This window comes from Thermotomaculum hydrothermale, assembly GCF_016592575.1.
Taxonomy (GTDB): Bacteria; Acidobacteriota; Holophagae; order Thermotomaculales; family Thermotomaculaceae; genus Thermotomaculum; species Thermotomaculum hydrothermale.
The window spans coordinates 1,910,858-2,026,200 of sequence record NZ_AP017470.1 but is presented as its reverse complement, the minus strand read 5'-3'; the positions used below and the strand labels follow the sequence as shown (position 1 = coordinate 2,026,200).

Genomic DNA, 115,343 nt, shown 5'->3' with positions numbered 1-115,343 from the left:
ACCATAGAAAGATGTAATGGAAACCTTACAAAAGCAGCAAGAGAATTGGGTATTACAAGACAAAGGCTTCACCAGCTTTTAAAAAAATTAGGTATTGAAAATGATTGAATATGCAATAAAAAGAATAATTTTTTCAATTCCAACAGTTTTGGCTGTGGTTTTGATTGTTTTTATGTTAATCCACCTTGCCCCAGGAAATCCTGTAGACATTTTAGTTGGGGAAAACGCTTCAAGCGTAATGAAAACAAGGATTGTGAAAGAGTATGCCCTTGATAAACCAATTATTACTCAGGCAGCTTTTTTCCTTAAAAATGTTTTTGTTAACGGTGGAGGTAATTCTATTTACTACAATAAACCATGTTTTTCAGTTATTAAATCAAAGTTTAAAAATACACTTTTTTTGGGGATTGTAGCATTTTTGATAGCTATACTTTTATCTTTTTCCCTGTCTTTTCTATCGGTTAGATTTCATAAGGGGATTATTGACAAAGTTATTGTGTTTTTTGCAACAATAGGGATGTCTATCCCCTCTTTCTGGTTAGGGATACTTCTGCTGTTAGCGTTTTCAGTGAAATTAAAAATTTTTCCAGTTTCAGGAACGGGAGGTTTTTACCATGTGTTTCTCCCTGCGTTAACCCTTTCCTTTCCTATGGGAAGCTATTTAATACATATATTTAGAAATGAACTTTTAAACCAAATAGACAAAAGGTTCACTGTGGCACTTAAAACAAGGGGAATAAGAGAATATCTTATTTTTTTCAAGCACATTGTTAAAAATGCATTAATCCCTGTTGTTACTGTGTTATTTCTTCAATTAGGTTTTCTCTTAACAGGGGCGATAATTACAGAAACAATTTTTTCCTGGGATGGGATAGGGCTTCTTTTAATAAAGGCGATAAATATCAGGGATTACCCACTTGTACAATCACTGGCGATTTTTATTGCTATTGTTTATATTTATTCAAATCTTATAGGTGATTTCCTAATAGGAGTTCTTGACAGGAGAGTGAGTTTTGAAAAGAGGGATTTATAGGTTTCTATTCTTTTCAATTTTAGCTTTTTGCGTAGTTGGTTTTCTTTTAAAGCCAGATTACTATTCTGTTGACCTTTCTTCAAGGTTGTTTTCTCCTTCATTCAGCCACCCTTTTGGCACCGATTATTTAGGAAGGGATTTACTCTCAAGGGTCTGTTTGGGAGGGTTAATTTCATTTTCAATATCCTTTATTGCCGTTTTAATCTCTCTTGTTGTTGGATTTACAGTAGCCTTCTTTGCCTCGGTTAAAGGCGGGTTTATAGATAAAATGCTTGTTTCATTGATCGATATTTTTCAATCTTTCCCGGGAATGCTTCTTGCTATAGTTTTTGCTGCATTTTTTAAGGGGGGTATTTGGGGAGTAATAATTGCTTTAAGTGTTTCTGGATGGGTAGGGTTTGCAAGGTTATCCAGAGGGTTGATAGTCTCAAAACTGAATGAAGATTACTTTATCTATTCAATAGCATCAGGAGAAAGGGTATTAAAAGCTGTTATCAAACATATAATACCCAATATCAAAACTCCGTTGCTTGTACAAATTCTCCTATCTTTTGCTGGGGCTATAATTGTTGAGGCTTCATTAAGTTTTCTGGGGATAGGAATTAAGCCCCCTCTGCCTTCGTGGGGGAATATAATTGCTGATGGGAAAGAGTTTATTCTTGTGGCGCCTTATATATCTGTTATCCCTGGTGTTTTTCTGACACTTTCTGTTCTTTGTATAAAAAATTTTCTAAAAATAGATTGATTTAGTATTAAAAAAGTTAAATAATATGAATATGAACGGAATTGTTATCGCATTTTTAATAAGTTTGTTTTTAAATGCTGTGTTGATAATTGTTTATTTCAGAACAAAGAATCTCATTTTATCTGAAAAGGAAAAAACCGAGAACCAAAAAAAATACCTTGAAATGTTTGTCCACGACATGAAAAATCCTCTATCTGCAGTTAAAAGTGCCCTTGAAATTGCAAGAGATGAGGAGATTAATGAGAGGGAAAGGAAAAAATACTTAAACATAGCCCTTGATTCAGTAAACAGGGTTTTCACAATGATTTTGAACGCCCTGGATATTGCAAAGTATTCAGGGAAAACCTTTAAAATTAACAAACAACCTGTAGATTTGCCCAATCTTGTAGAGGAGGCAAGGGAGACTTTTCAGATAGCACTTGAGCTTGAAAAAAAGGAAATAGTATTTTACCCTCCACAGTCCTTTGACACTGTTTACATTGATAGGGAAATAATAAAAAGAGTGCTGGAGAATCTGATTGCAAACTCTCTTAAATACACTGAAAAGGGAAAGGGCAGAATTGAAATATCCGTTTCTATGAACAAAGATAAAAAGTTTTTTGAAATAAAACTTATAGACAATGGGCAGGGGATGGAAGAAGTAGACCTTGAAAAAATCTTTGAAGAGTTTGTTCAATTAAACCCTGTTTCTTCAAGAAATGAATTAAACAAAGGAATTGGGCTTGCTTTCTGTAAGCTTGCTGTTGAGGCTCATGGTGGTGAGATAATTGTTAATAGTAAAAAGGGAGTAGGCACTGTTTTTATTGTCAGGTTGCCGGTGAAATAAAATGTTTAATTTTCCAGAAAGTGATAAAAATATAAAAAAATGTGCAATATGTGGGATAACTGAAAAAGAAACAATTACATTAAAAAAGTGTCCCATCTGTTTTAAATATTTTTGCAGAAACTGTGCGTACAATATGGGTGGAAGAGAGTTTTGCTCTAAAGAATGTGCCCATTATTTCTTCTTTGGAGAGGAAGAATAATTTTTTTAGTATTAGGTTGACTGATAATAAATAAGGAGGAGTTATGACACCTGTTATTTATTATCTTGTGTTAACTGTTTTGATTATACTTTTAGCCATATTGAATTACTTCTTTTCTAAAGATAATGACAGTCCCTTTAGAATGCCTTCAAAATCCTGGGCTATAATTTTTATTTTAATAGTGATTGTAGGCTTTAACTCATTTCAATCAGGCAGGCTTTTACATTTTGTAATATTCTTATTGATAACATTAATTGTAGCTTTTTTTACATCCTATTTAGGCTACAAATCAAAAGGAGATGTTTAAGGTTTACTCCCTCTTATAATCGTCCTCAATTCTTACAATGTCATCTTCAGTTAAAGGGAATCCTACCTGAATTTCAATAATTTCTAAGTCCTTATCAGTCGGGTTTTCAAGCCTGTGTTTTTCTCCAATTGGAACATAGACACTTTCGTTTTCTTTTATAAGCATTACAGCATTGCCTATTGTTACCTTTGCCTGGCCTGTAACAACAACCCAGTGCTCGCTTCTGTGTTTGTGTAATTGAAGAGATAACCTTCTGTGCGGTTTTACATAGATTTTCTTAACTTTGTATCTTTTGTTTGACGCAAGAACGGTAAAACTTCCCCATGGCCTGAAAGTGGTAATGTGGCTTTCAACAATTTCACTGTTTTTTTCTTTAAGGATTTTTACCGCTTCTTTTACTTTTGAGGAGCTGCCTTTATTTGAGATAAGCACTGCGTCTTTTGTGTCCACCACAATTAAATCGTTAATATCTATTGTTACCATTGATCTGCCTTTTGAAGTAATTATTAAGTTGTTTTTTGAATCTATATTTATTAGATTTTCTGGTTTATAGACAGTGTTATTGTTCTGGTCTTTTTCGTGAATTGTATAAAGTGAGTCAAAGCTTCCCACATCGGACCAGTCAAAGGAAGCAAGTCTTGTAATTCCCCTGTCTGTTTTTTCCATAACCGCATAATCTATACTATTTGCCGGGATTTTTTCCATCAATTCCCTTTTGAACCTTATAAGGTTGCCGTTCATTTTGCTGTCAAGGAATGTTTCTTCGCATGCCTTATACATTTCTGGCTCAAATTTTTCAAGTTCATTTAGATAACTTTTGATTTTAAAAGCGAATATCCCGCTGTTCCACAAAAAGTTTCCCTTTTTTAAGTATGCTAAAGCAGTTTCTTTCTCCGGTTTTTCGTGAAATTTAACTGTCTGGTAAATGTTTTTTTCCAGTGTTTCTCCTGTTTCAATATAACCGTAATCGGTATTTGGAGAGTCTGGCTTAATACCAAAGGTTAAAATTTTATTGTCGCTTAGATACTTAATTGAAGCTTCAAAATCTTTTTTATAGTTTTCATTGTCCGTTATTAAGTGGTCTGATGGGGTTACAATTGCAATGTCTTCTCCCCTTAAAAGCATTGATGCAAGGCATATTGCCGGAGCTGTATTCCTTCCAACAGATTCAATAACAAACAAAACCTTGTCTTCCATGTTGATTTCTTCTAATTGTTCAAGGGCAAGAAAGTACTGGCTGTCATTTACAACAACTATGGTTTTGTCTGTAAATTCCTTGTGCCTTAAAATTGTTTGCTGGAAAAAGGAATAATGCCCGTTTAGTTTAAGGAATTGCTTTGGAAGTAAGGTTCTGCTTATTGGCCATAGCCTTGTTCCACTTCCCCCTGCAAGCACAATATTTACAATTTCCCTCATTCTATCTCCTCTAAGTATTTTTTTAAGTCCTTGTCCCATTGTGGAATATCAATCCCAAGGCTTTTGCTTATAAAACTATTGTCCATTGCTGAAAATTCAGGCCTTTTTGCCTTTAAATTGAATATGCTTGAATTAACCGGTTCTATATTATTGCTTAAGTTTAAATATTCTTTTATTTTTAAAGCCCATTGATACCTGGAAGCATAGCCTGAATTTGTTAAATGAAATAAGCCTGTTAATCCCTCTTCTATTGCTTTAAGAGATTTTTTTGCAATTGTTTTTGCATAGGTAGGGATTGACACTTCGTTTTCTGAAACTTTCAAATTCTTGTTTTTTTTAGCCCAGTTTAGAAATTTAGCAACAAAGTTGTTACCTCCTTCTCCGTAAACCCAGCTAACTCTGAAAATTAAAAAATTCTCGCAAATTTCTTTAATTTTTTTCTCTCCCTCTAACTTTGTTTTTCCATAATAGTTTAACGGATTAGGGATGTCTTTTTCAATGTATAAAGCCTTTTTATTGCCGTCAAAAACATAATCTGTGCTATAGTGCACAATTTTACATTTAATTCCCCTGCATACTTTTGCAAGGTTTTCAACGCCAATTGTATTTACTGAATAGGCTTTTTTCCTCTCCTCTTCCGCTTTATCAACAAAGTTGTATGCGGCACAGTTAATAACAAAATCAGGGTTTATCTCTTTTAATACTGTGTTCACCTTATTAAAATCTGAAATATCAAGTTGTTTTTTATCAAAAGCAAAAAAATTAATGTTTTTTAAGGAAAGCAGTTTTATAAACTCTTTTGCAAGTTGACCATTTTTCCCGGTAATGATTATTTTTGCTTTTTGTAAACCTTTTCCCATAGCCTTTCTAAATCTTTCTTTTTATCCATAAGCCAGTTGATATTTTCAAGGTTCCACTTAACTGTTTTTTCTATCCCCTCTTCAAATTTGATCTTTGCTTCCCATCCAATTTCTTTCCTTATTTTTGAAAAATCAAGGGCATACCTGAAATCATGGCCTGGCCTGTCTTTTACAAACTCAATTAAAGAGTGGGGTTTGCCCATTAAGTCAAGTATTGATTTTACCACTTCAATGTTTTTCTTTTCCTCTCCGCTTCCAATGTTGTATATTTCCCCGTCTCTTCCTCTTTCTGCAAGTGATAAAATTCCTTCTGCACAATCTGTTACAAACAGCCATTCTCTAACATTTTCTCCCCTTCCGAAAACCGGGATTTTCTCATTGTTATATGCTTTTAAAATTACAACAGGGATAAGTTTTTCAGGGTATTGCCAGTAACCGTAGTTGTTTGAAGCCCTTACTGTAATAACAGGAAGTTTGTAAGTTCTGAAGTATGCTCTTCCAAGCATATCCTGTGATGCTTTTGAAACAGAGTAAGGGGAGTTTGGGTTTAAAGGGGTTGTTTCAAAAAATTTCCCATCTTTCCCCAATTCACCGTAAACTTCATCTGTTGACATATTTACAAATTTTTCAACTCCATATTCTTTTGATGCATCAAGCATATTTTGAGTGCCTATTATATTTGTTTTTAGAAAAAGGGATGGGTCTAAAATGCTTCTATCCACATGGCTTTCTGCCGCTAAGTGTAAAACAATGTCCGGTTTTTCAGTTTTGAAAATATCAAAAACCGCTTTCCTTTCAGTTGTGTCTGCTTTGTAAAATTTGATTTTATCCTTTATTTCCTGAAGCCTTGTAAAGTCTCCAGCATAGGTTAGAGCATCAATTACAATTGTTTTATATCCCTTTGAAACGGTTATCTTTGCAAGTTCAGCGCCTATAAAACCTGCTCCGCCGGAGATTAAGACCTTTTTCATATATCACCTCTTTAGGGGATTTGATAACTCTTTTAAATCCCGCAATTTTAAAAGGATACAGGTTTATTTTATTGTTGTTTTGTTAAAAGTCAATAAATAATAGGTGGTGCTGGGGGATGAGAGTTCAGTGTTTTTGGTTCCAGGTGGTTTTAGGTGGGTGGTTGGAATGGTTTGGAGTTTTAGGGGAAAAATTATGAATTATAAATTCTGGATTTTGGATTGATGAAGGATTTTTCTTTTAAAATTAAATAATTATTATCTTCAATTCAATCTTTTAAATTCATAATTCCTGTTTACCATCCACCATTTTGGAAAATTGTGGGGTATGAGGATTTAGTGAATTAATTGTATGTTTTATTCAGGGAGAAAGGTTGCTGTTTTACTGTTAGCGGTTTTTCTTTACTTTGTTGTAGGAATTTCTTATTATTAAAAATCATGTTGGGAGGCTGAATGCTAAACAGCGTAAGAAGAAATTTCAGTAAGTTTTTACTCTTAATTCACGATGTTTTAATAAGCATAATTCTTTTAAAAATTTCAATAATAGCGAAAGGTTTTTTAGGGGATTACGGTTTATTCTATATAAAACCTAACCTTGCCAATTATTTTAAATCAATATGGTGGGTTTCGCTTTTTTTAATTTTTATTTTTATTGTAAAAGGGATTTATTCAAAAAGGCTATCGTTCTGGGATGAGGCAAGGGAGATTTTTGTTAGTGCATTTTTTACTATAATATTGGGTTTTTCTTTGATTTATCTTACCAAAAAGCCTGAATTTCCAAGGTCAATTTTATTCTTTTATTTTGTTTTTACCATTATAATTTTCCCTTTATCACGGCACTTTTTTAAGATTTTTCTCTCTAAAATTGGGCTTTACACAAGCAATATTCTAATTATTGGGGCAAATGAAACAGGAAAGCTTGTTGCAAAGGCTTTGCTTGACGATAGTGAATTGGGTTTCAGCATTGTTGGGTTTCTTGATGATGAGATTAAGGGAGAGGTTAAAATAAACGGAGAGAGGTACAATGTTTTGGGCAAGATTGAAGAATACTCAACTATTATTCCTCAAAAAAATATAGATGCTGTTGTAATTGCACAGCCTGATTTAGGTGAGGAAAAGCTTGAAAAATTGGCTGCCGATGTACAAAGCTATGTAAGAAAACTCTATCTTGTGCCTAAAATGAAAAAGGTTTCAACCTCAAATGCAGAATTGTATCATCTTTTTGATGAACAGATGTTTTTGTTGAAAATTCACAACAACTTGCAGTATGGGAGAAATAAGTTTTTTAAAACAATTTTTGACATTATTCTTGCTATTCTCTTAATCCCTTTCTTAATTCCCCTTATTTTTATAATTGGGCTAATTATTAAACTTGATTCAAAAGGGCCGGTTTTTTTCAGGCATGAGAGAGTTGGAAAAGGCGGAAAAAAGATTAAAGTCTTTAAATTCAGGACAATGTATAAAGATGCAGAGGAGAGGCTGAAAGAGATTCTTGAAAAAGATGAAGAGGCAAGGAAGGAGTGGGAAAAGTATTTTAAACTGAAAAATGACCCGAGGATAACAAAGGTTGGAAAATTTTTGAGAAAAACCTCTCTTGATGAATTGCCACAACTATTTAATGTGTTAAAGGGTGAGATGAGTTTTGTTGGGCCAAGGCCTGTTGTTGAGGATGAAATAAAAATGTATTACAAGGAGTATGCTAAATTTTACTATTCCGTAAAGCCAGGTATTACGGGCTTGTGGCAGATTAGTGGAAGAAACGATGTTGATTATGACAACAGGGTTAAACTTGACACCTGGTATGTATTAAACTGGTCAATGTGGCTTGATATAATGATTCTATTTAAAACAGTTTTTGTGGTTTTAAACAAAAAAGGCGCTTATTAATTTTTGATAATTAGTGGAAAAGTATGAAAAAAAAGATAACGATTATTAGTATAAACTTTTACCCTGAAGATACATCAACAGGGCTTTACACTTCACAGATGGCAGAATTTCTTTCTGAAAATGGCTTTGAGGTAAGTGTTATAACAGGTTTTCCTTACTATCCTCAGTGGGAGATCTGGGAAGATTACAAAAGTAAGGGAAGTTATCTGGAAGAAGATCACAAAACGATAAAGATTTACAGATTTAAGCAATACACTCCCTCTAACCCTTCTTTTTTAAAAAGGATAAGGCAAATTTTAAGTTTTACATTTGGAAGTTTTAAAAATTTAAGAAAAATAAAAGAGACAGACCTTGTAATTGCAATTGTGCCTTTTACCTCAAACATTTACCTTGCACAAAAACTTGCAAAAAGAAAAAAGGCAAAGGTATGGACTCACATTCAGGACTTTGAATTTGATGCGGCATTTGAATCAGGGGTTATTAAAGGCAAGTTTGTTCAAAAAATAATGAGCAAGGTTTTGTATTTTGTTGAATCCAGTTTATTAAATAAATCAAACATTGTAAGCACAATAAGTTTTTCTATGATTGAAAAGGCTAAAAGAAAAACAAAAAGCGAAATTTACTATTTTCCCAACTGGATTGATGAAAACTTTGTAAATCCTGAAGAATCAAAGCCTCATAGGTATTTAAATGGAGATAAATTTAAACTTCTCTATTCAGGAAATATTGGTGCCAAACAGGATTGGGAGAGCTTTTTAAGGTTTGTTGAACTTATAAAAGATAGGGAAGATATGGAAGTTGTTGTTGTTGGTGACGGGGCGAGAAAGGATTGGCTGGTCTCAAAATTAGAAAATTACTCAAATGTTAAGTATTACCCACCTGTCCCCTATGAAGAATTGCCCGATCTTCTATGCAGCGCAGATTTACACCTGCTTTTTCAAAAGGATTCAGTTGTTGACACTGTAATGCCTTCCAAATTATTGGGAATGATGGCAAGCGCAAGGCCTTCCCTTGTTACAGGGAATAAAAATTCTGAAGTTGCAAAAATATTAAATGAGTCTCAAGGAGGAGCTTTCTTCTCCCCTCAAGATTTTGATGAAATTTTAAATTTTGTTGAAAAAATGAAAAACGATAAATCTTTGAGAACGCAATACGGTTTGAATGCAAGGAAGTATATTATTGAAAATTTTTCAAAAACCAAGGTGCTTAACGGATTGAAAGAAAAGATAAATTCTATTCTGTCAGATTAGTGTTTTTCTTTAATTCTCCCTATCTTGTTTGTGTTTTTTTGATTTTATGGTATTTTTTAAACTGTACTTTTAAAGAAAAAGGATATGGTTATGGAGAGATTGTCCCACCTAAAACAGTTGGAGGCAGAAAGTATTTACATAATTCGTGAAGTTGCCGCTAACTTTAACAACCCTGTTATGATGTACAGCGTCGGCAAGGATAGTTCTGTTATGCTTCACCTTGCAATGAAGGCATTTTATCCGTCTAAACCTAACTTCCCTATCCTTCATATTGACACAAAGTGGAAATTCAAGGAAATGATAGAATTCAGGGATAAAAGGGCAAAGGAATTAGGGCTTGATTTGATTGTGTACACCAACCCTGAAGGGATTGAAATGAATATTAACCCCTTTATTCACGGGAGTAAAATACACACCGACATTATGAAAACCCAGGCTTTAAAAAAGGCTTTAAAAGAAGGTGGATACGATGCTGTTATAGGCGGTGCAAGAAGGGACGAAGAAAAATCAAGGGCTAAGGAGAGGATTTTCTCTTTCAGGGATAAAAACCACAGGTGGAATCCAAAAAAGCAGAGGCCTGAATTGTGGAATCTTTACAATACCCACATTGACAGAGGGGAGAGTGTAAGGGTTTTCCCTTTAAGCAACTGGACAGAGTTAGATATATGGCTTTATATTTACCTTGAAAACATACCTGTTGTGCCCCTTTACTTTGCAAAAGAGAGATTGGTTACAGAATACAACGGTACACTTATCCTTGTTGATGATGACAGGGTGCCGGAAGAGTTAAGGAAAAAGGCATTTAAAATGTGGGTAAGGTTTAGAACATTGGGCTGCTATCCATTAACGGGGGCTATTGAATCAAAGGCACAGACTTTACCTGAAGTAATTCAGGAAATGCTTTTAACTGAGTATTCTGAGCGACAGGGCAGGCTTATTGATTTTGACGAGGTGGGAAGTATGGAAAAGAAAAAGATAGAGGGATATTTTTGAGGAATTTTAGATTATAGATTTTGAATTTTGAATTGGGAAAGTTTGATTAATTAGTCTTAGATTTTGGATTCTGGATTGATGATTAGAGGTTAAAGGGTGAAAGAAGAAAATTTAATTAAAGAGAAAACATATAGTTTTGCGTTAGAAATTATAAGATTATATAAATATTTAAAACTTGAGAAAAAGGAGTTTGTGTTATCAAAGCAGATTCTAAGGAGCGGGACATCAATTGGAGCAAATGTTGAGGATGCACAGGCTGCTCAATCAAAAAAAGATTTTTTGTATAAGTTAGCTATTGCAAGTAAAGAAGCAAGGGAAACATTGTATTGGTTAAAACTATTAAGAGATTCCGGTTATATTGCAAACTATTTAGAAAAGGATTTATTGTTTGAAGAGATAAATTCAATTATCAATATTTTTACCAAAATAAATAAAACATTAATGGAGAACCAAAATGGATAGTTCTTCATCTTTCTCAAATAATTCAAAATCCAATATTCAGAATCCAAAATTTTTAATAAAGAATGATATTTTATCTTATCTTAAACAGCATGAAGAAAAAGAGATGCTGAGGTTTATAACCTGTGGGAGTGTTGACGACGGGAAAAGCACTCTCATAGGAAGGCTTCTCTATGAAACAAAAATGGTTTTTAAAGATCATATAATGGCTTTAAAGGCTGAAAAAAAGTATAAAAGAACTGATGAAGAGATTGATTTTTCTTTACTTGTAGATGGCTTGCAGGCTGAAAGGGAGCAGGGAATAACAATTGATGTTGCATACAGGTATTTTTCATCTGAGAAGAGGAAATTTATTATTGCCGATACTCCGGGACACGAGCAATATACAAGAAATATGGTAACCGGGGCAAGCACAGCAGATTTAGGAGTTATTTTAATTGATGCAAGAAATGGAGTGTTAACCCAGACGAGAAGGCATTCTTTTTTGCTCTGTCTTTTAGGAATCAGGAATTTGCTTGTTGTTGTAAATAAGATGGATTTAGTTGGTTATTCTAAAGATATTTTTGAAAAGATTGTGCACGATTACAATTTGATGTTTAAGCAGTTGAAATTCTCTCTTCCGTTTAAGCACTTTGATGTTGAGATTGATTTTATTCCTATAAGCGCTTTAAAGGGAGATAATATTGTAAAGCTTTCAGAAAATACCCCATGGTATAAAGGCAAGGCTTTTTTAGAATACTTGAATACTGTTAAGATTTTAAATTCAAGTTTTAAAAGGGATGCTGAATTCAGATTCCCTGTCCAGTATATAAACAGGCCAAATGAGGAGTTTAGAGGATACTGTGGAAATATTGCAAGTGGGGTAATAAGAGAAAATGATGAAATAATAGTTTATCCATCAAAGATGAAAACAAAGGTAAAATCAATAATTCCCCCTTTAAATTTTGAAAATTTAGGAAAAACTCATAAATATAAAACACTTAAAAAGGCATTTGTTCCAATGTCAATTACCCTTGTTCTTGAAAAGGATATTGATGTAAGCAGGGGAGATTTAATTGTAAAAGAGGGGGAAAAAGAGCCGAAATTCAATGATTCCTTTGAAGCCATGCTTGTGTGGATGGATGAAGAGTCTTTGAAAAACAGGGAGTATATTATAAAACTTTACACCAAGGAAACAAATGCCATAATTAGCAGAATTTTGTTTAAAAAAGATGTAAATACCTGGGAAAAGGTAGAAACAAAGGTTCTTGAATTAAACGACATAGCCAGGGTTCAAATTGATTTAGCGGAAGAAGTTGCATTTGATTTATACGAAGAGAATAAAACAACAGGCTCTTTTATTCTCATTGATAGGTTAACAAATAACACAGTTGCCGCAGGAATAATTGTTGGTGAATCCACAAAGAGAAAAAAGAAGAGAATTTACACTGAAAGTGAAATAGCTCTTAATAAGTTTATCAGAGAGCATTACCCTGAATGGGGATGCAAATCTATAGATGAAATAGAGTAAGAGAAATATGGATTATTTAATCTGGCACGCACACAAGGTTTCAAGAAGAGACAGGGAGAGAATAAAAAACCAGAAAGGTTGTGTTCTCTGGTTTACAGGGTTAAGCGGAAGTGGGAAAAGCACAATTGCCAATGAGGTTGAATATAAGTTAAATAAATCAGGCTATCACACATATTTGCTTGATGGCGATAACCTTCGCCATGGATTAAATAAGGATTTAGGCTTTGATTACAAAGACAGGGTTGAAAATATAAGAAGGGTTGCTGAGGTTGCAAAACTCTTTGTTGATGCAGGGGTCATTGTGCTTGTTGCATTTATTTCCCCTTTTAAAAAAGAAAGGGAGAAGGCAAGGGAAACAATTGGCAGGGAGAATTTTATTGAAATATTTGTGGATACCCCACTTGAAGTTTGTATTAAAAGAGACCCCAAAGGGCTTTATAAAAAGGCCTTAAATGGTGAAATAAGTGATTTTACCGGGATTGATTCCCCTTATGAAAAACCAGACAACCCTGAAATACACATAAAAACAGTTGATACTGAAATTTCAGAGGCTGTAAAAATAATTTATAATTTTCTTGAACAAAAAGGATTTTTAGCCAATGAGCAAAAATAGAAAAAAAGTCCCTGATTTTTTTATAGTTGGTGCACCAAAATGTGGTACAACATCACTTCAATATTACCTTTCCCAGCACCCGGAGATTTATTTTTCACCTATAAAAGAACCTGTTTATTTTGCAAAAGATATTGTTGAAAATGCAAAAAGGTGTAAATCAGGAAGGGCTTATTTCCTTGATAAAAAGTATTTTTTGAGAAAACATCCTTTGCAGATGCACATAGCATACATTGAGGATTTTAATTTATACTTGCAACTTTTTTCTTATATGAAAGAGGAAAAGGTTGCAGGTGAGGCAAGCGCATATTATTTGTTTTCCTCTGTTGCAGCGGAGGAGATTTATAAATTCAATAAAGATGCAAAAATTATTATTATTTTAAGGAATCCTGTTGAAAGGGCATTTTCCCATTTTTTAATGAATTTAAGAGACGGGATTATTAACAATAATGATTTTCTTGATGAGGTTTTCTCCGATTACGAGAAAGGAAAAAATGAATGCAGGCAAAACTGTTTAGAGATTGGGTTGTATTTTAATCAATTGCAGAGATATTTTAATCTTTTTCCTGAAAATAATATCAGGGTGTTAATTTTTGAAAAATATACAAAAAACCTTCCTGAAACCTGTAGGGATTTATTTGCTTTTTTTGGTGTAAAAAAAGATTTTGAGGTGGATTTTTCAAAAAAGTTGAATAAGGCCTTAAATCCTAAACTTCCCTGGATAAATAACAAAATTAAAGATTTAAGAAGAAAGATTAATTTAATTTTCCCATTTAAAACACCTGAATTAATAAAAAAAACTTATAATTACTTATTTATGGAAAATGAAAAGCCTTTATTAACTAAAAGGGAAAAAGAGAAGTTGTTATCTCTTTTCAAGGAAGATATTTTAAAAACACAATCATTACTTAAAATAGATTTTTCTTTCTGGTTTGATATTTAAATAGGGGGCAATGTGCCTTTACCAGAGTTTTTCTGTGTTGGCGCTGCAAAATCAGGTACGACAACACTTCATAATATACTTATCCAGCACCCTGATATTTTTCTCCCAGATGTAAAGGAGACTCATTGATGTTAAGTCAAATCCTGCAGGAAAAAGCAGATTTAAAATACTTTCGTATAAGTTATACAGTGAGCGTAATAGTTTACCGAAGAGGATGGGGAGGGTGATTTTCCCCAATTTTAAGATTAGACGGAGAGTTTTTGAAAAATTAAATAGGTTTAATAATGTACCTATTAAATATAATAAACTTGATAAAGATTTTAAAAAGCATTTGATTAATACATATTTTAAGGAAGATATTTTAAGGCTCCAGGATTTAATAAACAGGGATTTAAAAATCTGGCTTGATTAAGCTATTTTTTGTGCTTTTGTGATAAAAAACCAAAAAGTAAAAAAATAGATTATAATGTTTCCATGATTTTTTTTGACTCTCTTAAAAAGAAGATTAAAGAAGACAAACATTTCAATGAGCTTTTTTCTGGTTTTTCTACCGCATTAATTTTAAGGATTACAGGCTTATTTTTTTCTTATCTATTTATTGCTCTTGTTTCAAGAAAATTTGGGGCAAAAGCTGTGGGAGTTTTTGCCCTTTCACTGACTTTTTTAAATATTTATTCCACATTAGGAACAATTGGTACAGGGACTCTATTTTTAAGATTTTGTGCTGAATTTAAATCTGAGAGAAACAGAAAGGCTTTAAAAAATCTTTTTAAAAAAGTTGCCTTAATTGTGTTAACAGCATCTTTGATAGTTTCTGTAGTAGCATTTTATAATGCTGATTTCTTTTCAACGAGTTTATTAAAAAAAACTTTTATGAAAATTCCTCTAATAATAGTAGCATTTTCAACTCTTCCTTTTAGTTTTTTTATTATTGTTTCGGAAGGAATAAGAGGATTTAAGATGGTAAAAGAGTATATGCTTTTTAGATTTGTGGGTCTAAATTTCCTTTCTATTTTATTTTTGTTTTTGCTTCCCTTTATTCTAAATATGCATTACAAAACTCCATTTTTTGAAAAAACAGTTTTTCCAATCTTGGCCTTTGTTTTATCTGTTTTTGTTCTTTTGTTTTTTGTATTTTATGTCTGGATTAAAGAGTACAGAAATATTCCAGAGCTTAAAGAAAGGGGAAGGGAAAATCAGGGATTTTTATTGTTGCTTTCAATCTCGATACCAATGCTTTTTTCAAATTCATTAAGTTTGATAATCAATTGGGCAGATACAATAATGCTGGGGATGTTTAAGTCTGCCGAAACAGTTGGATATTATAATGTAGCATCAAGGATTTCAAAGATTATTGTAATAATTTTAATGGCTATAAACACAATTGCTGCGCCTAAATTTGCAGAATTCTGGGGTAAGAAAGACATTGCCGGGCTTGTAAAAATTGCCAGACAATCAACAAAACTAATATTCTGGACTACTTTTCCTGTTTTTCTATTCTTTATTCTCTCTTCTAATTTTTTATTAGGTATTTTTGGTAAAGAGTTTCAGGTTGCAACTGTTTGCCTTATTATTTTATTAATAGGCTTTTTTTACAATGCAGTTTGTGGAAGTGTTGGCCTTATTCTTTTAATGACCGGCCATCAGGTTTTTCATCAAAATGTTATGTTTATAGGGGCACTGGCAAATATTATTTTAAACTATTTATTGATTCCTAAATACGGTATAAACGGTGCTGCTTTTGCAAGTGCAATTACAATGATTTTCTGGAATACATTGTATAGTTTTAAGGTAAGAAAAATAACAGGAAAATGGATTTTTTATCCAAGGATTTATTAGAAAAATGGTTAAGAAAATAAAAGTATTGCAGATTAACAATTATCATTATTTAAAGGGTGGGTCAGAAACAGTCTATCTTAAAACTGGTGAATTGTTGCAGCGAAAAGGGCATGATGTTATTTTTTTTAGTGTTAGAGATAAAGAAATATTAGATACCAAGCATTCCAGTTATTTTATTAATCCAGTTGATTTTAAAAATCTTCCATTTTTTAAAAAAGTTTTAATGGTAAAACGATTTTTTTATTCAAAAGACGCTGCAAATTCTCTGGAAAAACTTATTTTAGATACAAAGCCTGATATTGCCCATTTACACATTTTTTATGGAAGGTTGAGTTTATCAATACTCCCTGTATTAAAAAAGCACAAAATTCCTGTTGTAATGACAGTACATGAATATAGAATGCTCTGTCCAATGTATCTTATGCTTGACAGGAAAGGAAAAATTTGTGAGAAATGTGCAAAAGGAAATTATTTTCACTGTGTTTTCAAAAGGTGCAATAGAGGGAAATTGCTTGATAGCATGGGTGTTTCTTTTGAATGCTTTTTCAGAGATTTGTTTTTTCCTTATGAAAAACATATAGATAAGTTTATTATGGTAAGCAAATTTATTATGAAAAAACATATTAAATACAAACCTGAATTAGAAGAAAAATCGGTTCAAATTTATAATTTTATTAATTTTGATAAATTAACTCCCTATCATTCTCATGAAAATTATTACCTTTACTTTGGAAGGCTTTCAAAAGAAAAAGGAATTTTTACTCTTCTTAAGGCATGGAAAAATTTTCCTGAATTAAAATTAAAAATAGCTGGAAGTGGAAATGAAGAGGCTAATTTAAAAAGAATGATAAAAGAAAATAATCTAAAAAAAATTAAACTAATAGGACTTAAAAAGGACAAAGAACTTGAAGAAATTGGAAGGAAAGCAAAATTTGTCATAGTGCCTTCTGAATGGTATGAGAATAATCCTATGAGCGTAATAGAATCTCTTGCATTAGGCACTCCGATTATAGGTGCTAATATTGGTGGTATTCCAGAATTAATCTCTGATGGATTAACAGGTTTTTTGTTTGAAAGCAAGAACACCTCTTCTTTGATTAGAGCTATAGAAAAAGCAGAAATTTTAGATGAGCATAAATACAAAGAATTTTCAAAATCTGCTCATAGTTTTGCAAAAGAAAATTTTAATAGCGAAATTTATTACAATAAACTTTTAGAAGTTTACAATAATGTGAATTCAGCGAAAAGTTAACTCTTATAAATACGAAGAAGTTAGTTAAGAAAACATTTCCAAAGGTGTGTTATGAATAAATTTGTATGTTTAATTTCTCCCAGAAACTATTTAATTATTTTTGGTATAATTTTTTTGGATAATTTTGTAATTAGTTAGGAGAAAAAATTAATTATTTAAAAGAAGAAATATGCCTTTACCTAATTTTTTAATAGTAGGAGCAGCTAAATCTGGAACGACAGCTCTGTATCATTATTTAAAAGAGCATCCTGACATTTTTATGTCTCCTATAAAAGAGCCAAAGTTTATTACATCAAATTTTTTAAAATTTCCATCTAAAGGGGTTGGGGATGAAAAAGAGGATAGGAGAATAATAAGAGATTGGCAATCATATAAAAATCTTTTTTATGATGTAAAAAATGAAAAGGCAATTGGTGAAGCAAGTGTTGATAATTTATATTTTTATGAAAAATCCATTTTTTATATAAAAAAATATTTGGGAGACCCCAAAATAATAATTGGTTTAAGAAACCCTATAGAAAGGGCTTTTTCAGCATATTTGCATTTAATTAGAGATGAAAGAGAATATTTAACTTTTGAAGAGGCTTTAGAGCAAGAGGAGCAAAGAATATCCAATAATTGGAGGCTTATTTGGCATTATAAAAATGTAGGATTTTATTATAAGCAAGTAAAAGCATATCTTGATAATTTCTCAAATGTAAAGATATACTTATATGATGATTTTAAAGAAACACCACTTGCGGTTGTTCAAGATATCTTTAGATTTTTAGAAGTTGATGATTCTTTTATCCCGAAGACTATTAAAATGAGATTTAATGTTTCAGGTATTCCCAACAACAAATTTTTACACAATTTTTTAATGAAACCTAACACATTAAAGAGTATTGTTAGGCCTTTTGTGAAAGCATTAATTCCAAAAGATATGAGAATGAAAATAAAGATTAAGCTTTTGCAAAAAAATCTTAAAAAACCACAAATGAATCCTGAAACAAAAGAATACCTAAAAAATCTTTATAAAGAAGATATGTTGAAATTACAAGAATTAATTAAAAGAGATTTATCTCATTGGTTGGAGTAAAAATTGTTTGATTATGTAATTATAGGAGCAGGATTTGCTGGTAGTGTTATTGCTGAAAGGATTGCAACACAAGTTAATAAAAAAGTATTAATTATTGAAAAGCGAAATCATATTGGTGGAAATTGCTATGATTATAAAGATGAAAATAATATCATTATCCACAAATATGGTCCCCATTTATTTCATACTAATAACAAAGAAGTTTTTGATTATTTGTCAAATTTTACAGATTGGCGGTTTTATCAACATAGGGTATTAGCTTTTATAGATGGCAAAAATGTTTCAATCCCTTTTAATTTAAATACTCTTTATGAGGTATTTCCAAAAACAATAGCAGAAAAGTTAGAAAACAAATTACTTGGGAAATATAAATACAACTCCAAAATTTCGATTTTATCTCTATTAAAAGAAAAAGATGACGATTTAAAATTTATAGCAAACTATGTTTATGAAAAAGTATTTAAAAATTACACTGCTAAGCAGTGGGGTTTAAAGCCAGAAGAAATAGATGCTCAAGTAACTGCAAGAGTTCCATTTTACATTAGTCGGGACAACAGATATTTTACAGACAAATACCAGGCAATACCTAAAAAAGGTTACACAAAAATATTTGAGAAAATGCTTAATCACCCAAATATTAAGATAATGCTCAACACTGATTTTAAGGAAGTATGTCAATTAAAGGACGATGAATTCTATTTGTTTGGACAAAAGTTTGAAGGGAAAGTAATATTTACTGGAATGATAGATGAATTATTTAATTATAAATTTGGAGAACTTCCTTATCGTTCACTTGATTTAAAGCTTGAAACAGTAGACAAAGAGTGGTTTCAAAAAGTTGCTACTGTTAATTATCCAAATGACTATGATTTTACAAGAATAACTGAGTTTAAACATATTCACCCTGCAAATTCTAAAAGAACAGTAATTTTAAAAGAGTTTCCCAAACCATATGAGATAGGAAAAAATATTCCATACTATCCAGTTTTTACAAAAGAAAATAGAGAACTTTATAATAAATACAAAAAAATGGCAGAAAAAACTAAATCCCTTATTTTGGTTGGAAGACTTGCCGAGTATAGATATTATGATATGGACGATGTTATTAAAATGGCATTAAAGGTTTTTGAGGAAAAAGTAAAATGAAAGAAAATATTAAGGAAAGAGTTTGTGCTGTTGTTGTTACATATAATAGAAAACAACTATTAATAGAATGTTTGGAAGCTTTAAAAAAACAAACAAGGCCATTAGATGGAATTCATATAATTGATAATGCTTCTACAGATGAAACCCCTGAATTTCTATTGAGTAATGGATACATAAAAGAATTACCTCCTGAAAATTTAGTTGAACCCTGGGAAAAAGAATTTGAAGTAAAAAGTTTAACGGATGGACAATTGATAAAAATTAACTATGTCCGTATGCACGAAAACACAGGGGGTGCAGGTGGATTTTATGAAGGAGTTAGGAGGGCTTATGTAAAGGGATATGATTGGTTGTGGTTAATGGATGATGATGCTGAACCTAAAGAGGATGCATTAGAAAAACTATCAAATTGTTTTGATATAAAAGAGATTTCAGCATTGGCGTGTAAAGTTGTGTTTCCAAACGGCAAAATATGCTTTTACCATAGGGGATTTATAAATTTTAAAAATATCTACCCTTTACTTCAGAAACCATTGCAGAAGGATAAATATAGAAACCAAATTGAAAAAATAGATATAGCTTCATTTGTTGGAATTTTAATTAGAAGAACAGCAATAGAAAAAATAGGTTTTCCTAAAAAAGAGTTTTTTATTCATCATGATGATGTTGAATATTGTTTAAGGTTGCGTAAGGTTGGAGAAATTCTTTTAATTTCTGATAGTGTTATAATCCATAAAGAGGCACGGAAAAAAGGAATAAGAAAGAAATTTTTTTGGAAGGAAAGTATTCGCATTCCATATAGAAAATTCTGGTTAACATATTATGGTAGAAGGAATTTGGTTTGGTTAGGGAAAAAATATTCTACAAAAAAATTTAATTTTTGGAAAGGTTTTGTTATTAGCCTTCTAAAGTCTATGATAGGAATATTATTTTTTGATAACCATAAATTTAGAAGAATTAATTTTATTTTAAATGCGTATTTTGACGGTTTAAAAGAAAACTTTGATAACGAAAAACCAAAAAGAATTTTGTATAAAAAGAAAAATGAGATTTCCTAAAATTTACATTATTATTCTTAACTACAATTGCTGGAAAGATACTGTTGAATGTGTTGAAAGTGTTTTAAAAAGTAGATACAAAAATATTCAGGTGATTGTTATAGATAATAATTCTCCTGATAATTCAATGGATTATATTAAAAAATTCTTTGATGGGATACTGGAGACAAGTTATTTAAAAGAATTGAAGCTTCCCGAAGTTTCTTTTACCTATAAACCGAAACAATATGTTTATGTTGAAAAAGAAGATTTAAATTCAGATTATTTAAAAAAAGTGCCTATAACTAAAAATAAAAATTATCCTATAATTTTAATTCAAACAGGTGAAAATAGAGGTTTTGGGGCAGGTGTAAATGTTGCGCTAAGGTTTTTGTTAGACAAAGAAGAAAACGCATTTGTGTTTTTGCTTAATCCAGATATGGTTTTGAATGAGGATACAATAGAAAAACTGGTAAATTGTTCGAAAAATAATATAGGTGTTTGGGGAATTAACATATACGATTATTACAATAGAAGAAGAGAGTTATTTAAAGGGGGATTTAAAGTTACGGGATACGGAACTGTAAAACCTGTTCTGGAATTTGGACAAAGGCCTGATTTTATTTCAGGCTCTGCTTTGTTTTGCCATTTAGATGTGTTTAGAAAAGTAGGTTTGTTTGACGAAAGATATTTTTTATACTGGGAAGATGCCGATTGGTGTTTTGCTGCAAGGAATAAAGGTTTTGAATTGTTTTTTTGTAAAGATGCAGTTGGTTTTGATAAAGGCGGGAAAAGCACTGGCAGAGGGGAACTTACAGAGTATTTTTATACGGTAAATTTATTCAAATTTTATTCTAAATACTTTCCTGGAAGAAAAAATTTGATGTATTTCTTTGTGCTTTTGAGGATGATTAAAAAATTTTTTAAAGGAAATTTTAGAATTTCATTTGCTATAGGAAAAGGTTTTTGGGATAGTTTAAGGTTGAAAGATGAAAAACATACTTAAATTTGATGTTAATTTAAAAAAGATTATTGTTTACTTCTTCTTGTTGTTAATTGCTCCGCCAGTTCCAAAATTATTAACGAGTAAAATTTTTAAAATTGAGGCAGCAGTGTTGATAGTTGGTTTATTTTTGTTGCTGTTTATTCAAAAAAGAAAAAAAATAAAATTCCAAAAATCTTTTTTAAAAATTTTTTATTTTTATTTTGCCCTTTTATTATATGGAGTGTTTCTTGGTGTTTTATATAATAATGATTTTTATGTTATTTTAAAAGATTTCTTTTTTTTCTCAGTGCCTTTTTTTACTTTTTTTTGTTAATACAAAATAAAGATTATATTGATTCACCTTTACTTGAGTGTTTTTTTGATTATGGAATGATTATTTCTATAATACAAATAGCAATGAGTGTTTTTGGGGTAATTTTAGAAGTAGACAGACCTGTTTATAGGCATGTTTTTTTAATGTTTTCAACCGGCTTGCTTCCTTTTGTTTTAATTTTGAGAATTTCTGTTGCTCGTAAATTTTTTGATAAATATGTTTTTTTGTATTTGTTTGCTTTATTATTGGTGAGAAGCAGGACAAATCTTTTGTTTGTCATTTGTTTGTTGTTTTATTATTTTCTGGAATTACTGAGGGAAAAAACTAAAATTAATTTACAAAAATTTTATTTGTTTGCAATTGGAATTGGTTTTTCCCTTGTTTGGTTATTGCCAATTCTTTATCCTGAGATTCAAAATTTTTTTGCTTCTTCTCTACAATGGAGATACCATGAGTGGAATACATATATAGCTTTTGTTAAAAATAATCCTGATAATGTGCTTTTATTTGGGAAAGGTTTTGGTGCTGTTTTGTTTTCTGAAAAACCAATACAAGTTTTTTTAGCTTCAAAAGTGTTTTATCTTGAAAGATTTCATAATATATTTCTTTTTTTATTGTTTAAAATTGGGATAATAGGTGTTTTTCTTTATTTATCAATTTTGTATTTTGTTTTTAAAATTATTGGTAAAAATGTTCCTTCAAATAATTTTTATGTAATTTTCTACTTGGTTTTCCTTTTTTTTATTGGATTCCCTGCAAATGGGGGATTTACTATGAGTGTTTTTATTGGGATGGTATTAGGTGTTTGTTTATTTTTTTGTTGTAATTCTCAAATCTTAATTTTAAAAAATGAGTAAGTTAAATTTTAGGGTTTTAATCCAATCAAGGTCTAATTTGTTTAAAATTCCTGGTGGAGATACAAATCAAATTGTTGAAACTGCAAAATTTTTAAAAGAATATGGAGTCGATGTTGATATTTCCACAGAGTTAAAACCTGATTTAAAAGGTTATGATTTGGTTCATTTATATAATTTAACATCTGTTCCTGATGTATATATCCAGGCATTGAATGCCAGAAAACAGGGAAAGCCTGTGATTATTACTCCTATTTACATTAACTGGAGAGAGGTTGAAAGATTTGGCAGTTATGGAATTAGAAGAATACTGGCGAATATACTTCCTTACAGTGCTTTTCAAGAATTAAAAATAGGGGTAAAGGCTATAAAAAATAGAGAATTTAATAAAAAACTATTACTCCTATTTATTAAAGGATATATAGGTTTGATAAAAAAAACATTAAATCTTGCTGATTTTATTGTTCCAAATTCCCATATGGAGATGGATGCTATTAAAAAGGATTTAAAAATATCAAAAATCCCTTATTCTATTGTCTATAACGGGATTGATACTGAGGTTTTTGACTATGAAAAAACAAAGATTGATAATGATATCGCTGTTAAGTTAAAGGATAGCATTATATCTGTATCAAGGGTTGCAATGATGAAAAACCAGATAAATTTGGTCAAAGCAGTTAATGGATTGCCTTTTAAATTGTTTATTATAGGGAGTTCTTCTCCCAATCAAAGGTTTTACTATGAAAAATTAAAAAAAATAGCAGGGGAAAATGTTTTTTTTCTTGGCTTTGTAGATAGAAATGAGTTGCCTCAATACTTTAAAGCTGCAAAAGTCCATGTTTTGCCAAGCTGGTTTGAGACGACAGGGCTGGTTAGCCTTGAAGCGGCGGCTATGAAGTGTAATGTGGTTATAACGAAAAAAGGGTATCAGTATGAATATTTTAAAGATTATGCTTTTTACTGTGAGCCTGACGATGTGAATTCAATAAGAAATGCTATTTTGAAAGCCTTTAATTCTCCTTTTAATGAAGAATTTTGTAATTTTGTTGTTAATAATTATTCAAGAAAAGAAAATACTTTAAAACTATTAAAAATCTATGAAAATTTTATTGAAAGGGAAAAAGAAAGTGGAAGATAAATTCATTTTTGTTGTAGGGAATAGCAGAAGCGGTACAACAATGACAGCAAGGATTTTAGGTAAAAATAAAGAAGTTTTTACTTTCAATGAGATACATTTCTGGGGAGAAATCTGGAGTAAAAGTGACGAAAATAAAGTGATAACAGAAAAAGAAGCAATTAAACTTGCATCATATCTTCTGTTTATACAGAGGGTTGGCTATTATTTTAAGAAAAACTTTGATAATCGCTTTGAGAATGATGCAAAAATGATAGTAGATTCTATTTCAAATAAAGATTTAACAATGATTGATGTTTACAGAGCATTTTTGTTTTTTGAAACTAAAAAGAATGGGAAGAGAATACCATGCGAGCAGACACCAAGAAACCTTTTTTATATAGAAGAAATTCTAAAATTTTTTCCCAATGCAAAAATCGTGAACTTAGTTAGAGACCCAAGGGATGTTCTTCTTTCACAAAAGAATAAGTGGAAAAGGAAGTTTTACGGTGAAGAATATATGCCTTTAAAAGAAATGATAAGGGTAAGAGCAAATTATCATCCTGTGGTAATTAGCAGGTTGTGGAATTCATCTGTCAGAATCGCTAAGGCAAATGATAGTAAAGATTTTTTTAAAACATTTAAGTTTGAGTGTATTTTAAATAATCCAGAATCATTTCTTAAAGATTTGTGCAATTTCACAGGAATAGGATATTCAAAAGACATGCTTAATGTTCCAAAAATAGGTTCATCTTTAAAAAAAGACAATGAGCAAGAGTTGGGCATTGACAAAAATAGTGCTTCCAATTGGAAAAAGGGGGGGCTGAATTCAACAGAAGTTTTTCTATGCCAGAAAATCTGTGGAAAATTAATGCAAGATTATGGCTATAAAATTGATTTTTCAATTAAACCGAATTTTCTTTTGCTTTTTTACTATTATGTTAGTTTGCCGGTAAAACTTGGCTTTTCATTTTTGTTAAATCTGGACAGGATGAAAAGCATTGCTGAAAACATAAGAAAAAGGCTTTAAAAACTAATTGCTGAAAGGATTGATTGGATGAAAATTGCCATTTTAGGGACAAGGGGGATACCTAATGCGTATGGTGGTTTTGAGCAGTGTGCTGAGAAGTTGTCGATTTGCTGGGTAAAAAAGGGGCATAAAGTTGTTGTCTATAATACAGACGAGCATCCTTATAAAAAAAGCGAGTTTAACGATGTTGAAATAAGGCATATTTTTGCTAAAGAGAGTAAGTTAAAAATATTTGGGACATTTATTTACGATTACCTTTGCCTTAAAAACGCTGTTAAAGATGATTTTGACATAATTTTAAATTTAGGGTATGTCCCCTCTGCATTGTTTTTTTACCTGAAAAAAAAGACAGGGGCAAAATTTTTAACCAATATGGATGGGCTTGAATGGAAGAGAGAGAAATGGAGTTCTCTTTTAAAGAAATTCATAAAACTTTGCGAAAGAAGGGCGGTTGCTTTTAGTGATTTTCTTATATTTGACAATGAGGGGATAAGGGATTACTATCTTGAAAATTTCAAGGTTGATGGGGAGGTTATTCCATACGGTGCAGGAATTTTTGATAATCCTGATTTAAGCGTTCTTGAAAAGTATGGTGTTAAAAAATATTCTTATTTTCTTACTATTGCCCGTTTTGAGCCTGAAAATAATCTTGAAACAATTATTAAAGGGTATTTGAAATCAAATTCTAAATTTCCTCTTTTACTGGTAGGCAATCCTCAAACAAAACATGGGAAATACCTTGTAAGAAAGTATGGCGATAACTCAAATATAAGGTTTTTAGGTGCAATTTATAATCAGAAAGAGCTTAACACCTTGAGGTTGTTTTCAAAACTATACTTTCATGGTCATTCGGTAGGCGGGACAAATCCCTCTCTTCTTGAGGCAATGGCGGCAGGGGCTTATATTGTTGCCCATAGAAATAGATTTAATCGGAGTGTACTGAAGGAAAATGGTTTATTCTTTGAAACGGATAACGAAATTGCTGGTTTAATTAACTCTTTTGATGAAGGTAAAAGAATTGTTTTTCAGGAAAAAAATGTTATTAAAATTAAAAATTATTATAATTGGGAATCTGTTGCTGAGAAGTATTTGCGGGTATTTGAAAAAGTCTTAAATAGCAATTAATTTATAAAATAAGAGACAGAAGAAATAAAACAAAAATTAAGCTTTGCAAAAGCGAAAATTTAACAGTTGTTTCCAAATTGCCAATTGAAATTATCTTTTTGTATGTGTAAAAAATGGCGGTGTAGAAAATAATAGGAAAGATATCAGGATTGTACTTTTTAAGTATAAGTATTGTCAGAATTGAAAAAAATAGGAGAATGTCTGTTGGTGTGGGAATTAGAATGATAAACTTTTTTCTTGAGATTAATTTATAGAGGAAAAAGGGGAAGATTACAATTAAAATAATCTGAACCATTTTCTCATAACCATTTATTACAAGCACATAAATAAGTAAAAAGTCTATCCAGAAATTAATAAAGAGAAGCATTTTACCTTGTTCTTTTAACAGTGCAGAGATTATTGCAAGAATAATGTATGAGATAAATAGCAAGACCAAAATAATATTATAATATTCTTTAAAAGAGCTTATTGCATATAGAGCCAGAACATATAACGAAGAGTTTAAAATAATGAAAATTTTCAGGCTATTATTTTGTTCGTTTGAACCTGACAGCAATTTTTGTTTTAGTTTGTCTGTGAAGTGGTTAAATTTCTCAATCTTTTCATCAACTTTATTTTTTTCAAGCATGTAAATCGCAAGAAATAACAAAAAAATCAAAGATAAGCTAAATATTATTCCGTAAAGTATGTTTTTAGATTTTAAGCTAATTGCAATTGTTGTAAAAATCCCAGAAAAGAAATAAAAAATTATCAAAGCCTGGTTTCTGGAAAACTTTAACAATAACAATTTGTGGTGTAAGTGTTCTCTGTCAGGTGTTGTAAGGGGGTTCTTTCCTTTTATAATTCTTCTGAAAAATGCGTAAATAGTATCAATTACAGGAATTAAAACAAAGAGAGATGGGAAAATAACGGATAGCAATGTACCTGTTTTATATGATACAGAAAGGGATAAAATTGCAATGTTAAACCCAAGCAAAAGGCTTCCGGAATCACCTAAAAAGAGTTTTGCCATAGGGAGATTGAAATTTAAAAAAGATATTATACTTCCTAAAAAAACCCCGGCAATTATTCCCTGTAAAGCAAATCCTTTTGTTATTGCAATTGTTATAATGGCACAGAATGATAGAAAAGAAATTCCACCTGCAAGACCATCCATTCCGTCAATTAAGTTTATGGCATTTGTAACCCCTATTATCCACATATAACTTAGCAGAATAGAAACAAGGTTTGAATTTAAAAACCCTGTGTAGTTGCCACCTATTTTAAATCGTATACTCCCCCAAAAAATTATTAAAGTTGCTACAATAAATTCTCCAGCAAGTTTTTTATAGGCTGAGAGGTTATATTTATCGTCAATTATTCCGATTAAGAAAATTAAAGTGTTTGCAATTATGAGCATTGTTAAGAAAGGGGTTAATTTTTGCGTAACTAATATTGTCAAAAGAAATGTTAAAAATATGGCAATCCCACCGCTTCGAGGAGTGGGTTCTATGTGAATTTTCCTTTTATCTGGATAGTCTACAATATTTATTTTCTTTGCTAAAAACAGGCTTAAAGGTATTAATAAGGTGTTTATTATAAAAGAAAAAGTTGTAAGTTTGAGAAAATAATCAAGCATAAATTATTTCCCGTATAGCATAAAACCCAAGCATAATAATATAATACTATGGCGTTGAGCTATGTCAAACCTTAACCTTTTTATTATTTAATGTTAAAATTCTTTTGTTCATTAAAAATCAAAGGGCTGGTGTATGAAGAACAATTCTCTTTATAGCAAAAAAAAATATGTTCTATTCTTGTTTTTTTTGGTTGGCATTCTTATATATTCTCCTTCACTTGGAGGGAGTTTTCTTTTTGACGACCTTCGCTTAATTAATACTGCTAAGGAATTTAAATCTATATCAGGTTATTTTAAGATTATTCATAATACAAAGAGATTTTATCCCAATAGGGATAGTTATGCATTCTGGGTTCTGTTTTTGGCAGAATACAATATTTTTAAAGACAATCCCTCTGGATACAAGGTGGTAAATTTAATCTTTCATATATTGGCTTCTTTTTTGTTTTTTCTCTTTTTGAGAAAATTGCTTATCTCAAAGTTTTTAAAGGGGAAAGAAAAATTAAAGAAAAAAGAAGAACAGAGAAAAGAAAGCTTTGTTGAATTATTCTCTTTTTTAGGTGGCTTGCTTTTTCTGGTTCATCCAGTTAACACAGAAGCTGTTTCTTATGTGGCTGGAAGTAATAACGGAATAGGTGGATTTTTCTTCATACTTGGTGTATACCTTTTCTTGATTTTTCTTGAGAGTAAGGATTTAAAAAATGAGATTTTGTATTTTATTTCATCAATGTTTGTTTTTGTTGTTTCCTTTTTCTTTAAAGAGGTTTACCTTGTATTTCCTTTGTTTTGTGTTTTTCTTTACCTTGCAGTAAAACCATTTTCTAAAAAAAGGCTTATTATAGGAATTTTTGCTGTTTTGTTATTTCTTATAGCGATAGGTTTGGGCACTGCTTTTCTCAACATATCACCTTTCCCTCAAGTAAGAAGAACTTTTTCAAAATACTCTGGAAAGGTTGAGCAAAAGACAATAGCAACAAACCTTTATGCAAATGCCTATGCAATTTACTTAAATGTTTTTCCTAAAAATATAAATTTAGACCACGATTTGCCATTAATTGAAAAGATTTATGATTATAGAGCAGTTCTTTCTTTTTTGTTTTTATTATTTCTTGCCATAATTTTCTATAAATTAAGGGATAAATTTCCTTTATCCCTATTTGCGTATTTTTCTTATTTGCTTTTAATGGCTCCTTCAAATTCCTTTATTTTAAGGGGATTAAAGTGGACAGGTTACGATATTTTAAGTGAAAGAAACCTCTATGGCCCGGCTTTTTTCTTTACAATCATTATTCTTGAAATTTTATGGGTGTTGTCTGGCAGAGATTTAAAAAAATTTAAACTTTTAGCAACAATTGTTATTGTGATTTTTGGTATAAGAACCTTTGCAAGAAACTTTGATTATAAAGATGATTTAACTATATGGAAAGCTTCTCTGAAATATTCTCCAAATAGGGCAAGACCAAATTTTAACTATGCTGTTGCTTTGAAAAATAGAGAAAGGTTTGATGAAGCAATCCCATATGCAAAGAAGGCTTTTAAGCTTGCCCCTGCTGAAAATTCAATAGGATTGCTTGCAAATTTGTATAAACAAACGGGAAAGATAGAAAGTTATAAACTATTACTTGAAAGCGCCCTCTCTAATAGAAAATATCAAACTGCAGGGTTGTACCATCAATTAGGGGAATTCTATTATGAGAATGGTGAGTTTGATAAGGCTGAAGGTTATTTCTTAAAAGCGATAAAAAGGAAAAAGGTTTTTGTTTTGCCAAGGTTGTCATTGGTTTACCTTTATTTAAACGAAGGAAGGTATGATAAAGCAAATCGCCATTTAAAGGTATTAAATAGGTTAATTAAAAAGAACGATGGAAAACTTTTAGCAGGTGTTTTTATCGATAATGTAGTGAAGTCAAGGGTTGAATTTGCAAATGCACTCTACAACTTTGGAACAGGGGAAATAAATACGGCAATTGAAGAATGTAATAAAGCGATTAAATTAAATCCTCTTTTTACCGAGCCTTATTTGAAGTTAGGGGAGTATTATTTTGTAAACAATCAGGACGATAAAGCCCTGTTTTATTTTGAAAAAGCAAAATCAACACCGGATTATCCAAAATATAGAAATCAGATTGAGGATATGATAAATAAAATTCTTCAGAGTAAAAACAAATAATTTTATTAAAAATTTTTCATAAAATTCCCCAAGAATGAATAGCTATTCAAAAAAAAGGTTAGACTATATTGTCTTAATTGAGTTATCATTATTAACTGAATGAGTGTAGAGGGAGTAGTTTAAAAAAATATAGGGAGGGGCAGTGAAAATATCAAGATTAATTTTTACAATTATTTTCCTGTTTGCGATTTGGGTTTTGCTTACTGGATCCCTACATGAAGATGAACTAATTGTAGGGTTGTTTGTGGCAATTGTAATTTCTTTGTTTACAGGGCCTCTTTTTACAAGAAGGGGAATTTATCATTTGCACCCGAAAAGGATTTGGGGAAAGATTGTTTATCTTTTTGTTTTTTTTGTTGAACTGGTAAAGGCCAATGTTGATGTTGCAAAAAGGGTTCTTTCTCCATCTTTGCCGATTAATCCAGGGATTGTAAGGGTTAAAACAAAGTTGACTGAAGATATGGATAAGCTCTGGCTTGCCAACTCTATTACCCTGACTCCGGGAACCATGACTCTTGACATTAAGGGAGATGAACTCTTTATTCACTGGATTGATGTTCAGGAAACAGAACCTCATGCAGCCGGAAAGATTATCAAGGGCGCTTTTGAAAGGCATCTTGGAGGTGTTGAATGACTTTTATCAATGTTATTGTTATTTTAATCGGAATTAGCCTTTTTACTGCGTTTATCCGTTTTTTGAAAGGCCCCACTGCAAGTGATAGAGTTATGGCACTGGATTTTATGACAGTTGTTGCTGTTGCGTTAATGGTGGTATTATCTTTTGTTTTTGACAGATATATCTATTTAGATGTGGCAATGGTTTATGCCCTTATCGGTTTTGTGGGTACCGTTGTAGTTGCCCGTTACTTTGAAGGGGGGCTATAATGTTGCATACAGCATTCACTTATATAGGGAACATTTTACTTGTTATAGGTTGCTTTTTTATGTTTGTGTCGGCTATTGGCATTGTTAGAATGCCTGATTTATATAACAGGCTTCAGGCTGGTACCAAAGCGAGTACTTTAGGTGCTATGTGCACAATAATGGGAGTTGGTTTTTTGCATCCTGATTGGTGGATAAAATGCTTTTTACTCACTCTTTTCATTTTAATGACCAACCCTCTTTCTTCTTCTGTACTTGCAAGGGCTTCTTTAAGAAGTGGAGTTAAGCCTTACAAACTGGTGATTGACGAGTGTGAACAGTACTATAAAAACGAAGAGGAGAATTAAAATGAATATTGTGTTGATTGTAACTGTTTTCTGTGTGGTGGTAATGATTGTGGCAGCGTATTTTGCCATAATCACACATGACCTTGTCTCCTCTGTTTTAGGGTCTTCTGTTGTCTCCCTGATGGCAAGTATTCTATTTTTAATTCTTCATGCGCCTGATGTGGCAATGACTGAAGCAGCTATTGGTGCAGGTTTATCAACCTTTGTTTTCCTCATAGCCATAAGGAAAACAGATAGATTTGAAAAGCACGAGGAGCAATAGTATGAATAAGGTTGGGTTAAAGAGAAGATTTAGAGTTAAAAATATATTTGTGTTTTTTGTTGTTTTATACTTTGCTTTTCAGTTTTTTTCAGTTGTAAGTTTGCTGGATTTAAATAATGTTAAAGGCGTGGCTAAATATTACCTTGAGAATGATATTAAAGATACCGAATCAGCAAATGTGGTTACCTCAATTGTTGTGAATTACAGAGGATTTGATACATTGGGCGAGGTTACTGTTTTATTCCTTGCAGCAACTGGATTGGCGGCAATTTTGTCTGGAGAAAGAAAGGTGAAAAAACAAAAAACCCCGGCAAATGCTATGTTGCAGTACGGGGTTAAGCCTTTATTGCCGATTACCATACTTTTTGGTGCATACATTTTTATCCATGGGCATTTATCTCCAGGTGGTGGCTTCCAGGGAGGAACGGTTATTGCCACAAGCTTTCTGTTTATGATGTTAGCCATTGAAGGGTACGAGATTAAACACGGATACATTAAATGGACAGAAAGCCTTGCAGGTTTAACCTTTGTAACAGTTGGCCTGTTTGGTTTGTTTTTGCTTGGAAGTTTTCTTGCAAATTTTCTACCCCTTGGAAAAGTTGGAGAACTTTTCAGTTCAGGAGTAATCCCAATAATCTATGTTGCAGTTGGTTTTAAGGTGGGTTCAGAGCTAACCGGATTGCTTGATAATATGATGGGGGTAGTGGGATGAAGGCGTTGTTAATGAATACACATTATATTGTTCTTTTTGGAGTTCTATTGTTGTTTATTATAGGTCTTTTTGGTGCTTTAACTAAAAGGAATTTGATAAAAATTATGATTGCGCTGGGAATTGTGGATACAGGGGTTAACCTGTTTTTTATAACAATAGGTTATATTTCAGGGAAAACTGCACCAATATTTTCAAAACAGGGGTTAACTCCAGGTCAAATGGTTGACCCTGTCCCCCAGGCACTTGTTCTTACTGCTATTGTTATTGGTGTTGCTGTTTTAGCACTGGGGTTATCAATTGTTATCAGGGTTTATGAACATTACGGAACTCTCAATGTTTCAAAGATTAAGAAGATGAGGGGGTAGTTGTGAGCTGGTTTAGTCCTATTTTGATGGTTGGCGTTCCGCTATTTGTTGCGTTTTTAATACCCCTGTTAGGGTATATCCATAAAAAGGCTGGTTTGTATGCAATGAGTTTAACCTTGCTGTTTAATACAGTGGCAGGTTTTTACTTTCTTCCAAAGGTTTTTGTTAAGCCAATCAGGGTAATTGTTGCAGGTTATAAGCCTCCTTTTGGCATTAACCTTGCGATAACTCCCTTTTCTATTTTTATGGCTTGCCTTATCTCTCTAATGGGTTTTCTTGTATCACTTTACCTGTTAAAGGACAATACCACAGAAACTCAGGAAAAGTTTTCGATGCTTATCCTTCTTGTGGTAATGGGTTCCACAGGTATTGTGCTTACAGGTGATATATTCAATATGTTTGTATTTTTGGAGATAACAAGTATTTCATCATACGCGTTAACTGCTATAAAAAAGGATAGAAAGGGAAGTGAAGCTGGTATCAAATTTTTGCTTGTTGGCTCAATATCTTCCACATTACTCCTTTTAGGGATTGCCTTAATTTACAATCAATTGGGTACTTTAAACATTGCTGATATTGCAAACAGGTTTTCTCAAATGAATCCCAAAGTTGCATTTCTTGCAGTGTCTTTCCTGTTTTTAGGTTTTGGGATTGAATCTGAGATGTTTCCTTTAAATGCATGGGCTCCCGATGTTTATCAGGGAGCACCGGCGCCTGTTGCTGCTTTGTTCTCTGCAGTAACTGTTAAAGCAGGCCTTTACGCAATGGTAAGGTTTTTATTCACAGTGGTAAATATGCCAGTTTTTGTTAAAGCCCTTTTAGTGTTCGGAGTTCTCACTGTGATTGTTTCAGAACTCTCTGCCCTGAGGCAAAAGGATGTTAGAAGGATGTTAGGTTACTCCTCTCTTGGGCAGATAGGGCTTATCCTTTTTGCTATAGGCATTGGAACGACAGGGGCTTTAAAGGGCGCAATTTTCCACTTTATAAACCATGCAATATTAAAGGCAACCTTGTTTTTAACCATAGGCTTGCTTGCAAAGGCAGCTGGTGGAAGCACCTTTGAGGATTTAAAGGGTATTGGTAAAAAATATCCCTTTTTGGCAGGTATTTTTGCTATAGCTGCTTTGGGTGTTATGGGCTTCCCACCTCTTAACGGTTTTATGAGTAAGTTGATGATTCTAACTGCTGCGGTTAAGGCAGAGCATATTTTACTTGTAATGCTTATTTTAGCTGCAAGTGTAATTGAAGGGGTTTACTATTTCAGGGTTCTTCAAATTATGTTTAAAGAGCCGGAGCCAACAAGGATTGAAAAGAAAGCAATTCCTTTGTTTTCTGTAATTCCTCTTGTGATTTTGGTTGTTGCTATTGTGGGAATTGGTCTTTTCCCTGGAGTTTTAACACCTTATTTGAAGGGAGTGACAATGGACATTATGAACCGTTCTAACTATATAGCCGCAATGTTAGGCTCTGTTGGAGGTGGCTTATGATAGGGCCTAACAATGTTGTTTTAATCCCGATTTTAGCGGGTATTCTCGCTTACTTTTTAGGCAAGATAGTTAAGCCTGCAAGAGAGGGGTTAACATTAGCGTCTGCTCTAACAGTCTGTTATTTTGTTTTTAAAACACCTTTTGATAAAGTTATTTTCTTTAATTACAATTTCAATCTCCCGGCCTATTTTGAAGGCTTAAAATTCGGGACAAATGCTTTAAGCGCATTCTTTGCAATATTGATTGTCTTTTCCTACCTCTTTATTGCTTTTACTGCATTTGCCCTTGTTAAGGATAAGGACTATCACGGAACTTTTTACCTGTTTTTCAATATAGTTGCTGGCTCACTTTTAGGAATTGTATATGCAAGAGATTTAATCTCATTCTTTATTTTCTGGGAAATGATGACCTGGTCTTCCTATTTCCTTGTTATTATGAATGGAAAAAATCCAAGAAAGACAGGCTTAACTTACATTGTTTTCAATGTTGCAGGTGCTTACTTTATGCTGGTAGCCATGCTTATGGTTTACGCTTCAGCAGGCTCTTTCCACTTTGATAAGATTGGCACAGCATTAGCATTAATGCCTGATTCAAAGGTTATTTTAATTTCAATATTCTTTGCAATTGGATTTTTAGTAAAAATGGCAACCATGCCTTTGCATGTTTGGGCACCTGATGCATACACAGAGAGTGAAAACTCATTTACAGGGTTTTTCTCCGGCACTCTTTCAAAAATGGGTGTTTACGGATTTTTGTTGTTCTTTGGTGCTCTTATCGGTTTTGCTAATTTGAAGGGAATATCTTCAATTAAAGGCACTTCAACCTTAGGTTATGCAATTGCCTGGCTTGGAGTTATAACATCTGTTTTTGCAACCTTTAGGGCAATTGTTCAGGATGAGGTTAAAAAACTCCTTGCTTACTCTTCTGTTGCCCAGGTGGGTTACATTGTTACGGCAATGAGTATTGGCACAGCCTTAGGTGTTGCAGGTGGGTTATACCACGCAGTAATGCATACAATAATGAAGCTTTTACTCTTCATAACCGTTGCAGGCGTTATATACAGGACAGGTAAAGATAAATTTTCTGAATTAGGGGCTTTGATAACAAGAATGCCTCTTTCATTTCTTGCTGTTCTCTTTGGGATTATAGGATTGGCTGGTATGCCTCCTTTCGGTGGTTTTGCTTCAAAGTGGGTAATCTATATGTCTCTTTTAAAGTCTCAACACTACTTCCTGCTTATTGCAATGATTGTTTCCTCAACCACCGCTTTCCTTTACTGCTATAAACTGATTTACGGTATATTTTTAGGACATCCATCTTCACCTGAATTGTTAGAGGCAAAAGAGGTGCCTGTGTTTTTGTGGTTTGCTCAGGTGCCATTAATGCTTGCCCTTGCAATTTTCGGTGTTTTTCCAGGGCTTATTGTTCCCTATATAAACAAAGCGGTTGCTTCACTTGGATTTAAAGCCGCATTTACTTCAACAACACCATATACCCTTTCAGCTGCATTAGGTGGGTTTAATGGATTTGTTGTTATAAATGTTCTTGGAGTAATTTTTGTAATAGTTTTAATATGGTACACTCTGTTTTTTCCGAAATCAAAGAAACTTCACAGGCTGGATATATACTGGGCTGCTGAAACTCCTACCGAAGAGACCCCATTGCACTATGGCTATGGGATAGGTGTAGAATTGCATAGAATCCCCTGGGTAGGGGCAAGTTTAAGCAGGCATATTACAAATTTTTACAACAAGGTTGCCGAGCAGGTAAATGGAATTGCATCTGTTGTTAAAGACATTGTGTTTAACGGAGATGGGCAAATCTATATGCTTTATTCGGTTTTAACTCTTGTTGTTATTATTATGTTTTTAGGGAGATAAGAGATGAGCATGGGAATGAAAATATTAAACATTGTCGCATATCCGTTTATTGCGTTTATTGTGGGTATGCTTTACATGGGGATTGCGAGAAATATTATAGGTAGAATTCACAGAAGGTGGGGACCTCCAGTTTTTCAAAATCTTATTGACGTTTTTAAGCTTTACAGGAAGAGAGAGGCAGGTTCTCACGGAGTAATGTTTCACCTTGGGCCTATTATAATGGTTACAGGTATTGTATCATGCCTTTACTTTGTGCCTCTCCTGAACAATGGAGTATGGCTTAAAGGCTTTTCATTTGAAGGCGATTTAATACTTGTGACCTATTTGATGGTTCTTGGTTCACTTGGTATGGCATTAGGTGTCGGCCAGGGTGGAGTTCCTTTTGGAGTAATGGGAGTTACAAGGGGATTGACGAGGCTGATAGGCCTTGAAATACCTTACTTTATTGCAATTATTGTTCTTATGGCTCATTACAACACTGCATCAATAAATAAAATAATGGAATTGCAGGCAGGTGGAATTACACACTGGGGAATGTTTAAACTCCCGCTTGCATTTATTGCTTCCCTGTTTTCTTTCTGGGGAATGATGGGGGCAAGCCCTTTTGATATCCCTGGGGCTCCTCAGGAGGTGGCAAGTGGTCCTGCAACTGAATTTGGTGGAAAATACCTTGCTTTAATGATGACATCAAGGGGTATTTTTGGATTTTTAAAGCTTACCTTATGGGTTGACCTTTTTATGGGTGGTGCTGCAACCATATTGATTTTAATCGGGAAAACCTTTTTGTTGTTTTTAACTGTTCTTTTTGTTAGTGCAGTTTATTCCCGTTTCAAGGTTGAGCAGGCTGTTGATTTTATGTGGAGATACCCGACTTTAATCGGGCTAATTGCCCTTGTAATAGAGATGGTGAGGTGAAATATGTGTACTGATAATCCAGGAGTTTGGGAATACATAGCAAATTGGGCGAGAAAGCATTCTATCTGGGTTCTTGCTTACGGCACAGGTTGTGGGGCAATTGAGCTTCCCCCAACAATGACTTCAAGGTACGATGCTGAAAGGTTTGGTTTAAGGGGAGCAGCTACCCCGAGACAGGCTGATTTACTAATTATTTCAGGTTACCTTGCTACAAAGAGTTTAAAGAGGGTAATAAGAACTTACGAACAAATGTACGACCCTAAATACGTTATGGCTTTAGGTTCCTGCACAATTAACGGGGGGATGTACTGGGATTCTTACAATACAATTAAAAAGTTAGACCTTTATATCCCTGTTGATGTTTATGTGGCAGGTTGTATGCCAAGGCCTGAAGCTATCATTCAGGGAATAATATCTTTACAGAAAAGGATTGAAGAGGGGAAAGCAGAAGGGGCGAAAAAGTACAGAGAAAATATTGAGTGGTACAAAAAGAATCAAAGAGAGGTTTTGGGAGATGATTTTCTTCCAGATTATACTTGGAACTTTGAGGGGGGAATATGAATTACATTGAAGAGTTAAAACAGAGACTTGATGGTATGTTCTCCCCTGAAAAAAGTTATTTTCCGAAAGATAACCTTCTTTCTATAACTGTTTCAAACAGCAATGTCAGGGGAGCGCTTGCCCACTTAAAAGATGTGGAAGGGTTTAAGCATTTTGTTATGCTTTCCTGTGTCGATTGGCTTGAAGATGGAAAGTTTGAGCTTGTCTATATAGTCTGGCACCCTGAAAAAAAGGTAAATGTGGCTGTTAAAACCTTAATTGACAGGGAAAATCCAGAATTTCACTCTCTTCACGATATGTGGAGACAGCTTTGCACTTATGAAAGGGAAATCTGGGAAATGTACGGTGTTAACTTTATAGGGCATCCAAGATTAGAGGAGTTTATCCTTGAAAACTGGAAGGGAATGCCTCCTATGAGAAGGGATTTTGATACCCTTCACTATGTAAATGAACACTATGAGTGGCGTGAGGGAAGGGAAGAAAATTACAAACCAAGAGATTATATAGGCGAAGCATTTGACGAATGGAGAAGGAAATGAGCAAGTTAGTAAAGATATTTCACGGGCCTCAGCACCCTGGTATTACAGGGAATATGAGTGTTGAACTTGACTTGATAGGTGAAACTATACAAAAAGCTAAAACACATGTTGGATACCTTCACAGGGCTTTTGAAAAGCTTGTTGAAAGAAGAACAGCAATGCAGGCTTTTACAATTGTCTGCAGAATTTGTGTTCCAGAGCCAGACCCTAACGAAGAAAACTTTGCAAGGGCTATTGAGGAGATTACAGGGCTTGAAGTTCCTGAAAGGGCAAAGTGGATAAGGGTAATGGTTCTTGAAATGTCAAGGCTTGCAGCCTATCACCTATGGATGGGGGGGCAGGCAGGCTCAACAGGTTTGTACACTGTTCCTCAATGGGCTGTTGGATACAGGGATTACATCCTTGACCTGTTTGAAGAGCTAACAGGCGGCAGAGTTTACCACATGTACATAATCCCCGGTGGAGTTAGAAGGGATTTACCAGATGGCTTCCTTGACAAGCTTTCAGATGTGCTTGATTTAATTGAATCAAAATTACCTGAATTTGACAGGCTTTTCTTTGACAATGCTGTTTTCAAAAAGAGGGCAATAGGTACTGCGGTAATTGACCCTGAAACTGCTATTGAAAGAGGAGTTGTTGGGCCTCCTTTAAGGGCTTGTGGCATTCCTTCCGATGTTAGAAAAGATGACCCTTATGAGATTTACGATAAACTTGATTTTGATGTAATTACTGAAACAGGTGGGGATGTTTACGCAAGGGCTTTAGTTAGAAGAAGAGAAATGGAGCAGTCAATTAAAATTTTGAGGCAGATTATAAAGTATATTCCTGACGGGCCTTACAGAACTAAAATACCTTACCCAATGAACTGGAAGTTAAAAGCAGGTGAAACCTATGTGAAGACAGAGTCTGCAAGGGGTGAATTTGGTTATTACATGGTAACCGATGGCAGCGAGTACATTAGAAGGATGAATGTAAGGGGACCTGCTTATGTGCACGGGATAAGCCTTCTTGAAGATATGCTTGTAGGCGAGCAACTTGCTGATGTTGCAATGATTATGAACTCACTGGGCACATGCCCGCCTGAGATTGAAAGATAAGGGGTTAAGCTATGGGATGGGGAATTGATTTAAAAGGAATTGTGTCACCGTTTACCGCTTTGAAGTATCTCGGTAAACACCCTCATACTGTCAGGTATCCGTATGAAAAGAAGAAAACTGCAAAGAGGTATAGAGGTTTTCACATAAACGACCTTGAAAAGTGTGTCGGTTGTGGAAACTGTGCAAAGATATGCATGAATGAAACAATAGATATGGTTAAAGTTGAGGGGATTGAACCTAAAAAGGGAGATTCAGGGTTAAGGCCGAAGGTTGATTACGGAAGATGCTGCTGGTGTGCACTCTGTGTTGATGTTTGCCCGACAGGCTCTTTGAAACTATCAACAGAGTATGTTTATGTTGATGAAGACCCGGATACCTTCCTGTACATTCCTGGACTTGAGAGAAAAGAGTATGAAAAAGAGGTTGGCTGGACATGTGAAACAGAGCTTGATTCACTCCTTGACCTTGAAAGAGTTCCAATGAGGGTTATGCCACCTGAGGAAAGGGTTAAAACCTTTGCTGAGGCTGTTTACGGCTATACAGTTGAAGAGGCTAAGAGAGAGGCTGAAAGGTGCACTGGTTGTGGATTATGTATCTCTGCATGTCCTGACAGGATGCATATCCCGGATTATATTAAGGCAATCAGGGACGGACAGTTTGACGAATCTGTCAGGATTATTTACGATAACAACCCGCTTCCTGAAATGTGTGGTAAGGTTTGTACAAGAAGGTGTGAGTTTAACTGCATAATGACCCACAGGGCAGGGAAGGACAATGCAATTGCAATCAGGTGGCTGAAAAGATTTGCCTGCGAGCAGTTTGAAAGCTATGAAGAAATACTTAATTTAGAGCCTAAGCCATTAAACGGCAAAAGGGTTGCAATTGTTGGTGGTGGCCCTTCCGGTTTAACAGTTGCTTACTATTTAAGGCTTAAAGGCTATGAAACTGTTATTTTTGAAGAGATGCCTAAGGCAGGTGGTATGACAATGGCGGGAATTCCCAAGTATAGGTTCCCGATACCTTCACTTGACAAGCAGTTGAACCACATTAAATCTGTTGGTGTTGAAATCAGAGAAAACACAAAGGTTGTAAAAGGTGAGCCTAAATCAGAAAATGAAGTTTCATTTGAAAAACTGAAAGAAGAGTTTGACGCTGTTTACCTTGGCATAGGATTGACCCAACCAATGAAGTTAGGTGTTGAAGGGGAAGACTTAGAAGGCTCAATTCAGGCATTGCCATTATTAAGGGCAGTTAATTTTGGTGAAAAGATAAATGTAGGCCAAAAGGCAGTTGTTATAGGCGGTGGAAATGTTGCTATGGACTGCGTAAGGGTACTCAGGAGATTTGGTGTTGATGTTACACTCTCATATAGAAGAAGAGAACAGGATATGCCAGCTGACTTTGAGGAAATCCACGAAGCCCATGAAGAGGGAGTTGTATTCAGAACTCAGACAATTCCTGTTGAGATTATTGGGGAAAACGGGAAGGTTAAAGCTATTAAAATCCAGAGGGCTGAAATGCAACCAGACCCGAAAGGCGGAAGGCCAAGACCTGTGCCTATTGAAGGTGCTTACGAAGTATGGGAATGCGATAATGTTATTGCTGCAATCGGGCAAAAGGCTGATTATTCCTTCCTTCCAGATGAAGTTGTGGAAAAGCTTGACTTACAGTGGGGTAAAATTCCAGTTAACGAGCGTGGTATGACAAAGATTGAGGGAATATTTGCAGGCGGCGACGCAGTAAACTGGACTGCTGACGCTATCTCTGCTATTGCAGATGGTTTAAAGGCTGTAAAAGGTATTGACGAGTATTTAAGCAATAAATAGAGATTTCATTCTTAAAAAAATTACGGGGGCTTTAGCCCCCTTTTTTTATTAAATAAAAAATTTAAGGTTGAATGTAAATTTGAATGGCTAAAAAACAATAAAATTTCTTCGTTTTCTGGTATAGTTTCTTATATGAGAAGGATTTTTGTTGTTGACGATGAGGTTGATATTCTAACCTTGCTTGAAATCAACCTGAAGAAAGAGGGATTTTTTGTAAAATCCTTTGAAGATGGAAATTCTCTTTCTTCTGAGCTTGAAAGCCATATTCCAGACCTTATTATCCTTGATGTTATGCTTCCTGAGATTGATGGATTTTCTATATTGAAAATGTTAAGAGAAGATGAAAACTTTAAGGATATTCCTGTAATTATGCTTACTGCAAGGGATAAGGAAGACGATAAGGTAGCAGGGTTTGAAAAGGGGGCTGATGATTATATTACAAAGCCTTTTTCCATAAGGGAGTTGATGGCAAGGGTTAAGGCTGTTTTAAAGAGGGCTGGCAAAGGGTTAAATGAGATAAATTACAAAAACAGGATTTTGATAAACCTTGAAACTCACGAAGCTTTTTTAGACGGTAAAAAGCTTGATTTAACATTGACAGAGTTTAATCTTTTAAAACTCTTTATAGAAAATCCTGACAAGGTATTTTCAAGAACGAAGATTATTAACCTTGCCTGGAAGGAAAAGTATGTTTCAGAGAGGACTGTTGATGTTCATTTGAAGCACTTAAGGGATAAGTTAGGGGATTTAGGCAGGCAGATAGAAAACATCAGGGGGGTTGGCTATAAGTTTAAAGGGTAACAAAATCTTTAAAAAAATATTGTTTTTTGTTGCAATCCTTCTCTTTGTTTTCTCCCTCTTTTCAATTGCTGTAAATTACACTGTTTTTAAAAGCATCTATATAAAGGTATTAATCAATGATTTGAAAAACGATGCCTTAATTTATTCAAAAGAGGTTGTTTCTTATCTAAAAAATAAAGATTTTAAAGGCCTTGATAGAGAGGTAAAAAGAATTGGCAAAAAAACAGGGTTAAGGATTACTGTTATTCTTTTAGATGGTAAGGTTGTTGCTGATTCAAATTACAATCCATTGAAGATGGAAAACCACAAAAACAGGCCTGAAGTGATTGACAGTTTAAAGGGTGGATTTGGCTATTCAATAAGGTTTAGCCATACATTAAAGAAAAAACTCCTCTATGTTGCAATGCCTCTAAAAAGCAATGGCGAAAGTTTAGGTTTTATCAGGATTAGCACCTTTTTAACAGGAATTGAAAAAACACTTACTCTATTCTCTAAAACAATAATTTTTATTACTCTGGTATTGTTTTTAATATCCTCTCTAATCCTGTTTTTTTACTTTAAATCGCTTTTTAAACCTTTAGACAGAATGCTTGAAGCAATAAACAATGTTAAAGATGGGAATCTTGATGTTGAGGTTTATGTGAAGTCTGATGATGAGTTTGCAGTAATTGCAAACGGCTTTAACAATATGGTAAATGCTTTAAAGAGAGATGTTTCAATAATTGAACAGGAAAAAAATAGGTTGAAGGTATTGACAAATAGTCTTAACGAAGCGGTTGTTTTGCTTGATAGAGAAGGCAGGATTTTGTTTTCTAACAATAGATTTTCAAAGGTTTTTAATGTAAATGAGATTTCAGGCAAATTTATCTGGGAGGTAATAAGGGACAATGATTTTGTAAGTTTTGTTAAAAATTTAGAACATTCAGGTAAAAAGTCTTTTAAGTTAAAAATTAACAACTATTATTTTGATGTTTCAGCCTCTTTTCTTGAAGAAAGTGGAGAGATTCTCTTAACTTTTTACGATTTAACTGAAAAGGTTAAATTGCAGAAGATGAAGAAGGATTTTGTGGCAAATGCAACTCACGAATTAAAAACGCCTATTACAATTCTTAAAGGTTTTGTTGAAACTATGAAAAACGACGGGGTTGATTCCCCATATCTTCCCTTAATTGAAAGCAATATTGAAAGAATGGCAAGGCTTATCAATGATTTACTTATTCTCTCAAGGCTTGAAGACAGTAAGGTGAAAAAAATTGAGAGAGAAGAGACTGACATTTGTCAGTTGGTAAATTCTATTGCTTTGCTTTTTAAAAAGAAGGCTGAGAGCAAGAATTTAGAGTTGAAGGTTATGTGTCAGGAGAATTTGTTTTTTCACATTGACAGGTTTACCTTTGAGCAATTGCTTATAAACCTTGTTGACAATGCGGTAAGGTACACTGAAAAAGGCTATGTTGAAGTTTTGTGCAAAATTGAAAACAGCAGGCTTTTGGTTTCTGTAAAAGATACAGGGATTGGAATATCAGAGGATAAATTAGGGAGAATATTTGAAAGATTCTATGTTGTTGATAAATCTCGCTCAAAAAAGAGTGGTGGTACAGGTTTGGGGCTTTCAATAGTGAAGCACATTGTGGAACTTTATTCAGGTGAAATTATTGTTGAAAGCAGGTTAAATAAGGGCTCTGTTTTCAAGGTTTACATTTCTTAAACTCTTAACCGTTTCTTAACAAAAACATAATCTTTTCTTAACAATTTGTTGAAACAATACCATTGAAGAATTTTTCAGGAGGTTAATGTGAAGAAAAAGTTTCTTTTGATTGCAATGCTAATTATGGCAACCGGTGTCTTTGCACAGTCTTTGCCTTCATGGATAACAAACACAAAATTAAACGGAAAATTCAGGTTGAGAGAGGAGTTTATTGACCAGACTGACAAGGTTGACAGGGACAGGACGAGGATTCAGTTTAAGTTGGGGATTACAACAAAGATTAACGCCAAAATTGATTTAGGTATTGGCATTGCAACTGGAAGCGGTGACCCAAGGTCTCAAAATGTGACTTTAGGGGATTCAGATTCTTCAAAAGAGTTAAACCTTTACTATGCCTTTATTCAGTACAAAGCAACAGATAATTTAAAAATATGGGGCGGAAAATTTAAAGGGATTAAGAAGGCAATTTTTATTCCTTCAAACTTTTTGTGGGATTACGATATAGCACCAGAGGGAGTCGGTTTGATTTTTAATAAAAAACTAACAGAAAACTTGAGGCTCTTTTTCAACGCTTCCTATATTGTTGTTGATGAGTACAAGGATTCAGGAGCAGACCCTTTTGTTTACATTGTCCAGCCTGGTTTAATTTATAAAAAAGGGGATTTTCAGGCAAAGTTAGGCATTGCCTATATGTCGGCGGTGCACGAAACAGGCAATTTATTTGAATATTCTTCACATTCAAATACCTATGAAAACGGTGTTTTAAAGTATGGATACAGTGTATTAAATCCTAATATTGAGTTAAAGTGGAAGATAGACGGAAGGTATATTAGCTTTTTCAAACTTTTTGGGGAATATGCTTCCAATTCGGACGCAGATAATGAAGATTCAGCTTACACGCTTGGTCTGGCTTTTGGTAAAAAGATAAAATCATACGGAGATTTTTCCTTCAGTGCAAATTACAGATATCTTGAAAAAGATGTATGGCTTGATATCTTCCCTGATTCAGATGCCTTCAGCGGAAAAACAGACGCAAAGGGACTTGAGTTAGAGTTTAAATACGGCTTAATGAAGAATGTTTACCTCTCAATTGATTACTACGATATGAAGAGGATAATTGATAACTCACAAAGTCAAAAGCGTTTTCAGTTTGATATAAACCTTAAATTCTAAAATTAATAAGAAAGGGGAAAAATTTAATAATTTCAGTATTAATTATAATTTTTTTATGAGAAAACGGATTATGTTGTGGTTAACAATAGCAATATTTTCTTTTTGGTTTTCTTGATATTTAGTAATCCCCTTTTTTCTTTTTCTGGATTTTGATAATATTTAAAGAAAAAGGGGGACAAAATGGGAAATTATAAGTCTGGAATTATTAGCACAATAGTAATATTGGTGTTGCTGGCAGGTTTTTGGGGATATCAGAGTAATGTTAAAACAAAGGTAAAAAACAAAGCCGAGTCCTATCTTACAGAGCAGTTGGACAGATGGAAGTCTGGGAAATTGAACAATAAAGTCTGGCGAATAATGCCCTCTGATTTTAAGGGTGATTTAAGGGAGTGGAAGGAATACAAACTTTCAGATTACTTTATTGACAAAATTGAAGCAAGAAGCAGGTATGTTAGAAGAAGGACTTTGGGGAGAAAGCGCGGTATCTGGTACTATTTAGACAAGCTTTCTTCCTCTAATGTTTATATTTACGCAGATGTTGAACTTGATATGGAAAACCCTGATGGTTATCCTGAAACTTTTAACATAAGATACAGGCTTGAGCCTGTTGGTAATGGGGATTTCAGGATTTTTCAAAGCAAAAAATTTAAACTATTTTAATTGATATCCACTTTCACCTTTTAAAGGAACAATGCAAATAAATTCAAGTTTTTCTCCTCTGTCTGCCCTGTATTGATGAAGTGCATTTTCCGGGACTAACGCAACGCTTCCCCTTTCAACTTCATACTCTTTCCCCTCTAAAAACAGGGTGCCTTTACCTTCTAAAATTATATTTACATGAATCCAGGGGTGGGAATGCTTTGGGGTATATCCCCCCTCTTTCAATGAAAAAAGCCTCATAACATGGTCTTCCCATCCCTCTTTAGGGCCTATTAAAACCTTTTTTACCGCATCTTTTAGATTATCTCCCTTTAACTTAATTCCCTCTATTTTATCTATGTGTGAAACAAACATATAACACCTCCCATTTAATTTTTATCAGGATTAACATTTATGGTAAAGTTTTTTATAGAAAAAAGGGGGCAAAACTATGCATAAACCAATAACCAAAGATGATTTGATGAACCTTGCGAGGAAGTGGCAGGAGAGCAGGGTGTTTTTGGCAGCCTGTGAACTGGATATTTTTTCACATTTAAGTGAGTTTAAGTCATCAGGTGAACTTGCTGAGGAATTGAAGGTTAAAGAGAGATACCTTGACAGGCTTTTAAATACACTTGTTGTTTTAGGTTTGCTTGAAAAAAGAGACGGAAGGTTTAAAAATACTGATGCAGCAAACACCTATCTTGATAAAAAAAGCAGAGATTACCTTTTGGGCTTAACTCACCAATGCCATGTTTTTTACGGCTGGTCGCTTTTAACTGATGTTGTAAAAAATGGGATTCCTTCAAGGGAGTTAGGGTTTGGTAAGCCTATTGAAAACTGGCTTGAGCCATTTATTACAGCAATGCAGCAGTATGCTTCTGAAAGGGCACCTAAATTGATTGACTTGATTGATTTTTCAAACTGCAAAAAATTCCTTGATTTAGGGGGAGGAAGCGGGGCAAACTCTGTTGAGGTTGCAAGAAGGTATCCAGATATTGATGTTTTTATCTTTGATTTAACTGATGTTATTCCAATAACAAAAAAGTTTGTGTCAAAGGCAGGGGATTTTAAAAATATTCATTATATTGAAGGGGATTATCTTAAAGATTCTATTGGTGAAGGTTACGATGTTATACTTCTTTCTAACATTATTCACGCACACGGCAAAGACGAGGTTATAAAGATTTTTAAAAGGTGCAATAATGCGCTGAAAGATAAGGGAAGGATAATTATTCACGACTTTTTAGTCAATGAAGACAGGGTTTCTCCCCCGTGGTCTGTGTTTTTTGCAATTAATATGCTTGTTCACACCAAAAATGGAGATACCTATACTGAAAGAGAGATAAGAGAGTTTTTTAAAGAAGCAAATTTTTCTTTTGTTTCAAATACCCCAACAGGATTTAATTCTGATGTAATTGTCGGGGTAAAGAATTAGTCTATTTTAAAGTTTAATTTATCAAGCAGAATTCCTGCCTGTTTTTCAAGGTCAAGAATAGCTTTTTTGTACTTTACAAGAGCATTTAGTTCATTTACCTTTGCCTTTGCCAATTCGTCTTCTTTCTGGGAAACAAGGAAGTTTGTTGACATCCCGTTAACGAATTTTTTCTTTTCAGCCTCTAAATCCTTTTCCCTTAAAATCCTTGTTTTTTGAGCTGCGAAGTATGCCCTTTCAGCAGCTTTTACATTTCTTATTGCGTTTTTCACATTTACTGTAATTGTATAAATTGTGTTTTTAAGGGATAATTCTGAACTCTTTTCCCCTAAAATTGCATTTTTGTACGCAGCCTTTGCTGCCCTGTTCTGGAATTTGTAAGAGATGTTTATTCCAACAATCCATGTCTGGTTGTCAAAGTCTAAAGCCATGTCAATTGCATCTCCTAATGAGCCTGGAATAACAATAGGTTTCCCTTCATTGTCATAGGTATGTATTGCATTGTTACCGGCATAGGCAACGGAAGCGTAAAAATTAACGCTTGGGAGTTTCTGGTTTTTCTTAAATAAAACATCTAATTTTGATATCTGGTTTTCAATCTTTTTAATCTTAATCTGGGGGTTTTTTTTAAGTGCTGTTTTTATGTACTCTTCAGGGTTTATTTTTTGAGGGGTAAATTCAAGCTTGTAATCAGGTTCAAAAACAATGTCCCACTGATTTTCTTTTATGTTTAGCAATTTTTTCAGGTTGTCTTCAGTCTGCTGAACAAGGTTTTGTGCCTCAATTAACTGTTGCTCTGCTGATGCAAGGTTTGCCTCAGCTTGATATATTTCCACTTCTGCCATTGTGCCGACCTCAATTTTCTGCTTTGTAATGTTGTATTGCTCTTTTGCAAGCTTGAGAGAATCTTTTGCAACCTGAAGGTTTTTGTATGCATAAACGAGGTCAAGGTATGAGCTTGATGTTTCTTCAATTAAATTCATTACCTGCTGTCTGAACTGTTCCTTTGCCTTTTCTTCCATGTGCCTGTTTACCTTTATCTGGTATTCAACATTTTTCTTGCCAAAGCCGTTTAAAAGAGGCTGGTCAACTCTCAATTTAAATGTTGTTCCGTAAACAGGGTTTAAAAATGAAAACGCATAGTTTGCTGTTTTGTATTTGTAAGAGGTTGTGGTAAATGTTACTGTTGCACCTGTTGAAACCTTCTGGGTTAAGGAGAAGTTTAAGAAATCCTGTACAGAGCGGGACGCATCAAGCAATGTTCTTGGTGGCTGGGTTGAGTCCTGGTGCTCTGCCGTTAAGTCAAACTTTAAATCGTAAATCCCCAATGCGGAGTAAACATTGTTTTTTGCCTGTTTGTATGAGATTTCTGAAATTTGAATGTCAAGGTTATTTTTTAATGCCAACCGGATTGCCTTTTCAAGTGTGAGTTTTTCCCCCTGTGCAAAAATGCTTGTGCTAAAAAAAATTAATAAAGATAAAACCAGAAATTTCCTCATATCTCTTCTCCTGATTTTTTTTGTCTTTAATATATACGATAACTTTTTATAATTGTTTACAATCCCAATCTATATTTGAATAACTCACCAATGCTTCTAAGTACAAGGGATACTGTAAATTGATTTGTGGTGGTTGTTGAGTAAGAGTTGTTCTGATAGGTTACGTTTACACCTATGCACTTTCTAAAGTAAGCAAAGGTTATCCTTTTATACCTGAAATCATCAAGGGAAAAGTCGTAATCAAACTGCACTATTGCTTTCCAGTTTCTGCTTAATTCCCTATCGTATCTTCCGATTAATGAATTTCTTGTTTTGTCTTCACCGTAAATGTATCCCTTTAAATAAGTCAGGTATAGATTGTTGAATTTTGTGTTTAAGGTAAGGGTGTCAACATTGTTTGTTTTAGGGTTGTACCTGATTAATGAAGAGAAGATAAGGTTTTTTGTTACCGGGATTGAGAGGTATCCGTTTATACTTGAAAACTCTGATTTTTTTTGCGGGTCGTTTGGGTCTATATAGTTGTTTGAATTTAAATTCTTTTCTCCGTAAATGGAGAAAAAGCCTGTTCTATCGGAAAATATAAAGTTAGAGGTAACACCTGCCTTTAAATATACTCCAGATGGGTTGATGTAATCTTCTAAATCGTGGTATAGAATGTTGAATTTCCCAGAGTTGTCTCTATAACCTATTTTTACAAAAGGAATTATATCGTTTCTAAAATTAGAATAATCTTTTGATAGATATGGCAATTGAAAGGTATATGAAAAATCAAAAACAGAATTATTGTTTAAATCTGAATCAGAGTAATTTAAAGTTTTTAATGAGAGATTTTCTTTAATAATAAAAAAGCCTTTGTTAAAATACTTTGAGGATTCAAACTTAAAGTATTCCCTTGAAAAGGTGTTGTTTGATATTCTATCGTCAGACAAAATGCTTATATCCCCTATTAATCTTAAATCTCTTCCCCAAAATTTAAAGTTTTCCCCGTAAATTGATATTGATGGCAGGGTAGATGAGTAAATTATCTGGTCGTTAAAAATAGGTTTATCAAGATAAGCTGATGCTGAAATTGTAAAGTGTTCAGATAGTTTTTTGTAAAAGCTTCCGTATCCGTAAAAGTCTCTCATTGCAAGGTCGTATCTGTTAAAGGTATAATCAGTTATCAAGTTGTAATCATCTCCCAAAAATGCTTTAAACTGATAAGTGTTTTCAGGACTTTTGGTGTATGTGTAATTTAATTCCCCCATTGTTCTTCTCTGGTCAATAATTCTGTCTTTTATAGAGTAAATTTTGAATTTTGCAAATTCTCCCTTTCTAAAACTTTCCCTGTATTCAAAGGTTGTCCCTGTGCCTGCCTTTGAGTAATAGTCAATTCCTAATGTTATGTCCTGAGATTGTCCTATTGGGATAAATAACTCCTGCCTGTAATTAAATCCGTGCTTTGAGGAATTTCCAAATTCAGGGACTAAAAGCCCGAAAGCCCTTTGTGTTTTTGCAGGATAAATGAAAAATGGTAGATAAAAGACAGATTTTTTCTTTATTTGAAATTTTAAAGATTTGAAAGATGCGTATCCTTCTTTTTTTACATTAACTTTGTTTGCATGAAACCCCCAGTAATCACATCCTTTTGGACAGGTGGTAAATGTACAGTTTTTCAATCTATACTTATCCCCTGAAAGATAGGTTATCTCCTCGGCGTAAAATGCATAATCTGATTCTAAAATCAATTCTCCTTTAAATATAGTTGCCTGCTCTGAATCAGTGTAATATACAAGTTTTTTCCCTGTCCCCTTAACCTGGTTTTTATCAAATTCAACGTTGCCGGATGCTATTATTACACCTTTATTTTTATCTATTTTTATTTTGTCTGCTTTCAATCTTATGCTTTTCCCTTTAATAAGGCAGTTGCCGTAAAGGTAAACAATCTTGTTTTTTGTGTCTGTTTTAATTTTGTCTGCCTTTACAGTAAATTGGTCTGCTTTTGCTGTAAAAACACTTAGAAAAAGAATTAAGGCTAATTTAAAAATCTTTTTTCTTTTTGTAAAACTGTTCAGCATTGAATCTCTCACCTTTCACAGAATAGATTATTAAAAACTTTGTCTGTTCTGTTCCTATTGTAACCGGGTCAAATTTTAGCATTGCGTTTTTTACCTTTTCTCTGAAGTTTCTCATTACAAGGTACCTCACAGTCCTCGTGCCTGGTGAAATTGGATTTACAAAGTCTAAAATGTATTGAGAAAGCACTTTATTTATCTTTTCCTGCGGGTACTTCTGTGCCAGAGCCCTGTACATATCGTTATAGAGAAGAGGTTTTCTATACTCTTTTTTATTTGAAACAAGGGCTATAAAATTCGGGTCAAGGTACACTTTTTTGCCAGAAAAGTTGGTGATTTTGATTTTAAAATAAATAAAAAAAACATTTGGTTTAACTTTGAAAACTTCAAAATCCTTCCCAAATGGTACCTCATCAACCTGTTCAACTGAAATTGTAAGTCCCATTGAGGAGATTACCGCTCTTCTGTTTTTTATATAAAGGTTTGGTTTTGGCAGAGGATAAAATGTGTATTTATACCTGTACTCTTTTGCAAAACCTGAAATTGAAAAAAACAAGATTAGAAAAAAGGTTATTTTTTTCATAGTGCAAGCTCTTCTGCTCTTTTGGTAATTATATTGTTAATATCTTCGTCTTTTCCTACCACAGTTAGTATATGGTTATGCTGGATTTTCGTGTCACCGTAAGGGAGAATGATTATATCTTCCGGGTTGTGTTTGTCTTTTAAGGCAATGACATAGATTTTGTACCTATTTCTCAAATCAAGTTCTATAAGGCTTTTGCCTATAAATTCGTTTAATGGTTCTATGTCTTTTATTGAGTATTCTTCTGTTAGTGTCAGCAAGTCTGCCATATTTCTTTCAATTAAATTTTTAGCTGTTTTTTCAGCCATATCTCTTTCCGGGAAAACAACTTCATGGGCGCCTATTGCTTTAAGGATAGAGGCATGGTCGTCGCTTATAGCCTTTACTATTATTCTTTTAATACCGATGTTGGTAAGGTGGAGTGCACAGAGAATACTTGGTTCAATCTGCTCTCCTAAACTCACAACACAGGCATCAACATCTTTAGGTATCAGTGTTTCAAGCACCTCTTTATCTTTTGCATCTGCAACATAGGCGTGAGCCACATTATCTGCAATTTTGTTAACCTTTTCCTGGTCATTGTCTATTGCTATTACATGTGCCCCGTGCTTTGAAAGGGATATGGCTAAATGTTCTCCAAATTGCCCTAATCCTATGATACAAACAGTTTTCATTTTATTCTCCTTAGCCTATCATTATTTTTTGTTCAGGATAATCTATCTTTTTCTTCTTTCTCCTTCCGAAAAGAAGGGAAGTTACTATTGCTAAAGGCCCCACCCTTCCAAAAAACATATCAATTATTATAACAAGTTTTCCTACATTGCTTAAGTTGGAGGTTATTCCGGTTGATAGTCCTACTGTACCAAAAGCAGAGACTACTTCGAACAAAAGGTTTCTGAAAGCCTCTCTGTAAGTTGTTATTATTGCTTGTTCGCTAAAAAGAAGTATTGTGAAAGAAACAACAACTGTAGAAAAGGCCAGTGTTATTACAGATTTTATTTTATCTTTTGTTTCCTGAGTGAGTTTTCTTTCAAATAACCTTTTTCTGTGCTCTCCAAAAAACCAATCTTTTACAAGTATTAAATATCCGCTAAATGTTGTTGTTTTAATTCCCCCTGCGCAAGAGCCCGGAGAGCCTCCAATAAACATAAGCATAATCATAATAAAAAGAGAAGAGGATGGAAGTTTACCAATATCAACAGAATTAAATCCTGCAGTTCTTGTTGTTACTGATTGAAAGAGGGAATCAAGTATTGTTAAAGAGTGGTCTCCTAACCAGATAAAAAAAGCTCCTCCAAAAATAAGGCTTAATGTTGTGGCTAAAACAAGCTTTGTATGAAAACTTGTTTTTTTTCTTTTTCCTAAAATTTTTTCTCTAAGTTCAAAGAGGACAGGGTACCCCAATCCTCCAAAAATAATTAGCAACATTATTGTGGTTAAGGTAATCCATGATTGTCTAAATTGAATAAGGCTGTCTGAATAAATTGAAAATCCAGCATTACAGAATGCTGATATAGAGTGAAAAATTGCGGAATAGAGTGCCTTCCCTGTCGGGTAAATTTCTTTAAGTTTGAAGAATAATATTGCAGCGCCAAGCCCTTCAATTGTAAAGGTTGCACTAACAATAAATTTTAATAAATTTTCAATGGAAAGTTTTTCAATATCCCCGCCGAATGTGTCCTGAATTGTATAGTGAGTTTGAACTGAATATGCTTTTTTACTTAGCCAGACAAATATTGCAGTAAAGGTCATTATGCCAAGTCCCCCTAATTGAATAAGGGTAAGAATAACCACCTGGCCAAATATTGAAAAATGCGTTCCTGTATCAAATACTATTAAGCCTGTTACACATGTTGCAGAGGTTGAGGTGAATAATGCATCTAAAAATGATGTGCTGTTTCCAGGAGTGCTTGATATTGGTAAGGTTAAAAGTATTGCTCCCGCAAGAATAACTATGGCAAAGGATATTACAAGAGCTGATTCAGGTTTAGTTACCCAAAGTTTATACTTTAATAAAAACTCTTTTATCATAGCGAACTAATTATAGCATAACGACTTTTTTATTTTTTTATATCATAGTTTGAAATATAATATGTTTTGTGGTTTAATAATGAATGAGAGTTCATTCATTAAAGGTTGGTGCCCAATGAAGTTAAAAAAAGAAGAAAAAAAGAGAAAAATAATTGATGCCGCAATCAAAATTTTTGCAAGAAATGGTTATTTTAACTCAAGGGTCTCTGAAATTGCAAAAGAAGCAGGGGTTGCAGACGGGACAATATATATCTATTTTTCAAGCAAAGAAGAACTGCTCTCAGCAATTTTTGATGAAGCATTGCAGGTTTTTGTAGAAGAGTCTAAAAAGTTGCTTGAGGATATTCATGATCCAATTGAAAAACTTAAAAAGATTGTATTTTTGCATTTAAAGCATTTAGGGGCAAATAGGGACCTTGCTATGGTTTTTCAAATAGAATTCAGGCATAACATCGTTTTTATGGAACGATTGTCTAAAACAAGGCTTGCTGATTATTTTAAAATTATAGAAGGAGTTATCCTTGAAGGGCAGGAAAAAGGCCTTTTCAAGGAATTAAACCCCCGTTTTTGTGCAAAGATCCTTTTTGGAATTATAGATGAAATGGTTACCTCCTGGTTAATTGCAAATAAAAATTACAAACTTGAAAAAGATGCTGACATTCTCGTAAATACCTTTGTTTACGGTATTGCAAAAAAATAAGGTTATAGTAAAATAAAACCAAGTTAACAAAAATTGTCGGGGGGGATAATGGAAATTAAGACTATATGTCATTTGTTTTTTGACCTTGTGGACAATCATCCTGAACATGTTATGTTTAAGTACAAAAAAGATGGGGTGTATGTCGGGTTAAAGTGTAAGGAAGTTAGGGAGAAAGTAGAGAACCTTGCTAATGGGTTGATTTCATTAGGGGTAAAACCTGATTCCAAGGTGGCAATAATATCTCATAATAGGCTTGAATGGGTGTTAGCCGACCTTGGAATTGTTACTTCTGGCGGGGTTACCGCATCAATATATCCTACACTTTTAGGGCATCAGGCGGCATACATTATAAACGACTCTGACGCAGAGTGGATATTTGTTGAAAATATGCTTCAGTATGAAAAAATTGAAAGCGTATGGAAAGATTGCCCAAACTTAAAGTACATAATTGTAATGGATAACACAAAGGTTGATAAAGAAAATGTGATGACTTTTGACGAGCTTATTGAAAAGGGGAAAGAGTATAAAGCAAAAAATTCAGAAGAGTATAAAAAGAGATGGCAATCAAGAAAACCGGAAGACTTGCTCACTTTGATTTATACATCAGGGACAACGGGAGACCCGAAGGGGGTTATGTTAACCCACAACAACCTTGTTAGCAATGTGGTTGATTCAACCAAACACGTATTAGGGGAAAGGATAAAACCAGGGAAACTTACAGCTCTTTCTTTTCTGCCTTTGAGCCATTCTCTCGAAAGGATGGCTGGCTACTATCTGATGTTGTACAATGGTGCAACCATAGCTTTTGCTGAAAGTATTGATACTGTTGCCCAGAATATGCTTGAAGTTAAGCCCACCTGTATGGTTTCAGTCCCAAGGCTTTATGAAAAGATTTATGCCAAGGTGCTGGATTCGGCATTGTCAGGTGGAGGCTTGAAGAAGAAAATATTCTTATGGGCAAAAAATGTAGGTTCCCAGATCGTTGATTTAAGGGTTAGAGGCAAGAAACCCTCTGGTATGCTCAAGTTTAAGTATAACCTTGCAAAAAAGCTTGTTTTCAGTAAGTTGAAAGAGAAAACTGGCGGAAGGCTCTGGTTTTTTATATCAGGTGGTGCTCCTTTAGGCAAAGAGATAGCAGAGTTTTTCCTTGCTGCCGATTTAATTATTCTTGAAGGATATGGTTTAACTGAAACCTCACCAGTTATTTCTGTTAACACTTTTGACAAAATAAAACCAGGTACAGTTGGCCTTCCTATCCCCAATGTTCAGGTTAAGATTGCAGAAGACGGAGAAATCCTTTGCAAAGGCCCAAATGTTATGAAGGGATATTATAAAAGGCCTGAAGATACAAAAGAGGCTATTGATGAGGACGGCTGGTTCCACACAGGGGATATAGGAATGATTGATGAAGACGGATTCCTCGTTATTACAGACAGGAAAAAGGAAATTATTGTTACCTCAGGCGGTAAAAATGTTGCTCCTCAGCCTATTGAAAACGCTTTGAAGGCAAGTAAATACATAACTCAGGCTGTTTTAATAGGGGATAAGAGAAAGTATATCTCTGCTTTAATAGTGCCTGATTTTGATGTGCTTGAAAAATGGGCTAAACAAAATGCAGTTGATTTCACTTCCCGTGAGGATTTAATAGAAAAACAGCTTGTAAAAGATTTAATTCAGAAAGAAGTTGATAAGGTTAACCAGGACCTTGCAAGGTATGAGCAGATTAAAAAGTTTGCGCTTCTACCTCAGGAATTAACCCAGGACGGAGGAGAATTAACACCTACTTTGAAGGTAAAAAGAAGGGTAATAAACGAAAAATACAAAGATATTATTGACAGTTTGTATGCTGAATAACGAGTTTTTAACTCAATTTATACAAAATGAGTATGTCAGGAAGGGCTTAATAGCCCTTCTTGTTTTATTTTTAGCTTTTTTTCTGAAAAGGGTTGTTGTTGGCAGGTTCTTTTCTCTTTTAGGAAAGATTGCAGGAAAAACGAAAACCAAAAGTGATGATTTTCTTACTGAAAATATTCCCCCTGTTATTAACTCTTTTATTCTGGTAATTGCAATTTATATAATTGCATCTCTGTTTAAAACAGATATAAGCCACCCTCTTTTTAAAAAAATTGTTGATAATGTGTTTCTCTTTCTAATTGTTTTTGTTGTAATTCGTTTAAGTTTTGTTCTTATTGATGCTTTTGTCATTCTTCTTTCAGAGTGGACGGCAAAAACCAAATCTTCATTAGACGACCAGATTGCAGTTGTTGCAAGAAAGTCTTTAAAGGTTGTCTCTGTTATTTTAGGAATACTCTTTCTTATTCAGAATATGGGCTATTCTGTTTCTGGATTGATTGCCTCTTTAGGTTTAGGCGGTTTAACCGTTGCCCTTGCTGCAAAGGACGCTGTATCCAACTTTTTTGGTTCAATTGTAATTCTTGTTGATTCTCCTTTTAAAATAGGGGATTGGGTAAAAATGGGAAGTGTTGAGGGTGTTGTTGAAGAGATAGGTTTTAGAAGCACAAAGATAAGAACATTTGAAAAATCCCTTATAACTGTTCCAAACTTTAAAATAGCAAACGAGTCAATTGAGAATTTCTCAAACAGGGACAGAAGAAGGATAAAGTTTACAATTGGTGTGGAATACTCAACCCCTCCTGAAAAGGTTGAAACAGTGATTTCAGGAATAAAGGCCTTAATTGAAGCGCATAGTGAGATAGCACACGATTTTTACCTTGTTAATTTCACCACATTTGCAGACAGCTGGCTTGAAATATTTGTCTATTGCTTTACCACAACAACAAACTGGAAGAGATACCTTGAAATTAAGGAAGAGTTCAACCTCTCAATTATGAAATTGCTTCAAAAAGAGGGCGTAAACTTCGCCTTTCCATCTCAAAGCATTTACATTGAAAAAACACCAGAGAAGAATTGATAAACCCTTTATCCCTGCCTTTATTATTTTCCTCTAATGCAGTAAAATAAAGTGATTGTATCTTTGAAAAGGGGGATAAAATGAACTCAATTGCAATAGTTGCCCTCACATTTATTCTTTATATTATTGCGTACAACCTTTACGGAAAGTTCTTAGGGAAAAAGCTTTTTAAGTTGAATAATGAAAATACAACCCCAGCGCACTATTTAAGAGATGATATAGACTATATCCCCACCAAAAAAGAAATACTTTTTGGCCACCACTTTACCTCAATTGCAGGACTTGGTCCTATTGTCGGGCCAACAATAGCAGTAATCTGGGGCTTTATCCCTGCTATGCTCTGGGTTATATTGGGTTCTATCTTTATGGGTGCAATACACGATTTAGGCTCTGTTGTTGTTTCAATGAGAAATAAGGGAAACTCAATAGGGGAAATTACCACAAGGCTTATCAATAGAAGGACAAGGCTTTTGTTTCTCCTTATAATTTTCTTTGAACTGTGGATGGTGATTGCGGTTTTTGCCCTGATTATTGCAATACTTTTTACCATGTATCCCGGCTCTGTTTGGCCTGTTTGGCTTCAGATTCCAATTTCAATGGGTGTTGGCTTTTATGTTTACAAAAAAAATGGAAACATTTACATAGCCTCTCTAATAGCAATTATCCTTATGTACATTACAATTTACTTTGGAACTTATTACCCTGTAAAAATGCCGTCGATGTTTGGTTTAAGCGGCACAGAGGTATGGATGATAATCCTCTTTATATATTGCTTTATTGCGTCTGTTTTGCCAGTGTGGGTATTGTTGCAGCCAAGAGACTTTATAAACGCTTTGCAATTGATTTTGATTTTGGTTTTAATGGCCCTTGCTGTTTTTGTTGCTCATCCTAAAATTGTTGCCCCTGCTTTAAGGCTTCACCCCCAGGGCGCTCCCCCAATGTTTCCATTTCTATTTATAATTATTGCCTGCGGGGCAATTTCAGGCTTCCACTCCCTTGTTGCTTCAGGGACAACCTCAAAGCAGATTGAAAAGGAAAGCGATGCAGTTTTTATAGGTTACGGGGGAATGCTTGCCGAGGGTTTTCTTGCAATGCTTGTTATTGTTGCCTGCATTGCAGGTATAGGGCTTGGCACCCACGGAGCAAACGGGATTGTTTTAACCGGGAAAGAAGCCTATATGCACCATTATCTTTCCTGGACTGCAATTAAAGGGTTGGGGGCAAAGCTTGCCGCCTTTGTTACAGGAGCAGTAAATATGATTGAAAAATTAGGAATTCCTAAAAATCTTTCTGCTACTATTTTAGGTGTGTTTTTAGTTTCTTTTGCAAATACAACGCTTGATACAGCGTCAAGGATTCAACGGTATGTTATTTCAGAGTTAGCCCTTGATTACAAGGTTAAGGCACTCTCTAACAAGTACATTGCAACATTTATTGCGGTTGCAACCGCTGCTTTACTTGCTTTTTCAAATAAAGGGGGTAAAGGTGCCCTTATTTTATGGCCTCTCTTTGGCTCAGTAAACCAGCTGTTAGCAGGGCTTGCCCTTCTGGTAATAACTGTTTACCTTAAAAAGAAAAAAGCACCTTTGATTTATGTTGCAACCCCGATGGTGTTTATGATTTTGATGACAGGCTTTGCCATGGTTTACAATATCCTTGATTTTTTTAAAAAGCATAATATACTTTTACTTTTGATAGGCATATCAGTATTTATCCTTGAAATATGGATGGTTATTGAGGCATTGTTTGTGTTGAAAAAGAAAGAAATTACGGGGTGATAGAATGGGAAAAATATTAATTGACAAGGCTTACAATCACAAAGAGGCGGAAAAGAAATGGTATGAAATGTGGGAGAAAAAGGGTTACTTTGTTGCTGATGCAAAAAGCGACAAGCCACCCTTTTCTGTTGTAATCCCCCCACCAAATATTACAGGAAATCTTCACATGGGGCATGCACTTGTATACACCCTTCACGATGTTGTGGTCAGGTATAAAAGAATGAAGGGGTTTAATACCCTCTGGCTTCCCGGCGTTGACCACGCTGGAATTGCAACCCAGAATGTTGTTGAAAAACAGCTTGCAAAAGAGGGAAAAACAAGGAAAGATTTAGGAAGGGAAGAGTTTGAGAAAAGAGTGTGGCAGTGGAAAGAGGAAAACGAAGACGCAATAAAAAACCAGTTGAGGAAGTTAGGTTGTTCAGTTGATTGGACAAGGTTTCGCTTCACCCTTGACCCTGGCCTTTCGAGGGCGGTGAGAAAGGTATTTGTTACCCTTTACAAAGAGGGTTTAATATACAAAGACTCAATGATTGTAAACTGGTGTCCAAGGTGTGAAACAGCAATATCTGATTTAGAGGTTAAACATAAGGATAGAGATGGCCACATGTGGCACTTTAAATACCCCATAAAAGACAGGGAAGGGGAGTATGTTATTGTTGCAACCACAAGGCCTGAAACAATGTTAGGGGATACTGCTGTTGCCGTTCACCCTGAGGATGAAAGGTATAAAGATTTAGTTGGCAAAACTGTAATTATTCCAATTGTAAATAGAGAAGTGCCTGTTATTGCAGACGATTTTGTTGATAAAGAATTTGGGACAGGTTGCGTAAAGGTAACCCCTGCTCACGACCCGAACGACTATGAATGCGGATTAAGGCATAATCTTGACATAATTGAGGTAATAGACAAGCACGGCAAGATGACTGCTGCGGCAGGCAAAGAGTTTGAAGGGATGGACAGGTTTGAGGCAAGGAAGAAGGTTGTTGAAAAGATGAAGGAGTTAGGCCTTCTTTTAAAGATTGAGCCTCACAAACACGCTGTTGGAGAGTGTGACAGGTGTTCAACAATAATTGAGCCTGCTGTTTCAACCCAGTGGTTTGTTAAGATTAAACCCCTTGCAGAGCCTGCATTAAAGGTTGTTGAAGAGGATAAGATTAAATTTGTTCCTGAAAAGTGGAAAAAAACCTATTACGAATGGATGAGAAACATACACGACTGGTGTATTTCCAGACAGTTGTGGTGGGGACACAGAATCCCCGCGTGGTACTGCAAAGATTGCGGCCATGTTACTGTTGCTGAAGTTAATCCTGATGCGTGCGAAAAATGCGGTTCAAAAAATATAGAGCAGGAAACAGATGTTTTAGATACCTGGTTTTCTTCAGCTTTGTGGCCTTTCTCAACATTAGGCTGGCCGGATGAAACAGATGATTTAAAAACATTCTACCCAACAAGCGTTCTCTTAACAGGCTTTGACATTCTCTTCTTCTGGGTTGCCAGAATGATAATGATGGGGTTGAAATTTATGGGAGATGTTCCCTTTTACACTGTTTACTTTAACGCACTTGTAAGGGATGCCCACGGCCAGAAGATGTCAAAATCAAAGGGGAATGTAATTGACCCATTGGAAGTAATGGAAAAGTTTGGAACAGACGCTTTAAGGTTTACCCTTTCAATTATGGCTGTTCCGGGGACAGACATCTCACTGTCAGAGGAAAGGCTTGACGGTTACAGGGCTTTTTGCAATAAAATATGGAACGCAACAAGGTTTGTTTTAATGAACATTGATGAAAGCGTTGATGCCTCAACAGTTGATTACTCCAATTTAACCCTTGCAGACAAATGGATACTTTCAAAACTCTCAAAAGCCACCAAAAATGTTGACGAAAACATAGACAAATTCAGGTTTCACGAAGCGGCAAACACCCTTTACCATTTCTTGTGGCACGACTTCTGCGACTGGTACATAGAAAGCACAAAGAAAAGGCTATTAAAGGGTGAGGAAAATGTTAAAAAACTCCTTGTGCTTGTACTTTCAAGGGTTTTGAAACTCTTGCACCCCTTTATGCCATACATTACCGAAGAGTTGTACCAGAAACTTCCAGGGCACAAAGAAAGCATAGCGATTGAGCAATTCCCTGTTTTCAGGCAGGATTGGATTGATGAAAAGGCTGAAAATGAATTTGAAACATTACAGGAGTTAATCTCAAAAATCAGGGGAATTAGAACTGAGAAAAAAATCCCACCGTCAAGAAAGATTGAGATTGAGTTAATTCCGTTAAACGATGAGGTTAAATCTCTTATTGAAAGGGAAAAAGACTTAATTTCACTTTTAACCAATGCTGAAAAGTTGGAGTGTGTTGAAAAATTTGATGAAAACAAAATGTACTCAAAGGCTGCGGCAAAGGGTACAGAAATCGGGGTCTCTCTTGAGGGCATACTTGATAAAGACGCTGAAAGGGAGAGGATTAAAAGAGAGATTGCAAAGATAGAAAAGGAAATGGAAAAGGTTGAAAAGAAACTTAATAATGAAAACTTCCTTGCAAGAGCGCCAAAAGATGTTGTTGAAAAGAATAGAAACATTTTCAGGGAGTTAAAAGAAAAACACGAGGTTCTATTGCAGAATTTGAATGCTTTGAAATAAGGGGGTTTATGAATATTGCAATTACAGGGGCTTCAAGTGGAATAGGCTATGGCCTTGCAAAAAGATACATAAAAAAAGGCCACACCCTTTTTCTATTTGCAAGGAGAAAGGAAAAGCTTGAAGAGTTGAAAGAATTAGCCCCTGATAGGGTGAATATTTACCCTGTTGACATTACTGATTTTGAGAAGTTTCAGGAAATTCTAAACGATATTTTGAAAGAAAATTTCATTGACATTGCAATAGCAAATGCAGGCACCTCAACAGGGCATGGCCTTGAGGTGCCTGATTTTCAATCCTTTAAAAAAACCTACCACTTAAATGTTTTAGGGGTACACGCCTTTTTAGAGCCAATTGTTAAAAAAATGATTGAAAACAAAAAGGGCAAGGCTGTTGTAATCTCTTCCCTTGCCTCAATCATTGCCTCCCCCTCTTCAACTGCATACTCATCAACGAAAAGGGCGTTAAACTCATACTGCGAATCATTGAGAAACTTAGGGCATTTTCACAATGTTAAAGTGATAAACATAATGCCCGGTTTTATAAAAACCCCGTTAACTGCAAAAAATAAATTCAAAATGCCATTTTTAATGGAGTTAGACTATGCCCTTAACAAAATTGAGTATGCAATTGAAAAAAACAAAAAAGAGTATGCTTTCCCGAAATTCTTTTATTTTGTGCTAAGGTTTTTATCCTGTATGCCTGCATTTGTCAGGGATTTTATCCTTAAAAAAACAGCGAAAAAAGTCTTTTAACCCCTAAAATCCCCTCTTATCACTTGATTTAAAAGAAAAAAATAGTTAATCTAAAAAGAAACAAGCCTTATTGGAGATTTTATGGAAGGAAATTACATTTTAATTGTCACGGCTGGGGGAATAGGGAGAAGGTTTTGCAAGCCATATCCCAAGCAGTTTGAAAAAATAGGGGACAAAAGGCTTATTGAGTTAACATTAGGCTTTTTCTCTAAAATAAAACCTCAGTACTGTGTCTTAACATATCCAGGTGATTTTAAAAAAGAATGCGAATACTTAACCAATTATTTTTCTTTTCCTGTTTATCTGGTTAAAGGGGGAAATGAGAGATTCCATTCTGTTAAAAATGCCATTGACTTTATCTACGAAAAAGAAGAAGACAAATCAAAGGTTGTAATTGTTCACGACGGAGTAAGGCCTTTTTTGAATTTGGAAGTTGTAAAAAAAATAATTGAAAAAACTGCTGAAACAGGTTGTGCCGTGCCCTTTATCCCCATAAGCGGGACGGTAAGAAGGCTAAATGATGACGGATTTTATGAAACACTAATAAGAAAAGACCTTGTAACTGTAACAACCCCGCAGGGTGCAAGGCTTGGGATATTGAAAGACTGTTTTGACAAATCAAATATCTTTTACACAGATGAATCCACAATGCTAACCGAATTCGGCTATAACCCCTACCCTATAAAAGACTGGCACTTCAACATCAAAATCACCGAACCTGAAGACAAAGAAACTGCCGAAATGCTGGTAAAGTTATTACAGACTGAATAATAATTTCATTTATAATCCAGCCTATCTAATTTTTAAAAAAACCGTTTGCTTTTTTATTAGTTAAGTATTAGAATTCTTTATATAAAAACAAATCGAATTAGGTGCAGAAAGATGTTTGATTTTTTTACGAAAAGTAAAATTTATCACTTGCTAATAAATAAAAGAATAGCAAATGGTGCATATCTAAAAAATTCTTATTTTAAATAAAGTTTAGTTTATCTAACAGGAGGGAAAATATGAGTTATATTGAAAAAAATCTTTTGGCAGGAGAGAAACTTGTATATCAGGCAAAATTGCATTGGATTATTTTTATCTGGTCAGTGCTATTTTTGCTTATAGCCATTATTTTTTTTATGAATAAGTTAGCACCGTTTGGCTGGTTTTTTATACTGCTTGCTATTTTTCAAGGGCTTTTTTCTTTTATAACATATTCCACTTCGGAGTTTGCTGTGACAAACAAAAGAATTATTGTAAAGGTAGGGTTTATTCGAAGACATTCCCTTGAAATACTTTTAACTAAAGTGGAAGCAATAAGTGTTAATCAAGGGATTTGGGGGAGGATATTAAATTTTGGAACCATAATTATAACTGGTTCCGGGGGGACAAAAGAGCCTTTTCATAAAATAGCAGCACCGCTTGAATTTAGAAAGAGAGCCCAGGAACAGATTGCAGCTATTCAAGAGTCAAAGCAATGAAATGTGAGGATTTTAATTTTTAAAGGATATTTGACATAATTTGTGCTAATTCAATTTTATATGAGTTGTTTTTTTAACCTTTTTTATGTTGTAAAGGTATATATAACAATTTGACTTTTAACTAAAAAAGGGATGATAAGATGATTTGGATTTTGTTTTACTATAATTCACTCCCTGATATGCCGAATGGTTGTTGTTTATTCTCAAAGGAAGTAATGCACCGGGATTTCTTTATGTGTAATCCAACAAATACTGGCCATTACGAATACCCTAAATTTGAAACATTATCTTACGATGATGGGTGCCATTGTCGCGAAGTTAGAAATTTTCTTAAAAATTCCAAACCTACAAAATACAAAAAGTATGTGATTTTTTATACTCGGCACACAAATATTTCAGGTGATAGTAAAAACAAAATTATAGGTTACTTTAAAGTTGGAAATACTTTTCAATATCCCAGAATAGGATTCTCTGCATCAGAATCAGTCCTTTTGCCGAAAGACAAGTGCATTGATATAGATTATAAAGCAAGAGGTGTCCCTGTAAGCTGGGGTGATTCCAGTATAAAAAATGATATGGATAGAATTCTTAACAATTTAAAATCTAAAATAAACTCACATGAAAATATTAGTAAAAAATATCAAAAAGAAACGCAAAAAATTATGCAAATGCTTACCACTAAATCCGGGAGATGCAGGATAAATAAAATATGTAATGAGTGCCCGGTAAAACAAAACTGTTTCTGGGGGAAGAAATCAACTGGTTTTAGGATTAAGCAGCTTGAATATCTTTATGGAGGCAGTAGAGGGTGTTAAATGAATTGTTAGAAATGTTGTTAAATAAAAAATCATCTAATGAAGTATTTAATCCATATCAAAATGAATATATGCTTAATAATTTAAGGTTATATTTTGAATATCTTTTAGAAAATAATTCGCGCATTCTCCTGGTTGGTGAGGCTCCTGGATACAGGGGATGTCGGTTGACAGGAATTCCATTTACAAGTGAAACTATAATAAGATATTCTCAACACGAAATATTCAAAAAATTAAGAGATAAAATTAACCTAATCCATGAAGAATCAGAAAGTGTTTCAGAAAACACAGCAACAATACTCTGGAGTTTTTTGATTGAATACAACAAACCAGCACCTATTTTATGGAATGCTTTTCCATTTCATCCACATGAAAAAGGGGTTGATGAAAGTAACAGAAAGCCAAGGGAAAAGGAAATTGAAGAGGGGCTAAAATACTTAAAAATGGTTTATGAAATCTTTAAACCTCAAAAGATTGCAGCTATTGGAAGGGTTGGTGAAGCAGTATTAAGCCAATTATTCCCTTTTCAAGAAATAATTTACATTCGTCATCCTTCCTATGGTGGCAAAAAAGATTTTATTAAAGGAATGTTAAAATTATATGATACTAATATCTAATAATAAGCAAATATTGAGGTTATAAGATTGTTTATACTTGATGGGTTTTCTAATGTTTATATTAAATCAAGCAAAAACATTAAAGAGGAATAATTGATAAAAATTTAATGCATGGCTAAAAAGATTCTTGAACTAAAACGGATTCTAACGGTTGTGAGATGTAAAATATAGTCTTTGGTAGCAAATTTTAGTTTGGAAGTTAAATATGCTTAATAAAGGGGGAGTTTTATGAGTACAGATAAAGTATTGCTATTGGGTAATGGTATCAATAGGTTAAAAACAAACTATTCCTGGGAGAATTTGCTGGACGATTTAATAAAGAAAATTAACTTACAAAAAGTAATAAAGAATAAAAAAGAAAAACCTTTTACTTTGCTTTTTGAAGAAATTGCTATAAGGGCAATGAAATCACAGAATAATAAAGAAATAGAGTTGAAGAGAACAATTGCTAATTTGGTTAAAAATTTAAAACCTAATGAATTTCATGAGAAATTCTGCAATATAGGAGCAACTCACATATTAACAACAAATTATGACTATAATATTGAAAATTCTAAAAATGAGAACATTAAAAGTAATGAAAAAATGAGAACTGCAAATGTTTTTAGAGAAACAAAATACAGTATGTTTAGAAGAAGAAAATGTGGGGAAAAGTTTGTGTGGCATATTCATGGAGAAGCAGATGTTCCTAATAGTATTACGTTTGGACACGAGCATTATGTTGGTTATATACAGAAAATCAGGAATTATCTAACAACAGGAATCCCCAGAAAAGATGGCGAAAATATAATTTCTCCTTTTTTCTCTCCAAATCCTAAAGCTTCTATAAATGAAATAAAGAATTATGAAAAATATTCATGGGTTGACCTTTTTCTTGGTTGTGATGTACACATAGTTGGATTTTCTTTTGATTATACAGAGATTGATTTATGGTGGCTTACTATTTATAAAGAAAAGCTTAGACAGAAAAAAGAGAACATTAGCAAAACAGTTTATCACTATATTGAAAATTCAGAGAAAAAGACGAAACAAGAAAAAGCAAAACTTTCTCTTTTAAAATCTTATGGGGTAACAATTAAACCCTATAAGTTAAAAGATAATAGCTATGAATGTTCATACGGTGAAATAATTAAATCTATTCAAAATTCCCTGTAAAAGACTGGCATTTCAACATCAAAATCACCGAACCAGAAGATAAACAAATTGCCGAAATGCTGGTAAAATTTTTGTATTATAATTAGAAAAAGGTTTAATTTTTTGTCGGTGTTTTTTCTTGTTTTTTGCTTATAAGTGTTTTAATTCATTCTTTTTTGTTACAGATTCTTAGCTGTGTTAAAAATTTAAAAATTGTTCATATTTTTTACTTGAATTTTTAAGTCCCTTCTTTAAAATAATTTTTATATTTAAAAGTTGTGGAGGTCACATGAAAAAGGGAATTTTTTTTGTTTTCTTTCTTTTTTTATTTGCATTTCAGAGTGTTGCGGAAATTACCGATGCTGACAAAAATTTAAAACCTGAGCCTTTTAAGGGTGGAAAAGATGCAATAGTAATTTTAAGGAAGGTTGTGGTAGATGATACTTATACAAAAAAAGAATCTAAAGAAGAGTACTATGTGAAATTTAAAGTTTTTACCAAAAAAGGGATTGACGACCTTAAAAATGTAAAGATTTATTACAACCCTAAAAAGGAAAAGATAGAGGACTTAAAAGCAATAGTTTGGTCTCCCGATGGAAAGATTTATAAATTAAAGGATGCTGATATTGTAAAAAAAGATGTTGCAAAGAAATGGGGAGAAAAAGTAGTAGAGATTAGTTTTGCTTTCCCTTCTCTTGTTGAAGGCTCTGTAGTTGAGTATTCTTTTTCCAAAATTAAAGATTACATAAGGGAAATAAACAGATTTTATTCTCAGGGTGAGGTTTATACTAAAAGATGTGAATTGAAGTTTATTGCCCCTTCGTATATGACCTGGGGATATACTGGAGATAATTTGCACCAGCGTCCTAAGATTACAGAAGATAAACAGAAGGATAAAAAGATTGTTAATATTGTGTTTACCGATATTCCAGGGCTTCCCAAAGAAGATTATTCTTACCCATATTCTTCATTGAGGGAGCAGATTATTTTTTATTACACCTCTTACATGCTTAACCCCGGTTATTATTGGCAGGAAACAGCAACTAACTTTTTCGATTACCAGGGCAGGAAATTTTTAAAAGCAAATAGGACAATAAAGAAGATATTGAAAAATGAAATAGGGGTACAGGGAAAAACCAATGAGCAGATTTTAAAGGATATATATGATTATGTTGTAACTCATTACAAGTCTATTTATATGTTAAGCAAATCTGAGAGAGAGAATTTAACAAAAAAATACTTAAAGAAGGTTACAAAGGCGGATATAAAGGTGAAAAAGATTGTAAACTTGCCTTACCTTACAGAACTGCAAATTGATCTATTAACCCTTTGTTTTATAAAAAATGCAATTCCTGACGCAAAGATAAGTATTGGGCTATATGTCCCCTGGGATAGTGGGAAATTTTTGAGAACAATGAGAACATTAAGTCAGTTTGAAGAATGGTTGTTAAAGGTTGAGGTTGGAGGCAAAAGCTATTACCTTGCTCCTGGCAAAGGGATGCTGCCTTTTGGGTATATCCCTTACGGTGCCAGAAATACTGAAATCTATTTTATTAGTGAAAACGGAGCTTCTTTTGAAAAAATAAAAGATATGCCAGCAGATAAAGCGGTAAGTGAGAGTGTTATGGATGTTACATTAGGGGATGAAAAGATGACAGTGAAAGCAACTGAAACTTTGAATTTCTATGAAAGTTACAATTTGAAAAGTTATGCATTGTTTTTAAATGATAAGCAAATAAGAGAAATTTTTGAGCAAACAATTCAAGAGCAATTTGGTGACGATGCTAAGTTAATTGATTTTAAATTAAAAAATCTAAAGGTTTATAATAAACCTCTAATTGTTGAATACTCTTTTTCCTACCCCTATGAGTTTGAGGAATTAGGTGATAACCTGATATTTAAGCCTTTATTGTTTCCAAGGTATGATGAAAATCCATTTGCCGTTGACAAAAGGTATTCGCCGATTATTTTTAAATATCCTGAGCAACAAAAATGTGAAATTACCTATCATCTCCCTGAAGATATTGAGATAAATACCCTTCCGGAAGCAAAAACTGTAAGCCGTCTCGGGTTTTCTTACAAAACAGAATACTCAAAACTTGATTCTAAAACATTTAAAGTAAAAGTTTTCCAGCAGAATAAATATAGTGTTTATCCCAAAACAGCTGTCTGGCAGTTTAAAACGCTATTTGACGAATTGTTGGCAGCGTCAAATCCCAAGGTTGTTTTAAGGGAGATAGAATGAAAAAACTTCTAATAATTTTCTGTTTGTTTGCTTCAATATCTGTTTTGGCAAGGAGTATGCCTGATTGGGCTAAGCCTTACTTTGTAAAATATATAAAGGGGCAAACTGATAGCGGTGCCCCTGTCAGGTTTCTTTACGAAAAAACAAAATTGGAAAAGGATGGTGATTTTGTTCTATACAGTTTGAAAAAAATGGTAAAAATCGAAAACATTAAAGGCACTGTTGATTATTCAACTGTTGCAATTCCTTATAATGCCAGTGACACAGTTGTGAAGGCAGTTGTTTACAGGCTTGATGGCACAGGAATGGTTAGAGAGCGTTATAAAATAAAGGATATGACAGACCTGGCATTAAGTGAGAATTTTGTCGATGATAGCCGAAAGCTTGTTGTTACCTTTGATTCTCTTGAAAAGGGGGATGTGATAATTCTTGAATTTGAGCTTAAAAAGAAGGATTTATTTCAGGACTATTTTTTAAGCTTCGGAGAGGACGGAGATATTCTGGAAAGTGAAATAGAGGTTAAAGGTGCAAAAAAGGTTGCTGTGTTGAATGACAAAAATGGAATTGTAAAAAGAGATGGAGATATTTTTAAAATTCAAAATGTTGAATACATAAAAGATAGAAAAAATATGCCACCTAAAACTGACCTCTATCCTGTTGTTGCTGCATGCTTCACAGGTGATGAAAATTCATGGGAAGAAGTTGCGAAAAAATTCTGGCAACTTGCAAGGCTTTCGTTAGATCTTACAGACACATCTTCTATTGAGCTTTCAGGAGAATTGTCAAAAAGCGAGAAAGTAAAAAAGGTTCTCGATTTTGTGGCTAAAAAAGTCAATTATGTTGATATAGAACTGGGAAACGGAAGGATTGTCCCTAAAAAATGCAGTTTCGTTATTGACAGAAAATATGGAGATTGTAAGGATAAAAGTTTTCTGGCAATAAATCTGCTAAAGAATTTAGGGTTTGATGCATACCCTGTTCTGGCTAAAGGGTATATTTATGGGCAGGTTTACCCGGATTTCCCCGGTATTCAATTCAACCATGTTATTGTTGCAGTTAAACTTGATAATGAAACTGCAAATTTAAAGAATTTAACAATAGACGGTACACCCTATCTAATCTTTGATGTTACTGATAGAATTACCGAACCGCCATTTTTCCCTTCTGCGTTACAGGGTACTTACGGTTTGCTTGTTTTAGGAGATGGCGGAAAACTGATTAAATTGCCTGTTTTTTCTGAAAAGGAAAACAAAGTGAGAATTGTTTCAAAGTGTAAGCTTAACAAGAACAATTCAGCCTCTTTTGTAATTGCCGAATTTAAAAAAGGTTTGCCAGCCTATTCTGAGAAGTGGTTTTTAGATGGAATAAATGAGGATAATGAAACTAAAAAGTATAACGAATTTATTCAGGACCAAATTATGGGGGCTAAATTGGATGACGAAGAGGTGAAAAACGGACTGGATACCGTTGAAACCACCTACTGGGTAAGTGCAATTGATTACGGAATAAAAACAACAGATGGGATTCTGATAATTCCTTTCCCGATGACAAGTAAATATAAAAACCCTTTTAGAAAAAGAACCAGAAAAGTTGATATTGTTTTTAGTAAAAAATTGACTTTTGAGAGAAATGCCGAATGGGTTTTGCCTGATGGTTACACAATTGTTAAATTACCTCAGGATGTGTCAATAGACAACAAATATTTTTCTTTTAACCGCCATATTGAGTTTTCTAATGGAAAGATAATTGCCAAAGCGGTGTATGTAAGGAAAGCAATGAGAATTCCTTCTTCAGATTACAAAAGTTACAGAAAGGCTTATAAAAAGTATATCAAGTCGTTAAAATCTCCTATTGTTGTTAAAAACAATAATTAGAAATTGCCCCCTTTTAAGGGGGTTTTTTCTTGCTTTTTGTAAAACATTTTGATATTTATAAAAATGTAGAAATGATGGAGCGAGGTTTTATATGAAAAAACTTTTATTTTTGTGTACCGGGAATTCATGCCGTAGCCAGATGGCTGAGGGCTATGGGAAAAAGTATTTATCAGACCTTGTTGAGGTTTACTCTGCCGGGACTGAAAAGCATGGGCTTAATCCTTTTATGCTTGAGATTATGAAAGAGGACAATATTGATATGAGTGGGCATTACTCAAAGACTCTTGCTGAATTGGGGGATATTGATTTTGATTTTGTAATAACCCTATGCGGAGATGCCCACGAAAATTGTCCTGCCTATTTAAAAAAGGCCTTTATTTTTCACAAAGGCTTTAAAGATCCTGCAAAGGCAAAGGGAAGCAGGAAAGAGGTGTTAAATGAGTTTAGAAAGATTAGAGATTTAATTAAGTATTTTGTAAAAAACGATTTAAGAAAGATTGTAGAGGAGCGTTTATGACAGATGGTGTTGCAAAAAAGCTGTCATTTCTTGATAGGTATTTAACCTTATGGATTTTCCTTGCAATGCTTTTGGGGGTTGGGTTAGGTTATTTTGTTCCATCTTTTAAAGATTTTATAAATAGCTTTTCAATTGGCACGACAAATATTCCTATTGCAATTGGCCTTATTTTAATGATGTACCCTCCGTTTGCAAAGGTTAAGTATGAAGAGACGCCGGATGTTTTCAAAAACACAAAGGTTTTAACTTTAAGTTTAATTCAAAACTGGTTGGTTGGTCCTGTCTTAATGTTTATTCTTGCTGTTGTGTTTTTGAGGGATTATCCGGAGTATATGAACGGATTGATTTTGATAGGGCTTGCAAGGTGTATAGCAATGGTTATTGTGTGGAATGAACTTGCAAAAGGGGATACTGAATACGCTGCGGGGCTTGTTGCTTTTAACTCAATTTTTCAGGTTCTCTTTTACTCTGTATATGCATATGTTTTTCTCCTTGTTTTACCTGAAAAATTGGGGCTTGAAGGGACTAAGGTTGATGTTACAATGTCGCAAATTGCAAAGAGTGTTTTTATTTATTTAGGTGTTCCTTTTATTTTAGGTGCTTTGACAAGGTATATTGGTGTTAAAGCAATGGGAAAGGAAAGGTACCATAAAACTGTTGTGCCAAAGATTTCACCTATCACCTTAATTGCTCTTCTCTTTACTATTGTTGTTATGTTCAGTTTAAAGGGTAAGCTTATTGTTTCAATCCCAATGGATGTTGTTAAGGTTGCAATTCCATTGCTTCTCTATTTTGTAATTATGTTTCTTGTGTCGTTTTATATGGGAAGAAAAGCGGGTGCAGATTATCCGAAAAATACAACCTTAAGTTTTACTGCTGCGTCTAACAACTTTGAGCTGGCTATTGCGGTTGCGGTTGCTGTTTTTGGAATAAATTCAGGTGAGGCTTTCGCTGCTGTTATTGGGCCATTGGTTGAAGTGCCTGTTATGATTTTGCTTGTTGACCTTGCTTTATATTTTAAGAAAAGGATTTATGGAGAAACAATAGATGAATAATCTCAATTTCAATTCTCAGGTTTTTAAAGCGCTTGGAGACCCAAACAGGCTTGCTATTGTGCTAATGCTTTCAATAAGAGAGATGTGTGTATGCGAGATTGTGGATATTCTTCCAGTTTCTTTTTCAACAATTTCAAGCCATTTGAAAATTTTACAAAACGCAAATATTGTTGAAGGAAGAAGAGACGGAAAATGGGTTTTTTATAAACTTTCAAATGATGAATTTGTTTTAGATTTGATTAAGTTGTTAAAAAATCATTTTGAAAGAAGCAAAGATTTTAAAAATTTAGCTGATATTGTTAATAAAGTGAGCAAGGAGAGTTGCTCTATTAAGCTGGATAGGGGGCAAGAATAAATGTGGTGGATACCAGTAATGTTTTTCTTTATTGCCTTTTTGTTTTCAATGCTTGGAATGGGAGGTGCTCAAATTTATATCCCAATTCTATTCTGGAGTGGGCTTGATTTTAAAACTGAGGCTCTTCCCCTTGGCATTCTTTTAAGTGTGGTAAATAGCAGTTCTGCCACAATAACCTATGCCAGAAAAAAGTTAATTGATTGGAGAATAGGCCTTTTATTTGGAATTACAATGCTTGCTTTTGCTCCAATTGGTGCTTACTTTTCAAAGATTGTTCCAACAAGACTTCTAATTTTTATATTTGCATTATTTACTGCAATTTCCGGGACTTTAATGTGGATTGGCTGGCAGCCTAAAAATAAGATGACAGATAAAAACAGGACTGTTTTAGGATTGTTAGGTGGAAGCGGATTGGGATTCCTTGCAGGTTTAATTGGGAGAGGTGGGGGTTCTTTTGTTGTTCCCCTTCTCTATATGGCAGGGATAGATGCTAAGGCAGCGGCTGCAACCTCTGCTTTGGCGGTCACATTTTCAGGTGTTTCAAGTTTTGTGTCCCACATTGCAATTGCGGCAAAGCCAAACTGGGTTTTGTGGGGAGAGTGCGTTGTTGCGGTTTTTGCTGGAAGCCAGTTAGGCTCCAACTTTATGGCAACAAAGTTAAAAGGTAAAGCTGTAAAGAAAATCTTTGCAATTGTTTTGCTTTTAATTGCAGCTATTTTAATTATTAAAAATGTTATTTTTGCACATTAATTTTTTAGGAGGTAATTATGTTTGATAAGCATCGTGCAATTGTTAACTCAATTGAAGGTTTGAGCGATGAAGAGAGAGAGTTTTTATATTCCGCTTTGAATATTCATGGCCATGTATGCGGTGGAATGCCTATGGGCTATGTGGCAGGCCTTGCAGCTTTAAAGGCTTTCGGTATGAAAAGGGAAAGAAATATGGACTCAATGGTAATTCTTAACATAGGTGATGGTCACGCTGCAGGATGTTTTGCTGACGGTGTTCAGTTTGCAACAGGTTGCACCTTTGGCAAGGGGCTTATGAAAAAAGAGCCTAAAGGAAAGTGGACTTTTTATTTAATAAATAAAAAAGAGGGAAAGGCTGTAAAGGTAACTTTAAGAAATGAAATGTTGCACAAGGCTTTTAGTGCTCCTTTTATTACAGAGTACAGAAGCAAGGGTATAAATCCAACTGATGTTCCAGAAGATATTGCAGTCCCTGGTTTTAAAAGGCCTTTTACTTTAAAGCTTGAAGATGTTGTTGAGATTGAAGGACCATTTGACTTTAAAGTTGAAAAGGGAAAACCATGCTTTAAACTTGTTGAGTGCTCTGTTTGCGGTCATGTTGTTGCAGAAAATTACATTAAGATGGAAGACGGTAAGCCTGTTTGTGTGGATTGCACTAATTACAAGTGGTAATATTTTTATAGTGCCAAAACCTATAGATGATAAAAATTAGGCTGGGGGAGTTTCCCCCCGGTTTTTTAAAAAATACAAAATGGAGAGTGAGCCATGATTCTTTTAATAGTAACTCTTGTAATTTTTCTTCTTGCTTTTATTTTTTCTATGCTTGGGTTAGGTGGTGCAATGCTTTACATCCCGGTTTTCCATTGGTTTCACTATGATTTTAAAAGTGTTGCAATCCCAACAGGGCTTTTACTGAACGGCTTAACTGCATTGTCTGCCGCGGTTTACTATATCAGGGCAAAAATGGTTGACATAAAAGGCTCAATCCCTTTGATAGTATCCTCTTTTTTGGGAGCACCAGTTGGTGCATATTTTACAAAGTTTGTTCCCACTAAAACACTTATTATCTTATTTGCAATTGCAATGATATTTGCCGGAGGGAAGATGCTTCTTTCTGCAGGACAAAAAGAAAAAGAAAAGAAAATGAAAGAGCTTCCCAAAATGATTTTGATGTCTATTGGCGGTTTTTTTATTGGGTTTATTGCAGGCCTTTTAGGAGTAGGCGGTGGTTTTTTGTTTGTGCCAATGATGCTTGCAATGGGGTATAAAACAAAGGAAGCTGCGGCAACAAGTGCTTTTGTTGTTATTTTTAGCTCTTTTTCAGGTTTTGCAGGGCATATTGCAGAGGGGCATTTTAACTGGCCTTTAATGATTGCAACTTCAATAGCTGTTATAATTGCTTCTCAAATAGGAGCAAAGGTAATGAAGGAAAAAATGAAAGCGCGCTGGATTAAGCAGATGTTTGGAATTATTCTTTTAGGAGTGGCGGTTAAACTTTTAATAAAGGTTTTACTTTAAAGGAAGCGTGTCGGGAGAATTTTAATTGTTTGCTTTAAAATTTGAGACAAGTGGTTTTTGATTAAAAAGAGTGTGTTTGATTTTGAGAAAGGAGAAGGTAAATAGATATGGCTCACCATCACCACCATGAACATAAATTGAGCGGTTTTAGGCTTTTTATCACAATTTTGATCAATATTTTCATAACTGTTGCGCAGGTGATAGGGGCTTTGTACTCAAACTCCCTCTCTCTTTTAAGTGATGCAATGCACAATTTCTCCGATGTTGTGGCTTTAATTGTTAGCTGGGTGGCAAACCACCTTGCAGGAAAAGACCCTGATGAAAGAAAAACCTTTGGTTATAGAAGGGCGGAGATAATTGCAGCTCTCTTTAACTCTGCGGTATTGGTTGGAATAGCAATTTCCCTTTTGTATCACGCTGTTTTAAAATTGATAAAGCCTGAAGAGGTAAAGTCTTTAATTGTTATTTACCTTGCTCTTTTAAGCATAATTCTCAATTTTTTAAGTGTATTGATTATAAAGAAAGATGCATCTAATAATATGAATATTAAATCTGCCTATTTGCACCTTCTAACCGATGTTATGACTTCAGTTGCTGTTTTTGTAGGCGGCCTTGTAATGCTTCAATGGAATTTGTACTATGTTGACCCGATAATTTCAATTGTAATTGCAGTATATCTTGGAAAAGAATCTTTTGCTCTTGTTAAAGAAACTATAGAAGTTTTAATGCAATTTGCACCAGAAAATATTAAAATTGAAGATGTAAAAAAAGGTCTTGAGGATTTTGAATTTGTGGATAATGTACACCATTTGCATCTATGGAGATTGAGCGACCATGAGGTTTTTCTTGAAGCGCATGTTGATTTCAAGGAAAATATATCTCTGGAAAAAGCAACTAAGGAGATTGAAAAAATGGAAAAATTTCTTAATTCAAATTTTGGTATAACCCATGTTACATTACAGAGCGAGTTTAATAGGAAAGATGACAAGTCTTTAATAAAAAACCATAATAATCATAGGCATTAAAAATATGAAGTGGTTTAAAAATTTTTATATTTTATTGATAATTTTCTTTTTCCCTGTGCTTTTGTTTGCAAGCACAGGGTCAACAAATCAACAATGGTTTACAAATAAAATAATATACTCTTTAAAATCAGGTTATTTTCTTAATTTTTCAGAGCAGCACAAATATCAGGAACATTATTTCAATAAACTGAACACGAGAAACTGGGTTTTTGGATTTGGTAAAAAGGTGGGCAAGTACTCTATTTCCTTAAATTACAAACAGGAAGATAAAACTGGAAAGGTTGAGGAAAGGTTTTTTGTTGATGTGAAAAGGAATTTTTCAATTGAGGAGAGTTTCTATTTTGTGACAAGGGTAAGGCTTGAGAGAAGGCATTTTAAAAGCTCAAGGGGGAAGGACAGGTACAGGCTACGCCTTTTATTTGGTGTATCAAAGAAAATGAAAGTAAAAAATTTTGCCTTTAATCCGTATGTTTTTGAAGAACCTCAATTTTCCTCAGTGGATAATAAGTTTTGTAGAAACAGGCTATATGTAGGTGTTAAATTTAAATTAAATTCACACACCAAATTTAATATAAATTATTTAAGAGAAGACAATGCGAGAAAAAAAGCAAGGAATGTTTTTAACTTAGGCTTCAATTTCAATTTTTAACTTCCCGTGGTAAAATAATCTCAAGAATTTCATAAAAAGAGGTGTTTATGGATTTTGCGAAATTATACAATAGTGTTTCTCTCTGGCTTCAAGCTAACTGGGGAGTTATTTTAAAGTATTTGATATTTCTTATAGTTGGCTTTTATTTAAGTGCAAAGGTAAGTAAAGTTGTTGCTTCAATTATGAAAAAGAGAAATGTTGATCCCGCTGTTATAAATCTTGTGAGAAAGCTTGTTTACTACACCCTTATTTTTGTAGTGCTTCTTTCAGTTTTGACTGGACTGGGCTTTAACATAAACTCTCTGCTTGCTTTGATAGGAGCTGTAGGTTTAGGAATTGGCCTTGCGTTGAAGGATTCCCTTTCTCAAATAGCATCAGGGATTCAACTTGTTATTTTCAGGCCGTTTACAATTGGAGACTTTATTGATTTAGGTTCTGCAAGCGGAATCGTCCAGGATATAGGTTTTTTCTATACAACATTAAAAACCCTTGATAACAAAGTTATAACCGTTCCAAACAATGTAATAACCACCTCCTCTATTGTTAATTTTACAAAGGAAAAGATTAGGCGGGTTGACGCTACATTTGGAATAGGTTACTCAGACGACATAAAAAAGGCAAAAAAGATTATGCTTGATGTGGCATCGAAAAATGAAAAGATTTTAAAGGAGCCTAAGACTGAGGTTTTTGTTATTGAGCTTGGGGATAGCTCTGTAAACCTTGAGCTTAGGGCATGGGTTGATCCTGCTGATTACTGGGATGTCTACTTTTACCTTCTTGAAAATGTGAAAATAGAGTTTGATAAAAATGGGATTTCAATTCCATTTCCTCAAATGGATGTGCATTTAGACGGGGGGTTGTCTAAATAAAAAAAATTATTAAATAATAATTTGAATTATTTATGAAAAAGTGATATATTTAATTTATAAAAAGAAAAGGAGGAAAAAATGTTTGACAAAAAAATGGAAGAAGCTTTAAATAAGCAATTAAATGAGGAATTGTTCTCGGCTTACCTCTATCTCTCTATGTCTGCATGGTTTGATTCAATTGGTCTTAAAGGCTTTGCAAACTGGATGATGGTTCAGTACAAAGAGGAGACAGAGCATGCAATGAAGTTTTATAACTATATTCAAACAAGGGGGGGCGATATAAAGTTGATGGCAATTAAAGAGCCTCCGTCAAAGTGGGATTCACCGTTGCACGCTTTTAAAGAGACATTAAAACACGAGCAGTTTATCACAAAGTGCATTAATGAACTTGTTGATCTTGCAGAGGAATTAAAAGACAGACCGACAATGAACTTTTTACAGTGGTTTATTGATGAACAGGTAGAGGAAGAGGAAAACGACAGAGATATAATACACAGGCTTGAATTAATTGGTGATAGCAAACACGGTTTGTTTATGCTTGACAGGGAATTGGGGGAAAGAACCTATACCCCTGAAACAGATTAAACAAAAAAAGATATTTCGTTGACCCCGCTTTATGCGGGGTTTTTTGTTGTCTTTAGTTTTAAACTAAATTTTTTACTGTTATAATTGAGGCATGGCTGAAAGAGTTTTAATTATTGACGATGAAAAAGACATTGTTGAGTCTATAGCAAATATCCTGGCGCTTGAAGGATATTCTGTTTTAAAGGCCACCCGCGGTTATGACGGATTAAAGATAGCGTTAAACGACAATCCAGATGTTGTTCTCCTTGATATAAAGATGCCTGTTATGGATGGGTTAGAGGTTTTAGAAAAACTTATAGAAAATGATTTTACAAACCCTGTAATTATTATTTCAGGCCATGGGGATATAAAGACAGCAGTTGAAGCTGTACAAAAAGGCGCTTTTGATTTTCTTGAAAAGCCTCTTGGTGCTGAGCAGATACTGATTGCAGTAAAAAATGCAATACAATCCATTAAAAAAACTGATAATCTTGAAAATAATAATAACTTTTTCCTAATAGGAGAAAGCGAGGCTTTTAGGAAAGTGCTTGCTATTGCAGAGAGGGTTGCAAAAACAAGTGCACCTGTTTTAATCACTGGAGAGACAGGAACAGGTAAGGAGATGATTGCAAGGTATATCCACGAGAAAAGCGGAAGGAAGGGAAATTTTGTTGAGGTTAACTGTGCCGCAATCCCTGAAGAGTTAATTGAAAGTGAATTATTCGGGCATGTAAAGGGCTCTTTTACAGGTGCAATTGATGATAAAGAGGGTAAGTTTGTTGCCGCACACAATGGAACTCTATTTTTAGATGAAATTGGAGATATGAGTTTCAAAACCCAGGCAAAGGTTTTAAGGGCTTTGCAGGAGAAAATAATTTATGCTATAGGCTCAAACAATCCTGTTCCTGTAAATGTAAGGGTAATATCGGCAACAAACAAGGATTTGAAAAAAGAAATAGAGAAAGGGAATTTCAGGGAAGACTTGTTTTATAGAATTAATGTTATAGAAATTGAGATGCCCCCTTTAAGGGAGAGAAAGGACGATATTCCTCTCCTTGCTGAGCATTTTGCAGGTATTGTGGCGAAAGAAAATAGGCTTGACAATGTTGTGTTTGAAAAGGATGCACTTGAATATTTAAAGAGTTTTGAATACAGGGGCAATATAAGAGAGTTGAAAAATAAGATAGAAAAAATTGTAATTCTCTGTCAGAAGCCTGTTATAAACAAGGATGATGTTGAAAAGGTTTTAACGGGTTCAATTAGTTTAGACAATCTTCCTCTATCAGAGGCTAAAAAGGTTCCCGAGTTAAAACAGCCCAACCTTTTAAAAGCAAAAACATTAAAAGAGGTAAGGGAAATGGCAGAAAAATATTTTATAATTGAAAAGTTGAAAGAAAACAACTTTAACATATCAAAAACAGCAGAGGTTATTGGGGTGCCGAGAAGCAATATGTATAAAAAGATTGAGCAGTATAAAATAAATGTAAAGGAGTTAGAAGATTACTATGGGAAAGGTTAGTATTGCAGAAAGTTTGTTGAAGATTAAGGCTGTTTCTCTATCTTTAGACCCGCCTTTTACCTGGGTTTCGGGAATCAAGTCTCCAATTTATTGTGATAATAGGCTTTTTATTTCCTATGTTGATGAAAGAAGGAAGGTTGTTGATGCATTTATTGAAAAGATTACCAATTCAGGCCTTGAGTTTAATGTAATTGCAGGGACTGCAACATCAGCTATCCCTTTTGCTGCATGGATTTCAGAAAAACTCTCCCTTCCTATGGTTTATGTGAGGGCTCAAAAGAAGGAACATGGAAAGGGCAAATCAGTTGAAGGAAGGCTTGAAAAGGGTTCAAGGGTTATTGTAATTGAAGACTTAATTTCAACAGGGAAATCCTCTGTGCAGGTTGTCAAAAACCTCAGGGAAGAGGGTGCAGAGGTTGTTGGTGTTTTTTCAATATTCAGTTATCAGTTTAAAAAGGCTGATGATAACTTTAAGTCTGTGGGGTTAAGTTATCAATCCCTTGAAAATATAGAATCTCTGTTACAACACGCTGTTGAAAAAAACTATCTCTCTCAAAGAGATGCAGATATTATAAACGAGTTTAGAAAAGACCCTGAAAACTGGTATTCAACTTACTTTAAAGGAGAGTAATGAAAGGGATAATCGCAAGATTTTCCAACAAGCAAATACTTCTCATAATTTTATCGGTAATTGTTGGAGTCTGTGCAGGGTTAGGAGCAGTTGGTGTAAGGCAATTAATCAGGTTTATAACAACACTTTCTTTTAGTGGATACGAAAACTTCCTTGAGGTTTTGCATACAATCCCAACATATAGAAAAATCCTTGCCCCTGCTATTGGCGGTTTGATTGTAGGCCCAATTATTTACTTTTTTGCGAAAGAGGCAAAGGGGCACGGTGTGCCTGAGGTTATGCTTGCAATGTTAATGAAGGATGGCAAGATAAGGCCAAGGGTTGCATTTGTAAAGGCAATTGCTTCGGCAATTTCAATAGGTTCTGGCGGCTCGGTAGGAAGGGAAGGCCCTATTGTTCAAATTGGTGCATCTTTAGGTTCAACTGTTGGCCAATACTTTAATCTTGATAGAAGGGATATTCAAACGCTTGTTGCCTGTGGTGCAGCAGGGGGCATTGCCGCTGCCTTTAACGCTCCTATTGCAGGGGCATTGTTTTCCGTTGAAATAATATTGGGAGACTTTGGTGTTGCGGCTTTAAGCCCTATTATTATATCCTCTGTTATTTCAACAATTGTCGCAAGGCATTTTGAAGGTAACCTTGTAGCTTTTGTGGTTCCTCCTTACTCTTTAAATACACCTTTTGAATTGTTGCCCTATACTTTTTTAGGTATTGTTGCAGGATTGATAGCAGTTTCTTTTATTGTTACATTGTATTATTTGGAAGATTGGTTTGAAAAATCACCTATCCCTGAGTATGTCCAGCCAATGATAGGCGGTTTTATTGTGGGACTTATAGGGGTTTACTTTCCCTATATTTACGGGGTAGGTTATGAATCAATAAACGGTGCTCTGCACAATCAATGGCCTTTGTACATTTTGTTGCTTATGATTCCAATGAAAATTATAGCCACCTCAATAACCTTAGGCTCCGGTGGATCAGGTGGTGTTTTTGCCCCTTCACTTTTTTTGGGAGCAGCAACAGGTGGTGCAGTAGGGGTTATAACTCACAGTCTTTTCCCACAGGCAGCATCTGCTGGTGCTTATGCCCTTGTTGGAATGGGGGCTGTTGTTGCTGCCACCACCCAGGCACCAATTACGGCTATAATAATTATTTTTGAACTTACCCAGAATTATATGGTTATTGCACCTTTAATGTTTACCTGTATTATTTCAACCTTAATAGCAACTGCAATAAAGAAGGAATCAATTTATACATTAAAACTTAAACTTAAAGGAATTGAGCTTGTAGAAGGTAGGGAAGAGTCAATCTTGAAGCAGGTAAAAATAGACTCTGTTATAAAGGAAGGTGTTTTCTTTTACATTAACCACAATTTAAAGTATATTATTGACACTGTTCTTTCCACAAATCAAAGTGTTTTCCCCGTTTTAAGCCCATCAAATAAATTGGTTGGAATTCTAACTTTAAATAATATTAAATCTGTTTTTTACGAAAAAGAGGCTTTAGCAGAACTTGTTATAGCAGAGGATATAGCAGAAGACCCTGTGTATCTTACAGAAGATTCCAATCTCCAGGATGCTATGGATATTGAAGGAAGGCATTCAATTGAAGAAATCCCTGTTGTTAAGGATAGTGAATCTATGGAGTACAGGGGTATTGTTTTTGTCCATGACATAATCAACCTCTACAATTTTGAGATTAAGAAGAGGGAATTGGCTTTGGCTGTTATTACAAGAAAAAAGTATAAAGATGTAACAAAGGGATTGAATTTAGGGGAAGGGATGAGATTGATGGAGTTAAAAGTCCCTGATTCTTTTGTAAACAGGAGTTTAAAAGACCTTGCAATAAGGAATAACTATAATCTTGAGGTTTTGATAATTAAGAGAGGCAAAAATACATTTATCCCCAATGCAGAAACTGTGCTTCATGAGGGGGACAATTTTGTTGTTGTTGGTAAATACGAAGATATCAGAAAACTAAGGCAAAAAGAAGGGGTGTAATTTGAAGTTAACTTCGTCAACTATTTATCTAAGCAAAAAGGCTTTTTTAAATAATATAAGGTTTTTAAAGTCGTTCGCGCCTAATTCTAAATTTTTCCCTGTTGTAAAGTCAAATGCTTATGGGCATGGTTTGAAAGAGGTTGTTTCAATTGTTGATGACTATGTTGACGGTTACTGTGTTCATTCTACTGATGAAGCGCTTGAAATAAACACAAATAATCCAATTTTGATTTTAGGGCATATAAACAAAAGTGAAAAAGAATTAATAGAGATTTTGAAAACAAAAGAACTTTACTTTACAGTTTATTCTGAACAAACTGTTGATTTACTTGAGAAAATTGCTGGAAAAGTAAACAAAAAAATCTCACTTTTTGTAAAAGTTGAAACAGGAACACACAGGCTTGGGCTTGACGAAAAGGATGCTTTAAGTCTTGCAGAGAGGATTGAAAAGAGTAATTTATTAAATTTTTCTGGGTTTTCAACCCATTTTGCCAACATAGAGGATACAACAGACCATAGTTTTGCAAAAAAACAGATGGAGATTTTTAACAGAGTGATTGGAGAATTTAACCAAAAAGGTGTCTATAAGCACAATGCCTGTTCTGCGGCACTGATGCTTTTTGAAGAGACAAGGACTGAGATTGTAAGGCCTGGTATTTCGTTTTACGGTTACTATCCCAGTAGAGAGACAATTGTTTCCTTAAACTCAAAAGGCTACAATAGAAAAAATGGGTTAAAGCCAGCCCTATCGTGGATTACAAAGCCACTACAAATAAAAAAGGTAAAGGCTGGAGAGTACATAGGTTATGGCTTAACATACAGGGCAAACAGGGATATGGTAATTGCTGTGTTGCCTGTTGGTTATTCAGACGGTTACGACAGAGGGCTTTCAAACAACGGTTTTGTTCTTGTGGAAGGTAAAAGATGCCCTGTTGTTGGAAGGGTTTGCATGAACCTTTTTATGGTGGATGTAACTCATGTTGAAAGGGTAAGTGTTGATGACGATGTTGTTTTAATAGGGAAAAGTGGAGAAGAAGAGATAACTGCCGATACTCTTGCCTCTCTTACAGGGACAATTAATTACGAGGTAATAGCAAGACTAAACCCGTATATTCAAAAAAAGATAATTGATTAAAAATGAGGAATATAAAATTAATCCTTCAATACGACGGGACAAATTATTCTGGCTGGCAAATTCAACCAGATGTGAAAACAGTGCAGGGAGTAGTAAAGCAGGCAGTTGAAACCCTTGTTGACCATGAGGTAAAACTTATTGGTGCATCGAGAACAGATGCAGGAGTGCATGCATTTGGCCAGGTTGCCGCTTTTAAGACAAAAAAATCTCATTCCTTGTATGTGATTAAAAAAGGCTTGAATTCTATTTTACCTGAGGATATAAGGGTAATTAAGGTTGAAGAGGTTGATACTTCATTTCATCCCAGATTTAATGCAAAAGGGAAAACTTATAAATACCGCTTTTTTATAGGTGATGTTGTTCCCCCATTTGAAAGGTTTTACTGTTACCAGATTAGAGGCAAGGTTGATATTGAAAAAATGATTGAAGCAGCTGAGTTTTTTAAAGGAGAAAAGGATTTCTCTTCTTTCAGGGATTCAATGTGTACTGCAAAAAATCCTGTTAAAAAAATCAAAGTTTCAAAATTTAATTTGTTGAACAATGGCTTTTTAGAATATATAATAACAGGCGATAGTTTTTTGCATCATATGGTTAGAAATATTGCCGGTACTTTGCTGTGGATAGGGAAAGGGAAGATTAGTATTGATTCCCTGCCAGAAATTTTTGAGAAAAAAGACAGAAAATTTGCCGGGCCTACTCTTGATGCAAAGGGGTTATTTTTAGAAAAGGTTTATTATTAAAATACAGGGAGGAAAAATGAAAAAACTTTTTTCTTTTGTTTTAATTTTAACCTTGCTAACAAGCTCATGCTCATGGTTTGAGAAACAGCAGGTTAAAAAGATGGAACAAATGGCAATGAAGATTGACAAGTTAAATGATGAATTAAAACAAAAAGAAGAGGCTTACAGGCAACTTCTTTCAGAGTATGGGTTAAAGGGAGATAAAAAACTTACCCCTGAGCAGATGAGAATGCTTGCTTTAACACCAGAGCAGAGGGCTTATTTAAAGAAAAGGCTTGCTCAGGAAAAGGATTCATCATACTCTGCAATAATACAGGAAATTCTTAACAAAGATGAAGAAATTAAGCAGTTGAGAAAAGAGATTCAGGAATTGAAAGACAAATTGCCGAAGCCTTATGTAGTCCAGCCTGGTGATAATCATTACGATATTTGTATGAAATTTTTAACAGAGCAAAAAGGGTTAACCCCTGAAGAGGCTCAAAAGCTTGTTGAAAGGGTTAATTTGCTTGAATATCTCCTTCCTGGCTTTGAAGTTTATCTATTTTATGACAATGGTGTTTTCGGAACTTTTGTTATCCAGGGCACTGCCGATATGAGCCCCAATCAGATAAAAAGGTACTATAAAACAAAGTTAATCAATGAAAGGGATAAGGCAAGACAGGAGGCTGAAAAACTCTCAGCAGAGGTAAAAGACCTTGAAGCAAGAAAAGCTGAACTGCTTGCCCAGTTAAGAGAATTAGAGCAGTTAAAAGCTGATATGCAGAATCAAATTTCTAAGCTAACCTCAAAAAATAAAGCACTTTCTCAGGAAAACCTGAAAAAAGAGAAAATGCTTAACTCGGTTTTTTACCATGTTGATAATTACAAAGCCTTGAAGAAAAAGGGAATTGTCGGAAGGTTTCTCTTTGGAAAACCAAAACTGAAAAAATTCAACGCTGTAAAGTTTGATAAATCTGCAGACTTAAGAGAGGTTGATTCAATTACTGTTAATGCAGAAGATGCAGGACTTGTAAAAATTAGTGGAATTTACATAATGCCTTCCCATTTTATTAAGGATAAGGATTATCAGATTAAAATTTCCCCTGACAAAAAAAGTGCTACAATCTTCTTGATTAATCCTGACAAATTTAGAATGAGCAAGGTGTTAATCGCAGTTAGATAAAATCCAGGCATTTGATTTTAATCGGGGGCTATTAAGCCCCCTTTTTTATTGTCTGTTTGCTTGAAAATTTAGTGTATAATAAAATAGAAACTGCGAAAATTTGCCAAAAAGGTAATTTATGAGGAATTTTAAACAAAAACTTTTGAATGTATTTTTTATATATGTTCTTATTACCATAACTTTTGGTCTTGTTCTTTACTATTATTTAAAAGAAAAATCCTTTGTTTATATTGTTGTGTTTTTTCTTTTAATTTCTGCTGTTTTTGCACTATTTTTGAGATGGTATTTTTCAAAAATAATAAATTTTATCAAAGAGCAATTAAATTCTCTCAATTCTCTTGTTACGAAGGGAGAGCCATCCCCTGTGAAGGATTCTATATTTGAAGAGTTACATAATGAGATTTTAATAAAATCTCAGGAGATAAAGCAGATTATAAATGATTTTGTTGAGACAAATAGCCTTGTAAAAACAAGGATAAATGATGTTATTTATTCATTTAATGAATTGCTTGAAGATTACGGTGATTTTAACAAAAAATTCAGGGAGATGGTTAACTATATTTCTTCTATTTCAAAAGATGAATTTGATATTAAAGTAGAAGATAAACTGAAGTCCTTTGTTGAGCTAACAGTTGAAATCAGCAGATTTAAAGAGCAGCTTATTGACCTTGTTGAAAAAGTAAAAGATATTGTAAATGATTATATTGTTAGAACTTCAGAGGATATAAAAAATGCAAATATGGTTATTAAAGGGTTTTTGTCATTTAGTGAAAACCTTGTGCTAAATATAGATAAGATAATTTTGTTTTTAAATAACTTAACCTCTCATTCAGGTAAACTGATGGAAGAAATAAAAAAAATTGATAAGCATAAAAATATTCTGATTGAGAGGGTGGAGAAAATAAGGGACAACTTTGATATTGAAAAAGATTTATTTGACGAGATTGTTGGAGTAAACAGAACTGTAAATGACATTTTTTATCAGTTGAAAACTTTGCTTTTAGAGGTATCAAATCTAAACAAAAAAACTTCTTTAATGTCTCTTAACGCGTTGATTTATGCTTCAGAATCTTCTCAAGGGGATAAAAAATTTGGAACAGTTGCAAAGGAATTAAAGAAACTGGTTGAAGATATTGAACGAAAATATTCTCAAATAAACAATTATTTTTCTGAATTAATGGATAAAAACAATGAAACCTCTAAACTGCTTGTTGATTTTGAAAAAGTGAAAACAGAAAGCAGGGTTGAACTGTCCAGAATTGCCACTGATTTAGACCATCTTTCCCACCATACCAATATGACGCAACTAAGCTATTCAAAAATTATAGAGCCAATTGAAGAAAATGTTACTCTGCTTAACAGTATAAAAGAAGGTATAATAAATCACAGCAGTGCAGTAAAACAGGTTTTGATTGTTTTTAAAGATTATCTTGCAAAGCTTGATAAGGCTGAGAAGGACAAAGAGTCTTTTGACAGCCTGGTTATTGCAACATCTACTTTGTTGGATTATATAAATAGCACACTTCCAACTATTACCAATTATATTACTGAACTTTTCAAAAGCCTTGAGGATTTTTCAAAACAACTTGATGAGGCAAATTTGGTAATTAATGAATTTAATAATGATAAATCAGTAAAAGAGTTTGGCTTTATGCTTGAAGAGTTACAGCATAAGAGGATTGCTAATTTGAAAAATTCAATTGTATTGCTTGAAAAGGCTAACAATATAAAAAAAATACTTTAATAGAGGTGAAATATGTTTAACAGGGTTATTTTAATTGGAAGAGCAGGTCAGGATATTGATGTCAGGTTTACTCCAGGTGGCACAAAGGTTGCTAAGTTTTCCCTTGCTACCTCAAGGAGTTATATGGATTCACAGGGTAATTGGCAGGAAAAGACAGAATGGCACAATATTGCATTGTGGGGAAGACTTGCTGACAAGGGAGAAAGGGTTGTAAAAAAAGGTAACCTTTACTTTATTGAGGGGAGTATTGAGTATTCAAGCTGGGATGATTCAAGCGGTAACAAAAGGTACAAGACAGAAATCAGAGCGTTAACTCTAATTCCCTTAACGCCAAGGTCTGCCGAAGCGATGAAGAGTTCTATGACAGCCGCTGCCCCTGTTGTAGAGGAAACTTCTGGTGCTAAAGAGCCTGAGCCTATTGATGATATAAAAGAAGAATTGGATAAAATAGAAGAGCCGCAGGATGATTTTATAGATGATATAGGCGATGATGATGTGCCTTTTTAATCTTTATCTTTCTTTTTAGCCCTTGGGTGATAGTTAAAGTAAATTTGTTTTAGTCTTTCATTGGTAATATGGGTATAAATCTGGGTGGTTGATATATCAGAGTGGCCTAACATAATCTGCACTGCCCTTAAATCTGCCCCATGTTCAAGCAAATGGGTAGCAAAGGTGTGTCTTAAAGTGTGCGGGGAAAGTTTATGAGCAATTCCTAATTTTTGCCCATACGCTTTAAGTATTTTCCAGAATCCCTGCCTTGTGATTTTGTTTCCTCTTGTGTTGAGAAAGAGAAAATAACTTTTTTTATCCTTTAATAATTTAAGCCGGCCATCATTTATATACTCTTTCAGGCAATTGTATGCTTTTTTGCTGAAAGGCACAAGCCTTTCTTTTGAGCCTTTGCCTATTGTTATTAAAAATCTTTCCTCTAAATTAAGGTTGTTCATCTTTAAATCTATTAGCTCTGATACCCTTAATCCTGTTGCGTAAAGCAACTCAATCATTGCTTTGTCTCTCTGTCCAGTTGGGGTTGATATATCAGGTAAATTTAACAGTTTTTCAACCTCTTCATCTGTCAGGTATTTTGGGAGCATTTTGAATGCTTTGGGAGTTTCTAAAATTTCAGCAGGGTTGGAGGCTATCTCCCCTTCGTTAAATAAAAATTTGTAAAAGCTTCTCAGTGTTGCAACATGCCTTTTTATAGTCATGGGGGCATAACCTGAATTATACAGGTAGGCTATATAACCAGTTAAATCCTCTTCCTTTACCTTTGCAATATTAATTTTGTTTAATTCAAGGAATTCTTTAAAATGGGTTAAGTCAAAAAGATACGATTCAACAGTGTTTTTTGAAAGCCCTCTTTCTGACATAAGGTAATTTGCAAATCTTTCAATCATAAAAAATAAAGAGGGGAGAAATCTCCCCTTTTTTTAATTTAATAAATCAATTGCAACCAGACAGGTTAGAAGAGCAAAGTCAATTAATTGTTTGATTTCAACATATTCATTTGCAACATGAAAGGCTTCATCATCTCCAGGCCCCCAGCCAACTGCAGTTACACCGTATATATTTAATGTTTTGGCAAAAGTGCCTCCACCCATTCCAAAAGGTTCTGGTTCAAATCCCAGTACTTCTTTTGTATTTATCTGAATTGCCTTTACAAGGTCATTGTCAGGGTCAACTGCATGAGGCTCATTCCAGCTCATACATTCAATTGTAAATTTTCCACCTTCTACTTTTGCGGCGCATTCTTCAAGTTTTTTTATAACCTGCTCTTTTGTCATTCCAGGGACGGTTCTTATGTCAAGCAGTATCTCGCATTGGCCTGGGACAATATTTGCCGCTGCCCCACCGTGAATTTCTCCTAAATTTAAAGTTGGGTCTCCTAAAACAGGATGAACAGTGTAGTCAAACTTTAATTTTTCAATTTCACACACCATTTTTGCCATCATATAAACTGCATTAATTCCTTTTTCAGGGGTGGAACCATGCGCCTGTTTCCCGTGGGCAGTAACCTTAAAAACAGTTCTTCCCTTTTCCGCAATATCAATCCTCTCCATATTTTCACCTATGTCAGGGATTATTGCAAAAGTTGGATTTATTAGTTTTTCTTCAAGAAGGTATCCTATCCCGTAATCAATCCCATCAGGGTCTTCAGCCTCTTCGTCTGACAGTGCAGCTAATTGTAACTCACCTTCCAGTTCAATTCCAAGCTCTTTCAAAACCTCTCCAGCAACAATTATTGAGGCAAGCGGTCCTTTGTTGTCAAGGGTTCCTCTTCCATAAAGTTTTCCGTCTTTTTCAACAACCTCAAATGGGTCAGTGTCCCAGCCATCTCCAGCAGGGACAATATCCATGTGTGCGGCCATAAAAAGCCTTTTCCCGTTTTTGTCTTTCCCTATTTTACCTATTATGTTTGGTCTTCCCTCCATTCTTGCAAATTCGTCATATGGGATGTTGTGCTCCTCAAATTCCCTTTTAACAATATTTCCTACCCTGTACTCCTCGCCTCTAAATTTCAGGTAGGGATGCTCGCTCAACTTTTCTGAAACAACATTTACAGTTTTTTCCTTTACCATTTCTCTAACAAGAGAGACAATTTTATCCCTTATTTTCCCCTCGTTTTCTTTGAAATAAGCCTTTATTTTTGCTTTTTCATCCATAAATAACTCCTTGTTTGAAATTCATTTATAGTATACCAGATTTTTTGTATGTTAATTGTCGAGTTTCTTTCTTGTGTGTTATAATTTTTGATGAAAATTTGCAATGAGAGGGGAAAAATGTCTGAAGAAATAAAAGATGTTCCAATAGTGAAAAAAAACTGGATTAAAAAACCAACATGGAGAAATATAGGCCTGATAATAATTGTTTTTCTGCTTTATTACTATGCAAGGCCAACGAAGTTAAGTTTTATTGTAGGCGGCTTTATGGTTGTGCTGGGAGAGTTAATAAGGCTGTGGGCAGCAGGTTATTTGATGAAAAATAAAAAGCTTGTTGTTGTTGGACCCTATGCATATATAAGAGACCCTCTTTACTTAGGTTCTCTTTTGATTTTGTCAGGTTTATCTGTTACTGCAAGAAATTGGTATATTCTTGCCCTTGTTTTAATTGCATTCTTTGGATTTTATCTCCCCAGAAAAATAAAGATAGAAACTGCAAGGCTTGAAAATATATTTGGGGATGAGTACAGGGAATACAGGGAAAATGTAAGAAGTATAATCCCGAGACTTACCCCTTTCAGAGATACAGGAGAAAAATGGGAATTTAAACAGATATTTCACAACTCAGAGCATGCGACAGGATTGGTAGTTCTCCTTGCTTGGCTTGCTTTCTACTATTTTTTAAAGAGGTAAATTAAATGAAAAAACATATAAACTTTGTCTTTCTTCTTGTTTTTATATTAGCAGGTTCGGCCTGTTACCACTCAACGGGTATTGAGGCACCTGTTTCTGTTGTTTCAAGGACTGATGAAAATAATGCAAAACTGTATATAAGTGATTCTCCTAAAACAATGGGTGCTTATGATGATTTTTACCTTTCAAACAACAGGTTTGACGTAATTGTTGATGGTGGAATTTTAGGGGAGAGGAAACAGAATTTTCTTGCCCCAACAGGCGGTACAATTGTTGATATAACAAATATTGCTGTTGATGCATTGGGAAATAAGGAAAGTTACAACAACGATAATATTAATCAAATTTTTCAGGTGGTAAATAACAATTTAAACACCCCTGTTGCATATACAAATATTAAAGTAGATACAATAAGTGATGAATCTGCTTCTTTGGTTTGTGAAGGTTATGTTATGGACAAAAGCGGGGAATTTGCTAATGCAGGCTTTGCTGTTGACCCGCAAACCAGGCTAGTTAAAGATTTAAAGGTAACAACGGTTTACTATATAGAAAGAAATTCTACTTATTTGAAAATGACAACTGTTGTAGAAAACACAAGTGACAGGCAGGCTCCTATTTTTACTATAGGTGATTTTGTTTTTACCGGAGGTAATACTTCAAGGCGTTTTGTCCCTGCACCAGGTTATGGTTATGCACCAGAAAATGCTTCTCATGGCATAGTGTACGCTCCCTTTGTTGCATTTGAACAGCATGTTCAACCCTTCCAGGCTTTAATAGAGTTCTCCCCTGATGATGGTGTTGTTATGTGCCAGTTTGATTCTTCCAATCAGGCTTATGAAAAAAGCGGGGGAACTTATACTGTTGTTAGTAAGGTTGGCAAAACTACAGATGTTGTTTCTCCACACGGTTCTATAACATTTGAAAGGTACATTATCCCTGCACTCTCTGCAAATATGTATACTGCATTCTTTAATGCATTAAATATTTTTGAGGATGCAAGTTCTAACCCCCTTAACTTTATGGTTGATCTTGCAAGAATTTCAGGTTATGTGAACTATAATTTAGACCAGCAGAATATGATCGTTCAATTTGAGCAGATAATTCCAGGAAAGTATTTTGACGGGAATGAGATAGTAAATTCTCCAATTCCGGTTCCAATGCTTGCTTATAGAACTTCTAATACTGGAGGATTTAGCGTTTACCTTCCAGCAGGTACCTATCAATTAAGGGTAAGTGGAAATGGAATAAAAGATTATGTTGAAAATACTTATACTTTCTTTGATGCTGGAGACCCTGATGTTGAAGGCGATGAAACAGAGGAAGAGAGACAGATTATTGTTGAGCCCGGGTCAAAACTTGATGTAGGTGAGATAAGCCTCTATCCTGATTTAATAGGAAGAGTTGAAACAATAGTTAAGGACTCAAATGGGACTATTATTCCAGCAAGGGTAAGTATTTTCCCCTTAGACCCTTCTAAAACCATTAACTTTGGCGAGCAGGAAGAGGTTGAGAATGGCAGTTTAAACTACTACTTCCTTTATTACGGAGATAGAAAGATACCTCTTATGTTGGGAGATTATGATTTTGTAATTAGTGCAGGTCCACTTTATTCTATTTCCGTAAATCAGGTTGGAATTTCTAAGGGAGAAGATGAAGATGGCAATCCTGTTGTAAATATTTCTCCTGAATCTCTTGAAGTTTCTTTAACAAAGGTTGTTGATAATGGGAATTATATCCCCTTTGACCCTGCAGTATTAACCAACTTTAGTTACAATTGTACTGTTAACGGTATTGAGAGAACCATGGAAGCATTGTCTGAGCATGTAAAGATAATAATGACTGCTGATATTAACACTGTTGCTGATTTGCTTGATTATCACGCTGCTTTAAAAAGTAGATATAAAAAAGAAACCACAAATAGTGTAGATTTTTCTGATGATGATATAAGGGTGTTAACAGGTGCAACCATTAAGAGTTTTTCTCCAAAGGCAGCATACCCGGAGGGATTTGGAGAATTCCTTGTTTTTCCTGTAAAGAGGGTTGAAGGTTTAAAAGGATACGGTATTGGAGAAACAGGAGACAGAGAATTTGCCACTGTTTTCGATACTTTAAAAACTAAAATGCAGCTTGATAACCTCTATGCTGGTTTAATAAATCCAAGGGATAATTCCGCTTTACCTAACGGAGTGAAAAGGGGATTATTTGAGGCTTTAAATTCCCCTGTGCCGATAAATCCTGATAATTCTTATTTTTCAAGGGTTTCAGAGCATGGAACAGGAACCACAAACAATGTTTTTTCATTAATTGAGGTTCTTGAGAATGTTAAATACTCTGATTACCTTAAAAACAGGCTTGATTGGTTTAACCTGTTGAATTCAGGAGAGAAAAAACTTGCTTTCGGGGCAAGCAACTGGCCTGGCGCAACTCCTTATTTTACTGGAAATCCGAGAACCTATGTTTACTATGAAATGCCAGATGGGCAGAGTTTTAATGAAGATGATTTTCTTGCTCAATTTGCCACAGGGCATTCATTTGTTTCAACAGGACCATTCTTAGATGTTAAAGTTAATTCAGCAATGCCAGGAGATACAGTTTCTGTTTCTTCAAACAGTGTGGATGTTAGTATAAACATTAAAGCACCAGACTGGATACCGGTAGATGAAGTAAGAATTATTGTCAATGGCGAGGTTGTTTTCAGAGAACCCGTCCCACAATCTGACAATGTCAACAGATATTCTAAGACTGTTAATGTTGCACTTCCCTCAACTGATAGTTATATTGTAGTTGAGTGCGGAGCAACACTTGAAAACATTGCATCAGGGATTTACCCTCAAGGTGATTTTGCAAGGATTTATCCAGGGGTTCAGCCCCTTGCTTTTACAAATCCAATATTTGTTGACAGGGACGGAGATAGCATGTGGCACGGAAAGTAAAATTTATACTTTGTCTGCATTCTCATCAGCCTGTAGGCAACCTTGATTATGTATTTAAAAGTGTTTATAGGGAGAGTTATCTACCTTTTTTAAAAGAGTTTGAGAAGCACCCTGATTTCCCTGTTTCTTTACATTACAGCGGTCCCCTCTTGGAGTGGCTTGAAGAGAACACTCCAGAGTATTTTGAACTGCTTAACTTAATGGTAAAAAGAGGCCAGGTTGAATTAATCGGCGGTGCTTTTTATGAGCCTATTCTTTCCTTTATAAAATCTAAAGATAGAATAGACCAGATTAAATATATGCAAAAATACCTTTTTGAGAATTTTAATTGTAACCCTGATGGGTTCTGGCTTGCAGAAAGGGTGTGGGAGCAGGGGCTTGTTTACGACATGGCTAAAGCAGGAGTTAAGTTTACAATGGTTGACCATACCCATTTTCTCTATGCTGGATTTAATAAAGTGCCTTCAGGTTACTATGTGGCTGAAGACAGAGGGAAGTTTGTTTATGTATTTCCGTTAAATGAGAAGTTAAGGTATTTAATTCCATTTAAACCTGTAAATGAGGTGCTTGATTATTTAAAAACATTTCTTGATAGGGAAGAAGATGAAGCAATTATTGTCTATGGAGACGATGGCGAAAAATTTGGAAGCTGGCCTGGAACTTTTGATTTAATCTATAAAGAAAAATGGCTTTCAAGGTTTATTAATGAATGTCTTAAACAGGATTGGCTTGAAGTAACCACTTTTGAAAGGGTATTAAAAAATTACTCCCCTCAAGGTTTGTGTTATCTCCCCGATGCATCATACAGGGAGATGATGGAATGGGCTTTATATCCTGATGACCAGCAGAAATTAGAAGATTTATACAGAGAGTTTGAAAATAGGTCTGATTTGGCAAGATTTATAAGGGGTGGGAGTTATAGAAATTTCAGAAAAAAATACCCTGAAAGCCTGATTATGTACTCAAGGATGATAGATTTTTCAAACAATTGCCAGACAGATAAGCAAAGACAGTACCTTTTAAAGTCTCAATGTAACTGTGCATACTGGCACGGTGTTTTTGGGGGAATTTACCTTCCCCATTTAAGGAATGCCGTGTTTGAAAACATTATTAAAGGTGAAAATCTGCTTTTTGAACAATTAGGGGTTGAAATTGTAAAGGAAGAAAAAGACATAAACTTTGACGGGAAAAACGAGGTTATTCTCTGGAATAGGGATTTAAAGCTTATTTTTGAACCCCACAGAGGTGGCAGGCTAATTTCTCTGGATTTAGTTCCTGTCGGAACAAATATTCAGTCAACCTTTACAAGACAAAAGGAGTTTTACCATAGGTATGTTTTTGAAGGTGGAAAGAAGGAAATGGTTGGGGTTCACGACACCCCGGCATTGAAGGAGCCAGACCTTGATAAATACCTTGTTTACGATAAATATCAGAGGCTTTCTTTTATTGAGCATAAATTTAATACCTTGCCTTCCGCAGAGGATATAGAGTTTTTGAATTTTGAAATTGACAGGAATTTTATTGAAAGAAACCTCAATTACAGAATTTGCAAAAGGAAGGCTGGAGTTGAGTTTTTAAACTCTGAAAATCAGGTTGAAAAGAAGGTTGAGTTAAAAGATAGAAAAATTGAGATTGAATACAACCTTGAGCACATTGCTTCTAAATACTTTGCTGTTGAATTTAATCTTTTTACCCTATCCCCTGATGCACCTGACAAATATTTTCAACTTGACGGTGGGTTTGTAGGGAATGCAGGGGTTTTATTTGAAGGAAAGGGAAAAAATTTATCCTTTAAGGATGAATGGAGAGGGTTTGAAATTAATTTTTCCTCAAAGTTAGAATTTGATTTAAGAATTGCGCCACTTTACACGGTTAATCTTTCTGAAAGCGGTATTGAGAGGGTATTCCAGAATTCAACCATTTTTTTGATTTTCAAAAACAATAAAGGTAAAATAAATTTATCACTAAGTTTTGATTTTTTTAAGAGGTGATTAATGTCTGTTAAAACAATTGTTATGCTTCTTGCTGGTGGCGAGGGGAGAAGGCTTTTCCCTTTGACTATGGACAGGACAAAGCCCGCCGTGCCATGGGGGGGTAGGTACAGGATTATTGATATTGTTTTAAGTAATTTTGTAAATTCAGGATTTACAAGAATAAATGTGTTAACACAGTTTAAAGCAGATTCTCTAATCAAGCATATCTCAAGAGGCTGGCAGTTAGAGAGTAAGTTTGGGAGATACATTGACATAATCCCTGCCCAGATGAGGGTTTCAAGGGACTGGTATAAGGGGAGTGCAGATGCGATTTATCAGAATTTAAATATTATCAATGATGAATCCCCTGAGCATGTTTTTGTCTTTGGTGCTGACCATATCTATAAAATGGAAATTAGCCAATTTTTAAATTATCATAGAAGAAAAAGGGCAGATTTGACAATTTCAGCTTTGCCTGTTCCCATTGAGGAAGCAAAGAGGTTTGGAGTAATTGAGGTTGATAAGGATATGAGGGTTATTGGCTTTGAGGAAAAGCCTGAAAATCCAAAACCAATGCCAGGCAATCCAGATTTTGCCCTTGTGTCAATGGGAAATTATATTTTTAAGGCTGATGTTCTTGTTGATGTTGTAAAGAGGGATGCTGAAAAAGAGAATTCAGAACACGATTTCGGTAAAAATGTAATTCCATCAATGTACAATGATTACAAAGTTTTTGTTTACGATTTCAGGAAAAACAGGGTGCCGGGGATAACCAAGAAGGAAATAGGGTACTGGGTTGATATTGGAACTATTGATTCATACTGGAAGGCAAGCATGGATTTGGTTTCAGTTTCCCCAATATTTAACCTTTACAATAAAAAATGGCCTATTTATTCATACAATCAGGATGCTCCCCCTGCAAAGTTTGTTTTTGCCAATGAGAAGAAAAAGAGGGTTGGAGTTGCCACAGATTCAATAATTGCGGAAGGTTGTATTATAAGTGGTGGAAGGGTAAACAAATCAATTTTGTTTTCAAATGTAAGGATAAATTCATACTCTAATGTGGACAATTGTATTCTATTCAACAATGTAAATGTTGGGCGCCATTGTAAATTGAAAAATGTCCTCTGCGATAAAGATGTTAATATCCCTCCGCATACAGTAATAGGCTATAACCTGGAAGAAGATAAGAAAAGGTTTAAGGTTACTGAAGAGGGAATTGTTGTAATTCCAAAGGGTTATAAATTTGACTGAAATTATAGTTTCTTTTAACGAAACTGAATACTCTGAAAATCTTGAAAAATACATTGAGAAAATTAAGCCTTATGGGTTAATCTTTTTTTCAAAAAATATTAAATCAAAAATACAGTTAAAAAGCCTTGTGTCATCAATAAAAAATAATTTCCCATCTATTAAATTAGCCATTGATTTAGAGGGTGGGCTTGTAAACAGGTTTAGAAAGATTGAGGGGGATATCCCCCTGCCTGAAAATAAAGAAAAATTCCTTGAATTTGGCAAAAGAATAGGTTTTTTATTAAATTACTATGGTTTTGACATAGACTTTGCCCCGGTTGTTGATATTGACAGGGGGGTAAAAGGCAATGGCCTTGATGGAAGGTATTTAGGAAAAAGTGTAGATGAAGTTATTGAAAAGGCAAGCGATTTTCTTGAGGGGTTGGAAAGCGAGGGGATAACAGGTTGTTTAAAGCACTATATTGGTTTAAGTTACGCAAAAATTGACTCCCACTTTGGTTTGCCTGAAATAGAAGAGATAAAAGAGGAAGATGAGTTGCCTTTCAGGGTTTTATCAAAAAAAAATAGGCTTATAATGTTTGCTCATATCAAGATTAAAGGTTATGGAATTTCAACATACAGCAAAAAACTTGTTAACAGGGTAAAGTCTTTTCACAAAGGGAAAATTGTAACCGATGATTTAGGAATGAAGGCACTACCTGTTGAAAAATTGACAAAAAAAATAGAAAAGGTCTCTCTTGCCGGTTTTGATTTTGCAATTGTAAGTGATATGATTTCAGGTTTTAATCTTCCTGAATTGCTTTAGTGTTTTTTTCAGGCCAGTTTTGCTTTAATAATTTTAGCCCTAAAAAGCCAAAAAGCCCTAAAATAGCAATTTCAAATTCCAGAGAGTATAATGCAAATAAGTTGTTTCCTAAGTGGTTTAAAGCAAACCAGCCTGCGATTGTATCAACAAAGGTTTTGTAAACAAATGAAGCCCAGAACCACTTTTGTTTTTTTGTTAAATATGCGAAGACAATTAGAACAGTTGCAAAAATATGAATAAATATTGTTGAAATTCTTTCAATTATAGGCGCTGGTATTATCCAGATATTTAATAGCTCAACTTTTGCTAAAACCTCTTTAGGGAAACTGTCTGGGCTTATGATAATCAACCCAATGGAAATAAGTGAAATAACTCCAAGCCCTATAGCCTCAATAGCTCCAAAGCCAATACCAAAACCAACCGCCTCTTCAAAGCTTTCCTTTTGCAAAGATTTTATAAGCCAAACAAATAATAGTACAATCCCGCATTCAAAAACGCCGGTTAAAAGTCCTATGTAAATGTAAAACAAAATATCTGAGAAAGGTTTTGTAAAAGTTTCTTGTAACAAAACTTTTATCTTTTCATTAAAAAGTATTGCAAAGACAAATTTTAATCCAACTCCAAAAATCCAGGCTGCTGCTCCTAATAGATAAAAGGAAAAGTCTATTTTGTGTTTTTTTTGCCATATAAGGTATGCAAAAATTCCCGCAATTACCATTCCAATACCTGAAATTAAGAATAAAGTTCTCATTTTTTCTCCCTTTTATGTAAGTTCTAAACTCACAGGTTTCTTTTTAATTCTAAAACTTTTTTTTCGCTCGCTCTATATAACAGAATTTTTCCTGCCAGTTTTTTCCATTATAATACCTTGTTTTAAGAAGTTCTTTTAATTTATCGGAAGGGATACTTATATTTAATTTTTCAAAATATGCTGAATTCCAGAAAGAGCACAAACATTTTTCAAGCATATAGGAAAATGAAAACTCTCTTAGGTTTATATTTTGAAAATAATTTTTGTCAGACTGCAATTTGTTGGTTGATATTAAATCACAGTAAAAACTTATTGCATCTTTGGTGTTTTCCATTTTGCAACTTAAGATTGAGAATTGCCACACGGAATGCTTGATAATAAAAGGGTTAAATCCAAACCTTACATAAACAATTTTGTAGAAAGGATTGACTTTTTCAGCCATCTCTCTTTTATCCCGCTTATTCAGGATAATCTCCCCATATTTATCCCAGTCTCCTTCAATTGCAATCCCTATTTCTTCGCTTTTTTCATGCTGTAAAAAATTATTTGTACCACTGAGGTATAGCTCCTTTTTGCCGTCTTTGTTTAAGTCTTTTGCACAGGCGTCTAAAATCCAGCCCGGGTGTTGCACCTTTATTAACTTATTTTCCGGGTTGTCTTTGAAAACTATGAAAGAACAGGGGTAAAGGGCAAAGTGAGTAAGTGATACGGCTATTTCACATTTTCCATCATTATCAAGGTCTATCAATCTCACAAGTGCAATGTGATTCTGCTCTAATTTCCTCCCTTCAAAGTAACCTTTTTCGTTTAAATTAAACTTTGATTTTTAAAAAAGCCCTCCGTTTTTGTTCCTTAAATAGACAAAGAGAGTGCTATTTGCCCTATTTTCTGGCTCACAAAACACCAGGTCTTCCAGTTTGTCTCCGTTTATATCCCCAATGTCGAACCATTTTGGAAATTTATTATGACAAATTGTTCCATGATAAATAAAAGAAAATCTCTTTATCTTTTCATCATTACTGTTGTATATATCTAAAATAAGTGAATTTCCTATTTTTTTTAATTTCCAGAAAAGTTTACCGTTATCTTTTTTTGAAATAGGAAGAATTTGTTGTTTATAATTTGATTGTGAAAAAATAAAAATAGTAAGCAAAAGCCCTGTAATAACAGCCAGATAAAAAACTAATTTTTTGGAAAAGTGCTCTTGCTTTCTGTCTTTATGGCTTTTTCTTTCAAGCCAATTCAACAACTCTGTTTTAGAAGCGTAAACCCTTTTCCCTTTTTTGTGCTGGTAAACAGGCATTCCGTCCTGTTTATGCCATCTTGTTGCTGTTTTCTCGCTGACTCCTAAAAAATCTGCTATTTCTTTCCAGCCTTCAAGCCTGTCTTTTTTTTCATTCATTGTTAACCCCATTGTAATGTTTATTATTTTATTTTACATTTATTCGTTTTTGTTTTCAATTTCAAGATATTTGAAGAAATAAAGGGCTTTTTTGGATTTTAAAAGGTTTTTCAGGCTTTTTGTGATAAAATTTATTTTTGATTTAGAGTTTATGCCGGAGGTGTCTGACAATGACTGAAAAGGTTGATTACAAAGCGACATTAAATTTGCCAAAGACAGATTTCCCCATGAAGGCTAACCTTCCACAGAGGGAGCCAGAGTTTATTAAAAGGTGGGAAGAGAACAGGATTTATGAAAAAATTAGGGAAAGCAGGAAGGATAAACCCACCTGTTGTTTACACGACGGACCTCCCTATGCAAACGGGGATATTCATATAGGCCATGCTTTAAATAAAATTTTGAAGGATATAATTGTAAAATCAAAAACCCTTGATGGTTACAACACCCCATTTGTCCCTGGCTGGGATTGCCACGGCCTTCCTATTGAATTAAAGGTTGACGCACAGTTAGGTTCAAAAAAGAAGGATATGACAGTTGGAGAAATCCACAAGGCTTGCAGAAACTATGCTTTAAAGTTTGTTGAGAAACAGAAAAAGGATTTTATAAGGCTTGGGGTTTTTGGTGAATGGGACAATCCCTATTTAACTCTGAAGCCTGAGTATGAGGCAGAAATTATTAGAAATGTTGGGGAGATGTTTGAAAAGGGCTATGTTTACAAGGGATTAAAGCCTGTTCACTGGTGTGCATCCTGCGTTACCGCTCTTGCTGAGGCTGAGGTTGAATACGATGACCACACCTCTCCGTCTATTTATGTTAAATTCCCATTAATTGGAGAGGTTGAAGGGGTTGAAGGAGATATATTTGTTGTTATATGGACAACAACCCCGTGGACACTTCCGGCAAACCTTGGTATTTCTCTTCACCCGGATTTTGACTATGGATTTTACAAAGCAGAAAACGGGGAGGTTTACCTTGTTGCTGTTGAATTGGCAGAAAACTTTGCCAAAGATTGCAATTTAGGTGAACTTAAACTGTTGAAAAAGATTAAGGGAATTGAGTTGGATAAGAGAGAGTGCAAGCATCCATTTATTGATAGAAAATCACTTATTATGGTTGGAGACCATGTAACTCTTGAACAAGGTACAGGCTGTGTTCACACTGCACCGGGACACGGTATGGAAGACTATATTATCGGCTTAAAATACGGCCTTGAAGTATTTGTTCCAGTTGACCAGTTTGGAAGGTTTACAAAAGACTTTCCATTAATGGAAGGTGAGCATGTATTTAAGGCTAATCCAAAGATTGTTGATTTACTTAAAGAAAAGAACATGCTTTTAGGATACTCTGAAGTTGCCCACCAGTACCCACATTGCTGGAGATGTAAAAAGCCAATTATTTTCAGGGGTACAGAGCAATGGTTTATCTCAATTGATGCAAACAATTTAAGGAAGAATGCACTTGAAGAGATTAAAAAGGTAAACTGGGTTCCAAAGTGGGGCGAAGAGAGAATCCACAATATGATTGAAAACAGGCCTGATTGGTGTATTTCAAGGCAGAGGAAGTGGGGAGTGCCTATCACTGTTGCTTACTGTGAAAAGTGTGGAGAGGTTTACCATTCTAAAGAATTCTTTGAAAACGCTGCGAAGGTTGTTGAAAAAGAAGGCGCTTCTGCCTGGTTTGAAAGGGATATAAAAGAATTTTTACCTGAAGGTGCAAAGTGTGAGAAGTGCGGTTCAACTGAGTTTAGAAAAGAAACAGATATCCTTGATGTCTGGATTGATTCAGGTGTTTCCCATGCAGTTGTTTTAGGAAAGAGGGATGATTTACCCTGGCCTGCGGATATTTACATTGAAGGTTCAGACCAGTATAGAGGGTGGTTTCACTCATCCCTTTTGACGGCTGTTGCAACAAAGGGTAAAGCTCCATACAAGACAGTAATTACACACGGTTTTGTTTTAGACGGCAAAGGAAACAAGATGTCTAAATCTGCTGGCAATGTGGTTGCACCTCAAGACATTATTAAGAGATATGGGGCAGAGGTTTTGAGATTGTGGGCTTCTCAACTGGATTACAGGGGAGATGTAAGGATTTCAGAGGATATTATAAAAAGGAGTGCAGACACTTACAGAAAGATAAGAAATACGGCAAGGTATCTTTTAGGAAACCTCTTTGACTTTGACCCTGCAAGGGATTATGTTCCTTTTGATAAAATGCTTCTCTTTGATAGATGGGCATTAAGCAAACTTGCCCGCTTAAACGAAAGGGTAATAAAGGCATTTCGTGAGTATGAGTTTCACTTAATGTATCACCATGTACTTCAGTTTTGCACAGTTGATATGAGTAATTTCTATCTTGATATTCTTAAAGATAGGCTTTACTGCTCAAAGAAGGATTCACTTGAAAGGAGAAGTGCTCAAACTGCACTGTTTGAAATTGTTAAAAACCTTGCAATAATTATCTCTCCTGTTTTAACCTTTACGGCAGACGAGATCTGGCAGTATATACCAGATTTTGAAGGCAAGGCTGAAAGTGTTCACCTTGCTTACTTTAACAAACTTGATTTTGAAATCTCTGAAAAAGAAAGAACAATGTTTGACACTTTGATTGAAGTCAGGGAAGAGGTTTTGAAAGCCCTTGAGGATGCAAGAAAAGAGAAGGTTATCGGACATCCCCTTGACGCTGAGGTTTCCCTTGTTTTGAAGGAAAAACAGTTTGATATTCTAAATCCACTTCTTTCTGAATTAAACAGATACTTTATTGTTTCAAGGGTAAATGTTGAAAAGGGAGAGGATTTTAAGGTTGATGTGAAAAAGGCTTCAGGGGAAAAGTGCTTAAGATGCTGGAATTATAGTGAATTAAACGAAGATGGCCTGTGCAAAAGGTGTGAATCTGTATTAAAGGGAGTTTAATGAGATTTAAAAGGGAAAGAAGCAAGTTTTCATACGCATACATAACTCTATTAGTTGTTTTAGGCGACTGGCTAACAAAATACCTTGTTGTTGACATACTCCCTCTGTACCATTCTTTTAAGGTTAAGGACGGCTTGTTTTCAATTGTTAATGTTAGAAATTACGGCACAGCCTTTGGTTTTATGAATAAGGGAAGGGAGACTTTTTTTAACAATGTGTTTTTTATTGCTGCATCTATTGTTGCTATAGTCCTTGTGTTTTACTTGATTTTAAAGGAGAAGCCTTCAAACCAACTATCCCTGATCTCCCTTTTTCTTATTTTAGGCGGGATAATAGGCAACCAGGGGGAGAGAATATTCCACGGCTTTGTTACAGATTTTTTAGATTTTTACATAGGTACACACCACTGGCCTGCATTTAACATTGCAGACAGTGCAATTACGGTGGGGCTTGTAATTTACTTTTTTGCAAACTACATTTTAAATAAGGAATAGGTGAATTATGCATCCAAAATTGATTGAAATTGGGAACTTTTACATTCCAACCTACGGCTTTTTTGTTGCATTGGGGGTTATTGTTGGTGTGTGGTTAACCTTGAAACTTGCAGCAAAGGAAGGCTTTGACAAAAAGCAGATAGACCAGATTTCAAACCTTGCAATTTACTCTATTTTAGGCGGGCTTTTAGGCTCCAAACTTCTTTTAATTATTGTTGATTTAAAGTACTATATCCAGAATCCCGGGGATTTGCTATATGTTGTACGCTCAGGGGGAGTTTATTACGGTGGGCTAATAGGCGGATTGGTTACAGGCATTTACTTTTTCAGAAAGTATAAACTCCCTGTATGGAAGGTTGGGGATGTTGCAGCACCACACATAGCATTGGGGCAGTTTTTCGGAAGGTTAGGTTGCTTTTCTGCAGGCTGTTGCTATGGAAAGGCATGCTCCTGCGGTTGGGGGGTAACCTTTCACTCAGAGTTTGCTCACAATGTTGTTGGAACACCTCTGGGAGTGCCTCTATATCCTACACAGTTGATGCACGCATTTTCAAACCTTGCAATTTTCCTTTTGTTAAGGTTTTACTTTTATCCCAAAAAGAAGTTTGACGGCCAGATACTATGGCTATATGTATTCTTTTACAGCATAACAAGGTTTATTATTGAATTTTTCAGGGGGGATACAGTCAGAGGCTTTGTCTTTGGAATTCTCTCAACCTCTCAGTTTATAAGCGTTATTATGTTTTTTGTTGCTGTATTTATGCTTTACAAATTAAAAGCTGAAAAGGGGAAAAATGCTTGAGAAAATAATTTTTGAATACTCTTTTGAAGAGAGACTTGACAAGTTCCTTGCCAATTACTTTAAAGGCAGGTTTTCCCGCTCAAAGATAAAGAAATCAGTTGAAAAGGGGCTTGTTAAGGTGAACGGAGAGGTTGCCACAAAATCAGGTTTAATGCTTCAACAGGGGGATGTTATTGAGATAGAGATAGAGGAAGAACAAAACATTATAGACAGAGTTGAGCCTGTAAATATTCCCCTTGATATTGTCTATGAAGATGAGTTTTTAATAATAATAAACAAGCAACCTGGTTTAACCGTTCACCCTGCATCCTCAAACAGGGGAGAGCCAACCCTTGTTCACGCTTTAAAATACCATTTTGGAGACCTGTCAGAAATTGGTGGAGTTGAAAGGGCAGGTATTGTCCACAGGCTTGATAAAGAGACAAGCGGCTTAATGGTTGTTGCAAAAACAGACGAAGCCCATAAAAAACTCTCTGAAATGTTTAAAAACAGGGAGATAGTCAAGGTTTACAAGGCTGTTTGCTTTGGTAAGTTTAAAGAGGAAGAGGGGATAATAAACTTGCCAATTGGAAGAAGCCAGTCTGACAGAAAGAAGTTTGTTGTTAGAGAGGATGGGAGAGAGGCAATAACCCATTATAAAGTAAAAGAAAGAATTGGAATGTTTTCTATTGTAAATGTTAGCCTTGAAACTGGAAGAACTCATCAAATCAGGGTTCATTTAAGCCACATTCACCATCCAATTGTTGGCGACAAGGTTTACGGCCAGAACAGGTGGAAGGGGATTGAAAACACAAAACTTCGTTCTTATGTAAAAAACTTCCCAAGACAGGCGCTTCACTCAGCACTGTTAAGGTTTTTCCATCCAATAACAGGCAAAGAGATAAAGGTTAAGAGAGATTTCCCTCAGGATATACAAGACCTTATAACAGAGATAAAGAAATACTATCCTGTAAGCGAGGAATAGAGTTTTTTTGAGTTTATTCCATACTTTTTAGATAGGAATTTTATTGCTTTTTTTGGTTCAATTTTTTCTTTTATTAGGAGTTCAAATTCTTTTTTTAATTCTTCAGGGATTTCTGTTGCCTCTTTTTTAATTGGGGGAGAGAATACAATTACAAATTCCCCCTTTTCGTTTTCTGAAAATTCTTTTATTACCTCGCTGATTTTTCCCCTTACTGCTTTTTGATGTATTTTTGTTAACTCTTTTATTACAGCAACCTCTCTGTTTAAGTTAATCTTTTCTGCAATCTTCAAGGTTTTCAATATCCTTAAAGGGGACTGGTAAAAGATTACAGAGGCGTCAATTATTTCTATGCTTTTTAGTTGTTTTTCAATTTCATTTTCTTTTTTCCCTAAAAATCCCCCGAAAAAGAATCTGTCAGGGGGGAAGCCTGAAAGCATTAAAGCGGGGATTAAGGCTGTTGCACCGGGGATTACATCGTATTCAATACCTTCCTGCTTTAAAAATTTAACAATTTCATAACCGGGATCTGAGATTATCGGCGTTCCTGCATCTGATATGTAACTTACAATTTTTCCTTCTTTCAGGAGTTTTTTTATTCTTTCAAGTTTGTTTTTTTCGCTAAACTGATGGAATGAATCAAGCTTTGTTTTTATATCATAATGTTCAAGCAACTTCCTTGAATGCCTTGTGTCTTCGCAGAAAATCACATCTGAGTTTTTTAAAACCTCTATTGCCCGTAAGGTAATGTCTTTTAAATTTCCAATAGGTGTTGAAACAAAGTAAAACATTAACTTAGTTTGTCTTTGGTAATTTTGTTTACAATTTTGCCGTCAACCTGAGAGCCGTATTTCCCCATTACAATTTTCATTACCTTTCCCATATCCCTTACACTTTCTGCGCCGCTTTCTTTGATTGCTTCTTCAACAATCTTTTCTATTTCCTCTTCACTTAACTGTTTAGGTAAATATCCCTTTAAAACCTCTATTTCTCTCTGTTCTTTTTCTGCTAAATCCTCTCTCCCCCCGTCTTTGTATGCCTTAACAGAGTCTTCTCTGCTTTTTACCATTGATTTTATTACCCCTAAGATTTCATCGTCTGTAAACTCTTTTCCTGAATCAATCTGTCTCTTTTTTATCTCTGATACAAGCATTCTGACTGTGCTTAACCTCTCTTTGTCTTTTGCCTTCATAGCCTCTTTCATATCATTCATAATTTTTTCAAATAATGCCATTTTTCCCTCCCTTTGCTTTTTCTCTATATATTTTAGGATAAGGAGATAATTTTATAAAGAAGTAAAAGATAGTCTCACTTTTCTATGTTAAAATTTTCATTTAGGGGGAGTTATGAGAGTTGCGGTTATTGGTGGCGGGATTTCAGGTTTATCTTCCGCTTTTTTAATAAAAAAAGCCTTGCCGGATGTTGAGATTGATGTCTTTGAAAAAGGGGATGTTCCCGGGGGCACAATAAAAACAGTCTGTAAAGACGGTTTTTTAATGGAGTGTGGCCCCAATGGGTTTTTAAGCGGTAAGCCTTCTACCCTTGAGATAGCAAGGCTTTCTTTAGCAAACGGGGAGTTGGTTGAGGCAAATGAGAATGCTGAAATAAGGTATATACTAAAAAAGGGAAGACTTGTTCCCCTTCCTGATTCACCTGTATCCTTTTTCAAGTCTCCAATTCTCTCAATTAAAGGAAAATTAGAGATTATGAAAGAGCCTTTTGTAAAGCCTTTGAAAGACGATTATGAGGAAACAGTGGCTGAATTTGGAAGGAGAAGGCTTGGGCAGGAGGCTGTTGATTTTATGCTTGACCCTATGGTTAGCGGGGTTTTTGCAGGCAATGTTAACAATTTAAGTTTAAAGCAATGCTTTCCAAGGATTTATCAACTTGAAAAGGACTATGGAAGCCTTGTTAAAGCAATGTTTAAACTTAAAAGCAAAAAGGCATCCCCATCAGGGAGATTAACATCTTTTAAAAAGGGCATGAGGTATTTAATTGACAAATTAATTGAAAATGGCGATTTTCATTTTTACTGCAATACTGAAGTAAAATCTGTTGAAAAACAGGGGGATTTGTTTTTCCTTGATGCCTCTGATAAAAAGTATAATGCCGTGCTTTTTGCTATCCCCTCTTATGCTTATGAAAGTATTGAATTTCCCGATAAACAAGAGGTGATTGACCATTTAAAATCAATTTATTATCCCCCAATGGCTATTGTGAGTTTTGCTTTAAGAAGTGAGAAAATGATAAACGGATTTGGTTTTCTTATCCCCTCAAAGGAGAAGAGAAGGATTTTAGGTTCTCTTTTTTCTTCAAACATTTTTGAAAACAGGGCACCTGATGGATTTTCCCTTTTAACTGTTATGCTTGGGGGAGACAACAACAGAGAGGTTGCCAATCTTTCAAGGAGTGAACTAATTGATATAGCATTAAATGAGATTTCGGATATTCTTTCAATTGACAAAAGAGAGTTTAACCTGATTGAGGTTTACAAAACAAACAGGGCTATTCCCCAATATTACAGGGGACATGGTAAAATAGTTGAGAGGATGGAAAAGGTAAGCGAGAAGAATAAAGGCATTTTCTTTACAGGAAACGCCTTTTACGGAATTGGTATTAACGATTGCACAGCAAGGTCTTTTGAAGTTGCAGATATTATCTCAAATTACTTGAAGGGAAAATATGCTTGAGCAAATTTATTATTTTTCTCTGTTTTTAAACTTTTTAAGCATTATTGTTTTTTTCGTGTTTGCTTTGAAAAAGAATAGAGAAGCCTTTTTTGTTGGCAATGTGCTAATTGGGCTTGGCACTTTTCTCCTTGCATTTTTCTTAACCTTAAACGGGATTAAATTAGGCTATCACCCTGCAACAAATACATTTTTCACATACAATTTCCTTGCAATGCTAATTTATCTCTTGTACTTTGTTTTTGAGTTTAAGTTTAAAATCAGGTTGCTTTCTGTTTTCATAATCCCTGTTGGATTTTTCTTTAATGTTGTTGCTGCATTTCAAAGCAAGTTAACACCTGAGGTTTTAAAGAATATCTCTCCTGTATTTTTGGGAATTCATACAGGCTTTCTCCTTTTAGGGGAGGCAATGTTTTTAATATCCTTTGGTGCGTCAGTAATGTATTTAATACAGAATAGAAATTTAAAGAAAAAGAGTTTTGGCGGGTGGTATAGCAGGTTGCCTGCACTTGACGATTTAGAATTTATTGCCGGTGTTGGTATTTTAGGTGGCTTCCCTATGCTTACGGCAGGCTTGCTTGTTGGTTTTTATTGGGCTGCAAATTTGTGGCAGAATTCACTCTGGTACTTTGACCCTAAAATTATCTGGTCTTTAATAGTCTGGATTTTGTACGGTTATATCTTTTACTGCAAGATTACAGAGAAACTAAAGGGGAAGAGGTTTATAAACCTTGTTTTAATTGGTTTTATTTTAGTTATTGTTTCATTTTTCCTTACCGCTGTTCTTCCCTCAATTCACAGCACAACAAAGGATTTTGGAGTTAAATAATGCCTGTTTGCATAGTTGGGCTTAACTTTAAAACAGCGCCTGTTGAGGTAAGGGAAAAACTCTCTTTCTCAATGGAGGATATTGATAAAGAAGCGCCGTTCCTTCTTTCAAAACCGTATATAGACGAGGTTGTAATTCTTTCAACCTGCAATAGAAGTGAAATCTATTTCTATTCAGAGTCCCCTGAAAAGGGCAAGGTTGTAATTGAGCAGTACCTTTCAGAGAGGGCTGAAATTAAACAGGAAGAGTTGGCAAATTACCTGTACAATTTTGTTGAGTTTGAGGCAATTGAGCACCTCTTCAGGGTTGCATCAGGGCTTGAGTCAATGGTTTTAGGGGAGCCTCAAATTGCAGGTCAGGTAAAGGATGCCTTTGAAAAGGCTATTGAAATTGGTACTGCAAAGAGGGTTTTTGTTAATTTGTACAGGCATACCCTTCAAACGGTTAAGATTGTAAGAAATGAAACAGAGATTTCAAAAAACGCAGTATCAGTTCCCTTTGCTGCGGTTGAACTTGCTAAAAAGATTTTTGGGAAATTGAAAAACAAAAGGGCATTGCTTGTTGGTGCAGGGGAGATGTGCGAACTTGCCGCTTTGCACTTAAAAGAAAATGGGGTTGATGCAATAGATGTTGTAAATAGAACCTATGAAAAGGCAGAAACACTTGCGAAAAGGTATGAGGGAAACCCCTATCCCTTTGAAAAATTGTATGATGCTATGGAGAATGTTGACATTGTTCTTTCTTCAACAGGGGCAAAAGAGCCTGTCATAACTTACGATAAATTAAAACCTATTATGAAGAAGAGGGGTTATAAAAGCCTTATTATGATAGACATTGCAGTTCCAAGGGATATTGAGCCTGAAGTCGGTGATATTTCAGATATTTATCTCTTTGACATAGACGACCTTGAAAAGGTTGTTGAGGCAAACAAGAAGAAGAGGGAGAAAGAGGCAATTGTTGCAGGGGAGATTATTAGGGAAAGGGTCTATGAGTACTTAAAGTGGTGCAAGTTGCAGGATTTAAATCCAATTATTGCCTCTTTGAGAAAGCAGGCTGAAGAGATTAGACGGGCAGAGTTAGAGAAGTCTTTGAAAAAGTTGAAGGATTATCCTGATGAGGTTAAAAAGGAGTTGGACAGGGTAACTTATTCAATTGTAAATAAAATGCTTCATCAGCCAATTACAGAGTTTAAAAAGGCTGCAAGGGAAGACAACCTTGAAAACAAGATGATACACTTTTTTAAATCCCTCTTTAACATTGATTAGGAGAATTTATGAGAAAGATTGCTTTATTGCTTTTAATTTTTATAACAATTTCAGGCTTTGCAAGAGAGGAGTGTACAACTGCAGTAATTAGCGGAAAGGCAACAGTTGATGGTGCACCAATATTATGGAAAAACAGGGACACAGACCACCTTTACAATAAGGTAATTTTCGTTGAAGAAAAGCCATACTCGTACATTGCAATTGTAAACAACAACGAAGTTTCAGGAAGGATTGTCTGGTCTGGTTTAAACGAAAAGGGCTTTGCAATAATGAATTCAGCGGCATACAACCTTCCCTTAAGAAGCGGTGAATCAAAAGACCTTGAAGGGATAATTATGGCTGAAGCATTGAGAAAATGCAAAACTGTAAACGACTTTGAGAATTTCATTAAAGCAAATTTAGGTGAAAGTTTAGGTGCACAGGCAAACTTTGGAGTAATTGACGCTAATGGGAATGCAGCACTGTTTGAGGTTTACAACCACGGATACAAGAGGTTCAACGCATCTGATTTCAAACAAGGTTACATTGTAAATACAAATTTTTCAAGAAGCGGGGAAAAGGGTAAAGGTTTTGGCTATGTAAGGTTTATGCAGGTTGAAAAAATGTTTAAGGCAAGAAAAAAGCTTTCCCACTCATACATAATTGTTTCGGTTATAAGAAACATTGACAATCCCTTAATCCCCATTATCCCAATGGAAAAGTGGAGATACTTATCAAACAAAAAGCCTTACTTTGTTTACACCTACGATTGTGTTAACAGAAGTTATACTGCAAACGCCTTTGTTGTTCACGGTGTTAATTCCCCTGATAAAGCAAAATACTCAACAATGTGGGTTGCTCTGGGAGAGCCAGTAACCACAATTGCTGTGCCTCTATGGGTTTGCACAAAATCAACGCCTTATGAATTAAGGGGCGGGGATAAAGCACCTATTGCTATTGAGTCAATGAGATTAAAAGATAAATTAAGGCCTTTTAAAAAGGGAAAAATGAGAGAATACCTTGATTTAACAAAGTTGGATAACAGGCAAAACACAGGCTGGATTAGAAGGTTGAGGGATAAGCAGGCTGAGATTTTAACTAAAACAAGGCTTTTTTTAGAAAAAAATCCAGACTGCAATGAGTTAAAGGATTTTCAGGAAAAAATGGCAAAAGAGGCTTATAAATTTTTGAAAAACATAAAATAGAGGTGATAGATGAAGGTAATTATTGGCACAAGGGGCTCAAAATTAGCACTATGGCAGGCAAATACAGTAAAGTCTTTGCTTGAAGAAAAGTATCCAGATGTTGAGTTTGAATTAAGGATAATAAAAACGACCGGGGATATTGACCAGAAAACTCCACTGTCACAGATGGGGGGGATAGGGCTTTTTACAAAACAACTTGAGAAAGCGCTTGAAGATAAAGAAATAGATATCGCAGTTCACAGCTTCAAGGATATGCCTTCGGTAATTGATGAAAGGTTTGAGATAGCGGCGGTGCTAAAGAGAGAGAAGGTAAACGATGTTTTTATTTCAAAGAAATACACTCTTAATGATTTAAAGGATAAAACTCTTGTAATTGGCACCGGGAGTTTAAGGAGAGTAAGTCAGTTAAAGGCAAACTTCCCTCAAATTGAGACAAAGAATTTAAGGGGGAATGTTGACACAAGGCTTAGAAAGCTTGAAGAGGGGCAGTACGACGGGATAATCCTTGCCTATGCCGGGGTAAAGAGGCTTGGCTTTGAAGACAGGATAACAGACATTATTCCCACAGATATTTTAATACCTGCGGTGGCACAGGGGGCAGTTGCAGTTGAGATTAGAAGGGGGGATGAGAAGGTAAAGGAGATTGTTTCCTCAATAAACCATAGAGAGACAGAAATTTGCGTTGAGCAGGAGAGGGATTTTTTAAGAATTGTTGAAGGTGGCTGCCGTGTCCCTGTTGGCGCTTATGCAAGGTTTGATGGGGACAGCTTTGTAATCGATGGATTTGTTGGCAGTTTAAATGGTGAGAGAATTGTAAAGCATAAAATTATCCTTCCGAAAGATGACATTGAAGATTCTGGCAAAAACCTTGCAAATTACATACTTGAAAATGGTGGAAGGGAAATTTTAAAAGAAGTTGAAAAAAGATGCTGAAAATAGGGGATACTCTTTTTGACCTCTCTCAAATGGGGGAAATCTTTCACGGAAAATTTATTGAAAGGAAAAACAGGTTTATAGGAATTGTTGAGGTTGAGGGAAAGGAATATATCTGTCACATTGCGGATACAGGAAGGCTAAAAGAGATTTTAACAGAGGGAAGGGATATTATTCTTGTAAAAAACCCCCCAACATTGAAGACAGATTTTAAACTTATTGCCTGTAAAATGGAGCAATGGGCTTTAATAAATACCTCAATTCACTCAAAAATTGCAAGGAATGCAATTGAAAAAGGAGTGCTTGGGTTTATTCCTGAAAAGGTGAAAAGCGAGGTAAAAACAGGTAAATCAAGGCTTGATTTTTTGGTTGACAACATTTACATAGAATTGAAGGGGAGCAATCTTTTGATAGGTGATAAGTGTATTTTTCCTGATGCCCCGACAGTAAGGGGATTGAAACACCTTAATGAGTTGATTGAATTGAAAAAATCGGGGAATGAAGCAGGAATTTTAATAATGGCTTTGAGGGATTGCAATTGCTTTGAAACAAATAAAGAACTTGATCCTGATTTTTCTTTAGCCTTTGATAAAGCAATAAAGCACGGTGTAAAGTTTTTCGGTTTTAAAGTTAAGATTAAAAACAACAAAGTTGTTTACAACGGGCAACTTAATATTTGCTAAAATCTAATTAAATCAATGAAACAGAAGGGGAGAAAATGGCAAAGATTTATAATTCAATGCTTGAGTTAGTAGGGAATACCCCTATTGTAAGGGTTTCAAACATTGATACTAATGAAAATGAAATATTTTTAAAGCTGGAATACTTTAATCCCCTTTCAAGTGTAAAGGATAGGGCAGCTTTAGGTATGATTGAGGATGCAATTGAGAGGGGAGTAATAAAAGAAAATACTGTAATTGTTGAAGCCACAAGCGGAAATACAGGGATTGGCCTTGCATTTATCTGTGCATTAAAAAATATACCAATTGTTATTTTTATGCCTGAAAGCGCCTCAGTTGAGAGGAGAAAGATAATGAAAGGGCTTGGTGCTAAAGTGGTTTTAACAGATAAAGTAAAAGGGATGAAAGGGGCTATTGAAGAAGCTCAAAAATTGGTTAATGAGAATAGCGATTACATTATGTTAAATCAGTTTGAGAACCCTGCAAACCCTGATATACATTCTAAAACCACCGCAAGAGAGATAATAGAAACTTTGAACAATTTAGATTATTTTGTTGCAGGGATTGGTACAGGTGGTACATTTACAGGTGCAGGAAGAGTTTTGAAAAAGCATTACAATAATTTAACTTTAGTTGCTGTTGAGCCTGAAAAATCCGCTGTTATAAGCGGGAAAAATCCTTCACCTCATAAAATCCAGGGAATTGGTGCTGGTTTTATTCCCAAAAACCTTGACACAAGTTTAATAGATAAAGTCATTACAGTAACAGAAGAAGAGGCTTTTAAAAATGCTTCCCTTTTGTTAAAGAGAGAAGGTGTATTCTGCGGAATTTCAGGTGGAGCAAATTTTTCAGCAGCGCTTGAACTCTCAAAACAGGTTAGAGGTAAAAAAATACTGTGCATTATCCCGGATACAGGAGAGAGATACCTTTCTGTTAAAGACTTTCTTCAAGATTAATTCCTATTAATTTTAATAATTTTTTTTAAAATAAGCTTGACAATTTTTAAATAGAGTTTTAACATAAAATTAATCTTTCACAACAAAGTTTATTTTGAATTTAGGAGGGCGCGTATGAAGAAGTTTTTGGTTCTCTCTCTTGTATTAATTGTAAGTTTGTCTCTCAGTGCAAAAGATAGAGTTGATAGGGATGGCTCAGTTAAGTTTGTTGAGCAGTTTTTTAATTTGCCTGCCAGTGAGAAAGAAGAAATTGCAACAGAGAGGGGTTGGGTTAAGTTTAAGATACCTTATGTTAATAATTATTTAGATATGATTCCTAAAGATATGCTTGAGAAAATGCCTGCTGATGTAAGAGAACAGGTTATTGAAGCAGCAGAGGAAAAGGAAATGGAGTTTCCTTTTGAACAGTTTAATAAAATGGAAAGGTGGATTCCTTCTCCTAAAGATATGCCTTTTGTTATAAATTATTACATTCCTGATAAAAAGAGTGATGTGAAATTTGGAAACGGCGATGGAGTTAATTCCTGTGATTTTTCTGTTGCAAGAAAGGGTGATGTACTCCTTGTTCACAATGGTTTTGTCGCATGGGGCTGGCACGCTCATGCAGGCATCTTTTACGGGGGTACAGGTGTTTATGCAACAATTGAATCTAATGCTAATCAAAATTATTTTGGTGACCCGAGACCTGGTGTCCATTTTGAACCTATCTCACACTGGAACAACGATTATGATTACTGCAGGATAATGAGGGTAAATACCTGGCCGTTAAGCACTTCTTACAGGGCAAAGGCTGCTGAATATGCAAGAGCACAATTAGGAAAGCCTTACAATTTTAACTGGCTCTGGAAGTGGGCAACTGACAAATTTTACTGCTCTCAACTGGTATGGGCAGGGTATTACAGAACCTCTAAGTGGTATGCAAGGATAAATATTGATGCTAATCCTGCTGACACATGGGTTGCTCCGGATGAGTTATACGCATCCTGGAGAACCTGGACTGTAACCTCAAGCTGGTAATTTTATGTTTAAAAGGATTTTTATGGCAGCGGTTTTTGCCGCTGTCTTTTTTTTGTCTTCACAGTTTTTTTTAATTGCAAAGGATTTGCTTTTATTAAACAGTGGAAGGGATTACATTTACATTGTTTCTTTGAAGGATTACTCTGTAAAAGCAAAGATTTCAGTTTGCAAAAAAGAGGCATCCTGTACCGATATTATACCTTTGGAATCAGGCTATATTGAAGTGCTGCATAGAATTGACTTTAATCAGGATGCAAGAAAGCTGTATGTTTACGACAAATCATTTAAAAACCTCTTAAAAACAATTAAAGTGGATAAATCCCCCTATATAGCTTTTCCTTTAAAGGATGGTAAATTTTTGATTAATCATACTTTTTTTTCTTTTAATTCTTCAAGTTTTTCTGCAGAAATCATTGATGGTAACAGTCTTAAAGTTGTTAAAGTGCTAAATTTAGATGGCATACCTTCAAATGTTATTAGATATAGAGGAATTGACTATGCAGTCATAGAGGATGTAAGAGGGGTAATAAACGGTGTTAAACTTAAAGATATATTCGAAAACAGAGATTTAATATTAAACAATCCTTTTATTTCATCCAATATAGATGCTGTTAATGATGTGCTCTATTGTGCTGTTAATGATTACGGTTATCCAGATTACAAAAACTCACTTTTAAAATTAAATGTTGTTCCCCTTGCTTTAAAAAACAATGTTGAGATAGAGGTTTTAAAAAAGTTTAAAACCCCTTTTCCGTATATTTTAGGTCATGCTAATAATTGGCTTGTTATAGGATTTACCAATCATTCTTTAAAAAATAACTTTAACAAACTTACGCTTTTTAATGTGAAAAATGGTAAAACAAAAAATTTTAAAATATGCTTTGGGCCTGAATCAATGGTGTTTTATGAGAATAAAATCTATATTGCTTGTATTTCCGAAGAATCCTTTGCAGTTGTTGATTTAAAAACCTTAAAATTGAGAATAGTTAAACTCTCCGACACAGTACCTGGTTTTTCAAGAGTAAAGATTGTAAATTAAAGGTTTATTCCCACTCTATACCTTACATGGCATGACATGCAGGAACTTCTTAATCTCTTAAAGTGATACCTTGTTCTTTCAACGCTTCCGTCTTTTGCGCTCTCTTTGACAAAAGCTAAAATGCTTTTCACCTCTTTTAAATGTTCAACATAGACGGTTGGATTTTTTGAAGGTTTTTTTGTTAGAAGAATATTCAATTGCTTATCAATGTTGTTGACAGCATTTAACACATCGCTTTTTGATATATCTGCTCCCTTTGAGTATGCTTTAATTGTTTCGTAGCTTTTGTCAATTTTTATCATTGAGATTTTTATGTCATACCTTTCGCTATCGGTGAAATATAGCCTTGAGCCAATGCAACCTACCGCCGCTAAAATTAAAATTGCTGTAATTATCTTTTTCATTATCCCCTCCCAAGGAGTTTATTTGCTGTAATTAATACATACCACAGATTATTATAATCCGCTATTCCTTTTCCTGCAATGTCAAAGGCTGTGCCATGGCTCACCGATAACCTTAAAAAGGGAAGCCCCAAAGTTATGTTAACAGATTTTTCAGGGTGCTTTGTTTTTATCCCAATTAATCCCTGGTCGTGATACATTGCGTAAACTATCTGTTCAGGGTTTTCTTTTAAGTGAGAAAACAGGGTGTCAGAGGGGAATACCCCTTTTACTGGAATTCCTTTTTCTTTAAGTTTTTCGACACCTTTTTTTATTTCAAAATCTTCATCCCCTATGTGGCCGTTTTCCCCTGCGTGGGGATTAAGCCCGCAAACATATATTTCAGGCTTTTTGAATTTCAATGTTCTTTTTGCTTCCAAATATGCAAACTCTATCTTTTCTTCAATCTCTTCTTGATTAATATGTTCAAAAACATCTTTTAATGGAATGTGTATTGTGTGTAAAACAACTGAAAAAGAAGGAGAGTAAAACATCATCATTGTTCTTTTTGAATGTGTAAGGTGTTTTAGAAAATCTGTGTGGCCCTCAAAGTTGTAACCTGATTCTCTGAAATTTTCCTTGCATATAGGAAGGGTAACAAGGGCTTTTCCATACCCATCTTTTATTAACTCAACTGCTTTTTCAATACACTTTGCAGAGAATTGGCCATTTATTGTCTCTATTTTTCCAGGGTTTAAACTAAACTCTGATTGTATGTTTACAACTTCAATTTCAGGGATTTTTAAATTCAGAATATTTGCATAGTGTTTTAAAATTTTTTCATTTCCCACAAAAACAAGGTTGTCAGGGGACATCCCATTGTTCAGGCATTTGTGAAAAATCTCCACACCAATCCCGTTAGGGTCTCCACAGGTCACAATGATTTTATTCATATAAGGTTGTTCCTATTATTCTTCTGTTGATTCTTCAGCCTTTTCTTCTTTTTTTTCGCTTGCCTTTCTCGCTCTTCTTTTTGCCTTTCTCATTGCAGCTCTTTCTTCTTCCTGCTTATACATGTATTTAATCTTTGATTTCATTATAAGAAGATTCGGTTCATTCAGCCTGTTTACCTTGAGGCAGTTTTTATCGTACCACTCAATTATTCCCCT

112 protein-coding genes (2 of these 112 running past the window's edge) are annotated in these 115,343 nt (G+C 34.5%); 92 read left to right on the top strand and 20 right to left on the bottom strand.

Features of this window, described 5'->3' with window-relative positions:
- The 5 genes from TTHT_RS09425 to TTHT_RS09405 form a co-directional block, all read left to right on the top strand.
- On the top strand, window positions 1-108 hold the final stretch of the coding sequence (locus tag TTHT_RS09425) for a sigma-54-dependent transcriptional regulator (RefSeq protein ID WP_201327725.1). Its footprint begins 3,750 nt before the window's first position; the window shows 108 of its 3,858 coding nt (coding positions 3,751-3,858); its start codon lies off the left edge, out of view; it ends in the stop codon at window positions 106-108.
- Window positions 101-1,033, top strand: coding sequence for an ABC transporter permease (locus TTHT_RS09420; RefSeq protein ID WP_201327724.1), 933 nt, complete (start codon window positions 101-103; stop codon window positions 1,031-1,033). The genes TTHT_RS09425 and TTHT_RS09420 overlap by 8 nt, the downstream gene beginning before the upstream one ends.
- On the top strand, window positions 1,014-1,778 hold the full coding sequence (locus TTHT_RS09415; RefSeq protein ID WP_201327723.1) for an ABC transporter permease: 765 nt from the start codon (window positions 1,014-1,016) through the stop codon (window positions 1,776-1,778). The genes TTHT_RS09420 and TTHT_RS09415 overlap by 20 nt, the downstream gene beginning before the upstream one ends.
- Window positions 1,779-1,803: 25 nt before the next feature.
- Window positions 1,804-2,604: a sensor histidine kinase gene (locus TTHT_RS09410; protein ID WP_201327722.1), complete on the top strand. Its 801-nt coding sequence runs from the start codon at window positions 1,804-1,806 to the stop codon at window positions 2,602-2,604.
- A gap of 242 nt (window positions 2,605-2,846) precedes the next feature.
- Entirely contained in the window at window positions 2,847-3,110 is a 264-nt protein-coding gene (locus TTHT_RS09405; protein WP_201327721.1) for a hypothetical protein, read from the top strand.
- Between the two features lie 3 nt (window positions 3,111-3,113).
- On the opposite strand, the gene TTHT_RS09400 is transcribed toward TTHT_RS09405, so the two are convergent.
- From TTHT_RS09400 to rfbB, 3 genes are read right to left on the bottom strand one after another with little or no spacing between them, the layout of a single operon-like run.
- Window positions 3,114-4,526 (bottom strand): mannose-1-phosphate guanylyltransferase/mannose-6-phosphate isomerase, encoded by a 1,413-nt coding sequence (locus TTHT_RS09400; protein ID WP_201327720.1) that lies wholly within the window; start codon window positions 4,524-4,526, stop codon window positions 3,114-3,116.
- Window positions 4,523-5,386 carry a dTDP-4-dehydrorhamnose reductase gene (rfbD, locus tag TTHT_RS09395; RefSeq protein WP_201327719.1) on the bottom strand — a complete coding sequence of 288 codons (864 nt, stop codon included), beginning with the start codon at window positions 5,384-5,386 and terminating at the stop codon, window positions 4,523-4,525. Before rfbD ends, TTHT_RS09400 begins: the two co-directional genes overlap by 4 nt.
- A complete protein-coding gene (gene rfbB, locus TTHT_RS09390) occupies window positions 5,356-6,357 on the bottom strand; it encodes a dTDP-glucose 4,6-dehydratase (protein WP_201327718.1) in 1,002 nt (333 codons plus the stop codon). The genes rfbD and rfbB overlap by 31 nt, the downstream gene beginning before the upstream one ends.
- 450 nt (window positions 6,358-6,807) lie before the next feature.
- Between rfbB and TTHT_RS09385 the strand changes: the two genes are divergently transcribed.
- From TTHT_RS09385 to TTHT_RS09295, 19 genes are all read left to right on the top strand, one after another.
- Window positions 6,808-8,241 (top strand): sugar transferase, encoded by a 1,434-nt coding sequence (locus tag TTHT_RS09385; protein WP_201327717.1) that lies wholly within the window; start codon window positions 6,808-6,810, stop codon window positions 8,239-8,241.
- 23 nt (window positions 8,242-8,264) lie between these two features.
- Window positions 8,265-9,491, top strand: coding sequence for a WcaI family glycosyltransferase (locus TTHT_RS09380; protein ID WP_201327716.1), 1,227 nt, complete (start codon window positions 8,265-8,267; stop codon window positions 9,489-9,491).
- Window positions 9,492-9,581: 90 nt separating this feature from the next.
- On the top strand, window positions 9,582-10,484 hold the full coding sequence (cysD, locus tag TTHT_RS09375) for a sulfate adenylyltransferase subunit CysD (protein WP_269089385.1): 903 nt from the start codon (window positions 9,582-9,584) through the stop codon (window positions 10,482-10,484).
- A 96-nt stretch (window positions 10,485-10,580) separates the two neighbouring features.
- A complete protein-coding gene (locus TTHT_RS09370) occupies window positions 10,581-10,946 on the top strand; it encodes a four helix bundle protein (protein ID WP_201327714.1) in 366 nt (121 codons plus the stop codon).
- Window positions 10,939-12,453, top strand: a complete 1,515-nt coding sequence (gene cysN / locus TTHT_RS09365; RefSeq protein ID WP_201327713.1) for a sulfate adenylyltransferase subunit CysN — start codon at window positions 10,939-10,941, stop codon at window positions 12,451-12,453. The genes TTHT_RS09370 and cysN overlap by 8 nt, the downstream gene beginning before the upstream one ends.
- 7 nt (window positions 12,454-12,460) lie before the next feature.
- Entirely contained in the window at window positions 12,461-13,066 is a 606-nt protein-coding gene (gene cysC, locus TTHT_RS09360; RefSeq protein ID WP_201327712.1) for an adenylyl-sulfate kinase, read from the top strand.
- Window positions 13,053-14,006, top strand: coding sequence for a sulfotransferase family protein (locus TTHT_RS09355; RefSeq protein ID WP_201327711.1), 954 nt, complete (start codon window positions 13,053-13,055; stop codon window positions 14,004-14,006). The genes cysC and TTHT_RS09355 overlap by 14 nt, the downstream gene beginning before the upstream one ends.
- Before the next feature lie 12 nt (window positions 14,007-14,018).
- Window positions 14,019-14,135, top strand: a complete 117-nt coding sequence (locus TTHT_RS09350; protein ID WP_201327710.1) for a sulfotransferase — start codon at window positions 14,019-14,021, stop codon at window positions 14,133-14,135.
- Window positions 14,136-14,480: 345 nt separating this feature from the next.
- Window positions 14,481-15,845: a flippase gene (locus tag TTHT_RS09345; RefSeq protein WP_201327709.1), complete on the top strand. Its 1,365-nt coding sequence runs from the start codon at window positions 14,481-14,483 to the stop codon at window positions 15,843-15,845.
- 4 nt (window positions 15,846-15,849) lie between these two features.
- Window positions 15,850-17,097 carry a glycosyltransferase family 4 protein gene (locus TTHT_RS09340; RefSeq protein ID WP_201327708.1) on the top strand — a complete coding sequence of 416 codons (1,248 nt, stop codon included), beginning with the start codon at window positions 15,850-15,852 and terminating at the stop codon, window positions 17,095-17,097.
- A gap of 169 nt (window positions 17,098-17,266) precedes the next feature.
- Window positions 17,267-18,175 (top strand): sulfotransferase family protein, encoded by a 909-nt coding sequence (locus tag TTHT_RS09335; protein ID WP_201327707.1) that lies wholly within the window; start codon window positions 17,267-17,269, stop codon window positions 18,173-18,175.
- Between the two features lie 3 nt (window positions 18,176-18,178).
- A complete protein-coding gene (glf, locus tag TTHT_RS09330; protein ID WP_201327706.1) occupies window positions 18,179-19,321 on the top strand; it encodes a UDP-galactopyranose mutase in 1,143 nt (380 codons plus the stop codon).
- Between the two features lie 8 nt (window positions 19,322-19,329).
- A complete protein-coding gene (locus TTHT_RS09325) occupies window positions 19,330-20,379 on the top strand; it encodes a glycosyltransferase family 2 protein (RefSeq protein WP_408033917.1) in 1,050 nt (349 codons plus the stop codon).
- Window positions 20,366-21,364 carry a glycosyltransferase family 2 protein gene (locus TTHT_RS09320; RefSeq protein WP_201327704.1) on the top strand — a complete coding sequence of 333 codons (999 nt, stop codon included), beginning with the start codon at window positions 20,366-20,368 and terminating at the stop codon, window positions 21,362-21,364. Before TTHT_RS09325 ends, TTHT_RS09320 begins: the two co-directional genes overlap by 14 nt.
- On the top strand, window positions 21,348-21,677 hold the full coding sequence (locus tag TTHT_RS09315) for a hypothetical protein (protein WP_201327703.1): 330 nt from the start codon (window positions 21,348-21,350) through the stop codon (window positions 21,675-21,677). Before TTHT_RS09320 ends, TTHT_RS09315 begins: the two co-directional genes overlap by 17 nt.
- 179 nt (window positions 21,678-21,856) lie before the next feature.
- A complete protein-coding gene (locus TTHT_RS09310; RefSeq protein WP_201327702.1) occupies window positions 21,857-22,534 on the top strand; it encodes an O-antigen ligase family protein in 678 nt (225 codons plus the stop codon).
- A complete protein-coding gene (locus tag TTHT_RS09305; protein WP_201327701.1) occupies window positions 22,527-23,669 on the top strand; it encodes a glycosyltransferase family 4 protein in 1,143 nt (380 codons plus the stop codon). Before TTHT_RS09310 ends, TTHT_RS09305 begins: the two co-directional genes overlap by 8 nt.
- Window positions 23,659-24,675: a sulfotransferase family protein gene (locus tag TTHT_RS09300; protein ID WP_201327700.1), complete on the top strand. Its 1,017-nt coding sequence runs from the start codon at window positions 23,659-23,661 to the stop codon at window positions 24,673-24,675. Before TTHT_RS09305 ends, TTHT_RS09300 begins: the two co-directional genes overlap by 11 nt.
- 27 nt (window positions 24,676-24,702) lie before the next feature.
- Window positions 24,703-25,800, top strand: a complete 1,098-nt coding sequence (locus TTHT_RS09295) for a DUF1972 domain-containing protein (RefSeq protein ID WP_201327699.1) — start codon at window positions 24,703-24,705, stop codon at window positions 25,798-25,800.
- 1 nt (window position 25,801) lies between these two features.
- Here TTHT_RS09295 and TTHT_RS09290 read toward each other — a convergent pair whose 3' ends face one another.
- Window positions 25,802-27,418 carry an MraY family glycosyltransferase gene (locus TTHT_RS09290; RefSeq protein WP_201327698.1) on the bottom strand — a complete coding sequence of 539 codons (1,617 nt, stop codon included), beginning with the start codon at window positions 27,416-27,418 and terminating at the stop codon, window positions 25,802-25,804.
- 133 nt (window positions 27,419-27,551) lie between these two features.
- Between TTHT_RS09290 and TTHT_RS09285 the strand changes: the two genes are divergently transcribed.
- From TTHT_RS09285 to TTHT_RS09200, 18 genes are all read left to right on the top strand, one after another.
- Entirely contained in the window at window positions 27,552-29,588 is a 2,037-nt protein-coding gene (locus tag TTHT_RS09285; protein WP_201327697.1) for a tetratricopeptide repeat protein, read from the top strand.
- A 142-nt stretch (window positions 29,589-29,730) separates the two neighbouring features.
- A complete protein-coding gene (locus TTHT_RS09280) occupies window positions 29,731-30,222 on the top strand; it encodes a Na+/H+ antiporter subunit E (protein WP_201327696.1) in 492 nt (163 codons plus the stop codon).
- Window positions 30,219-30,473 (top strand): monovalent cation/H+ antiporter complex subunit F, encoded by a 255-nt coding sequence (locus TTHT_RS09275; RefSeq protein ID WP_201327695.1) that lies wholly within the window; start codon window positions 30,219-30,221, stop codon window positions 30,471-30,473. The genes TTHT_RS09280 and TTHT_RS09275 overlap by 4 nt, the downstream gene beginning before the upstream one ends.
- Window positions 30,473-30,817 carry a monovalent cation/H(+) antiporter subunit G gene (mnhG, locus tag TTHT_RS09270; RefSeq protein ID WP_201327694.1) on the top strand — a complete coding sequence of 115 codons (345 nt, stop codon included), beginning with the start codon at window positions 30,473-30,475 and terminating at the stop codon, window positions 30,815-30,817. The genes TTHT_RS09275 and mnhG overlap by 1 nt, the downstream gene beginning before the upstream one ends.
- A gap of 1 nt (window position 30,818) precedes the next feature.
- Window positions 30,819-31,079, top strand: a complete 261-nt coding sequence (locus TTHT_RS09265) for a hydrogenase subunit MbhD domain-containing protein (RefSeq protein ID WP_201327693.1) — start codon at window positions 30,819-30,821, stop codon at window positions 31,077-31,079.
- A 1-nt stretch (window position 31,080) separates the two neighbouring features.
- Complete coding sequence (locus TTHT_RS09260) at window positions 31,081-31,791, top strand: Na(+)/H(+) antiporter subunit B (protein WP_201327692.1); 711 nt, start codon at window positions 31,081-31,083, stop codon at window positions 31,789-31,791.
- A complete protein-coding gene (locus TTHT_RS09255; protein ID WP_201327691.1) occupies window positions 31,788-32,156 on the top strand; it encodes a sodium:proton antiporter in 369 nt (122 codons plus the stop codon). The genes TTHT_RS09260 and TTHT_RS09255 overlap by 4 nt, the downstream gene beginning before the upstream one ends.
- Window positions 32,157-32,158: 2 nt before the next feature.
- A complete protein-coding gene (locus TTHT_RS09250) occupies window positions 32,159-33,643 on the top strand; it encodes a proton-conducting transporter transmembrane domain-containing protein (protein WP_201327690.1) in 1,485 nt (494 codons plus the stop codon).
- Window positions 33,640-35,523: a proton-conducting transporter transmembrane domain-containing protein gene (locus TTHT_RS09245; RefSeq protein ID WP_201327689.1), complete on the top strand. Its 1,884-nt coding sequence runs from the start codon at window positions 33,640-33,642 to the stop codon at window positions 35,521-35,523. Before TTHT_RS09250 ends, TTHT_RS09245 begins: the two co-directional genes overlap by 4 nt.
- Before the next feature lie 9 nt (window positions 35,524-35,532).
- Window positions 35,533-36,438, top strand: coding sequence for a respiratory chain complex I subunit 1 family protein (locus tag TTHT_RS09240; RefSeq protein ID WP_201327688.1), 906 nt, complete (start codon window positions 35,533-35,535; stop codon window positions 36,436-36,438).
- 3 nt (window positions 36,439-36,441) lie between these two features.
- Window positions 36,442-36,999, top strand: a complete 558-nt coding sequence (locus tag TTHT_RS09235; RefSeq protein WP_201327687.1) for a NuoB/complex I 20 kDa subunit family protein — start codon at window positions 36,442-36,444, stop codon at window positions 36,997-36,999.
- Window positions 36,996-37,538, top strand: a complete 543-nt coding sequence (locus tag TTHT_RS09230) for an NADH-quinone oxidoreductase subunit C (protein ID WP_201327686.1) — start codon at window positions 36,996-36,998, stop codon at window positions 37,536-37,538. Before TTHT_RS09235 ends, TTHT_RS09230 begins: the two co-directional genes overlap by 4 nt.
- On the top strand, window positions 37,535-38,635 hold the full coding sequence (locus TTHT_RS09225; protein ID WP_201327685.1) for an NADH-quinone oxidoreductase subunit D: 1,101 nt from the start codon (window positions 37,535-37,537) through the stop codon (window positions 38,633-38,635). Before TTHT_RS09230 ends, TTHT_RS09225 begins: the two co-directional genes overlap by 4 nt.
- Before the next feature lie 11 nt (window positions 38,636-38,646).
- On the top strand, window positions 38,647-40,461 hold the full coding sequence (locus TTHT_RS09220) for an FAD-dependent oxidoreductase (RefSeq protein WP_201327684.1): 1,815 nt from the start codon (window positions 38,647-38,649) through the stop codon (window positions 40,459-40,461).
- A 132-nt stretch (window positions 40,462-40,593) separates the two neighbouring features.
- Window positions 40,594-41,262 (top strand): response regulator transcription factor, encoded by a 669-nt coding sequence (locus TTHT_RS09215; protein WP_201327683.1) that lies wholly within the window; start codon window positions 40,594-40,596, stop codon window positions 41,260-41,262.
- Window positions 41,240-42,967, top strand: coding sequence for an ATP-binding protein (locus TTHT_RS09210; protein WP_201327682.1), 1,728 nt, complete (start codon window positions 41,240-41,242; stop codon window positions 42,965-42,967). The genes TTHT_RS09215 and TTHT_RS09210 overlap by 23 nt, the downstream gene beginning before the upstream one ends.
- Window positions 42,968-43,054: 87 nt before the next feature.
- A complete protein-coding gene (locus tag TTHT_RS09205) occupies window positions 43,055-44,140 on the top strand; it encodes a putative porin (protein WP_201327681.1) in 1,086 nt (361 codons plus the stop codon).
- Window positions 44,141-44,320: 180 nt separating this feature from the next.
- On the top strand, window positions 44,321-44,800 hold the full coding sequence (locus TTHT_RS09200) for a hypothetical protein (RefSeq protein WP_201327680.1): 480 nt from the start codon (window positions 44,321-44,323) through the stop codon (window positions 44,798-44,800).
- On the opposite strand, the gene TTHT_RS09195 is transcribed toward TTHT_RS09200, so the two are convergent.
- The gene (locus tag TTHT_RS09195) at window positions 44,792-45,154 is read right to left on the bottom strand and encodes a cupin domain-containing protein (protein WP_201327679.1); all 363 of its coding nucleotides are present in this window, start codon (window positions 45,152-45,154) and stop codon (window positions 44,792-44,794) included. The genes TTHT_RS09200 and TTHT_RS09195 overlap by 9 nt on opposite strands.
- Before the next feature lie 76 nt (window positions 45,155-45,230).
- On the opposite strand from TTHT_RS09195, the gene TTHT_RS09190 reads away from it, so the two are divergent.
- Window positions 45,231-46,217 (top strand): methyltransferase, encoded by a 987-nt coding sequence (locus tag TTHT_RS09190; protein ID WP_201327678.1) that lies wholly within the window; start codon window positions 45,231-45,233, stop codon window positions 46,215-46,217.
- Here the strand turns inward: TTHT_RS09190 and TTHT_RS09185 are convergent.
- From TTHT_RS09185 to TTHT_RS09165, 5 genes are read right to left on the bottom strand one after another with little or no spacing between them, the layout of a single operon-like run.
- Window positions 46,214-47,713, bottom strand: a complete 1,500-nt coding sequence (locus TTHT_RS09185) for a TolC family protein (protein ID WP_201327677.1) — start codon at window positions 47,711-47,713, stop codon at window positions 46,214-46,216. The two genes, TTHT_RS09190 and TTHT_RS09185, sit on opposite strands and share 4 nt — an antisense overlap.
- 56 nt (window positions 47,714-47,769) lie before the next feature.
- Window positions 47,770-49,770: an LPS-assembly protein LptD gene (locus TTHT_RS09180; RefSeq protein ID WP_201327676.1), complete on the bottom strand. Its 2,001-nt coding sequence runs from the start codon at window positions 49,768-49,770 to the stop codon at window positions 47,770-47,772.
- The gene (locus TTHT_RS09175; RefSeq protein WP_201327675.1) at window positions 49,733-50,350 is read right to left on the bottom strand and encodes a hypothetical protein; all 618 of its coding nucleotides are present in this window, start codon (window positions 50,348-50,350) and stop codon (window positions 49,733-49,735) included. The genes TTHT_RS09180 and TTHT_RS09175 overlap by 38 nt, the downstream gene beginning before the upstream one ends.
- A complete protein-coding gene (locus TTHT_RS09170) occupies window positions 50,347-51,024 on the bottom strand; it encodes a potassium channel family protein (RefSeq protein ID WP_201327674.1) in 678 nt (225 codons plus the stop codon). The genes TTHT_RS09175 and TTHT_RS09170 overlap by 4 nt, the downstream gene beginning before the upstream one ends.
- A gap of 10 nt (window positions 51,025-51,034) precedes the next feature.
- The gene (locus TTHT_RS09165) at window positions 51,035-52,381 is read right to left on the bottom strand and encodes a TrkH family potassium uptake protein (protein WP_201327673.1); all 1,347 of its coding nucleotides are present in this window, start codon (window positions 52,379-52,381) and stop codon (window positions 51,035-51,037) included.
- Window positions 52,382-52,496: 115 nt separating this feature from the next.
- On the opposite strand from TTHT_RS09165, the gene TTHT_RS09160 reads away from it, so the two are divergent.
- The 31 genes from TTHT_RS09160 to TTHT_RS09010 all read left to right on the top strand — a co-directional run bounded on the left by TTHT_RS09160 (window position 52,497) and on the right by TTHT_RS09010 (window position 86,074).
- Window positions 52,497-53,081, top strand: coding sequence for a TetR/AcrR family transcriptional regulator (locus TTHT_RS09160; RefSeq protein WP_201327672.1), 585 nt, complete (start codon window positions 52,497-52,499; stop codon window positions 53,079-53,081).
- Window positions 53,082-53,129: 48 nt separating this feature from the next.
- On the top strand, window positions 53,130-54,935 hold the full coding sequence (locus tag TTHT_RS09155; protein ID WP_201327671.1) for an AMP-dependent synthetase/ligase: 1,806 nt from the start codon (window positions 53,130-53,132) through the stop codon (window positions 54,933-54,935).
- Window positions 54,925-56,013: a mechanosensitive ion channel family protein gene (locus tag TTHT_RS09150; protein ID WP_201327670.1), complete on the top strand. Its 1,089-nt coding sequence runs from the start codon at window positions 54,925-54,927 to the stop codon at window positions 56,011-56,013. The genes TTHT_RS09155 and TTHT_RS09150 overlap by 11 nt, the downstream gene beginning before the upstream one ends.
- 80 nt (window positions 56,014-56,093) lie before the next feature.
- On the top strand, window positions 56,094-57,791 hold the full coding sequence (locus TTHT_RS09145; protein ID WP_201327669.1) for a carbon starvation CstA family protein: 1,698 nt from the start codon (window positions 56,094-56,096) through the stop codon (window positions 57,789-57,791).
- Window positions 57,792-57,795: 4 nt separating this feature from the next.
- Entirely contained in the window at window positions 57,796-60,432 is a 2,637-nt protein-coding gene (locus TTHT_RS09140; RefSeq protein ID WP_201327668.1) for a valine--tRNA ligase, read from the top strand.
- An 8-nt stretch (window positions 60,433-60,440) separates the two neighbouring features.
- Window positions 60,441-61,184 (top strand): SDR family NAD(P)-dependent oxidoreductase, encoded by a 744-nt coding sequence (locus TTHT_RS09135; RefSeq protein ID WP_201327667.1) that lies wholly within the window; start codon window positions 60,441-60,443, stop codon window positions 61,182-61,184.
- Between the two features lie 81 nt (window positions 61,185-61,265).
- Complete coding sequence (locus tag TTHT_RS09130) at window positions 61,266-61,955, top strand: IspD/TarI family cytidylyltransferase (protein ID WP_201327666.1); 690 nt, start codon at window positions 61,266-61,268, stop codon at window positions 61,953-61,955.
- A 236-nt stretch (window positions 61,956-62,191) separates the two neighbouring features.
- Window positions 62,192-62,650: a PH domain-containing protein gene (locus tag TTHT_RS09125; RefSeq protein WP_201327665.1), complete on the top strand. Its 459-nt coding sequence runs from the start codon at window positions 62,192-62,194 to the stop codon at window positions 62,648-62,650.
- Between the two features lie 140 nt (window positions 62,651-62,790).
- Window positions 62,791-63,465, top strand: coding sequence for a hypothetical protein (locus TTHT_RS09120; RefSeq protein WP_201327664.1), 675 nt, complete (start codon window positions 62,791-62,793; stop codon window positions 63,463-63,465).
- Window positions 63,459-64,082, top strand: coding sequence for a uracil-DNA glycosylase family protein (locus tag TTHT_RS09115; protein ID WP_201327663.1), 624 nt, complete (start codon window positions 63,459-63,461; stop codon window positions 64,080-64,082). Before TTHT_RS09120 ends, TTHT_RS09115 begins: the two co-directional genes overlap by 7 nt.
- A 228-nt stretch (window positions 64,083-64,310) precedes the next feature.
- The gene (locus TTHT_RS09110; RefSeq protein ID WP_201327662.1) at window positions 64,311-65,237 is read left to right on the top strand and encodes an SIR2 family protein; all 927 of its coding nucleotides are present in this window, start codon (window positions 64,311-64,313) and stop codon (window positions 65,235-65,237) included.
- Window positions 65,238-65,505: 268 nt separating this feature from the next.
- The gene (locus tag TTHT_RS09105; protein ID WP_201327661.1) at window positions 65,506-67,461 is read left to right on the top strand and encodes a DUF3857 domain-containing protein; all 1,956 of its coding nucleotides are present in this window, start codon (window positions 65,506-65,508) and stop codon (window positions 67,459-67,461) included.
- Window positions 67,458-69,335, top strand: a complete 1,878-nt coding sequence (locus TTHT_RS09100; RefSeq protein ID WP_201327660.1) for a DUF3857 domain-containing protein — start codon at window positions 67,458-67,460, stop codon at window positions 69,333-69,335. Before TTHT_RS09105 ends, TTHT_RS09100 begins: the two co-directional genes overlap by 4 nt.
- A 91-nt stretch (window positions 69,336-69,426) precedes the next feature.
- Window positions 69,427-69,852, top strand: coding sequence for an arsenate reductase ArsC (locus TTHT_RS09095; protein ID WP_201327659.1), 426 nt, complete (start codon window positions 69,427-69,429; stop codon window positions 69,850-69,852).
- Window positions 69,849-70,907 (top strand): ACR3 family arsenite efflux transporter, encoded by a 1,059-nt coding sequence (gene arsB / locus TTHT_RS09090; RefSeq protein ID WP_201327658.1) that lies wholly within the window; start codon window positions 69,849-69,851, stop codon window positions 70,905-70,907. Before TTHT_RS09095 ends, arsB begins: the two co-directional genes overlap by 4 nt.
- On the top strand, window positions 70,900-71,262 hold the full coding sequence (locus tag TTHT_RS09085; protein WP_201327657.1) for an ArsR/SmtB family transcription factor: 363 nt from the start codon (window positions 70,900-70,902) through the stop codon (window positions 71,260-71,262). Before arsB ends, TTHT_RS09085 begins: the two co-directional genes overlap by 8 nt.
- Window positions 71,263-72,012 carry a sulfite exporter TauE/SafE family protein gene (locus tag TTHT_RS09080; protein WP_201327656.1) on the top strand — a complete coding sequence of 250 codons (750 nt, stop codon included), beginning with the start codon at window positions 71,263-71,265 and terminating at the stop codon, window positions 72,010-72,012.
- 17 nt (window positions 72,013-72,029) lie between these two features.
- Complete coding sequence (locus tag TTHT_RS09075; protein WP_201327655.1) at window positions 72,030-72,683, top strand: FmdE family protein; 654 nt, start codon at window positions 72,030-72,032, stop codon at window positions 72,681-72,683.
- Window positions 72,684-72,776: 93 nt separating this feature from the next.
- Window positions 72,777-73,529: a sulfite exporter TauE/SafE family protein gene (locus TTHT_RS09070; RefSeq protein ID WP_201327654.1), complete on the top strand. Its 753-nt coding sequence runs from the start codon at window positions 72,777-72,779 to the stop codon at window positions 73,527-73,529.
- Between the two features lie 107 nt (window positions 73,530-73,636).
- Window positions 73,637-74,554 (top strand): cation diffusion facilitator family transporter, encoded by a 918-nt coding sequence (locus TTHT_RS09065; protein ID WP_201327653.1) that lies wholly within the window; start codon window positions 73,637-73,639, stop codon window positions 74,552-74,554.
- A gap of 4 nt (window positions 74,555-74,558) precedes the next feature.
- On the top strand, window positions 74,559-75,203 hold the full coding sequence (locus TTHT_RS09060; protein ID WP_201327652.1) for a DUF2490 domain-containing protein: 645 nt from the start codon (window positions 74,559-74,561) through the stop codon (window positions 75,201-75,203).
- A gap of 47 nt (window positions 75,204-75,250) precedes the next feature.
- Complete coding sequence (locus TTHT_RS09055; protein WP_201327651.1) at window positions 75,251-76,072, top strand: mechanosensitive ion channel family protein; 822 nt, start codon at window positions 75,251-75,253, stop codon at window positions 76,070-76,072.
- Window positions 76,073-76,150: 78 nt separating this feature from the next.
- The gene (locus TTHT_RS09050; protein ID WP_201327650.1) at window positions 76,151-76,657 is read left to right on the top strand and encodes a ferritin; all 507 of its coding nucleotides are present in this window, start codon (window positions 76,151-76,153) and stop codon (window positions 76,655-76,657) included.
- A 91-nt stretch (window positions 76,658-76,748) separates the two neighbouring features.
- Complete coding sequence (locus TTHT_RS09045) at window positions 76,749-78,155, top strand: sigma-54-dependent transcriptional regulator (protein ID WP_201327649.1); 1,407 nt, start codon at window positions 76,749-76,751, stop codon at window positions 78,153-78,155.
- Window positions 78,142-78,786, top strand: a complete 645-nt coding sequence (gene pyrE / locus TTHT_RS09040; protein WP_201327648.1) for an orotate phosphoribosyltransferase — start codon at window positions 78,142-78,144, stop codon at window positions 78,784-78,786. Before TTHT_RS09045 ends, pyrE begins: the two co-directional genes overlap by 14 nt.
- Complete coding sequence (locus tag TTHT_RS09035; protein WP_201327647.1) at window positions 78,786-80,786, top strand: chloride channel protein; 2,001 nt, start codon at window positions 78,786-78,788, stop codon at window positions 80,784-80,786. Before pyrE ends, TTHT_RS09035 begins: the two co-directional genes overlap by 1 nt.
- A gap of 1 nt (window position 80,787) precedes the next feature.
- Entirely contained in the window at window positions 80,788-81,921 is a 1,134-nt protein-coding gene (gene alr / locus TTHT_RS09030) for an alanine racemase (protein ID WP_201327646.1), read from the top strand.
- Window positions 81,922-81,923: 2 nt separating this feature from the next.
- A complete protein-coding gene (truA, locus tag TTHT_RS09025) occupies window positions 81,924-82,661 on the top strand; it encodes a tRNA pseudouridine(38-40) synthase TruA (protein WP_201327645.1) in 738 nt (245 codons plus the stop codon).
- A 16-nt stretch (window positions 82,662-82,677) separates the two neighbouring features.
- On the top strand, window positions 82,678-83,823 hold the full coding sequence (locus TTHT_RS09020) for a hypothetical protein (RefSeq protein WP_201327644.1): 1,146 nt from the start codon (window positions 82,678-82,680) through the stop codon (window positions 83,821-83,823).
- A gap of 118 nt (window positions 83,824-83,941) precedes the next feature.
- Entirely contained in the window at window positions 83,942-85,567 is a 1,626-nt protein-coding gene (locus TTHT_RS09015) for a methyl-accepting chemotaxis protein (protein WP_201327643.1), read from the top strand.
- Window positions 85,568-85,579: 12 nt separating this feature from the next.
- Window positions 85,580-86,074 carry a single-stranded DNA-binding protein gene (locus tag TTHT_RS09010; protein WP_201327642.1) on the top strand — a complete coding sequence of 165 codons (495 nt, stop codon included), beginning with the start codon at window positions 85,580-85,582 and terminating at the stop codon, window positions 86,072-86,074.
- Here TTHT_RS09010 and xerD read toward each other — a convergent pair.
- Together xerD and TTHT_RS09000 are read right to left on the bottom strand one after the other, a co-directional pair.
- A complete protein-coding gene (gene xerD, locus TTHT_RS09005; protein WP_201327641.1) occupies window positions 86,071-86,964 on the bottom strand; it encodes a site-specific tyrosine recombinase XerD in 894 nt (297 codons plus the stop codon). The genes TTHT_RS09010 and xerD overlap by 4 nt on opposite strands.
- Before the next feature lie 33 nt (window positions 86,965-86,997).
- Window positions 86,998-88,230: a M20 family metallopeptidase gene (locus TTHT_RS09000; RefSeq protein ID WP_201327640.1), complete on the bottom strand. Its 1,233-nt coding sequence runs from the start codon at window positions 88,228-88,230 to the stop codon at window positions 86,998-87,000.
- A gap of 117 nt (window positions 88,231-88,347) precedes the next feature.
- Between TTHT_RS09000 and TTHT_RS08995 the strand changes: the two genes are divergently transcribed.
- The 5 genes from TTHT_RS08995 to TTHT_RS08975 are packed head-to-tail and all read left to right on the top strand — an operon-like array spanning window position 88,348 to window position 95,885.
- On the top strand, window positions 88,348-88,920 hold the full coding sequence (locus tag TTHT_RS08995; RefSeq protein ID WP_201327639.1) for a methyltransferase family protein: 573 nt from the start codon (window positions 88,348-88,350) through the stop codon (window positions 88,918-88,920).
- Window positions 88,921-88,925: 5 nt separating this feature from the next.
- Entirely contained in the window at window positions 88,926-91,853 is a 2,928-nt protein-coding gene (locus tag TTHT_RS08990) for a CehA/McbA family metallohydrolase (RefSeq protein ID WP_201327638.1), read from the top strand.
- Window positions 91,838-93,844 (top strand): alpha-amylase/4-alpha-glucanotransferase domain-containing protein, encoded by a 2,007-nt coding sequence (locus TTHT_RS08985; RefSeq protein ID WP_201327637.1) that lies wholly within the window; start codon window positions 91,838-91,840, stop codon window positions 93,842-93,844. The genes TTHT_RS08990 and TTHT_RS08985 overlap by 16 nt, the downstream gene beginning before the upstream one ends.
- Window positions 93,845-93,847: 3 nt before the next feature.
- On the top strand, window positions 93,848-95,080 hold the full coding sequence (gene glgC, locus TTHT_RS08980; protein ID WP_201327636.1) for a glucose-1-phosphate adenylyltransferase: 1,233 nt from the start codon (window positions 93,848-93,850) through the stop codon (window positions 95,078-95,080).
- Window positions 95,073-95,885, top strand: coding sequence for a glycoside hydrolase family 3 protein (locus TTHT_RS08975; RefSeq protein WP_201327635.1), 813 nt, complete (start codon window positions 95,073-95,075; stop codon window positions 95,883-95,885). Before glgC ends, TTHT_RS08975 begins: the two co-directional genes overlap by 8 nt.
- Here TTHT_RS08975 and TTHT_RS08970 read toward each other — a convergent pair.
- The 3 genes from TTHT_RS08970 to TTHT_RS08960 form a co-directional block, all read right to left on the bottom strand.
- The gene (locus TTHT_RS08970) at window positions 95,863-96,636 is read right to left on the bottom strand and encodes a YhfC family glutamic-type intramembrane protease (RefSeq protein ID WP_201327634.1); all 774 of its coding nucleotides are present in this window, start codon (window positions 96,634-96,636) and stop codon (window positions 95,863-95,865) included. The two genes, TTHT_RS08975 and TTHT_RS08970, sit on opposite strands and share 23 nt — an antisense overlap.
- Window positions 96,637-96,685: 49 nt before the next feature.
- The gene (locus TTHT_RS08965; RefSeq protein ID WP_201327633.1) at window positions 96,686-97,390 is read right to left on the bottom strand and encodes a hypothetical protein; all 705 of its coding nucleotides are present in this window, start codon (window positions 97,388-97,390) and stop codon (window positions 96,686-96,688) included.
- Window positions 97,391-97,462: 72 nt separating this feature from the next.
- Window positions 97,463-98,038: a helix-turn-helix transcriptional regulator gene (locus TTHT_RS08960; protein ID WP_201327632.1), complete on the bottom strand. Its 576-nt coding sequence runs from the start codon at window positions 98,036-98,038 to the stop codon at window positions 97,463-97,465.
- A gap of 170 nt (window positions 98,039-98,208) precedes the next feature.
- Here TTHT_RS08960 and ileS point away from each other — a divergent pair, with 170 nt between their 5' ends.
- The 4 genes from ileS to TTHT_RS08940 are packed head-to-tail and all read left to right on the top strand — an operon-like array spanning window position 98,209 to window position 103,207.
- Entirely contained in the window at window positions 98,209-100,947 is a 2,739-nt protein-coding gene (ileS, locus tag TTHT_RS08955) for an isoleucine--tRNA ligase (protein WP_201327631.1), read from the top strand.
- Window positions 100,947-101,441, top strand: a complete 495-nt coding sequence (gene lspA / locus TTHT_RS08950; RefSeq protein ID WP_201327630.1) for a signal peptidase II — start codon at window positions 100,947-100,949, stop codon at window positions 101,439-101,441. The genes ileS and lspA overlap by 1 nt, the downstream gene beginning before the upstream one ends.
- Before the next feature lie 7 nt (window positions 101,442-101,448).
- The gene (lgt, locus tag TTHT_RS08945) at window positions 101,449-102,243 is read left to right on the top strand and encodes a prolipoprotein diacylglyceryl transferase (RefSeq protein WP_201327629.1); all 795 of its coding nucleotides are present in this window, start codon (window positions 101,449-101,451) and stop codon (window positions 102,241-102,243) included.
- Entirely contained in the window at window positions 102,236-103,207 is a 972-nt protein-coding gene (locus tag TTHT_RS08940) for an RluA family pseudouridine synthase (RefSeq protein WP_201327628.1), read from the top strand. Before lgt ends, TTHT_RS08940 begins: the two co-directional genes overlap by 8 nt.
- Here the strand turns inward: TTHT_RS08940 and rsmI are convergent.
- Both rsmI and TTHT_RS08930 read right to left on the bottom strand, forming a co-directional pair.
- Window positions 103,186-103,995: a 16S rRNA (cytidine(1402)-2'-O)-methyltransferase gene (gene rsmI / locus TTHT_RS08935; RefSeq protein ID WP_201327627.1), complete on the bottom strand. Its 810-nt coding sequence runs from the start codon at window positions 103,993-103,995 to the stop codon at window positions 103,186-103,188. The two genes, TTHT_RS08940 and rsmI, sit on opposite strands and share 22 nt — an antisense overlap.
- The gene (locus TTHT_RS08930; RefSeq protein ID WP_201327626.1) at window positions 103,995-104,438 is read right to left on the bottom strand and encodes a GatB/YqeY domain-containing protein; all 444 of its coding nucleotides are present in this window, start codon (window positions 104,436-104,438) and stop codon (window positions 103,995-103,997) included. The genes rsmI and TTHT_RS08930 overlap by 1 nt, the downstream gene beginning before the upstream one ends.
- Window positions 104,439-104,550: 112 nt before the next feature.
- Between TTHT_RS08930 and hemG the strand changes: the two genes are divergently transcribed.
- The 9 genes from hemG to TTHT_RS08885 all read left to right on the top strand — a co-directional run bounded on the left by hemG (window position 104,551) and on the right by TTHT_RS08885 (window position 113,794).
- Complete coding sequence (gene hemG / locus TTHT_RS08925) at window positions 104,551-105,894, top strand: protoporphyrinogen oxidase (RefSeq protein WP_201327625.1); 1,344 nt, start codon at window positions 104,551-104,553, stop codon at window positions 105,892-105,894.
- Window positions 105,887-106,720 (top strand): cytochrome C assembly family protein, encoded by an 834-nt coding sequence (locus TTHT_RS08920; RefSeq protein ID WP_201327624.1) that lies wholly within the window; start codon window positions 105,887-105,889, stop codon window positions 106,718-106,720. Before hemG ends, TTHT_RS08920 begins: the two co-directional genes overlap by 8 nt.
- The gene (gene hemA, locus TTHT_RS08915) at window positions 106,720-107,985 is read left to right on the top strand and encodes a glutamyl-tRNA reductase (RefSeq protein WP_201327623.1); all 1,266 of its coding nucleotides are present in this window, start codon (window positions 106,720-106,722) and stop codon (window positions 107,983-107,985) included. The genes TTHT_RS08920 and hemA overlap by 1 nt, the downstream gene beginning before the upstream one ends.
- Before the next feature lie 8 nt (window positions 107,986-107,993).
- Window positions 107,994-109,169, top strand: coding sequence for a carcinine hydrolase/isopenicillin-N N-acyltransferase family protein (locus TTHT_RS08910; protein ID WP_201327622.1), 1,176 nt, complete (start codon window positions 107,994-107,996; stop codon window positions 109,167-109,169).
- A 9-nt stretch (window positions 109,170-109,178) separates the two neighbouring features.
- Window positions 109,179-110,102 (top strand): hydroxymethylbilane synthase, encoded by a 924-nt coding sequence (gene hemC / locus TTHT_RS08905; protein WP_201327621.1) that lies wholly within the window; start codon window positions 109,179-109,181, stop codon window positions 110,100-110,102.
- Entirely contained in the window at window positions 110,096-110,785 is a 690-nt protein-coding gene (gene sfsA / locus TTHT_RS08900; RefSeq protein ID WP_201327620.1) for a DNA/RNA nuclease SfsA, read from the top strand. The genes hemC and sfsA overlap by 7 nt, the downstream gene beginning before the upstream one ends.
- 35 nt (window positions 110,786-110,820) lie before the next feature.
- Window positions 110,821-111,738 carry a cysteine synthase A gene (cysK, locus tag TTHT_RS08895; RefSeq protein ID WP_201327619.1) on the top strand — a complete coding sequence of 306 codons (918 nt, stop codon included), beginning with the start codon at window positions 110,821-110,823 and terminating at the stop codon, window positions 111,736-111,738.
- Between the two features lie 114 nt (window positions 111,739-111,852).
- Window positions 111,853-112,755: a YiiX/YebB-like N1pC/P60 family cysteine hydrolase gene (locus TTHT_RS08890; RefSeq protein WP_201327618.1), complete on the top strand. Its 903-nt coding sequence runs from the start codon at window positions 111,853-111,855 to the stop codon at window positions 112,753-112,755.
- 22 nt (window positions 112,756-112,777) lie between these two features.
- On the top strand, window positions 112,778-113,794 hold the full coding sequence (locus TTHT_RS08885) for a hypothetical protein (RefSeq protein WP_201327617.1): 1,017 nt from the start codon (window positions 112,778-112,780) through the stop codon (window positions 113,792-113,794).
- Here the strand turns inward: TTHT_RS08885 and TTHT_RS08880 are convergent.
- The 3 genes in view from TTHT_RS08880 to TTHT_RS08870 are tightly spaced (at most 15 nt apart) and all read right to left on the bottom strand, a layout consistent with a single transcriptional unit that may run on beyond the window.
- The gene (locus TTHT_RS08880; RefSeq protein ID WP_201327616.1) at window positions 113,791-114,198 is read right to left on the bottom strand and encodes a hypothetical protein; all 408 of its coding nucleotides are present in this window, start codon (window positions 114,196-114,198) and stop codon (window positions 113,791-113,793) included. The two genes, TTHT_RS08885 and TTHT_RS08880, sit on opposite strands and share 4 nt — an antisense overlap.
- Window positions 114,198-115,127, bottom strand: coding sequence for a 4-hydroxythreonine-4-phosphate dehydrogenase PdxA (gene pdxA / locus TTHT_RS08875; protein ID WP_201327615.1), 930 nt, complete (start codon window positions 115,125-115,127; stop codon window positions 114,198-114,200). Before pdxA ends, TTHT_RS08880 begins: the two co-directional genes overlap by 1 nt.
- 15 nt (window positions 115,128-115,142) lie before the next feature.
- Window positions 115,143-115,343 carry the 3' end of an Hfq-like protein gene (locus tag TTHT_RS08870; protein WP_201327614.1) on the bottom strand. It continues 255 nt past the right edge of the window, so 201 of the gene's 456 nt are visible here — the last part of the coding sequence; its start codon lies off the right edge, out of view — the gene reads right to left on this strand; its stop codon occupies window positions 115,143-115,145.

Excerpts from the sequence above, each read along its gene's own strand:
- TTHT_RS09305 (WP_201327701.1), top strand. The coding sequence starts at position 22,527 with ATGAGTAAGTTAAATTTTAGGGTTTTAATCCAATCAAGGTCTAATTTG.
- TTHT_RS09275 (WP_201327695.1), top strand. The coding sequence starts at position 30,219 with ATGACTTTTATCAATGTTATTGTTATTTTAATCGGAATTAGCCTTTTT.
- TTHT_RS09060 (WP_201327652.1), top strand. The coding sequence starts at position 74,559 with ATGAAGTGGTTTAAAAATTTTTATATTTTATTGATAATTTTCTTTTTC.
- TTHT_RS09065 (WP_201327653.1), top strand. The coding sequence starts at position 73,637 with ATGGCTCACCATCACCACCATGAACATAAATTGAGCGGTTTTAGGCTT.
- TTHT_RS09000 (WP_201327640.1), bottom strand. The coding sequence starts at position 88,230 with ATGGATGAAAAAGCAAAAATAAAGGCTTATTTCAAAGAAAACGAGGGG.
- rfbD (WP_201327719.1), bottom strand. The coding sequence starts at position 5,386 with ATGGGAAAAGGTTTACAAAAAGCAAAAATAATCATTACCGGGAAAAAT.
- cysC (WP_201327712.1), top strand. The coding sequence starts at position 12,461 with ATGGATTATTTAATCTGGCACGCACACAAGGTTTCAAGAAGAGACAGG.
- TTHT_RS08910 (WP_201327622.1), top strand. The coding sequence starts at position 107,994 with ATGAGAAAGATTGCTTTATTGCTTTTAATTTTTATAACAATTTCAGGC.
- TTHT_RS09055 (WP_201327651.1), top strand. The coding sequence starts at position 75,251 with ATGGATTTTGCGAAATTATACAATAGTGTTTCTCTCTGGCTTCAAGCT.
- TTHT_RS09045 (WP_201327649.1), top strand. The coding sequence starts at position 76,749 with ATGGCTGAAAGAGTTTTAATTATTGACGATGAAAAAGACATTGTTGAG.
- pdxA (WP_201327615.1), bottom strand. The coding sequence starts at position 115,127 with ATGAATAAAATCATTGTGACCTGTGGAGACCCTAACGGGATTGGTGTG.
- TTHT_RS09085 (WP_201327657.1), top strand. The coding sequence starts at position 70,900 with ATGAATAATCTCAATTTCAATTCTCAGGTTTTTAAAGCGCTTGGAGAC.
- TTHT_RS09165 (WP_201327673.1), bottom strand. The coding sequence starts at position 52,381 with ATGATAAAAGAGTTTTTATTAAAGTATAAACTTTGGGTAACTAAACCT.
- TTHT_RS09335 (WP_201327707.1), top strand. The coding sequence starts at position 17,267 with ATGCCTTTACCTAATTTTTTAATAGTAGGAGCAGCTAAATCTGGAACG.
- TTHT_RS09020 (WP_201327644.1), top strand. The coding sequence starts at position 82,678 with ATGAAAAAACTTTTTTCTTTTGTTTTAATTTTAACCTTGCTAACAAGC.
- TTHT_RS09265 (WP_201327693.1), top strand. The coding sequence starts at position 30,819 with ATGAATATTGTGTTGATTGTAACTGTTTTCTGTGTGGTGGTAATGATT.
- sfsA (WP_201327620.1), top strand. The coding sequence starts at position 110,096 with ATGCTGAAAATAGGGGATACTCTTTTTGACCTCTCTCAAATGGGGGAA.
- TTHT_RS09345 (WP_201327709.1), top strand. The coding sequence starts at position 14,481 with ATGATTTTTTTTGACTCTCTTAAAAAGAAGATTAAAGAAGACAAACAT.
- TTHT_RS09100 (WP_201327660.1), top strand. The coding sequence starts at position 67,458 with ATGAAAAAACTTCTAATAATTTTCTGTTTGTTTGCTTCAATATCTGTT.
- TTHT_RS09185 (WP_201327677.1), bottom strand. The coding sequence starts at position 47,713 with ATGAGGAAATTTCTGGTTTTATCTTTATTAATTTTTTTTAGCACAAGC.
- TTHT_RS09050 (WP_201327650.1), top strand. The coding sequence starts at position 76,151 with ATGTTTGACAAAAAAATGGAAGAAGCTTTAAATAAGCAATTAAATGAG.
- TTHT_RS08940 (WP_201327628.1), top strand. The coding sequence starts at position 102,236 with ATGCTTGAGAAAATAATTTTTGAATACTCTTTTGAAGAGAGACTTGAC.
- TTHT_RS08970 (WP_201327634.1), bottom strand. The coding sequence starts at position 96,636 with ATGAGAACTTTATTCTTAATTTCAGGTATTGGAATGGTAATTGCGGGA.
- TTHT_RS09160 (WP_201327672.1), top strand. The coding sequence starts at position 52,497 with ATGAAGTTAAAAAAAGAAGAAAAAAAGAGAAAAATAATTGATGCCGCA.
- mnhG (WP_201327694.1), top strand. The coding sequence starts at position 30,473 with ATGTTGCATACAGCATTCACTTATATAGGGAACATTTTACTTGTTATA.
- TTHT_RS09180 (WP_201327676.1), bottom strand. The coding sequence starts at position 49,770 with ATGCTGAACAGTTTTACAAAAAGAAAAAAGATTTTTAAATTAGCCTTA.
- TTHT_RS09125 (WP_201327665.1), top strand. The coding sequence starts at position 62,192 with ATGAGTTATATTGAAAAAAATCTTTTGGCAGGAGAGAAACTTGTATAT.
- xerD (WP_201327641.1), bottom strand. The coding sequence starts at position 86,964 with ATGATTGAAAGATTTGCAAATTACCTTATGTCAGAAAGAGGGCTTTCA.
- hemA (WP_201327623.1), top strand. The coding sequence starts at position 106,720 with ATGCCTGTTTGCATAGTTGGGCTTAACTTTAAAACAGCGCCTGTTGAG.
- truA (WP_201327645.1), top strand. The coding sequence starts at position 81,924 with ATGAGGAATATAAAATTAATCCTTCAATACGACGGGACAAATTATTCT.
- TTHT_RS09225 (WP_201327685.1), top strand. The coding sequence starts at position 37,535 with ATGAGCAAGTTAGTAAAGATATTTCACGGGCCTCAGCACCCTGGTATT.
- TTHT_RS08960 (WP_201327632.1), bottom strand. The coding sequence starts at position 98,038 with ATGAATGAAAAAAAAGACAGGCTTGAAGGCTGGAAAGAAATAGCAGAT.
- TTHT_RS09245 (WP_201327689.1), top strand. The coding sequence starts at position 33,640 with ATGATAGGGCCTAACAATGTTGTTTTAATCCCGATTTTAGCGGGTATT.
- TTHT_RS09220 (WP_201327684.1), top strand. The coding sequence starts at position 38,647 with ATGGGATGGGGAATTGATTTAAAAGGAATTGTGTCACCGTTTACCGCT.
- TTHT_RS09405 (WP_201327721.1), top strand. The coding sequence starts at position 2,847 with ATGACACCTGTTATTTATTATCTTGTGTTAACTGTTTTGATTATACTT.
- TTHT_RS09135 (WP_201327667.1), top strand. The coding sequence starts at position 60,441 with ATGAATATTGCAATTACAGGGGCTTCAAGTGGAATAGGCTATGGCCTT.
- TTHT_RS09145 (WP_201327669.1), top strand. The coding sequence starts at position 56,094 with ATGAACTCAATTGCAATAGTTGCCCTCACATTTATTCTTTATATTATT.
- TTHT_RS09120 (WP_201327664.1), top strand. The coding sequence starts at position 62,791 with ATGATTTGGATTTTGTTTTACTATAATTCACTCCCTGATATGCCGAAT.
- TTHT_RS08885 (WP_201327617.1), top strand. The coding sequence starts at position 112,778 with ATGGCAGCGGTTTTTGCCGCTGTCTTTTTTTTGTCTTCACAGTTTTTT.
- TTHT_RS09420 (WP_201327724.1), top strand. The coding sequence starts at position 101 with ATGATTGAATATGCAATAAAAAGAATAATTTTTTCAATTCCAACAGTT.
- TTHT_RS09105 (WP_201327661.1), top strand. The coding sequence starts at position 65,506 with ATGAAAAAGGGAATTTTTTTTGTTTTCTTTCTTTTTTTATTTGCATTT.
- TTHT_RS09315 (WP_201327703.1), top strand. The coding sequence starts at position 21,348 with ATGAAAAACATACTTAAATTTGATGTTAATTTAAAAAAGATTATTGTT.
- TTHT_RS09340 (WP_201327708.1), top strand. The coding sequence starts at position 15,850 with ATGGTTAAGAAAATAAAAGTATTGCAGATTAACAATTATCATTATTTA.
- TTHT_RS09230 (WP_201327686.1), top strand. The coding sequence starts at position 36,996 with ATGAATTACATTGAAGAGTTAAAACAGAGACTTGATGGTATGTTCTCC.
- TTHT_RS09200 (WP_201327680.1), top strand. The coding sequence starts at position 44,321 with ATGGGAAATTATAAGTCTGGAATTATTAGCACAATAGTAATATTGGTG.
- TTHT_RS09255 (WP_201327691.1), top strand. The coding sequence starts at position 31,788 with ATGAAGGCGTTGTTAATGAATACACATTATATTGTTCTTTTTGGAGTT.
- TTHT_RS09075 (WP_201327655.1), top strand. The coding sequence starts at position 72,030 with ATGTTTGATAAGCATCGTGCAATTGTTAACTCAATTGAAGGTTTGAGC.
- hemG (WP_201327625.1), top strand. The coding sequence starts at position 104,551 with ATGAGAGTTGCGGTTATTGGTGGCGGGATTTCAGGTTTATCTTCCGCT.
- TTHT_RS09070 (WP_201327654.1), top strand. The coding sequence starts at position 72,777 with ATGATTCTTTTAATAGTAACTCTTGTAATTTTTCTTCTTGCTTTTATT.
- TTHT_RS08920 (WP_201327624.1), top strand. The coding sequence starts at position 105,887 with ATGCTTGAGCAAATTTATTATTTTTCTCTGTTTTTAAACTTTTTAAGC.
- TTHT_RS09015 (WP_201327643.1), top strand. The coding sequence starts at position 83,942 with ATGAGGAATTTTAAACAAAAACTTTTGAATGTATTTTTTATATATGTT.
- TTHT_RS09215 (WP_201327683.1), top strand. The coding sequence starts at position 40,594 with ATGAGAAGGATTTTTGTTGTTGACGATGAGGTTGATATTCTAACCTTG.
- cysK (WP_201327619.1), top strand. The coding sequence starts at position 110,821 with ATGGCAAAGATTTATAATTCAATGCTTGAGTTAGTAGGGAATACCCCT.
- TTHT_RS09235 (WP_201327687.1), top strand. The coding sequence starts at position 36,442 with ATGTGTACTGATAATCCAGGAGTTTGGGAATACATAGCAAATTGGGCG.
- TTHT_RS09095 (WP_201327659.1), top strand. The coding sequence starts at position 69,427 with ATGAAAAAACTTTTATTTTTGTGTACCGGGAATTCATGCCGTAGCCAG.
- TTHT_RS09140 (WP_201327668.1), top strand. The coding sequence starts at position 57,796 with ATGGGAAAAATATTAATTGACAAGGCTTACAATCACAAAGAGGCGGAA.
- TTHT_RS09110 (WP_201327662.1), top strand. The coding sequence starts at position 64,311 with ATGAGTACAGATAAAGTATTGCTATTGGGTAATGGTATCAATAGGTTA.
- TTHT_RS09400 (WP_201327720.1), bottom strand. The coding sequence starts at position 4,526 with ATGAGGGAAATTGTAAATATTGTGCTTGCAGGGGGAAGTGGAACAAGG.
- TTHT_RS08880 (WP_201327616.1), bottom strand. The coding sequence starts at position 114,198 with ATGAAAAAGATAATTACAGCAATTTTAATTTTAGCGGCGGTAGGTTGC.
- TTHT_RS09080 (WP_201327656.1), top strand. The coding sequence starts at position 71,263 with ATGTGGTGGATACCAGTAATGTTTTTCTTTATTGCCTTTTTGTTTTCA.
- hemC (WP_201327621.1), top strand. The coding sequence starts at position 109,179 with ATGAAGGTAATTATTGGCACAAGGGGCTCAAAATTAGCACTATGGCAG.
- rsmI (WP_201327627.1), bottom strand. The coding sequence starts at position 103,995 with ATGTTTTACTTTGTTTCAACACCTATTGGAAATTTAAAAGACATTACC.
- TTHT_RS09190 (WP_201327678.1), top strand. The coding sequence starts at position 45,231 with ATGCATAAACCAATAACCAAAGATGATTTGATGAACCTTGCGAGGAAG.
- TTHT_RS09380 (WP_201327716.1), top strand. The coding sequence starts at position 8,265 with ATGAAAAAAAAGATAACGATTATTAGTATAAACTTTTACCCTGAAGAT.
- lgt (WP_201327629.1), top strand. The coding sequence starts at position 101,449 with ATGCATCCAAAATTGATTGAAATTGGGAACTTTTACATTCCAACCTAC.
- TTHT_RS09130 (WP_201327666.1), top strand. The coding sequence starts at position 61,266 with ATGGAAGGAAATTACATTTTAATTGTCACGGCTGGGGGAATAGGGAGA.
- cysN (WP_201327713.1), top strand. The coding sequence starts at position 10,939 with ATGGATAGTTCTTCATCTTTCTCAAATAATTCAAAATCCAATATTCAG.
- TTHT_RS08890 (WP_201327618.1), top strand. The coding sequence starts at position 111,853 with ATGAAGAAGTTTTTGGTTCTCTCTCTTGTATTAATTGTAAGTTTGTCT.
- ileS (WP_201327631.1), top strand. The coding sequence starts at position 98,209 with ATGACTGAAAAGGTTGATTACAAAGCGACATTAAATTTGCCAAAGACA.
- TTHT_RS09170 (WP_201327674.1), bottom strand. The coding sequence starts at position 51,024 with ATGAAAACTGTTTGTATCATAGGATTAGGGCAATTTGGAGAACATTTA.
- TTHT_RS09385 (WP_201327717.1), top strand. The coding sequence starts at position 6,808 with ATGCTAAACAGCGTAAGAAGAAATTTCAGTAAGTTTTTACTCTTAATT.
- TTHT_RS08990 (WP_201327638.1), top strand. The coding sequence starts at position 88,926 with ATGAAAAAACATATAAACTTTGTCTTTCTTCTTGTTTTTATATTAGCA.
- TTHT_RS09035 (WP_201327647.1), top strand. The coding sequence starts at position 78,786 with ATGAAAGGGATAATCGCAAGATTTTCCAACAAGCAAATACTTCTCATA.
- TTHT_RS08995 (WP_201327639.1), top strand. The coding sequence starts at position 88,348 with ATGTCTGAAGAAATAAAAGATGTTCCAATAGTGAAAAAAAACTGGATT.
- TTHT_RS09010 (WP_201327642.1), top strand. The coding sequence starts at position 85,580 with ATGTTTAACAGGGTTATTTTAATTGGAAGAGCAGGTCAGGATATTGAT.
- TTHT_RS09240 (WP_201327688.1), top strand. The coding sequence starts at position 35,533 with ATGGGAATGAAAATATTAAACATTGTCGCATATCCGTTTATTGCGTTT.
- TTHT_RS09195 (WP_201327679.1), bottom strand. The coding sequence starts at position 45,154 with ATGTTTGTTTCACACATAGATAAAATAGAGGGAATTAAGTTAAAGGGA.
- TTHT_RS09320 (WP_201327704.1), top strand. The coding sequence starts at position 20,366 with ATGAGATTTCCTAAAATTTACATTATTATTCTTAACTACAATTGCTGG.
- TTHT_RS09150 (WP_201327670.1), top strand. The coding sequence starts at position 54,925 with ATGCTGAATAACGAGTTTTTAACTCAATTTATACAAAATGAGTATGTC.
- TTHT_RS09290 (WP_201327698.1), bottom strand. The coding sequence starts at position 27,418 with ATGCTTGATTATTTTCTCAAACTTACAACTTTTTCTTTTATAATAAAC.
- TTHT_RS08930 (WP_201327626.1), bottom strand. The coding sequence starts at position 104,438 with ATGGCATTATTTGAAAAAATTATGAATGATATGAAAGAGGCTATGAAG.
- rfbB (WP_201327718.1), bottom strand. The coding sequence starts at position 6,357 with ATGAAAAAGGTCTTAATCTCCGGCGGAGCAGGTTTTATAGGCGCTGAA.
- glgC (WP_201327636.1), top strand. The coding sequence starts at position 93,848 with ATGTCTGTTAAAACAATTGTTATGCTTCTTGCTGGTGGCGAGGGGAGA.
- TTHT_RS09260 (WP_201327692.1), top strand. The coding sequence starts at position 31,081 with ATGAATAAGGTTGGGTTAAAGAGAAGATTTAGAGTTAAAAATATATTT.
- TTHT_RS09355 (WP_201327711.1), top strand. The coding sequence starts at position 13,053 with ATGAGCAAAAATAGAAAAAAAGTCCCTGATTTTTTTATAGTTGGTGCA.
- arsB (WP_201327658.1), top strand. The coding sequence starts at position 69,849 with ATGACAGATGGTGTTGCAAAAAAGCTGTCATTTCTTGATAGGTATTTA.
- pyrE (WP_201327648.1), top strand. The coding sequence starts at position 78,142 with ATGGGAAAGGTTAGTATTGCAGAAAGTTTGTTGAAGATTAAGGCTGTT.
- TTHT_RS09155 (WP_201327671.1), top strand. The coding sequence starts at position 53,130 with ATGGAAATTAAGACTATATGTCATTTGTTTTTTGACCTTGTGGACAAT.
- TTHT_RS09410 (WP_201327722.1), top strand. The coding sequence starts at position 1,804 with ATGAATATGAACGGAATTGTTATCGCATTTTTAATAAGTTTGTTTTTA.
- TTHT_RS09295 (WP_201327699.1), top strand. The coding sequence starts at position 24,703 with ATGAAAATTGCCATTTTAGGGACAAGGGGGATACCTAATGCGTATGGT.
- cysD (WP_269089385.1), top strand. The coding sequence starts at position 9,582 with ATGGAGAGATTGTCCCACCTAAAACAGTTGGAGGCAGAAAGTATTTAC.
- TTHT_RS09285 (WP_201327697.1), top strand. The coding sequence starts at position 27,552 with ATGAAGAACAATTCTCTTTATAGCAAAAAAAAATATGTTCTATTCTTG.
- lspA (WP_201327630.1), top strand. The coding sequence starts at position 100,947 with ATGAGATTTAAAAGGGAAAGAAGCAAGTTTTCATACGCATACATAACT.
- TTHT_RS09175 (WP_201327675.1), bottom strand. The coding sequence starts at position 50,350 with ATGAAAAAAATAACCTTTTTTCTAATCTTGTTTTTTTCAATTTCAGGT.